This is a genomic window from Mangrovimonas sp. CR14, assembly GCF_011764015.1.
Lineage (GTDB): Bacteria > Bacteroidota > Bacteroidia > Flavobacteriales > Flavobacteriaceae > Mangrovimonas > Mangrovimonas futianensis.
On sequence record NZ_JAAFZY010000003.1, the window covers coordinates 436,373 to 551,715 of the forward strand.

The window sequence follows — 115,343 nt, forward strand, 5'->3', positions numbered from 1 at the left end:
TGGGCATAAAGAAATTCAAAAAGGCATAGCTCTCTTCTCCCCCTTCAGGAACCGCTCTAAACTCAATCCCTTTCACTTGGCTTATAGCTTCACGAATAATCGTATAGTGTTTTTTCTGAGTTTCAATAAAACTGGGAAGTCTTTTCATTTGAGCTAGACCAACAGCTGCATTCAATTCGGAAATACGGAAATTATAACCCAAAAATGGATGTCCTTCGGCCCCTCTGTCCATGCCTAAATGATCATGACCGTGGTCACTAAAATGGTCTGCGTTTTGGTAAAACTCAGAATTATTGGTAACCACAGCTCCACCTTCACCACAGGTTACGGTTTTGACAAAATCAAAAGAAAAGCAACCTACATCTCCAATAGTTCCCAGAGCTTTTCCTTGATAGGTGGCACCAATAGCCTGACAAGCATCTTCTATGAGTTTTAAATGGTATTTAGCACATAACGCTTTAAAAGCCGATAAATCTGCCATACTTCCACACATATGAACTGGCATAATAGCCTTGGTTTTTGGAGAAATGGCTTTCTCAACCGCTAACGGATCAAGCGTTAAAGTATTATCGACATCTACCAATTTAGGAATAGCTCCAACCATCATGACAGCCTCAAAACTGGCTACAAAAGTAAAGGTGGGCATAATGACCTCATCACCTGCCCCTATACCCGCAACAGCCAATGCCATTGAAACTGCCGCTGTACCACTAGATACCACTTGAGCGTGTTTGACTTGTAATTGGTTTTGAATTTCCTGCTCTAATTCTCTGGCTTTCCAACGCCCCTGACGCATTCCATCAAACCCGTAACGCATTAATACTCCGGTCTCTAAAACTTCGTGAACTTCCTTTCGTTCTATATCTCCAAACAATTCAAATCCAGGCATGGTAAATTTTTAAAAATAAGATTTCAAAACTACAATTTATAAGGCACAAAAAAGAGTGTAAAATAGATTAATGCCGATGCTTTATCGACTTGTCTTTTTACCAAATAACTACAGAATCTTCAAGATTCTTTCTAACTTTTTTAAAGGAGGCAAACATATCATCATCTGCGCGGAAACCAATGGGCATAACCAATACCGATCTTAACCCTTTGGGAGTTAAACCTAATAGTTCATCATACTTATTTGCTTCAAACCCCTCCATAGGGCAGGCATCAATACCTTCCATAGCACAGACGGTCATTAAATTTCCCATGGCTAGATATGCTTGATGAGTGGCCCAAACCTCTATTTGATCTTGAGACTTGTTTTCAAAATCTTCAATTAGGAAATTCTTAAAAGGTTTTAAAACCGTTTTTGGAGTATTTCGGATGTTATGAACCCTATCAAAGTATTCAGTTACAAACTCTTTATCTATCGATGTCTGTACACAAAACACTAACACATGAGATGCTTGCTCCACTTGTTTTTGTCCCATGCTAGCAGCAACCAATTGTTTTTGTTTCTCTTTATTTTGAACAACCACTAATTTAATAGGTTGCAAACCATAGGAAGTCGCAGTCAAATTAAATGCTTGTAACAATGTGGATAGTTGTTCTTCCGTCAAAAACTTTTCACTATTAAAGGCCTTTGTGGCATAACGCCATTGTAATTGTTCTATTATTCCCAACTTCATTTAATTTAGGTTGCAAAGATAGCGATTTGAACGTGTGCCCTTTTAAGTTCCAAATAAATCTTATTAAATATGCAAAAGGCAAACGAATACCTCCTGACCATAGAAGGAACTTTTGAATTTTAAAAATTACGACAAACAAAACCTTGTGAATCATTATTTTAGAATCCTTTAATTTAAAACCAAAACTTTTCTTAAAAAAAATTATTTTCTTTTCAAGAATAGTTCTTATATTTGCAACCGCTTAGGAGAAATGGCAGAGTGGTCGAATGCGGCAGTCTTGAAAACTGTTGAGGGTCACACCTCCGGGGGTTCGAATCCCTCTTTCTCCGCAAAAACCCTTGAAAGTTACTTAACTTCAAGGGTTTTCTTTTTTATTGCCTACAGCATTCAACTCTTTTTGTTTTTAAGATCGATGAATTAACCTTTGTCTCTTCCTATTCAATTAAAAAATCATTTCTATCTATTTTTCTGCTAATTCTCCATTACTAATTCTATATTTAGTAACTTAGTAACTAAGCAACTGCCGCAAATAGAAAAATAAAGGAAATCAAATAGCCTCACCTTGGTATCAAAAAACCAATAGATTTTCTATTCTAGCCCCAATTCCTTAACACCTCCCTTATCGCCTTTTAACCCGCTTGACAAAAATAATATTTTATGAAAACTGTACTCATCACAGGAACAAGCAAAGGTATCGGACTTGAAACTGCCTTAAAATTTGGGCGTGCTGGTTACCAAGTAATTGCTACAATGCGCCGCCCCGAAGCCGCTGTAGAATTAAAACAGAGCATTAAAAAAGAATCTTTAGACATTACAATTTGTGAGATGGATGTTGATTCTAATACTTCTGTTAAACAATGTATGGACAACATCAATCAAGACGGTGTTTTTATAGATGTGCTTGTCAACAATGCTGGAATTGAACGTCATGGTTCCATTGAAGAAATGTCTATAGATGATTTCCAAGCCATTATGAACACCAACTATTTGGGAGTCCTACGATGTACTAAGGCCTTGTTGCCACAAATGCGAAAAAACAAATCAGGTTGTATCATCAATATTGCCTCTGTTTCAGGGCACATTGCAAATAGTCCCTTGGGTGGGTATGCCGCAAGTAAACATGCACTTGAAGCCATTAGTGAAGCTTTGGCGCAGGAATTAAAACCATTCAATGTTAAGGTAGCCATTGTGGAACCTGGGATTATCAAAACCCAAATGGCTATGGATATATCCACCAACCAAGAATCCATTTATCCGCATTCAAAACGACTTGCTGGTCTTTTTAAAGCTTCCTTAGAAACCCCTACACCACCCTCACTGGTAGCTGATAAGATATTTGAAGTTGCTGAGAGCAACGATTGGAAATTAAGACATCCCGTTGGTCCCGATGCCGAACCCTTTATTGCCTGGAGAAAAACAAAATCTGATGAAGAATGGGTGGATTGGAATGCCACAAACGACGACGAATGGTACCAAGCCGTTGAGCAGGAATTTGGGCTGAATGCTAGATAGACAATGGCATGAAACAAAAAGTATGTTGAGTTCTTGTTAATATTGTTGTACTACCTTCATAGGATTTTAACACTACCCACCAAAGGCAAAGGCCAGAGCCATAAACAGGACCATCACTTTTAATCAAATTATGGCTATGATTAGTTATGGCCATAATTCCTCAATTGAAGTACAATCAAGATTATTCCGTTATTCTATAATTCCTTCATACCATAAATGATCTAAAAGCTTCCTTCAGCACTTCACTTGAATACCACATAACTATTTTTAAAAAGGAATGGTTCTTGATACCTGTCTTTTCGTTATTTAAACCAAAACATTTACTATGAACAAATTTCTTTTCCTAACCCTCTGTTTAACCTTAGTGTATTATAATTCCTATAGTCAATCCCAACAAAACGACATCAAACTCACCGTTTCTGCTTTACCCCTATATGGGTCTTCAGATGGTTTTGAATCAGGCATCAATGGAATGGTGCTTAAACCTTCAGTCGGGTATTTTATTTCAGATAAAACTTCTATTGACATCAATTTTTCCTACGCCACTTTAAACGATTTAACAATCGCCGGTGTTGATTCCTATTATAACTCGTTTGCTTTTATTCCAACTTTAAGAAACAACTTCATCAACAAAGAAAAATGGCGATTGTTTGCTGAATTAGGTTTTGGTTTGGGAACCATTAAATATGATGCAGATCAAAGTTCGTCACGTACCAATAAGCATCAAGATCTAAGTGGTGGTATTTCTATTTTAAATATAGGGATAGGAACAAACTACTTCCTGAATGATAAATTTGGATTCGAGTTTATCATACCCTACATAAGCACTAGAAACATCACATCAAAGAATACTAATAACCTTTATTCAGGCATTGGACCCACTATCGGATTTTCCTATGTTTTGAACTAAGCTCAGTCAAACAAGTAATCATTTAAAACTTGATTAGAAACAAACTATTAGACCACATTAAACCAGCTCGAAAAGCTAATTTTACAGCGTTTTTCACTAAATTTAAGTTTTAAACCCTTACGTAATGAAAAACATAGTTGTTGCCATCGATTTTAAAGACAATGAACAGCTTGTGTTAGACAAGGCCTATAGCTTTTCTAAAGCTTTTAATTCAAAATTATGGCTTGTTCATATTGCAGCACCAGATCCAGATTTTGTTGGATATGAAGTGGGCCCAGATTACATACGGGAAACCCGAGCCGAGGAATTAAGGGATGAACACAAAAAAATTCAAGAATATGCTGGGGAACTTGTAAATAAGGGAATCGAAGCGGAAGCTCTGTTGATTCAAGGTGAAACCGTTAAAACATTGCTTGAAAAAGCTGAAGATTTGAATTCCGAACTAATTATAGTAGGTCATCACAATCACAATATTTTCTACCAAGCATTCATAGGTAGTGTGTCTTCTGAAGTTTTAAATGAGTCCAAAATACCTATTTTGGTTATTCCTTATAAATAAAAAAAATCGGCTGTTTCTAAAACAGCCGATTTTTTTTATCTGAACTATAATAGTTCCATTAAGAGTTTACAACTTCTTTTAATACCTCAACCACGTAATCAACATCCTCTCTGGTATTGTATTTACTAAATGAAAAACGCAGTGAAGGTTTTAATAAATCCTCATCACTTAGAATGTGTTCCAAAACATGTGATCCCTTACTGCTACCACTTTGGCAAGCACTTCCTTTAGAACAAGCAATACCTTTTAAATCCATTTGAAACTGCAAGGTTACTGCCTTTTCAGGTGTCATGGGCAAACATACATTAATCAACGTATAAGTGCTCTTTACAGAATCACCACAATTGCCATTAAATTTAACTTCAGGAATTTCCGATTTAATCTCTTCCTTGAAATAATCCTTAATAGATTGTACATAAGCTCTTTCTTCCTCTAGATGGTCATAAGCCAGTTTAAAAGCAGTCTCCAATCCTTTGATATTATGAACTCCTTCAGTACCAGCTCTAAAACCACGTTCTTGAGATCCGCCAAAAATAAGCGGTTTCAAACCACTATTTTTACGAATAAACGCAAACCCTATACCTTTAGGACCATGGAATTTGTGGGCTGCAGCCGTCATAAAATCAATAGGCACATCTTGTACATCCCATTCAAAATGCCCTACAGACTGTACCGTATCACTATGAAACAAAGTATTGTTTTCTTTACAAAGCTCTGCCACTTTTTTGATATCCAAAATATTTCCTACCTCATTATTTACATGCATCAAACTCACAAGTTTTTTTGAATCATCTGCTTGTAATAAACGCTCTAAATCTTCCAAATCCGGACTACCGCAAGCTTGTAATTTAACCATCTTACCTTGGATTCCATATTCCTTTTCCAATTCTTCCACAGTATGAAGAACAGCATGGTGTTCAATGGGTGATGTAATAATTGTTTTTACACCAGCATCTCTAACAGCACATCGCAAAATCATATTATCAGCTTCTGTTCCTCCTGATGTGAAAATAATTTCTTGAGGTAGCGCATTCAAATACTTGGCTATGGTTTTTCTTGCTGATTCGACAATTGTTTTTGACGACCTACCAAAAGCATGAGTTGAAGATGGATTTCCGTAATTTTTCTGCAGCACCTCCATCATATCATGGATCACTTCCTCCCTCACTTGTGTTGTTGCAGCACTATCAAAATATACAGATTTCATAAGTTTTTTGACATTTGTTTCTAAGGTTTGCAAAATTACCGCAAATAAAATTATTAACAAGGATGGCCTACGTATATTTGGTAAAACTTTTATTTTTGCTAACTAAACTTATGTTATGCAAAAATTTCTTGCTCTTTTTTCCTTGGCCTTCTTGGTGTTTGCTTGTGATGACGGTGATGTTTTAACCATAAATATTGATTTTGATGATGAATTCTATGCTTGTGGGCAAACCGTATTTTATAAAACCAAGGAAGACCCTACCGAGTCCCTCTCTCTTTATGTAGATGATGCAGACGTTTTAAATGACATTTTTCAATTAGAATTTGTTGATGAAAATGAACTATTGGTTCAATTGGTTAATGAAAGTTTGACCGGATCTGGAACTTTTAATTACCGAACCTACAATCGTGATAATATCAATAATATATTTTGTAATGATGTGCCCCCAGCAGATCTGCAAATCAATCAAGATTATGTAAGTTCAAGTTCCTATATCTTAACGATAGCCTTGTTGCAAGATGACAACGATGGTGTTCCAGCAGAACTGGAAGATATAAATGGCAATGGAGATTTATATGATGATGACACGGATGGTGACGGTATTCCTAATTTTTTGGATGCTGATGATGATGGAGACAACATTTTGACCATTGTGGAATTAGATGATAATGATTTGGTGGATGCCAATGGAGATGGGGATAATGACGATGACGTTGATGGCGATCCATTGACCAATCCAGTGGATACCGACGGAGATGGTATTCCCAATTATTTAGATAACGACGACGATGGCGATTTTGTTTTAACCATTGATGAAGAAAACATCACACAGGATAACAATCCTTCTAACGATTTTACAAATCCTAATGTAGCCGATTATTTGAACTCGGATGTAGCTACTACTGTTCCCGCCACTGCTTACAGACCCCATAACATGTCTTTGAATTTTTCCATTCACCTTGAAGTCAACAACGTTACTTTTGAGTTTTTAGAACAGGATACTTTTGATTTTGGGGAATTGCAGAGTTCCAGTGATGTTCCAACATCTTATACTAGAACTGTAACCCCTCCTTTTCAATAGGTAGTTGGTGGATTTTGATAGATGTAAACCTCGGTAGCTCCCAATCCATATTTTTGGTAGTTGGCGTCATAAAATTTGACATTATCGTACCTTCCAAAGAGGTATTCCAATTCTAATTTTAATACACCTTCTCCAACTCCATGTATAAAAACAACCTTGGGTATTCTATTTCGTATGGCAAATTCCAAGCGCTGTCTAGCTACGTCCAATTGCAAACTCAACATGTCATGATTAGACATCATGCCAGACTTATCTGTTAATTGGTGAATATGCAAGTCCACCTCCATCGGTGGTTGAAATTTTTCCTTCCCTTTTCTGACTTGTTTAGGCTTACGCTTTCCTTCCTCCTTTTCATTCAAATCAAACTCTGGACTATCCATAAAATTGAGGTCTTCCGAAATTAAAACCAAATCAGAGACAGGAAAAACCATTTCAAAACCGTCTTCCGTTTTGATTGTAGCTTGACCACCTTTGATTGAGGTTACCACCCCAGTGAGGTCTTCGTCCATTAATGATACTATGCTGCCCCTTTTTATTGCCACGACTATTGATCCGTTGAATTGTTATCGTCTTCTCTATCCCTTTTACTTTGAATTCCTGTTGATATTCGATACAACCCAACCATTAATAAAGCAATTCCTATGATTAAAACCACTTGATTTTGTTCCTCACCTGCTTTGGCGTAAATAGCGACACAAGCTCCCAAAAGGATTATAATATAGTTGACGTATTTTGGCATAACTTTCTATAAAAGGAGTCCTATTATTTTATTAAATATACTTGGCAAAAATAACCCAACTCTTTTTAGCTGAAAAATATTTTTGAATCCATTGTTTAATTAAGTACTTTTCAAGTTGTTAAAAAACGGAACAAAGAAAATAATCATGTCTTCTCTTGATAATTACATGCTGCCATGTCTAAATAAAACACTTTTGGGATTTGAATGTCCAGGATGTGGTATACAGCGCTCTGCCATAATGATTACCAAGGGAGATTTTAGTGGTGCCTTTTATATGTATCCTGCTATTTTTACACTCATTCTTTTGGTTCTCTTTTTTATATTTAACAAATACTACAAATTTAAAAATGATCATAAGGTCATGGGTGGCCTTGTCATTCTAAATGTGGTAATCATTATTACTAATTATATCATCAAATTAAGCCATTAAAACAATCTCTTTATGGAACAAGAAAAACTCAATCCAACTTTAGTTTATGTATTAGCCCTTTTGGCACTTCCCTGCTGCTGTATTTGGGGATCAGGATTTATTTTATCTGGAGCAGCTTTTTTTATTGCCAACAATAAGTTGAATAAAGTCAAGGCCAATCCTGAAGCCTTTGAACCAAGCAGTGTTAAAGCAATGCAAACGGCCAAAATAGTTGCTCTAGTTATATTAATCATCAATGTTTTAACTCTTATCTGGAGTATTTATAAAATAGCTACTGGTGGCGGAATAGAAGGCATGATGGAAGAATATCAAAGAGCCATGGAAGAATTCCAGAGCCAACAACAAAACCAATAAAAATTGGATTACATCTTATAAAAGCGACCCGAAGGTCGCTTTTTTTATGATAAATAATATCTTTGGTACAATATATGTTTAGCTTTACGTTACCATTCAAAACTACTATATGCAGCGACTTTTAATTTTAGCCCTAACCCTATTTCATGTAGCCCTTTTTTCCCAAAATACAGCCATTGGCACTTCAGAAAAATTGGTTTTTACGGCTTCTTACAATATGTCTGGGATTTTAACCGATTTAGCAGAGGTGAAAATGGAAACGAGTCCTGTCAAGACCTCAAAAACGACCTTACTTCGATTAAAATGTACTGCAACAACCTATTCCAAATGGGATAGTTTCTTTAAAATTCGGGATTTATATGAAAGCTATGTGAGTCCAAGATCATTAACGCCCTATCTATATAAACGAGATATTGATGAAGGCGGTTATTACAAATTTATGCAATACACCTTCAGCCATAAAACGCATACTGTAAAAAGTCTTAAAAAGAAAAGAAATGGTAAAGGAGAGATTTGGGAGGAAAAGAAAATTGTGTCTATAGGAGCCTCAACCAGAGATATCGTTTCAACCATTTATAACATTCGTAACATTGATTTTTCGCAATTTCAAAAAGGAACTTCCAAAACCTACAAAGTCATTTTTGACAATAAAGAACATTTGGTTAACATTAAAAACTTGGGACAAGAACAATTGAGTACTGCTTTAGGAAGTAAAATGTGTCATAAATTATCTATTTCAATGAACAATGATGTTTTGAAAGGATCTAATGATAATTTGCTTTGGCTTACAGCAGATGCCAATAAAATTCCTGTATTTGCTAAATTTAAAATTGCTGTGGGTAACGGAGAATTAAAAATAAAATCCGCTTCAGGACTAAAAAATTAATTATGAAAAAAGCACTAACTATCTTAGCTATTATTAGCTCTATATTAGCGGTTATTTTATCTGTTTTACCGCTTTCAAATTTGGCATTTATTCCCGCGATTGGGTCGCTTATTTTTGGATTAGCAGCTTTTTATTTTGCCAATAAAAACAACCAGCCCAAACATACTGTTCAATTAGCCTTTTTACTGACTATTATTGCTTTATCCATTGCTACTTACAAATCTATTTTCACAGAAACCGAGGTTGGAAATACAGAGGCGCTTGAGAAAAAGGAAGAAGAATCGGTTGAAGATTCCATGGAGATTTTAGAAGGCCTAGACACAGAAGAAATCGATGGTATTGAAGTCGAAGAATTAGACGGTATCGAAACAGATGAATTGGAAGATGTTGATACTAATGAACTCGATGACCTTGACATTGAAGATGAGGATTTATAATCATCATTTATAAAACATGAATAAATAAAAAAGAGAATCTTTCCGGGTTCCCTTTTTTTTTGCTTTATTTGAACTAATAAGCTATTATTCAATACCTATGAAAGCCTTTTTAATTGCTTCCATACTCACCCTTATTGGCTCTTGCGCCACTCAAAAATACTCTGACAAAATAGACATTTTAAAAAATGGTATTCATATTAAGGACAGTACGGCTATTTTAGAATTTTCACAAACAATAACTGCTCCCGAATTAAAAGTTCATTTAGAATTTTTAGCTAATAAAGAACTATATGGAAGGGAGACGGGAGAAGCAGGCCAAAAACAAGCATCAGAATTTTTAAAAAGCTATTACCAATCCTTGAATATTCCTTCTCCAATGGAGGATTCCATCTATTTTCAAAAGATACCCAAGGATTATTTTCCTGAAAAATATAATGCTTCGGAAAACGTATTGGCCTTTATAAAAGGCACCGAAAAACCGGAAGAAGTCGTCATCGTTTCGGCTCACTACGACCACTTGGGCCTACAAGATGGAAAAATCTTTTATGGAGCAGATGACAACAGCTCGGGAACTTCTGCTATTTTAGAAATTGCAGAAGCTTTTCAACTAGCCAAGGAAAAAAATCAAGGACCAAAACGCAGTGTGTTATTTTTACATGTCACCGCAGAGGAAATAGGACTACAAGGATCTAAATATTATACCGAGCATCCTGCTTTTCCTTTAGATCAAACCATAGCTGATCTAAACATTGATATGATAGGACGCGTAGATCCCAGCCATGAAGATAATCCTAATTATTTATACTTAATTGGCTCCGATAGATTGAGCCGCGAACTACACTATATTTCAGAAAAAATAAATAATTCCTTTTTCAATTTCAGTTTGGATTATAAGTATAATGATGAAAGTGATCCAAATCGTTATTATTACCGCTCAGACCACTACAATTTTGCCAAGAACAATATCCCTGTAATCTTCTATTTTAATGGAGAACATGAGGATTACCACCAACCTACTGACACACCTGATAAAATTAATTATGAATTGCTTGAAAAAAGAGCTCGTTTCATTTTTGCCACTACATGGCAATTGGCTAATATGGAAAATAGGCTGCTTATGAATGAGGACTTTTAATTTATCAAAAACCTTGTTAATTTTTTAAAAAATACCTGTAAGCACTACCTGTATTGCTTACATTTGTTTTCTACACATTAAAATTCATTTCATGAGAAAACTAATACTCTCTATTTTAGTGGCACAGCTCTTTTGGGCTTGTGGTTCACAAAAAACAAATACCAGTAGCTCAGAACCTTCGGTACCGTTAGCAGATGAAACTACTTATGCTGCCACCATTACATCTCAAGAATTAAAGGATCATTTATACACCTATGCTTCAGATGAATTTGAAGGAAGGGAAACTGGTGCTCCAGGACAAAAGATGGCAGTTAATTACATTCGTGAAGAATACAAAAAACTGGGAATTAAGGGTGGAATGCCTGATGGCACCTATTTCCAAGAAGTCCCTTTGGAAGTTTTGGACACCCCTGAGGTCAACCTAACCATAAACGGTCAAGAGTTCAAAATTACAGATAACTTTATTTCTCTTTCAAGTGCCATGGACGGTTCTTTGAATGCCAATGAGGTGGTTTTTGCAGGATACGGAATTGAGGATTCCAATTACTCAGATTATTCACAATTAGACGTTAGAGACAAGGTTGTTTTAATCAAATCTGGAGAACCTAAAACGGAAAACGGAACCTACATCATTTCAGGAGATTCAACGCCTTCAAAATGGTCAAATTTTAGACAGGAGTTTGCGTCTAAAAGAGATCTTGCCAAGGAAAAAGGAGCTAAATGTGTTTTCTATTACAACCCTCAGCTTTATGAGATGGCAAAAGGTCGCTTTGGGAGCAATCGCCGAAAAAGCATGAGCTTAAAGGGAAAATCTGGAGATATGTTTTATTTCATGGTCAATTCTGATTTGGCTCAGGCTATCCTTCCAGAAATTGATCAAGATGAAACTGCTAAAGTTATTCCAGCGAAATTATCTTTAGATTATAAAAATGTTTCAGAGGAATTTAGTTCCGAAAACGTATTGGCTTACATTCCTGGTTCTGAAAAACCAAACGAATTTATTGTTATATCTGCCCACTTGGACCATGAAGGTATTAAGGACGGAAAAGTTTACAATGGTGCAGATGATGATGGTTCTGGTACCGTGGCCGTTTTAGAAATTGCTGAAGCATTTCAAACAGCTGTAAAAAATGGACAAGGCCCTAAGCGATCCATTCTATTTTTAAATGTTACCGGTGAAGAAAAAGGACTTTTAGGCTCCCGTTATTATACAGATTTTGATCCTGTTTATCCATTGGCAAATACCGTTGCTAACCTGAACATCGATATGATTGGTCGTGTCGATCCCAAACACGATGACACGGATGGTAATTATGTCTACTTAATTGGTAGTGATAAATTGAGTACAGAATTACATAACATTTCAGAAGAAGTGAACAAAAAATATTTAAATATTGCTTTTGACTACACTTTCAATGATGATAATGATCCGAACAGATTTTATTACAGAAGTGACCATTATAACTTTGCAAAAAACAACATTCCAGTCATTTTCTATTTTAACGGAACTCATGAGGATTACCACCAGCCTTCTGACACTCCAGATAAAATCAGATATGACTTGTTGGAAAAAAGAACACGTTTAGTATTCTATACCGCTTGGGAAATAGCCAATAGACCAAATAGGATTGTAGTAGACAAAGCAGAATAGCAATCGTACTTCACAAAACAAAAGAAGCCTTTCAGAAAACTGAAAGGCTTTTATTTTGGGTGGAAGATCGGTCTCGAACCGACGACCTCCTGAACCACAATCAGGCGCTCTAACCAACTGAGCTACAACCACCATTTTAATTGGATTGCAAATGTATATTATTTCCTTTTTTCTGCAAAGACTTTTTTTAAAAAAATTTACTTTAAATCAAACAAACTATCTACCGCTGGATATCTTTCTACCGTAAAGCCTTCACCGTATTCCACACCAATCAATCTACCTAAATCCCTTGCTCTGTATATGATACTATCTGTGAAGTTCTTGCTTGAGATAGGAGTTTCTGGTTCCTCACTGTTTGGATCATAAAACTGAGTTTTATAGGCCAACACCGACTCCATTTTTTGATTGACAAATCCACTTACATCTACTACAATATCTGGCTCCAAATTTTTCCATTGAATGTAGTGATACACCTGCTTAGGCCTCCAGGGTTCTTGCCATTCCTCTGAGTCCTCTATTTTGGTATCTATTTTTCTTAAACCACTTAAAAAACACGCATCACTTACTAATTTACTTCCTTTACCATGATCAATATGTCTATCATCAACAGCATTGCATAAAACCACCTCTGGTTGATACTTGCGAATCATTTTAATAAGCTCTATTTGATGCCATTTATCATTCACAAAAAATCCGTCGGCAAACTCCATGTTGATTCGTAAGGGCACTCCTAAAACATTAGCCGCATCTTGGGCTTCAGAATCTCTGGTTTCGGCAGTTCCCCTAGTTCCCAATTCGCCCCGAGTCAAATCAATAATTCCTACTTTTTTCCCTTTGGAAATTTCTTTTGCAATAGTGGCACCGCACCCCAATTCTACATCATCGGGATGTGCTCCAATAGCAAGGATTTCTAATTTCATCTGTTTTTTTTTACTTAGAAGCTTCTATAGCTTGTTCTATGTCATTTATTAAATCCGTTTTGGACTCAATGCCTACAGAAAAACGAATTAAACGATCGGTAATGCCAATGGCATCTCTTTCTTCTTGCGAAATGAAGGAATGGGACGTTTCAGCAGGCAACAACATGGTGCTTTCAACACCTGCTAAACTTAAAGATGGTTTAATAATTTTAAGAGCATCAAAAAACCTTGCAACGTCTAAGCCATCTTTTAACTCAAAAGAAATCATGGCTCCAAACCCCTTCATTTGACTTTTAGCCAACTCATGTTCTGGATGGCTTTTTAAGCCAGGATAATAAACTTTCTCGATATTTTCATGAGTGTATAAATACTTAGCCAATTTTTTGGCATTTCTAGTTTGGGCCTTTACCCTGAGACCTAAAGTTTTCATGCTCCTTTCAAGCATCCACACGGTAAAGTCACTCAGGCATCCACCAAAATTCATCGCTACTCTATGAATGTCTTTCATAATTGTTTCTGTGGAAACAACTGCCCCTGCCATAATATCACTATGACCACCTAAATATTTCGTAGCCGAATGAATTACAATGTCTACACCCAATTTTATGGGATTCTGCAGTACTGGACTAGCAAATGTGTTGTCTATGGAAGTTAAAATTCCCTTCTTTTTCCCAAGTTCACCAATACCACGTACATCCGTGATTGTCAATAAGGGATTGGAAGGTGTTTCAATATGGATTAATTTCGTATTAGGTCGTATGGCTTTTTCAAAGTCTTCCACTTGATATCCATCGGTAAAAGTAAATTCAACACCATATCTGGATAAGTCATTTTTAATAAAATTTGCTGTTCCTCCATACAAGGTATTTTGTACCACCAAATGATCACCAGACTTCAAAAATGTTAGAAATACAGCACTAATGGCTGCCATACCAGAACCAAAAATGAGTCCAGATTCAGCAAACTCCAAAGCTGCTATTTTCTTGGCCAGATGCTCCTGATTTGGAGTATTGAATGCTCTTGGATACCTTTTTATCTCCTCATTAGACTTGTAGGAGGTAGCCATATATAAGGGAGATACAGCTCCTTTAAATTGTTCATCAGGCACTTCACCCGTATGTACGCATGTGGTATTGAATCCAAGATTATTCTCTGACATAGTATTTTATTGGTTTAGGTATTCCAAAACGTTGTGCTCAATTCGGTTTGAAATATCACTGAGGTCAGCTTTAACAAAGGATTCTCCAGTAATATTTTCATAAAGCTCAATGTAACGTTCGCTTACCGTTTCAATATACTCATCGCTCATTTCGGGTACAACTTGTCCTTCCAAACCTTGAAATCCGTTAGAAATCAACCATTGACGAACAAACTCCTTGGAAAGTTGTTTTTGAGACTCGCCGTTGTCCTGTCTTTCTTGATACCCATCGGCATAAAAATAACGTGAAGAATCGGGGGTGTGAATTTCGTCTATCAAAACAATCTTGCCCTCTTTGGTTTTTCCAAATTCATATTTAGTATCCACCAATATCAATCCTCTAGATGCCGCTATTTCAGAACCTCTTTGGAACAATTTTCTGGTATAGTCTTCCAAAACCACATAATCAGCTTCAGAAACAATGCCTCTTCTTAAAATGTCCTCGCGAGATATGTCCTCGTCATGGTCTCCTTTTTCTGCTTTGGTTGCAGGCGTAATAATCGGTTCTGGAAACTTGTCATTTTCCTTCATGCCTTCTGGCATAGGTACTCCACAAAGCAATCGCTTGCCTGCTTTATACTCCCTAGCAGCATGACCTGACAAATAACCTCTAATGACCATTTCAACCTTAAATGGTTCACATAAATCTCCAACGGCTACATTGGGATCTGGAGTTGCCACCAACCAATTGGGCACCAAATCTTCGGTAGCCTTCATCATTTTGGTCGCTATTTGATTTAAAATTTGACCTTTATACGGAATGCCCTTTGGCATCACCACATCAAAGGCGCTTAATCTATCTGTAGCAATCATGACTAATTGCTCATCATTAATGTTGTAAACTTCCCTTACTTTTCCTTTGTAAACACTTTTCTGTCCAGGAAAGTTAAAATTGGTATCAGTAATTGTCTGACTCATTATTCTCTATTCTCAATATTTTTATAAGCGTCAATAATTTTCTTGACTAGTTTATGACGAATCACGTCCTTGTCATCCAAAAAGACCATACCCACACCTTCCACATTCTTAAGAATCAACAAGGCTTCTTTAAGTCCGGAAATGGTTCTTCTAGGTAAATCGATTTGTCCGGGATCTCCAGTAAGAAGAAACTTGGCGTTTTTACCCATACGGGTTAAAAACATTTTCATTTGATTGTGGGTGGTATTTTGACCTTCATCCAAAATCACAAAGGCATGATCTAATGTTCGTCCACGCATAAAAGCCAAGGGTGCAATTTGAATGGTTCCATTCTCTATGTACATTTGAAGCTTTTCAGCTGGTATCATATCCCTAAGAGCATCATACAATGGTTGCATGTATGGATCTAACTTTTCCTTTAAATCTCCTGGTAAGAACCCTAAATTTTCACCTGCCTCTACAGCTGGACGGGTCAAAATGATTCTCTTGACTTGTTTGGCCTTTAAGGCTTGAACTGCCAATGCCACACCAGTATAAGTTTTACCTGTACCGGCAGGACCAATAGCAAAAACCATATCGTTCTTTTGAATGCTTTCAACCAAACGACGTTGATTTACCGTTTGAGCCCTTATAATTCTACCATTTACACCATGAACGATAACTTCACCACTTTGGGCACTCGTTTCATAATCATCCTTACTCTGACTTGTCAAGACACGTTCAATAACATTTTCATCCAGTTTGTTATACTTTACATAGTGCTCCATGAGCATGGTGAATCGTCTGTCAAATTCTTCCAAAAGATCTTCATCCCCATAGGCTTTAATTTTATTGCCTCTAGCGACGATTTTAAGTTTTGGATAGTATTTTTTAAGGAGTTCAATGTGAGCGTTCTGTGCTCCAAAAAATTCTTTTGGAGACATCTCTTCAAGTTCAATAATGATTTCGTTCAAAAGCTAAGAGATTAAATTAAATTTTTTCAGTCAAGATTTATTAGATTTGTCTCTAACAAAACTACACAATTTTAACGTGTATCAAGTTAAAAAAATATCAACAATCTTCTATGGCAATTATCACATTAACGACTGATTTTGGTGAGAAAGATCACTTTGCTGGTGCGATAAAAGGAGCTATTTACAGTGAATTGACAGATGTTAGAATTGTTGATATCTCACACTCGGTTTCTCCATTTAATATTCCCGAGGCGGCATATATTATTCAAAATGCTTTTAGCAGTTTTCCTAAAGGAACTATTCATATCATTGGTATAGACTCTGAATTACATCCAGAAAACAAGCACATAGCATTAAAACTCGATGGTCATTATTTTATTTGTGCCAATAATGGGATTATGAGTATGATTTGCTCTGAAATTGCCCCAGAAAAAATTGTAGAAATTAACATCCATGATAAAATCACAACGAGTTTTCCTGTTTTGGATGTCTTTGTAAAAGTAGCCTGTCATATTGCACGTGGCGGCACTTTAGAAGTTATTGGAAAGGTCATTGATCATATCAAGCCTATTAAAAACATACATCCCTATGTGAATGACGAGCAGACCCAAATTATTGGTAGTGTCATTTATGTGGATAATTATGGAAATGTCATAACGAACATTAAACGTAAATTCTTTGAAAACACTCAAAAGGGACGTGATTTTGAGGTTTTTGTGAGGTCCAATAAATTCAAAAAGATTTTCAACAATTATAGCGATATTGTCAATTTTAACATTCCTCCAGAAAAAAGAAATGATGAAGGAAAGGGAATGGCCGTTTTTAATTCCTCTGGTTTTTTGGAAATTGCTGTTTATAAAAGTAATTCGGCTACCTTTGGAAGTGCGTCTTCACTCATGGGATTGAACCTGATGGATACGGTAACGGTTAACTTTAGTAAAACTTAAGTATGTTTGTAAGAATAGTAAAAATGAGTTTTGCCCCTTCAAAAACTGATGAGTTCCTAGCTAATTTTGAAAATGTAAAAGATAAGATTAGAGCTTTTGAAGGCTGTGAATTTTTAGAGTTATATAGAGATAAGAATCAACCCAATATCTTTTTCACATACAGTTATTGGGCTACGGATGACTGTCTTGAAACCTATCGAAACTCAGAATTATTCAAAAATGTTTGGGCCCAAACCAAACCGCTTTTTAATGATAAACCTCAAGCTTGGAGTGTGGATAAATTACATTCCTTAAATTAATTCAACATACCAATTATGTTTGCCCTTTTTAGAAAAGAAATCAATTCGTTTTTTGCATCTCCCATAGGTTACTTAGTCATTGCCGTTTTTTTATTACTCAATGGCCTGTTTCTTTGGTTGTTTAAAGGGGAGTTTAATGTTTTGGATAATGGTTTTGCCGACTTATCCTCGTTCTTTTTATTAGCTCCATGGATTCTTTTATTTTTGGTTCCTGCCGTGACCATGAGGTGTTTCTCTGATGAAAAGAAGCAAGGAACCCTAGAGTTGTTACTCACAAAACCCATTTCACATTTACAAATCGTTCTTGGAAAATATTTGGGATCATTTGTGCTTATCATTTTGGCCCTTATCCCCACACTGCTCTACATTTATACTGTTTATGAATTGGGTCTTCCAACGGGCAACTTAGATATGGGAAGTACCCTTGGCTCTTACTTTGGTTTGTTGTTTTTGGTAGCTGCCTATACAGCTATAGGAGTATTTTCTTCTACCCTTTCTGAAAATCAAATCGTGTCTTTTATCATTGCGGTATTTCTATGTTTTTTCTTTTACATAGGGTTTGAAGGGGTTGCTGAATTTAGCTCTAGTACATTGATTGAAAAATTTGGTATGAGCTACCATTTTAAAAGTATGGGGCGTGGTGTTTTGGATACTCGTGATATTGTCTATTTTCTATTTATCGCTCTTTTATTTATAGCCTTAACAACCCTAAAAATTAATAACCGTCGTATCGGCAAAAATGATTCTAAAGTTTTTATCGTTTTAGGATTGGGATTGGTCGTATTGGTTTTTACACAATCGGTTTACAAACGTTTTGACTTAACTGCTGATCAAAGATACACTTTGAATCCGGCGACGGTAAAAATGATTGAAGAAGTTAATTCACCAGTTGTCATCGACGTTTTTCTGGAAGGAGAAAGTTTTCCTTCGGAATTTAGAAGGTTACAGGATGAAACGAAGCAACTATTAGAAGAATTTGAATCTAAAAATGGGTTAATTACCTTTAATTTTATCAACCCCATTGAAGACGAAAAAAATCGTCAAAATAACATCCAACAATTGAACGCTCGGGGTATGACCCCAATGCAACTGTCAGTTGAAGAACAAGGCAAAAGTAGTTATGAAGTTGTTTTTCCGTGGGCGCTTGCTAGTTATAATGAAGAAACGGTGATTATCCCATTGATTAAGAATAAAATGGGCGCTACACAACAGGATTTAGTCACCAATTCTGTACAACATTTAGAGTATGGCTTTGCAGATGGTCTTAACAAGCTTATTCATCCAAAAAGTAAAAAAATTGCTATTCTTAAAGGGAATGGACAATTAGGTGATGGTTATATTTTTGACTTTGTTAAAACCATTAAAGACTATTACTACATCGCCCCGTTTACTTTAGATAGCGTGAGCCGTAATCCGGAGAAGACCTTGCGTGATCTCAAAAATTATGATCTTATTATTTCGGCCAAACCCATTGAGCCTTTTACAGAGGAAGAGAAGTTTGTTTTGGATCAATACACCATGAATGGGGGTAAAAGTCTTTGGATGTTTGATGCTGTGAATATGGAAATGGATAGCCTCTTCCAAACAGGAAAAGGATATGCGATTCAAAGGGATTTAAACATGACCGATTTCTTTTTTAAATATGGTGTGAGGGTGAATCCAGATTTGGTTAATGACCTTTACTCTGCTCCTATTTTATTGGCAACAGGTGAAGGCAGTGAAGCCCGTTTTCAACCTTTCCCTTGGTTCTATTCTCCTTTGGTTAATCCAGAAAACCATCATCCTATTGTGAAGAACATTAATCGGGTGAAATTTGATTTTGCGAGTCCTATAGACACTCTTAAGAACGATATTCATAAGACCATTCTTTTAAAAAGTTCTATATTATCCAAATTGGATGGTGTTCCCAGGGAAATTGATTTGAGTATGACCACCGAAGAACCGGACCCTAAAATGTACACCAAACCGAATCTAAATTTAGCTGTTCTTTTAGAGGGTTCTTTTACTTCGGTATACAACAATAGAATCAATCCATTTGATTTAAAAGATAGTCAAGACAAGGGTGTATTTTCTAAAATGATTATTGTGGGAGATGGTGATATCATTAAAAATGATTTGGGTAAAAATGGCCCTTTGGAATTAGGTTTTGACAGAAGCTCAGGCCAACTTTATGGCAACAAAGAATTCCTTTTGAATTGTGTGAATTATCTTCTAGATGACAGCGGACTTATAAACATTCGATCCAAAGATATCAAAATGGCCTTTTTGGACATGAATAAAGTAAGTGAAGAAAAAACAAAGTGGCAACTTATAAACATTGTGTGTCCGCTCGTTCTGTTAGGCATCTTTGGTATGGTGTTTAATTACCTTAGAAAGAAAAAGTACGCAGCCTAAATGTTAATAAGTTTGTTTCCGATATTAGGAGCAATCAAATATATTTGTAGATAGTAATTAAACGAACTTTAAGGATTCTGAATACATGAAATTTATAGTATCAAGCACCTATTTACTTAAGCAACTGCAAGTACTTGGTGGTGTTATCAATAATTCCAACACCTTACCTATTTTAGATAATTTTCTTTTTGAATTGAATGAGACAGAATTAACTATTTCTGCCAGTGATTTGGAGACCACCATGTCAGCCAAATTGGAAGTAGAAAGTGATAGTTCTGGTAGTATTGCAGTAGGAGCCAGAATGTTATTGGATACTTTAAAAACATTTCCAGAGCAGCCTTTGACCTTTGTTGTTGAAGATAACAATACGGTAGAAATCAGTTCCAATCATGGAAAATATACTCTGGCTTATGCCGATGGGAATGAGTTCCCAAATGCGGTTACCTTAGAGGATTCTCAATCCACTTTAGTTTCTGCCGATATATTGGCTACTGCTATCAGTAAAACTATTTTTGCTGCTGGTAATGACGATTTGAGACCGGTAATGAGTGGTGTTTTCTTTCAATTTTCAACAGAAGGATTAACCTTTGTAGCAACTGATGCTCATAAGCTGGTTAAATACTCTAGAGAAGATGTACAGGCGGGTCAAACGACCGAGTTCATTATGCCCAAGAAACCTTTAAACCTTTTGAAGGGAATACTGGCCACTAGTGATGAAAACGTCAATATTGAATATAACGATTCCAATGCTAAGTTTTCTTTTGACAATGTGGAATTGGTTTGTCGTTTGATTGATGGAAAATATCCTAATTATGAAGCGGTCATCCCTAAAGAAAACCCAAACAAATTAGTAATTGATAGAACTCAATTTTTAAACTCGGTTCGTCGTGTGAGTATCTTTTCAAACAAAACAACCCATCAAATTCGTTTAAAAATTGCTGGTGCCGAATTAAATATTTCTGCAGAAGATATCGATTACAGTAATAAAGCCGAGGAGCGCTTGACCTGTGATTACCAAGGAGACGACATGCAAATTGGTTTCAACTCTCGATTCCTTACTGAAATGTTGAATAACCTAAACTCAGACGATGTACAGTTAGAAATGAGTTTGCCAAATCGCGCTGGAATTTTAACTCCAGTAGATGGACTTGATGAAGGGGAATATGTAACCATGTTGGTAATGCCAGTAATGCTAAACAGTTAACCAAAATAAATGAATACCAATAGAAAAGCTCATCTTAAAAGATGAGCTTTTTTTATTGGTCTAATTTATAAAACGAATCGACATCGGGTAATTCGTCACTTCATTGTTATTGGCCCTAATGGCATTGATTATTGGAAAAGCAATCGAAATCAAGCCTATGATAATAAGCCCTAAAACCCCCAGTCCCAACAATAAAATTAACGGTATACATATAAGCGAATAAATGATAATACTCAATTGAAAATTGATTATTTCCTTGCCCTGTTTATCCATGGCAAATACCTTATCCTTTTGTGTTCCCCATAAAATTAAGGGTACTAGGAGTCCACCAAAGCCTGTAAGGCATGTCAGTAACTGACTTAGATGGGTAACGACTAATAATTGTTTATCTTCTCTCATGATGTTTTTTTTGATTGATTCAATTATAGGTCGTCAAGCACCTTCAAATGTTACATTTTTAATATCAAAAATCAAATAATAGACTTTATTTACTCTTATAAACAAGATTGTTGTTCAGAATTCAAAATACTCTCATAAAGCTCAGGAGTTAAATAACTAGGAACATAATCTTCTCCTAAATTGGTAATACCAAATACAAAACTTCTCAAATGGTTTTCTGAGCCGCATTGAAGGCTTTCAAAAACGGCAACAATATCTGGGCGTTCCATTTCATCTAAATAATTCTGCAGATCCACAATATCCAAATCCTCAATACCTGCTCCAACATTTAATGCTGAAAGAACATTTTGGGAACCTTGTTCAATCAAAGTATTGTAAAGGAATTGTAGCTCTTGATTATTAAAAGAGCCTACAGGTAAAATCTCATAGGATACATCATATTTATCCAAAAGTGATTTAACAGCATCCATATGTGTTTGTTCACTTTGCTTGATATTCAAAAATTGATTGGTACCCCACAAATTACCCAGGTAAATATAAACATCTCGTGCCAGCTTCTCTTCTTCCAACATAAAAAGAAGTGCTTCCTCTTCAGAATCGGTTAGATTCGCATTGATCAATTGGGGTGTTGCAGTTTCATTGTCGTCATCACTACAAGATGAAAAACCAAACCCCACAGTAAACATAATTGCAACCATTACAATCCATGTTTTTCCAAACAAAGTTTTCATAGTACTTAATATTTATCATAAGGTCGCAAAAAGAAACGAAGGACACAGTATCCCAAGTTACACATACCGAATTATTCAAGTAATTCATGCTGCTTTAACAAACCGTTGTAACGTGGGTCCTTCTTGATAGAGTCAAAATAATATAAAGAGTGATGATCAAAGAAATTACTTTTGTTTCTTGCCGAGTCCAAATAATAAAAAACACTATCCTTTATATCCATTCCGGCAAAAACAACGGCAATACGGTGATTGGTCATGCGACCAAAAGGAAGCTGTCTGATACTATCTATCACTCTGTAAGCGGCAGCTGTATCTCCAATTTGGCCATAACTATAACCTAAGAAACGTAGGTAATTTTGGTCTTTTGCAACTAATTCCTGAAGGGGTTTGATGGCTTTTTTATAATCCGGTTTAGACATATATAATCTCATATACAATCTGTTTATTATAAACGGATCGCTCTCATCATATGTTTCAGAAATATGCTTAATCATTTTTTCAGCTTCTTCAAATAAGCCATTGGTCACCAAAGCATTAAAATAGCTTGAAGCGGTAGCAAATGACAGCGGGTCTAAACTATAGGCAATTTTGGTTTGTTCCAATTGCTTTTCAAATTGTTCGGTATAATAAAAATAAGTAGCATACTGATGTCTAGCCGTAATGTCATTGGGTGAAAGAAATATAGCTTTTTCAAATGCCTTTTCTGCTTCTGGATAGTTCTTTTCATGATTGAAGAGTAAACCTTTAACCGTGTAAATCCGCGCAATTCTATTATTTATATTTTCTGCCTTCTCCAAAAATTCCTTGGCCCTATTTGAAGTTTCCTCTGGATCAGCATTGGCATAATAAGACATGAGGAACGTAGAATTGGCTATCTCTGCATAGGCCTCAGCATAATTGGGATCAAGTGCCAAGGCTTGGTTGTAGTAATCAATACTTTTTTCAATGCTCTCTTTTGTTCGCTTATCTGCCTCCTGCTTTCCTTTTAAGAACAACTGGTAAGCTTCAATGTTTTTGGTAGGAATGATTTTCATTTCAGCCTGTTGTTCGTCGGTGAGACTTAACTGTAATGCTTCGACTATTTCTTCGGAAAGCTGGGATTGAATCAAGAAAATATCTGTCAAAGTTTTGTCATAATCTTCGGCCCAAATAAATTCATCATTCTTGGCATCAATTAATTGGGCTGTTACTCTTATTTGATTTCCTTGCATTCTTATGCTTCCTTCCAAAATAAAAGTCACCCCCAATTCCTCAGCTATTTCGGGAATTGTTTTTTTTGAATCCTTGTACTTCATAACCGAAGTCTTGGAAATTACATGTAAATCATGCAACCTTGAAAGGTTGGTCAGGATATCCTCCGTGATACCATCCCGAAACAAATCTGAGTTTTCCTCCAAACTTAAATTACTGAATGGTAGTACGGCAATTGACAACTTATTGGAAGGCTCCTTAGTGGCAAAAAAATAGGCTGCAAATGCCAAAACCAATAAAACCAACAAAACAGAAAGTACCTTTATTTTTCTAGAACTTTTTGAATGGGATATATCTCCTTTGGCTAGTTTCATTTTACTTCGAACCTCCTCAACCGTTGGCACATTAATAAATTCATTGGAAATAGCAAAAACCGGTGTGGTCCCATCCACATTTTTGAGTTCAAAAGCATCTAAAAAAACCGTTTGTATATGACGGTGATTTCTAACTTGATCATGAACCTTATCTGATATTAAAATACTCCCAGGAATGGCCCCCGATTCTATTCTTGAAGCCACATTAACCGCATCGCCTATAATATCATCATTTGATAAAACAATATCCCCAACATGGATTCCAATCCTCACAGGGATGTCCAAATCCAAATAAACTTTTTGAAGTTCAATGGCACAATCAATAGCCTCAACGGTGCTTTTGAAAATACTCAGGGTTCCATCCCCAAAATATTGCACAACGGTTCCATGATATGCCTCAGTGGTACTTTCAAATGCTTTTCTATGTTTTATTCGGAGTTCAATGCCTTCTTCTTCATCTCTATTCATCAAAGAGGTATACCCTTCAATATCGGTAAACATAATAGCCGCCAATTGTCTACTTGAAGACATGAAATTTAGAGTTAAGTTAGTTCTTACTAAGGTAATGAAAATACTTAATGAATTGAATTCCTATTCATTATATAAATGCAGTTGAAAATTATTAATATCTTTAATTATCTATTAGTACAGCAAATGGCTACCAAAATACCTTCAATTTCATTTCTTTCCTCGGTTTCTTTTTTTTCAAAAGTCTCAGAGAACTCTTTAAAGCATTTGGATAGCGTTCTTATCAAAAAGGAATTCTCTCGAAGAGATATTATCTTCAAAAAAGGAGAGCCTGGAGATGTTATGTATATTATAAAGGAAGGTGAAATTAAAATCCATGATGAGCATCATATATTTCATATAGCACTACCAGGGGATTGTTTGGGTGAATATGCACTGATTGATCAAAAAGAAAGATCGGCCACAGCAACATGTACAGAAGATTCCACCTTGTTATTACTTAAACAAGAGGATTTTTTACACTTGATTCAAACCGATTTGGGATTTTCTAAAGGAGTTTTATCTGTTATGATTGAAAGACATCGGCACTTGGACCAAATGCAAATGGAATTGGCCAAATCCAAACATGATTTAGAGATTTCCAATGCCAAGTTTCAAGGACTTATTAATGGAGCAATGGATGCCATAATCATGATTTCAGAGGATTTCAAAATTCAAATGACCAATCCATCTGCAAACATCATGATTGAAAATATGGATGCTATTCACAGAAATTTGTTATTCTTTCTAGATGAACCGAGTGCTCAATTTTTAGAAGATGAAATTAACGCTGCCAATAATGAGAAAAATAAATTCAAGAAATTTCTCACCCAACCCATCACTGTAATTGGCTCTAACGAAACCGTGTCAATACATGAGGTGACCTTGAGCAAGATTGAAGATGAAAAGGGACTTTTATACCTCATTATTTTTAGAAATATAGAAGATAAAATCAAGACGGAACATACCATAAAACTTTTAACCAAGAAGACGGAATATCTAGAAGCCGAGTTACAAGAAAAGTCCAACAATCATGGTATTACCGCGAAACATGAAACCATGCTCCAAGTTTTAAGGCAGATAGACCAAGTGGCTACAACAGATGCTACGGTTTTAATAACCGGAGAAACAGGGACTGGAAAAGAGTTGGTAGCCAAAGCCATTCACCAAGCAAGTTTCAGATTTGACAAACCTTTCATTAGGATAAATTGCGGAGCCATACCTTCTAATCTCATAGAAAGTGAACTGTTCGGACATGTTAAAGGGGCCTTTACAGGCGCTTCGACAGACAGAAAGGGTCGGTTTGAACTTGCTCATTCTGGCACTTTATTCCTAGATGAAATTGGCGAACTACCCCTTGATCTGCAGCCCAAACTACTAAGGGTTATTCAGGAAGGTGAATTTGAGCCTTTGGGAAGTTCTAAAACGATTAAAGTGGATGTGCGGATTCTTGCTGCAACCCATAGGGATTTGAGGAAACGGGCTGAGAAAGGCACTTTTAGAGAAGATCTTTTCTATCGTTTAAATGTATTTCCCATTCACATACCCCCTCTTAAAGAAAGAGGCAATGATGTTTGTGACATAGCCAATGACATGGTCGCAAATTTTTGCAAAAAACTAAACAAGCCATTAATACAATTTTCAGAATCCGATATTAATCTTCTTATCTCTTATCAATGGCCGGGAAATGTTCGAGAATTACAAAACTTAATGGAACGAGCCGTTATAATCTCTCAAGAAGGACAAGTTAATCTAAGCTCTATTATTCCTTCTATAGGCCAAAATGAAATCAAATCTGAGGCAATCCCAGACAATCCCATTTGGACAGCCTCTCAATTAACCGACTTTGAAAAGGAGAATATTGTTAAAGCACTCGAAAAAACCAATTGGAGAATTTCTGGAAAGAATGGTGCAGCAGCACTTCTTCAATTACCACCTACCACCCTCTCCTCAAAAATCAAGGCCTTAAAGATTACAAAACCCTGATTTTAACGATTTTTCGTAATCAACAGTAACGAAATTTCGTTAATTCACGAGATTTCGTAAGTCTTCCTGAATACATAATCTAGTTTATTTATCTGATTTACAAGTATTTATGTTTTTTGGCACGCCAAATGCATATATGTGGTTGTCAATGTTTAACAATTAAAATTTAAAAAAATGATTACTACAGAAAACATTAAAAACGGAGTAAACGTGGATCAATTAGTTGAAACAGTAGGAGCTGTTCAAATGAATCCAGAATTAGCAAAATTCAAATTTAGAGCTAAAAACAATTGGATTGATGGTGGGCACTGTGTGTCTAGTATCAAGAGCTTTTATGGTGTTGGTGCAGAAGACCAATCTAGAAAAGAAACCTTTACGATGGAATGTAGCCACCCAGAAGTTCTTTTAGGACATAATGAAGCGGCCACACCACCAGAAGTTGTACTTCACGCTTTAGGATCTTGTTTAACTGGAGCTATGGTTTATCACGCAGCAGCCAACGGAATTGAAATAGAAGCTGCTGAGGCGTCTTTGGAAGGAGATTTAGATTTGCAAGGTTTCTTAGGATTGGATCCTCAAATGAGAAAAGGATTCAATGGAATTACCTTTAAACTTAAAGTAAAATCTGATGCTTCTCCAGAACAGTTGGAAGAATTGGCAAAATTCTCTCCTGTTTATGACATGATTACCAATCCAACACCAGTTTCAATCGAAATTGTAAAGTAACCTGTTTTTAAGCCCATTCCCTTTTTGAATGGGCTTAAAATTTTTGAATCATGAAACCTTCTCATTACATCGTATCAACAGGAAATAAGGAAGTTGCCAAGGTAGCTTTTAAGACCAATGAAATATTCCCTATTTATCCCATTACACCAGCTTCTGAAATCTCAGAGTCAGTTGAAGAATGGGCTTCTTTGGGTCACAAAAATATGTTTGGTCAAATACCCGAAGTAATTGAAATGCAAAGTGAAAGTGGTGTTGCAGGAACCCTTCACGGCGCCCTTCAAACCGGATCTTTGGCCACTACCTTTACAGCATCACAGGGTTTACTTTTAATGCTGCCAAACATGTATAAAATGGCAGGTGAACTTCTTCCCCATGTCATTCATTGTCCCACACGTAGTATAGCAACCCATGCTTTATCTGTTTTTGGAGATCATAGTGATGTGATGGCCATTAGACAGGCTGGGTATGCCATGTTGTGCGCTAACTCGGTACAGGAAGTTCATGATTTTTCTTTCATATCGCAGGTGGCGACCCACAAAACCAAAATTCCTTTTATCCATTTTTATGATGGTTTTAGGACGTCTCATGAAATCAACACTTTGGCGCCTATTTCAGATGAAGTGATAAGTCAGCTCTACCAACCTAGCGAATTGATTAACAATCTTTTTGAGCGTAGATTAACACCTTTCAACCCTAAAATAAAAGGTACATCCCAAGGACCAGACACCTTTTTTCAAGGTAGAGAAGCCATAAACCCAGTTTATGAATCCTGTGCTTCACAAGTTCAAAATATTATGGATGAATTTGCAAAATACACCAATCGATCCTATAAAATCTTTGAATACTGCGGACATCCTGAAGCAGAACATGTCCTTGTTTGCATGGGTTCTGGAGCCGAAACAGCAGAAGAAACCATAAATCATTTAAATCTTAGAGATGAAAAATTGGGATTGATCAAAGTTAGATTATATCGTCCCTTCTATAAAAAAGCCTTTTTGAATGCCTTACCTAAATCGGTTAAAAATATAGCCGTTTTAGATCGAACCAAAGAACCAGGTGCTACCAAAGAACCCCTTTTCTTAGATGTATCACAAACTTTATTGGATGCATTTCAAACTCAAAACATACAACATCTTCCTAGAATTATGGGGGGACGTTACGGTTTGTCTTCAAAAGAATTCACTCCCAATATGGTACACGCCATTTTTGAAAACCTCAAATCAGAAACTCCAAAAACTGATTTCACGGTGGGAATCAATGATGATTTAACTCACAAAAGTCTCAAAATATCAGAGAGTTTCAACTTAAATTATAATTACAATGTTGAGATACAACTGGTAAAAAAACCTAACGAAACTAATTCATTTAATCTTGAACATTTCTGTCAAAAACTTCAGTCAAATTCAGAAAAATTTGTTCAAGGATATACTGAAATAAGCTATAAAAAATCTGACTATTTGGAAATCTCACATTTAAGGATTTCAGAAAACCCAATAAAAGCTCCTTATCTGATACAGCAACCAAAATATTTCTATTTGGATTCCTTGGATATACTCAACCATCAATCATTTATATCCAAATTGAAAGCAAACACCATCCTTTTCATAAATCAACTTGAAACTGAGGTAAGCTTAAACCAGATATGTCTTGACAAATTAAAAAACAAAGGGATTACACTTTATCATATTCCTCAAAAGGATTTATCAGAATTGATATTTGAAATCATGAAAAACCACAATCAAATCAAAATATTGGAAACTTCTGATTATTTGAAACCAATCAAAATAGAAAATTTGCAATTAAACCATCAACCGACTGACTCTGGTTCGCAAGTACATGAGTTTATTCAATCCATTTTAAATGGGGAAGGAAATGAATTGCCAGTGAGCGAATTCCCAAATGATGGCACATACCATACCAATACTTCAGAACTGAACCAGCGCTTTTTCCGAGCAGAAATTCCAGAGTGGGATTCGAATGCTTGTACGCAATGCGGTTTATGTAGTTTGGCTTGTCCGCAATCTGCCATTAGATTGAAATCTCTAAGTACTTTAGACATAGAAGAAATGCCTTCCAGTCTGACCTACAAGCCATTTAATGATAAGGATTGGCAAAGTGATACATACTTTTCCGTAGCTATCAATCCTGACCAATGTACAAGCTGTAATCACTGTGTTGATTTTTGCGAAACCAAAGCTTTAAAAATGGTCAAAAATACACCCGATAAAAAAGAGCTTTGGGATTCCCTTTTAAAAGTTCCAGAAATGGATCGTACATCAATAAACCCACACAAATTAGAACAACAACAATTTTTAGAACCTTTATATAAATATCCCTACGGACCGGAAGGTTGTGGTCAAGCACCTTACCTAAAAGTACTTTCACAACTTTTTGGAGATCGCATGCTTGTGGCCAATGCCACAGGAGCCAGTTCTATTATAGGTGGTGCGCTTCCTACTACCCCTTGGTCAACCAATGATGAAGGTCATGGTCCTGCTTGGTCCAATTCTTTGTTTGAAGATAATGCCGAATTGGGCTTAGGCTTTGCCCTTTCTAATAAATTTCAAAATTCCAAAGTGAAAAGGGAGCTTATTTCATTTTCAAATCACATTCCAAATCATCTCATTGAACAAGTCTTGAACAACTCTCAAAAAACAACTTTAGACTTCCAAAAAATGAATATGGACATAAGCCAAATCAAGGAAATTCTGGTGAAAATGAATTCAGAAAAAGCTTTAAAACTAAGTTCAAAATTAGAGCAACTAATCAAAAAAAGTGTTTGGTGTATTGGAGGTGATGGTTGGGCATACGATATTGGGTTTAGCGGTATTGATCATGTTTTGGCGTCGCAAGAAAACATCAACATATTAGTTTTGGATAATGAGGTTTATGACAACACTGGAGGGCAAGCCTCTAAGGCTACCCCATTTGGCGCCTCAGCAAAATTTCAACATCAAGCGAAACCCAGAATAAAGAAAGACTTGGGACAAATAGCCATGACTTATAAACATGCCTATGTAGGATCCATAGCCTTAATGGCAAATCCGGAGCAAGCACTAAAGACCTTAATTGAAGCAGAACAATACAAGGGTCCATCAATTATATTAGCTTATTGCCCCTCTGCTTCTCACGGTATCGACATGAAACACCCTAAAAAACATATACAAGCCGTAGTAATTTCAGGACATTGGCCTTTATATCGCTACAATCCTGAATTAATATCTGAAGGTGTAAATCCGTTTCAATTAGATACAGAAACACCTACACTAAAAATTCAAGAGTTTATACTAATGGAAAAGAGATTTCAAAAACTAATGGATTCCAATCAACCTGAAGCCTTATTAGAAAACATGCAAAACCAATACGACAAAAAGTATCGTGAATTGAAAAAGCTAGAATCTATTTTTTAAGCGTAGAAGGACAAACCTCATCGGTAACAGGAATACCTGCCTCTTTCATGGCATCAAATCCACCAGCAATTTCAACCAAATTGTGAATGCCTCGGCTTTTTAAAATGGAGGCTGCAATAACCGATCGGTACCCTCCTGCACAATGCACGTAAAAGGTTTCTTCCTGAGGAAATTCAGCCAGATGATTGTTTAAATAATCAAGTGGAGTCAGAAAAGCTTGTTTTAAATGTGAAGACAGATACTCTCCTTCTTTACGAACATCAAAAACTGGAATATCACCTGTTGAAAGTCTATCCTTAAATTCTTCAGCAGAAATAGAAATGATGGAATCGATTTGTTTTCCAGATTTCTTCCAAGATTCAAAACCACCTTCCAAGTAACCAATTGTTTGATCAAAACCAACACGTGATAATCGTGTGATTGCTTCTTCTACCCTTCCTTCTGGAGCGACCAAAAGAATGGACTGGTGCACATCTGCAATCAAGGCCCCAACCCAAGGTGCAAAACCACCATCAATTCCTATAAATATAGATTGTGGGATATGCCCCTTAACAAATTCATCTTGATGGCGAACGTCAAGAACTATTGCTCCTGTTTCATTAGCAGCTAATTCAAATTCTTCGGGGGAAAGTCCTCTGGCTCCTCTTTCTATGATATCTTCAATATCTTCGTAACCCTCTTTATTCATTTTGACATTCAATGGAAAATACTGAGGCGGCGGTGTCAAGCCATCTGTCACCTCCTTTATGAATTCCTCTTTAGTCATATCTGCACGAAGAGCATAATTCATTTTCTTCTGATTACCTAAAGTATCAACCGTGATTTTCATCATATTCTTACCACAAGCTGAACCTGCTCCATGAGCCGGATATACGGTAACCTCATCACGTAAAGGCATGATTTTTTCCCTAAGGCTGTCAAAAAGCAAACCTGCCAAATCCTCCTGAGTCATATTGGCGGCTTTTTGCGCTAAATCTGGTCTACCAACATCTCCTAAAAACAAGGTGTCCCCACTAAAAATAGCATAATCCTCACCATTTTCATCCTTTAGTAAATAGGTTGTACTTTCCATAGTATGTCCTGGTGTATGCATCACCGTGATGGAAACTTTTCCCAATTGAAACGTCTGACCATCTTCAGCAATTATTGCTTCAAAAGATGGATTTGCTAAAGGTCCATAAATGATAGGAGCTCCTGTTCTTTTTGACAAAGTAAGATGTCCACTTACAAAATCAGCATGAAAATGGGTTTCAAAAATATACTTGATGGTTGCATTCGCCTCATCGGCTCGATCCAAATAATTTTGAATCTCTCTTAGTGGATCTATTATAGCCACCTCTCCTTCACTTTCAATATAATAGGCCCCTTGGGACAAACATCCTGTATAAATTTGCTCAATTTTCATTCGATGGGTTTTATTCAGATTGGCCTCAAAAATAATAATGTTTTTAAAACTATTTGGATGGAATTTAATTTTATCAATTTCCACCTACTTCAAATCCATTCAAACACATGATTTTCAATAACCTATATTTCCTTTAACATGTCGTTAAGCAAAATTTTTAAAAATTATCGCTATATTTATAGCATGATAGCTCAAGACAAAACAGAAAACGAAATTTTTTTAAAAGAATCAGTAACGTATCTAGAGAAATTAGGTTACAACAACATTAAGGCCGACGTGGAAGGCTATGAAACCCCAAAATCTTACCTAAAAAAGGGATCAGATGTTGTCATTACACCGGACATTGTAGCAGAAAAAGCAGGAAGAAAACACTATTTTGAGATTAGCTTAAAATCAGAAAAGCCTAAATTACTTAAATCTAAATGGCGCTTCTTGGATGTTTTAACCCGTATGAAAGACCACAGATTCAGGATTATTACCCGCAGAGGTCACTACAAATTTACTCAAGACATGTTAGCCGATTTAAATTTAGAGAAAGACCCTATTAAACTTTAAATCGCAATTACTTTTTTAATAATTTATTTTGTTCTTCCATCAAATCAGTTAATTTGGTGAGGAGTTCTATATCCTTTGGTGTCGCTACCGTTTTATCCTTAACATCATGCGATTTTTCCCTAAGACGGTTCAAAAATTTGACAACAAGAAAGATGGTAAATCCTATAACTAAAAAATCTAAGATAGCTTCACCAAAAGCGCCATAACCTATTGCCACTTCTTCAGAAAGAACTTCACCCGTTTGACTAAGAATAGCTTCTTTTAGAATGATCTTTTTGTTTTGAAAATTCACGCCATCTGTCAATAAACTTAGTGGTGGCAGCATAATCTGTTTGACAATAACATCCACCACTTTATTAAACGAAGCTCCAATAATGACCCCAATGGCCATATCCATCATGTTTCCTTTTATCGCAAATTCCTTAAACTCTTTTAATAGCTTCATACCTTATTCATTTTCTGTGCAAAGTAATCTTAAAAGCTAAAATTTCAATCTTCCATTTGAAATTTTTAAACATTTGTATTTATATTAGTCCATACTAATTGAACTATGAAATTTCATCCTTTTAAAATCCTACTTTTTTCTGTTATTGTATTGCTAGCTCTTTACGGCTTGACCCACTTCAGTCATCGTATTACCTATGATAATGGAATATATGAGGAAGGCTTTTTCATTAATGGGGTTGGACTAAAGTACCCCACTTCGGAAACATTTTTTTCAGAAAAGGGTATTGAGGAAGAAAAAGAAAAATCGATTGATGAGCTAATTCAAAATATCGAAGACGTCATACCAGATACCATTGAAGAAGACGATACTTCATCAGATCAAAAGCCGGATTCAACACAAATACCAAAACCTAAGGTTGTTAAAATCCTTAATTTAAAGAAGATTGACACTAGTAAAATAATCAGGATTGATTATCCTAAGAACAAAATGGCATTCATCTCAGAAATGGATGCTTTTTTAAATAGCGAAAACTGTCGCATCATTCATTATGGTGATTCCCAGCTTGAAGGTGATAGGATTTCTGCCTATTTGAGGCATCGAATCCAAAAAATTTATGGTGGTACTGGACCTGGTTTTATTCCAATCGTTCAAGCTTATGAGAATATCAGCAATGATGTTTCCCATTCTAACAATTGGTTCAGATACGCGTATTTTGACCCAACCACTAAACGTTTTGATCATAAAAAATATGGTGTCTTTAATTCCATTTCCAGATTTACTGAAGGTCTCTACGGCGTTACAGATAGTTTGGATTTAGACAGTATTCCTTTCAGTAAAGCCAGCATCCAAATATTCCCTCCTACCAAGTCTTACGCCAGTAACATGCAATACACCAAGATAGGTCTGCATTATGGAAATTCTTTAACACCTACCAGTATTAAGGTGTATCAAGACAACAACCTAATCACCCAAGATTCTCTTATAAATGATGGTAAATACCATAATTTCCAACTTTTGTTTCAAGGTACGCCGCAAAACTTGCGCTATGAGTTTGAAGGTAAAATAAGCCCCGATTTTTATGGACTTACATTAGACGGACAACAAGGAGTTGCATTAGATAACGTTGCCATGAGAGGTGGCTCTGGTTTGGTTTTCGCTACTTTGGATGCCACCAATTTTAAAGCGATGTCTCAAAATTTAGACCCTAAATTATTTATTTTTCAATATGGAGGTAATTCCATTCCTTACATCAAAGATTCACTGGAAGTAAGAGATTATGCCCGCTACATTAAAAACCATATTAAATGGGTAAGTCGTCGATGTCCAGAATCCAAAATTCTTTTTATAGGGCCTTCAGACATGAGTACGTCTATAAATGGTCATATGCAAACCTATCCGCTTTTGCCTTATTTAAATAATGTTCTAAGGGAAGAGATGAATAAAAATGGTATCGCCTTTTGGAGTATGTACGATGCCATGGGTGGAGAAAACTCAATGCCTTACTGGGTAGAACAAAAATTGGCTGCTACCGATTATACCCATTTTGCTCCTTCTGGAACCAAAATTATTTCTGAGCACTTGTTTTTGGCTCTTTACCTAGACCTAAATCAAGTAGAATGATCTCCAAATTGCCCCTATTTGTCCTTCTTTTTTATACGGCCTGTTTTTCACAAAACTATGTGCTTGATAGTATCCCGGAAGACGTAAGAAGGCTTATTGACTTTGAAGCCAATAAACTGGAAAATGTGGAAAACGCCCCCACTTTTCAAAAGTTTTTTAAGAAGCTGGACAACATCTACGAAGGCAAACAAGAAAAGCTTCATATTTTTCACATAGGTGGGTCCCACATACAAGCGGACTTTTACTCGAATAAATTAAGAACCTATTTCCACAACATGAATGATTCATCTATGGGACAAAGAGGTTTTGTATTTCCTTATCATTTAGCTCATACTAATAATCCTTTGAGTTATAGGGTTTCAGCTAATAGAGATTTATGGACAGGTTATCGCTGTTCTGTGACCAAGGACAGCATTACTTGGGGCATGTCTGGAATAACCGCGGCCTTTAGAGAGAGTATGGATACTATCTATATTAAAGCCAACCATAAAAATAAAACCAAAAAACCCTACCAATTTGATGCTTTAAAGATTTTTTACAACACTTGGAAGGATGACTATAGATTGCGTTTTTTAGATTCCACTTTAGTCTTAAAGGATACTATTGACCAAAAGCATTTTTATAAAAAATACTATTTTAATCGCAAAGTAGATTCCATAGCTATTGAGATTCAAGTCAAGGACTCGACACAATTAGATCCCGAATTTTTATTGATGGGATTGGAATTGGAAAATCCGCACTTAAAAGGAATTGAATATACTACCTTAGGTGTTAATGGAGCTAGTTTCCCATGGTTGAATAGAAGTATTTATTTGGAACGTCAACTTTCCATGTATCACCCCGATTTATTCATTATTTCCATTGGCACTAATGATGCTTACAAAAAAGTTGAAGATTTTGATCCTGAGAAATTCAGATTTTACTATAAATCATTTATACAAATGATTCAGCGAATTAATCCCGATTGTGCTATTTTATTGACCGTACCAAATGATGACTATTACCGCAGAAGGTATCCTAATAAAAATACTGCCATACAACAAGAAATTATAGGAGAACTAGCTCAAGAATATAATATGGCCGTATGGGATTTGTACAAAATAATGGGAGGCCTTGGGTCATCCCATAAATGGTATAAAAAACACCTCATGATTAGAGATAGAATCCACTTCACACAACTGGGATACAGCATTAAAGGGGATTTGTTAATGGAGGCCTTAGTTAAAGCATGGGCACAAAGCACCCGAAGAGACGAAAACCAACTACTTAACCACTTCAAACATTTGAATGAATAGACTTTACGACATTTTCACCTTTTCAGAAGAGTTCCCTCTTATATTTACCCAAGCCAATTTCTGGATCTTTTTTGTGGTGGTTTATTTTTTCTTTGCCATCATCTATAAGAAGGTTCCACTAAGAAACGTTTATCTCTTTTTAGCTTCCTTATTCTTTTACTACAAAACAAGCGGGTTATTTGTTGGAATATTGATATTCAGTACGCTTGTAGACTTTTTTATTGGCCGGACCATATATCGCAGCTCCAATAAAAATAAGCGTTTAGCACTTGTCACAACTAGTGTCACTATTAATTTATTAGTCCTCTGTTATTTTAAATATGCCTATTTCTTTACAGATTCCTTTAATTCTCTATTTCACACCCAGTATGAAGTCTTTAACTGGTTGGGTCAATGGGGAAATGAGGTAATGAATCGACCATATTTTACGATTGACAAAATCATCTTACCAGTAGGAATTTCATTTTATACGTTCCAAACTATAAGTTACAGTGTGGATATCTATAGAAATAAAGTCAAACCTCTAAAGTCTATATTAGACTTTGGCTTTTATGTGAGTTTCTTTCCTCAGTTAGTTGCTGGTCCTATAGTGAGAGCCGAAAGTTTTGTGCCACAAATTTCAAAACCTACTGAAATTACCAAATCAGATTTTGACGCAGGAACCTACCTGATTATTAAAGGTTTAATAAAGAAAATGTTATTTGCTGATTTTATTGCAATGCATTTTCTAGATCCCGTTTTTGACGCCCCTCAAATGTACAGTGGGTTTACCAACATCATGGCCATGATAGGTTATTCTCTTCAAATTTATGGGGACTTTTCAGGCTATACAGATATAGCAATTGGTTTGGCGATGCTACTAGGTTTCAAACTTCCAGTAAACTTCAACTCGCCCTATAAAGCTAACAGTGCAGGAGATTTTTGGAAACGTTGGCACATATCCCTTTCCACCTGGTTACGCGATTATCTATACATTCCTTTGGGAGGAAATCGAAATGGAACTGCTGCATCCTATATCATTCTTGGAATCATTATAATAGGAACGCTTTTGGCCTTTAGAGACCAATTTATCATCGTTAGTGTTATACTGGGTGTATGCTTAATGGGCTATTTATTGCTCATGCTAAGTACTTCGGCTAGAAATCACATTAATACAAATATCAATTTGATGCTTACCATGTTGATAGGTGGCTTGTGGCATGGTGCCTCATGGAAATTTGTTATTTGGGGAGGCTTAAATGGTCTTGGAATTGTTGTTTACAAATATTGGAAACGTATAAGCCCTTATGAAAAAAGCACCCATTGGTTGGTCCATGCTTGGAGAATTTTAAACACCTTTGTTTTTATCACCTTTACCAGAATTTACTTCCGAGGGGAAAACATGGAAAAAATCTCCAAGTTTTATCATCAAGTATCCTCAAACATGGATTGGCAAAATGCCCTTAATGTCATTGCCCATTACCAAGCGGTCTTCTGGGTAATGCTCATAGGGTATATCACCCATTGGCTTCCACAACGTGTTAAAGATGGTGTTGGAAATCTATATTCCAACAGCCCTATTTACATGAAAGGTGTGATAGCAGTAATAACAGGAGTTATCTGTTATCAAGCATTTTCAACTGATTTCCAACCCTTTATTTATTTCCAGTTTTAGAAGGTTTTCTATAAAACTTGGCATATTTTCTAAAAGCAAAAAAGGCCAATATAGCTATAAGTCCTAAAGCAATGCCTATGGTGTTGTAACTGTCTATTTTTTGACCAGATTGATAAGAATGAAGTCCTGACAAATAGAAATTTACTCCCAAATAGGTAAATATGATACTAGGAAACGCTAAAATGGAAGCCAAATTAAATGCAAATCTGCCTCTTAATCCTGGAACCAATCTCATATGGATTACAAAGGCGTAAACCATGATGCTAATAAGGGCCCAAGTCTCTTTAGGGTCCCAACCCCAATAACGTCCCCAACTTTCATTGGCCCACATTCCGCCCAGGAAGTTTCCGATGGTTAACATAACCAATCCAACGGTTAAGGCCATTTCATTAATAATGGTTAATTCTTGAATATTGATTCCCATTTTTTTCTTGTTATCCTTATTGGTAAAAGCCATTAAGAACAACGTGACAATTCCAAGAATAGCTCCCAAGGTAAACGGACCATAACTCGCTACAATAACAGCTACATGTATCATTAACCAATAACTATCAAGCACTGGTTGTAAATTGGCTATTGCCGGATCCATCCAATTCCAATGGGCAATCATCAATAACATGGAGGTAACAAAAGCTGCAGCAGCAATGGTTAAATCACTTTTTCGACCTAAAATAAGTCCGAAAAGCATCACAGCCCAAGATACATAGATCATCGATTCGTAAGCATCACTCCAAGGCGCATGCCCTGAAACATACCAACGCACAATTAATCCTGCCAGATGAAGGCCAAATAAAACCAATACAATTCCCTTTAGAATAGAAACCGAAAGTGTTATTCCTCTACTCTTTTCCTTAAATATTTGTACAATAAGCACTATAAATAACAGCGAAGAAGCATACATATACCAGCTAAATAGCTTTTTGAAAATATCATATTTGTTATATAATATTTCTGCTTTTATCTTCTTATCCGATAGCATAACCTCACCTCCATATCGCTGTTGAGTTCGCTTAAAAGACTCCAATAACTCATCTGCCTTTGAAAAATCACCAGTTTGTTTGGCATTGTTCAAAGTGAATAAATAGGCATTAAATCCGCTATTTATGAAATTACCATATAAAGAATCTTCAATTTTCTCGTTGTAGCCATCTCGTCTATACTCAGATGAAGAAATCCATTTGTTATTTTCATCATTTGGAACAGGAAAAATTCTAAGAGATCCGCCCTCGATGGTATTATAGAATAGGTTAACGTGTTGATCAATCTCTTTTAATTCGTTTTGTATCGCATTTGGTATACCCGCAGAATAAGCATCTTCAAGGTAAGGCCCTAATTTGTAATCACCTCTTTCAGTAAAGAAATCAACCAATGCCGCATACTTTTGCGTTTTTTCAATTCCAATGATGCTTCTTATGGAATCGTCCTTTTTTGGTTTTAGATGAATAATTGGCACATTCCACCACAACAAAGGACTTTCCTGAATAGAAAGAAATACTTGGTTCGCATCAAAATCCTTATAAGTGTCATACTTACTTAATTTCCGCAACATTTCTGATGCATATGTGTTCACAGGCATCATTCTTCCTCCTAAATCCTGAATAACCAAATGACCAAACTTATCAGCGTGTTCCTTTGGTGTAATATGTTGTTTTAAAATGGAATCTAGTTGCTCTCTATTTGGTTTGGAGTGAGAATGACCATCATCTTGGGTATGTTGTGAAAAGACAGAACAGGATATAAAAATCAAAAGAGCAGCCAATAATTTTGCCTTTTTCTCCTTAGTCTTTTTAAGCATTCTTCCCAAATCACCAAATCGTGTTCCCTTTGAGAATAAAGTAGCCATAAGTCCCAAATACAATAAAAAGTAACCAATATAAGTTACCCATGTACCCATTTGATCGTGATTTACTGAGAGTTTGGTTCCTTTTTCATCGGGATCAAAACCAGATTGAAAAAAACGATACCCACGATGATCCAAAATATGGTTCATATAAATTCGGTAATTAAAATCCCCTTCTTCTTCATCGAGAATGGTCACATCACTTTCGAAAGCAGAATAACTTTTTTCAGTTCCTGGGTATTTATCTGCAATAAAATCATTCAACTTAATACTAAAAGGCAATTCTCTAATTTTTGAACCATACTTAACAGCAATATCCAAACCGCCCACTTCTACTTGTTCAAAAGTGCCGCTATGCCCTTGCCCTCCAAGCAATCTCACATATTTTGTATCATTATTGGAAGTCACTTTCATAACCACGCCATCTTCATCCCCTTTAAGCAAAGTTGATTTCTTTACGATATCAAAAGTTCCTTTGATTACTGGCTTAGGAAACACCATTTGCATTGTTCCAATAACATACCTAGACCTTAATTTTAATGGCTGTAGGCTATCTTTAACCAATTGACCTGTTTCTCCAGTAGCCATAGTCATATACTCTCCTTCAAAAGGGGATTGAATTTGTAAATTCCCTTGGTCATAAGTAATATTAACTGCACCATCTACATGCTTGTTCAAGGAAAACAACACATTATGAATGCTTTGAACTTCGCCTTCCTTTAGAAAATGATTATGAGGACTTCCACCTCCAGACTCCACCACTTTTAAATAGGATTCACCTTCATCATTTGGAACCACATCCAACTCAGCACCTCCAATAAACTTGGTCATTTCAAGTGTGACAGGTTGCCCATTATAATCCGTTGTAAGGTGAAATTCGTTATCCATTCTAGGAGAAAAATCCACAACTTCCTCTTCCACTCGTCTTTGTGGTTGTCCATTTATTTCAAAATCCCCATCAATGTAGGCGGTGATATAGGTTTCCCGAGAAAAAAAGGTATTTTCTGTATCTCCCTCTCGAATAGGCATCATCCCTTCAAAGCCAAAATACCTTGTAATACCAGCACCAACTAGGATAAAAATAAAGGCTAAATGCAGTAACAAAGAGGCCCACTTCTCCTTTTTGTGCAATTGGTATCTAAAAATATTTCCCAAAAAATTGATTACAAAAAGCGCCATAATGGCTTCAAACCATTTGGCGTTATAAATCAGATTTCTAGTTAATGGAGTGGGTGAAGTATCTTGACCTGCATCCAAGAAAGTTCCAGTCGCCATGGCAGCGGCAAAAACGATAAATAAAATGGCAGTAAGTCTTGTTGAAAATAAGATTTTGGCAAGTTTATTTTGCATTGTGAGAGGCTTTTTTTAGCTCGTGCAAAGGTAAGTGTTTTTGTTAACTTACAGACCAGTAACCTGCTTTATAGGTGTTAAAATTATTTCAAGAGTTGTTATTTCTTTCAGCATAAATGTTCAAAAACAAAAAGGTGGACATTTTACGAGCCTTACTTTTGGCATTTTCAGCATAATCACCTTGAAATAATTCATCTACGGTATTAACCCATTCATTCAACCACAATCCAAAATGTTCTTGAGTTATGCTATTATTAAAATGCCTATCGACCTCAACATGAACCTTCAATGGGTTTCCTGAAAATTTTGATTTTAAAAATAAATTGGCTTCCCAAAATTGGGTTAGTCTTTCAAAATGAGCTTCCCAATCGGTGATTATGTCATTGAAAAAAGCCCCTAAAACCTCATGTTTTCTAATTTTACCATAAAACTGAACCACCAAATTATGAATGTCTTCCCTATTTTTAATATCTGTTTTCTCCATGGTAAAACAAAGATAGGGCTTAGGTTTTTAAATCATGAGACAATGCGTATTTTAGCGTTATGATTTCAGTGAGCATTATAGGAGCTGGAAATGTAGCTTCTCATTTATATCAAGCCTTTAAAATGGCACCGGACGTTACTGTTAAACAATGGTTTAATAGGGATTTTAGTAGGATAAGTAGTTTCATGAATGAAGTAAATACCATTGATGATCTTAATTTACTAGAGGATGCAGATGTCTATGTTATTGCAGTGAGTGATGATGCGGTTTCCAATATTTCAAATGAATTGCCTTTTGAAAATCGGTTGGTAGTGCATACTTCCGGTAGTGTGGGCATTCATGATTTAAATTCAAAAAACAGACGAGGTGTCTTTTATCCATTACAATCTTTTAGTAAAGATGCCGAACTATCTTTTGAAAATGTTCCTATTTGTATAGAAGTACTTGATAAGAAGGACATAGACATTTTAAAACAATTGGCAGAAAGCATTGGAAGTAAATGGTATCGCATCAATTCGGAACAACGACAAACACTGCACTTGTCGGCTGTATTTGTGAACAATTTCACGAATCAGCTTTACCGTATTGCACATGAAATAAGTGATTCTAAAAGTATTGATTTTGATATTTTAAAACCGCTTATCATGGAAACGGCTCAAAAAGTCCAACACATGTCTCCATACATGGCTCAAACAGGACCAGCTAAAAGAAACGATAAAAAAACCATAAGAAGACATTTAAAGCTTCTTGAAAAGGAGGAACACAAAAAGATATATGAACTCCTTACCCACTCTATAAAAAAGACCCATGGAAGATAAAAGTTATAAGGAATACTTGGAACATATTACAACCTTCATTTTTGATGTTGATGGCGTGCTAACAGATGGAACTATTATAGTCACCACTGATGGGCAAATGCTAAGAAACATGAATATAAAAGATGGATATGCCATAAAAACTGCCATCCAATCAGGATTTAGAGTATGTATAATATCTGGAGGCACCAATGAGGGAGTTCGAGAAAGACTACGTGGTCTGGGAGTTACAGATATTTATTTAGGAGCCCATAACAAAATCGAACAACTGGATGAATATTTAAATACCTACCAAATCAAATCTGAAAATGTACTTTACATGGGAGATGACATTCCAGATTATCCAGTCATGAAATTGGTTGGCTTACCATGTTGCCCGCAAGATGCTGCACCAGAAATAAAGGAAATATCAAAATATGTATCCCATAAAAATGGTGGCAAAGGTGCCGTAAGGGATGTCATTGAACAAGTATTGAAGGTTCAGGAAAAATGGCAAGGTCATTTTGATGCCAAATACGATTAAAACGATATAAGATTTGTCAAAAACGCAGCGGCGACATAAAACAGGGTTTGGATACATTGGATTTGGAAATGACATGAACGTTTTCAATCGGAAAGCCCAAGGTTCTTTTTCGGATTACAAGGAAAGGTTGCACGCTGTAAGCCAACAAAAACATGAGTTAGATTTTGATCATCATGCTTTAACAAAGGAAGAACGACAAGTCATCAAAAACAAAATCAAAAAGCAAATCGCCTTTCAAAACAATAAAGCATTAGCTATTGTTCTTGTTATAATTATTACTATTGTGGTGGTGTTCAAAGATTTTCTATGGACCCATTTTAAAGAAACATTTTTCATATAATTTTTACTGAATGAGTATTTTAAAATTGATTCGATGGAAAAATCTGTTGTTGATTGCCTTAACCCAGTTATTGATTAAATATGCCTTATTAGAACCTTTTGCGTCAACCACAACACTTTCAAATTTTGAGTTTTTCCTATTGGTTCTATCCAGTGTATGTCTTGCGGCAGCTGGAAATATTATCAATGATATCCATGATATTGAAATTGACCGAATCAATAAGCCCGAAAAAGTAATCGTGGGTAAAGCTATTTCAGAAAAAACCGCATACAACCTATTTTTTGCCTTAAACATCATAGGTGTGTGCATTGGTTTCTATTTAGCCATGGCCATTAATAAAGGACCATTTTTCTCTATTTTCGCAATCATTTCCATTCTATTGTACATTTATTCTTCATTTCTAAAACAAATGTTATTAGTTGGAAATTTGGTTATATCGGTCTTGGTTGCATTTACTATTCTCCTTGTTGGGCTGTTTGAATTATTACCTGCTATCACCAAGATGAACCAGTCCACGCAATTTACCTTTTTCAAAATTTTATTTGACTATTCGGTTTTTGCTTTCATGATCAATTTTCTGCGTGAAATTGTTAAAGATATAGAAGATGTAGATGGAGACTATAAGGAAGGAATTCAGTCGCTCCCCATTGTATTGGGAAGGGAGCGTGCTGCTAAAATCGCATTTCTTTTATCGTTTATTCCGCTGGCAGCCATAGTCTACTATACGGTCACTTATTTATACCACCAACAATTAGCCGCAGGTTACTTTTTGATGTTTTTAATAGCACCGATGATTTACATATCCATCAAACTATTTAATGCTGAAACCAAAAAACAATTTCATCATATTAGCATGGTATTGAAATTAGTCATGCTATTTGGTATTTTGTCTTTGTTGCTTTATAAATTTATTTTACCTAATTAATGCTTCATTCTAAACTAAAAAATCACCACTTGATTCTTGCCTCTGGTTCTCCCAGAAGACAGCTGTTTTTCAAGGAATTAGGATTAGATTTTGAAATTAGGCTAAAACCTGTTGAGGAAGATTATCCTTCACGTCTATCCCATTTTGAAATTAGTGATTATTTGGCTCAGTTAAAAGCCCTTCCATATAAAGATGAATTGCAGGAAAAAGACATTCTGGTAACTAGCGACACCATTGTTTGGCATCATGGAGAAGCCCTTGGAAAACCTCAAAACCAAGAAGACGCTTTCAAGATGATTCAATCTTTAAGCAATCAAACCCATGAGGTAATAACCTCTGTATGCTTTACAACCAAATCTATTCAAAAAACGGTCAATGCAACTACAAAGGTAACTTTCAAAGAATTGTCTGAAGCAGAAATTAATTATTACATTGAAACATGTAAACCTTTTGATAAGGCAGGTGCTTATGGGATTCAAGAATGGATTGGCCAAATAGGAATTGTAAGTATTGAAGGATCCTATTTCAATGTGGTTGGCCTACCCACCCATTTGGTGTATCAAACATTAAATAGTTTGGTGTAACCGTCACTTCCTTTGATTTTGTCAATATCTTTGTACTACCATACCATTTATTAAATGATTTTTGAAGATATAAAAACAGAGCTATTAAGACTACTAATTTTAGTCATTACATTACTCATTTTGAGGAAAATATCCGTGCTTTCAGTTGCAAAACTAGGGCGAAAAACTGGTATTAATGAAGCTAGAATTCATTTAATAATCAGGTACATCACTGTTAACTTCATTCTTATAGGAATTCTTGTTGCTGCTTTTATTTTTGGAACAGAATTTAAGGACTTAGCTCTTATCTTTTCTTCCGTTTTTGCAGTAATTGGAATTGCGCTCTTTGCAATTTGGTCCATACTAAGCAACATAACCTCTGGAATCATCATGTTTTTCTCGTTTCCTTACAAAGTGGGAGATAAAATTCAAATACATGATAAAGATTTCCCCATAGAGGCCATCATTGAAGATATCAGGGCGTTTCAATTACATCTGCGTCTTGATAATGGCGACCTTGTCACCTATCCCAATAATTTAATTCTTCAAAAACCCGTTACCCTATTAAAAAAAGATGCAATTGATGATGGCCATGATGCTTTATAATTTTTGTTTATTTTTATAAAACATATGGCCAAGAAAAAAAACAGAACTTCACGCTATAAAAAACATATTGGACAAGCACCAGGAACCATAGTCTACACAGGTGATAAGTCCAAAGAAAAATTATTCATTGATGTTTTTGACTACAATCCCGAGTTTGCTGTTGAAAAAGAGCTTCTAAACGTAGAGGAAGCTTATGAATTTAAAGCAACTGATTCCATCACATGGATAAACTTCAATGGATTAAATCATGTAGATCAAATTGAAAAACTCGGGTCCCATTATGAGCTACATCCTTTAATTTTAGAGGACATTGTTCATATAAACCAAAGACCTAAGATAGATGAATATGAAAACTACATCTTTATTTCCCTAAAAATGCTTCACTATGATAAAGATGAAAATATTATCATTGAACAGGTCAGTTTTGTTTTAGGAGATAATTATGTGCTTTCCTTTCAAGAAGCTGAAGGTGATGTATTTGATAACGTGAGGGAACGCATCAGGCATGGAAAAGGTAGAATCCGCGGTATGCAATCAGATTACCTCCTTTATGCGCTTATAGATGCCATTGTTGATCACTACTATGTGGTAGCTGAAACCTTGGGCAACAAGATAGAAGATCTTGAAGGTACTTTATTTGAAGGCGATGCAGATGAATCCATGAGCCGCACAGTATTGGATTTAAAGAAGGAACTTTTAAAGGTGAGACGCGCCATTTTCCCTTTGAGGGAGATTATCAACCGCATCGAAAAAACAGATCATAAATTAATCCACAAAAGAATCATGCAATTCTACAGGGATATTTATGACCACATCATTCAATTATCAGATACCGTTGATATTTACCGTGAAATGATCTGGAGTTTAATGGATATGTATATGACTACCATCAGCAATAAGATGAATGAAGTCATGAAAGTCCTAACCATTATCGCTACCATTTTTATACCGCTAACCTTTATTGCGGGCATTTACGGAATGAACTTTGACCACATGCCAGAACTTCATTACAAATATTCCTATTATGGTGTTTGGGCCGTTATGATTGCCATATTTATAGGCATGTTACTCTATTTCAAACGTAAGAAATGGCTTTAAGTTAAAGAAACTTTAAATCCCTGCCGTTACTTGGTATTCTTTTTATCTTTAGCCCTCCCTAACTAAAAAAACATGACAAGAAAACAACTCGTCTCATCCTTTTTGGCATTATTTATCTGTGGATTGACATTTGCTCAAAAACCTTCGAAGCCCAATGCATCAGAAATTTATAATTCTATTAAAAAACTAAATTTTTTAGGATCTGTATTATATGTCGCAGCACATCCTGATGATGAAAATACCAGATTAATCTCTTATTTTGCTAATGAAGTGCATGCGCGAACTGCCTATCTTTCCCTAACTCGAGGGGATGGAGGACAAAACTTGATTGGACCAGAAATAAGAGAACTATTGGGTGTCATTAGAACCCAAGAATTACTTACGGCCAGAGAAATTGATGGAGGTGAACAGTTCTTTTCAAGAGCCAATGACTTTGGTTACTCCAAACACCCTGATGAAACGTTGGCCATTTGGAATAAAAAGGATGTTTTAAATGACGTGGTTTTAGCCATTAGACAATTTAAACCAGACATCATCATCAATAGATTTGACCACCGGTCACCAGGAAGCACCCACGGTCATCATACAAGTTCTGCCATGTTGAGCGTAGAAGCTTTTGATCTTACCAATAATCAAAGTCAATTTCCAGACCAGTTGGAAGCGACTTCGGTTTGGCAACCAAAGCGCCTATTTTTCAACACTTCTTGGTGGTTCTACGGCAGTGAGGAGAAATTTGAAAAAGCTGATAAGTCAGGAATGATGGGATTTGATATTGGCACCTACTATCCTACTCTCGGTTTAAGCAATTCTGAGATAGCTTCTTTAAGCAGAAGCCAACATAAATCTCAAGGTTTTGGAAATACTGGGACCCGCGGAAGTCAAATGGAATACGTAGAACTTATTAAAGGTGACATGCCTAAAAATGGTGATATCTTCGAGGGCATCAACACGACTTGGGGTCGGGTAAGAGGAGGCGAAGCCATAGGTGGTATTTTAGAAGAAGTGGAAAGAAATTTTGATTTCACTAATCCGTCAGCTTCTATCCCACAATTAATAGAAGCTTACAAGCTTATCCAAAAGTTGGAAGACGCCCATTGGAAAACACTTAAAACTGCAGAGATCAAAGATATCATAGCTGCTTGTTCTGGTCTTTATCTGGAGGCTGTTTCCAGCGACCAACATGCAACAGCAGGGGAAACAGTTCAACTCAATATTGAAATTATCAATAGAAGTAATGAACCCATAAAATTGGTCAGCTATGAAACTAACAATCATAAAGTTTCAAAAAATGTTTCTTTACAAAACAACCAAAAACTAGAGTATAAAGAATCTTTGGCAATTGGCACAAATCAACAACCTACCACTCCTTATTGGCTCACTAAAAAAGGGAGTTTAGGAATGTATAATGTAGAAAATCCTGATTTAATTGGGAAGCCAGAGACTCCAAGGCAATTCAACGTATCCTTTAATTTAGAGATCGAAAACACGCCCATCTCATTTCAAAAAGCTGTCGTGTATAAAATGAATGATCCTGTAAAAGGAGAAGTTTATAAGCCTTTTGAAATTGTACCCGAAGCAGCAGCAAAAATTGATGAAAAGGTGCTTATCTTTAATACAGACCAGGAGATGGAAATACCGGTTACAGTAACTTCTGGAAAGAATAATTTGGATGCTTCTGTTACTATAGCCCATCCAAAGGACTGGAATATTTATCCAGAAAGCCAAAACGTTCACATTGACTACAAAGGGGAGTCCAAAACCATTTTCTTTAAAGTTATCCCACCCAAAAATGAAAGTGAGGGATTAATGACCCCTATCGTTAAAGTAGGAGATCACACCTATACTAAGGAATTGATTGAAATCGATTATGAACACATTCCCTATCAAACGGTGCTTTTACCCAGTGAAACTAAAGTCGTAAGGTTGAACATTCAAAAAATGGGACAAAATATAGGATACATTGAAGGTGCCGGGGATGTAGTTCCTGAAAGCTTAAGACAAATTGGGTACGAAGTCATTACCATTAGTCCAGAAGATATTACAGAAGAAACATTAAGCCGATTTGATGCCATCGTTGTTGGTGTAAGAGCCTACAATACCATTGAAAACCTGAAATATAAACAAGATATATTATTTGATTTTGTTTCAAACGGAGGTAATATGATTGTACAATACAATACCAGCCATCGTTTGGTTACCGATAACCTAGCACCGTTCTCCATTCACTTATCGAGAGATCGAGTTACCGATGAAAATGCTAAAGTATCTTTTATTGATAAGGAACATGCGCTTTTAAATTACCCTAATAAAATTTCGGAAAAAGATTTTGAGGGCTGGACGCAAGAACGCGGTCTTTATTTTCCAGATTCTTGGGACAAAGAATTTACCCCCATTCTTGAAATGCATGATAAAGGAGAATCTAAAAAGAAAGGAAGCTTATTAGTTGCCAAATATGGTCAGGGTTATTATATCTACACCGGGCTGAGCTTTTTCCGTGAATTTCCGGCTGGTGTTTCTGGTGCCTATAGATTGTTTGCCAACATGCTATCAATAGGAAAAACCAACATACAAAACCAAACCTCATTAAATGATTAATATGGAACCGGAAAAATCGCATAATCGATGGAATAACCTTTACACCATAGTTTTGGTTGCTAACGCCATTTATATTCTCCTGTTTTATATCATCATGAAAACGTTCTAAATGCAAACAATTGATTGGATTATACTCATTGGAACGTTATTGACAATAGTCATATATGGCAGCTTAAAAACTAAGGGAAGTAAAAATGTTCAAGATTATGTAAGAGGGGGTAATAGCTCACAATGGTGGACCATCGGTCTATCTGTTATGGCTACACAAGCTAGTGCCATTACATTTTTATCCACTCCGGGACAAGCCTTTCACGATGGAATGGGCTTCGTTCAATTCTATTTTGGCCTTCCCATTGCTATGGTTATCATATGCATGGTATTCATCCCTATTTATCACAAATTAAAGGTTTATACGGCCTATGAATATTTGGAAAGCCGTTTTGATGTTAAAACTAGAAGCCTTACAGCCATTTTATTTTTAATACAACGCGGATTGGCAGCTGGAATTACAATCTATGCTCCAGCAATCATACTCTCTGCTGTATTAGGTTGGAATCTTACCTACCTAAATATCATTATAGGTATTTTGGTCATTGTATACACTGTAACAGGCGGTACTAAGGCCGTTAGCGTGACCCAAAAACAACAAATGGCTATTATTTTTATAGGCATGTTTATTGCCTTTTTTGTCATTTTAAGTTATTTACCTGAAAATATTACCTTTTCAAATGCATTAGAAATTGCAGGGGCAAGTGATAAAATGAACATATTGGATTTCTCCTTTGATTTTGAAAACCGATACACAGTTTGGAGTGGTCTTATTGGCGGTACATTTTTAGCTCTCTCCTATTTTGGAACCGATCAATCCCAGGTGCAACGATACTTATCTGGTAAATCCATGCGAGAGATGCAATTAGGATTAATATTTAATGGTCTTTTAAAGGTTCCTATGCAATTTTTTATATTGTTAGTAGGTGTCATGGTATTTGTTTTTTATCAGTTCCATCCTTCTCCTATCAACTTTAATCCTGCAGCCAATAGCACCATAGAAAACTCAAAATATTCCGAGGAATATAAGGCTTTAGAATTAGATCAAGCTAAAATATTCAACGAAAGGGAACAAGCCATACAAGAATATGTAGTCACCAAAAGCCCAACTCTTATTCAAAAAATCCATGACTCAAATGCTGCCGATGAAGCCAATCGAAATGCAGCTAAAGACCTTATTGAAAAAGCTGCCGCTGACCGCTTAGTAAACATTGAAACCAATGATAAAGATTATGTTTTTATTCATTTTATCCTAAACAATTTACCTAAGGGTCTCATTGGATTGTTATTGGCTGTAATATTATCTGCAGCTATGTCCAGTACCGCGAGTGAAATAAATGCCTTAGCCTCCACCACTGCCTTAGATATCTATAAGCGTAGTTATGCACCCGACCGAGATGAAGGTCACTATGTCCAAGCCACCAAATGGTTGACTTTAGGCTGGGGAATTATGGCCATTATTGTTGCTTGTATTGCTAATCTAGCAGAAAACTTGATTCAATTGGTTAATATTATAGGTTCCATTTTTTACGGAAATGTTCTAGGGATCTTTTTATTGGCTTTCTTTTTTAAAATGGTAAAAGCCAAAGCAGTGTTTATTGGAGCTATAATCACCCAAATCATTGTTATTCTTGTTTGGTGGTTAGATTGGATGCCGTACCTTTGGTTAAATCTATTTGGATGTATGGTGGTCATTCTTCTGGCCTTAATTTTACAAACAACTCAAAAAAATGACATCAAATAAAACAATCAATTGGGGAATTATCGGTTTAGGTAAAATTGCTCATAAATTTGCCACTGATTTGCTTACGCTCCCCAATACGAAGTTGTTGGGAGTAGCATCCCGTTCACATGACAAAGCGGTTGATTTTGGAAAGAAATTTGGTGCTCAAAAGACATATGGAAGCTATGAGGACCTAGTTAAAGATCCTGAAATCGATGCGGTATACATAGCGACACCTCATGTGTTTCATAAAGAAAATTCGATACTTTGCCTCCAACATGGAAAAGCTGTTCTATGTGAAAAGCCATTTGCAATGAATTTAGAGGAAGTAACTGAAATGATTCAAATTGCGAAGGATCACAACACCCTCTTAATGGAGGCGCTGTGGACATATTTTCTTCCCCATTTTCAATTTGTAATTCAGCAAATTGAAAACAAGACTTTTGGAGAAGTGTTGGAATTGGAGGCCGATTTTGGCTTTAAAGCTAATTATGATGTAACCTCTAGGCTCATTAAAAAAGATTTGGGAGGTGGTAGTTTATTGGATATCGGTATCTACCCTATATTTGCAGCCTTATCCACCCTAGGTTTTCCTAAAGACATAGAAGCAGAAGCAACCTATTTTGAAAATGGTGTAGATTCCAGCTGTACCATGACTTTTAATTATCAACATGGCACGAAAGCCATTTTAAAAAGTACATTGCTAGAAGATACTCCAACTACGGCAACCTTTCATTGTGAAACAGGAATAATAAAATTAAATTCTAGATTTCATGAACCGTGTACCGTGACAATGTCTCCAATAAATGGTGAGGAGAAAACCTTGGATTTTGGTTACAACACCATTGGCTACTCTTTTGAAGCACAACATATAAATGAACTAATACCAGGAGGATTAAAGGAAAGCCCTATCATGAATTTTGAATTCAGTAAAAGATTAATAACATTACTAGACCAGGTAAGAGATAGGATTGCTTTAAAATATTGAGAGCCTGCTATGAATAACAGACTCCCAACATTCCTTGGTTGGTTACAGAAACTCGCCTTTGTTATTTACTTTTAAAGTTTTTCTTTGATATCCTTTTTTAATTTCAACTTCATAGTAAGTGTCAATTGGTTGATTGAGCTCATACATGGCATAAAATTTTGTTTTTTCCAAAGTCCACTCTGGATAAATATAAAAAATAGACCGAATTACTTGGTTAGGAATTCTGATATCTGAAAAAACTTCTTCCGTTTTAATAATTTCGCCACCTGAATTAAAATGAGCAAATATATAGCCGTAATCGGACTTAAATTTGACTTCAAAACATGTTTGTTGTCCCGTAAATTGTTTTGAATTTTTACAATTGTACATGGCTACATGTTTTCTCATCATCAAAATATGCTGAGCGATCCTACTTGTTTTCATTTTATGAAAGTATTCTTTATGATACATTTTTAAAGTACTAGATCTCTTAAATTTTGGCAGCTCCAGTTTATCGGTATTTACTTCAGCAATTAATCGTTGAGAGTGAATTTCGCCCATCCCAATTAAAAAAAGTAATAATAACAAGTAATTTGAAAAGGTTTTCATGACTCTAGGATTTAAATTGATTAATAATACCCCAAAGCTCATAAAAGACATGTTGCACTACTTATTAATATTGTTGCAATCGCGAGTCTTTTGTTTAAAAAATCTATTTAAATTTTAATTATAAAATGAAGAACCTTTTAAATCTCCATCGACCTGTAATCTCCCAATTGGAGCTTTTTTAAGATTTGAAGAAACCTAGTTTCATTCCTTAGATTTTTAAAGTGAGGGTTAAATTTTGTTGAAAACATTAAAATGTTTTTATTTTCCAAAGCCACCTCTAACCAATCAAGAGCTTTTTGATGTTCCCCTATAATGGCATATTTTTCGGAAATCCAATAAGCATTAAACGGTATGGACTCAGAATTGGGGTTTTTAATAGAATATTCATTCAACCACCGATGAATTCCAATAATACCATTTTCCTCAAAAGCTCTTTTCATGGGCTCAACAAGCGGTTGCTGTTCTGGATGTATGTTCCAACTTTCCTCCAAAATACCCATAGCTTTTTTATCTTTTCCTGTGTTTGAATAAATAAGAAATTTTACCCAATAACTAGGTAGGTAACCTGGGTTGGCCAATTCTGATATAGATGCTTCCTTTAAGGCATTTTCATAATCTCCTAATTGCATAAACAACAAAGCGCTCAAAATATGAACTTCAAAAGAATCTGGATAAATAGATTTAGCCTGGTTTATAAGAGTTCTCGCCTTTTTAAAATTCCCCAAAGTAAATATGGTATAATTGGCATATATACAATAGGCTAAATAGTTGTTAGGATTTAACTCTATAGATTTCTTAAACTCTTCATCGACTCTTTCCCAATTCCAATCAAAATACATAAAATACTGACCTAATACACGATGGGGATCAGAAAGATTTGGATCCAGTGCAATGGCCTTTTGTGCATATTCAAACCCTTTTGATATTTCATCTTCAGAGGGAGTTGGCCAATTTTTCCCAAACATTATTTCAGCAAGTCCGGAATAACCTAAAGCAAAATTAGGATCCAACTCGATACTTTTTATCAAATAGGATTCTGCCAATTTATTAGTTTTAAGATTAAAATCGGATAAATAAAACCGGGCCTTATTGTAGTAGCGATACGCTTCTAAATTGTTTGTTGGTGTTTTATTGAAATGCTCCATATTTGAAGCAGAAATCATTAAATGCAATTCTTCTACAATCAATCTTGATATTTCACTTTCTAAAATGAACACGTCAGAATACTTTCTGTCAAAATTCTGCGACCATACTTGTACATCATTCTCTGCATCTGTTAAATGAACCGTGATTTTAACTCGGTCTTTAACTCTCTGTACAATTCCGTCTACCAAATAATCAACATTTAATTTATCGATCAATTCCTTGTGCGGAACCTCCTGTTTGATCAATTGGGATATGGATTGTTGAGATCTTACTACAAGTTCATTGATTGAAGATAGATTGTATATGATATCTTGCCTCACACCTTCAGTAAAGAAATCATTTTCTTTTAAATCACTTAAACTTTTAAAGGGCATAACTGCCACTGTTTTTTTGAATTTATCAGGGACGCTTACGTTTGAAGTTTCAAATCCTTGGGTTTTCTTTTCTTCGTTATTTAATAGCTTTACTCCTGCTATACCCAAAACAACTATCAAAATACCCGATAATATCAAAGCATACTTACTTTTATTTGATAGGGTAAATGGGAATAATCTTTTAGGAGTATCAATTTCAATTTCTTCCTTAGATTTATTTTTCGCTTCTCCAGGTGTAAACCCAAAATAACTTTTAAAACAGGTGTTAAAATAAGATGGACTGTTAAATCCAACTCTATAAGCAATCTCTGAAGCCGTAGCTTCATCCTTTTGTAGCATTTCCAATGCTTTTTTTAACCGAAACGCATTGATAAATTGACTTGTAGACTTTCCACTTAACTTTCGGAGTTTTCTATGCAATTGGGACCTACTAATCCTTAATTCCTTGGCCAAAATTTTAACGCCAAAATTTTCATTCGCCAAATGCCTCTCTAAAATTTTTTCTAGACAGTTCAAGAAATCTTGTCCTGATTGGTTTGCAGTAGACATTTTAAAAAATTAATTAAAACGCTTGGATATAGGACTTAGGGAATTCTATTTCATATAATTTACACTTTTTTCTCCATTAAATAAAATATTGAAAAACATTCCTTAAAAGAATGTCTAAATATTTTTACTAAAAAAGCCTGCGAGGTCGCAGGCTCCGAACGTTTTTTGATTGATTAAAGAAACTCCCCTTTACTATTTACTTTAATACTTTTAGTCTCATCCCCTTTTTGAATTTCAACTTTATAGAAAGTTGTATTGGGTTGATTTTCCATATATTGTGAATGATACTTCACTTTGGTTAAAATCCATCCTGGATAAACATAAAAAACGGTTTGTCTTACCCGCAGTGGAATTTTTACATCCTTAAAAACTTCTTCAGTTTTTATAATTTTTCCATTTACATCATAAGTCACTAAAATATACCCCTTCTCGGACTGAAATTTTACCTCTGAAGTTTGACTTAATACATCAAAGTTTTCATTTTTTCTATAATCGTAATTGGAAACATACTTTCGTAAATTTTGTATGTGTTTGGACATATTGATCTCTTTAGTTTTTTTCAAATAAGTGGCATGTAAGACACTTGTTCGTGAAGATCTTTTTATTTCAGGAAGTTCATAATTAGACACATTCACTTCTGTCAATAAAGGTTCGTTTTGAGCCATAATTAAATGACTTGATAAAAAGATGGCAAATAAGGTAATTGATAAGGTTTTCATGACTTTTGGATTTAATGATTAATAGTTATCCAAAGGTCATCAAAGATTTGTTGCACCACATATCTTAGAAGTTGCAATGCTTTAAACCATTTAAAAAGTGTTGAAATTTTATTTGAAACACTTTAAATTATGTTTCAGGGATTAAAAAATAATAGAAAATTAGGTTTTTAAGGGCTCATAATCACCCAAACCTAGCTTTTCTAAAATATGAAGAAATCTAGGTTCTTTTCTTAATTTTGAGAAACAGGCGTGATATTTTGTTTTAAACATATCGGCATTTTGCTCTTCTAATGCCGTTTCTAACCAATCCAATGCTTTTTCATTCTCCCCCATAGACGCAAATTTCTCAGCCACCCAATAGGCATTAAGTTGAAATGATTCAGAATCTGAGTTATTAATATCTGAATCATTAATCCATTGGAACACCCCATTAACACCATTATTTTCAAAGGCTTGTCTCATAGGAGGAATGTTGGATTTAAATTCAGGATAAAGACTCCAACCTTCTTCCAACATTTTTATGGCCTCTTCCTCTTTCCCCATGGCTGCATAGATTTTAAACTTTACCCAATAAGACCAAAGATCTCGCGGTACAACAAGTTCAGCCATAGTTGCATCCTCCAGGGCATTATCAAAATCTTCCAATTGTAAATATAATTCGGAACTTAAAACGTTAGCATAAAATGAATTTGGATAAATTCTTTTAGCACTATCGAGTAAATCCCTAGCTTTATCAAAATCACCCAAGGTGTAAAAAACATATTGCGCATACATACAATAGGTCTCATAATTGTTAGGATTAAGCTCTAAGGATCTCTCAAACTCCTCCTCTACTTTTTCCCAATCCCAACCATAATTCAAATAATACCACCCCAAGACCCTATGAGGCTCAGATAAATCTGGATCAATTTCAACCGCTTTCATAGCATACTGCTTTCCCTTAACTAATTCATCATAGGAAGGTGTGGGCCAACTTTTCCATAAATAAATTTCAGCTAAACCCGAATAGCCTAAAGCAAAATCTGGATCCAACTGTATGCTTTTATTTAAATATGTTTCTATCAATTCAAAACCTCCTTCAGAAAAATCACACCAGTAAAATCGCGCCTTATTATAGTAATTAAAAGCCTCTAAATTATCAGTTGGAATTTTTTCGAAGCGTTCCATATTCAGTGGTGAAATCAAAAGATGAAGTTCCGTAGCAATCAGACGAGATATTTCACTTTCCAAAATAAACACATCAGCATATTCCCTATCAAAATCCTGAGACCACATTTGCACGTCTTGCCTTGTATCAGTTAAATGGACTCTTATTTTCACACGATTATCAATTCTTTGTACACTTCCACCTACCAAATAATCAACATCCAACTTTTCTACCAGTTCTTTATTTGACAGCTTTTGATCTAAAAGTTGGGCCACAGATTGCTGTGACCTTACTACGAGTTCATCAATTTTGGAAAGATTATCTAAGATGTCTTGCCGCATCCCTTCTGCAAAAAATTCATTTTCTTCCAAATTACTTAGGCTTTTAAAAGGTAACACAGCGATTGTTTTCTTGGGATAGTCCAATACATTTTGGTTAGGAACAACTTCTTTACCAGGAACCTCTTTCCCTTTGTTTATAAGTTTAACACCCGAAAAGCCAAGAACGACAACCAAAATTCCTGTTAGCACTAAGGCGTAAACTTTTTTCTTTGGAGATGGCCTATGAGTAGTAGGCTTAACTAAGTTATTAAAATCAAGTTCCTCTGTTGTTTTATATTTAGTTTCTCCCGGTGTAAATCCGAAATAATCCTTGAAGGAGGTATTAAAATAAGTAGGACTATTGAAGCCAACCCGATAAGCAATTTCTGAAGAGGTAACCTCATCATTCTGAAGCATTATTAAGGCCTTTCTCAATCTAAACTCCCTTATAAATTGACTGGTTGATTGACCACTAATATTTTGAAGTTTCCTATGAAGTTGTGACCTACTAAACCCTATTTCTTTAGCAAGCTCATTTACTCCAAACTTCTCGTTCTCTAAGTTTTTTTCAAGAATTTCTTCTAAACACTTTATTAATTGGTGTCCCAAATGTTGCTTACCAGACATTTTAAAAAGTTTAAATTAAAACGCTTCGATTTAGGACTCAGGGAGTGAAATATGCTATCTAATTTAAGCATTTTTATCCATTTAATAAAACTTTTTAGTCGGTCTTAAGATAGCATTATCCCTTTCCAAATTAAGCATAGTTGACTTCATTGTGATAAATATTTTTTACAAAAAGAATATTTTATTTTACTTTATGTAAAGTTTTCTTTACTTTTGAATTATTCAATCAAAAATCGAACAGTTATGAAAACTTCTTATCTATTCCCAAACCAATTTAAGATATTGGGTTGGCCCCTGTTTATTACAGGTCTTATTCTAGGCATTATCATTGATGTCAACAATCTTGAAAATGACTTTTTTACCATCAAAGTATTGTCTATTTACCAAAGTGGTTCATTTCTTTCTTCTGAGTCTGGTTTTTTTAAGCTTATCGAGAATGATATTTTAGATGAATTAGCAGCATTAGCAATCATTATTGGAGGTCTTATCCTTTGCTTTTCAAAAGAAAAAATTGAAGATGAGTTTATTGCCAAACTGAGAAAAGACTCTTTAGTTTGGGCCTTCTTGGTTAATTACATTGTCCTAATCCTAGCCATAATTTTTGTATATGATCTGACCTTTTTTAGCGTCCTTATTTTCAATATGTTTACCCCTATTATTATTTATGTCTTTAGATTCCATTTCTTAAGATTAAAGAGCATGAGTCATGACGAATAATTTAAAAGTAGAAAGAGCAATACACGATATGACCCAGGCAGATCTGGCAAAGGCCATTGGGGTAAGCAGACAATCCATCAATGCTATGGAGAAAAACAAATACGTGCCATCCACAGTACTAGCCTTGAAAATTGCCAAACTATTCAAAAAACCAGTGGAAGCCATATTCATTCTGGAGGAAACAGACTAAAAAAAAGCGCAACTTTTAAAAGTTGCGCTTTCTTATTTTCCTAATATGTAATTATTACATGGCCCCCCACTCTTTTAGGGAATCCATGTTCATTTTTACATAGTCATCGTTACCAGCTTCCTTTGCAGCCTGCATAGATTTTTTAGCTAGACCAATAGCACCATCCTTATCTCCTGCTTTTGCATAAATCAGAGATTGTTGTCTGTATTGCCAGAATTGAGGCTTTTCATTCATAGACATTGCCTTATCGATCCATTCCTTAGCTTGTTCGATATCCTTATTTTCAGAATAATAATAAGCCGCTGCTGCATAGTAATCATTGGCCTTAGGCGATCCACTCAAAGCATCATTGATAGAAGCCATAACTTTTTTATCAGTTGGTACTGTAAATGGCACAGCCACATAAGTTTTTTCCCAAATAAACTCTAAGGTAGCTTCAGAACTTTTAATATTATTGATATCCATGGTAAAAGTCTCCACATTGAATGGTATTGGATGCACTTGAGCCTTAGCTATAGCAACCACTTTACTTTCATCCCATTTTTCAGGATTTCCCCAATTATTGGTATCTGAATACAAATAAATTTCCCATAAACTTTCTCCTGGCTTTGTAAAGATGGCATAAGAACCAGCTTTTACTTCATAACCAGCTACTTCTACATCATCACTAAAGGTAATGATTGAGTTTTTGTTGGCTCCTGTTCTCCAAATTTTTCCGTAAGGAACTAAATCCCCAAATACCGTTCTTCCTTTGACTCCTGGACGTGAATATTCCAAAGTAACTTGAGTTAATCCCACGGGCTGCTCCAATTTAGCCGTTGGACTAGGTTGAGGGGTTGAAACTTGTGCATTCAAACTTACGGCAAGCATAAGTCCTACTGCTGATAGTAATATTTTTTTCATTTCTAATTAGTTAAAATTATTGTTAACAAATATAAAATTACAAAAAATACGACTCACTATTTTGTTAAGAAAAAGGTAATTCTTTTGGGGTCTACTGGATTTTTAAAGAAATTAAAGGAACTAAAATCATAGTATAAGCTTTAAAATAGCATTTTGAGTTAAATTTTGTTTAACTTATTTAAATAATAATTAAACATTTTGTAATTTTACTAAAAACATTGGAATGGCAAAAAAAAAGAAAATAACCTTGATGCATTTAATAGATGCCTATATGGATTATGTACTTGAATTTGGAAAAGAACCCACTTCGGTACATAAATTTGGGAAAGAACATAACATTGATGAATCTGAATTTTATCAACACTTTAGTTCTTTTGAAGCCCTGGAAAAAGAGATTTTTAACCAATTTGCGATACAAACACTCGCAACATTAGCCTCTAGTAAGGAGTATGATACGTACGATGCTCGAACCAAATTACTTAGCTTTTACTTTACTTTTTTCGAAAATTTAACAGCAAATAGAAGCTATGTAACCTATGCCCTCAATAAACACAAAAACAATATTAAAAATTTAAAGTGCCTATCAGCTTTAAGAGAAACCTTTATTGATTACATAGAGTCCCTAGGAATTGAAACCCTAGATTTTAAAGAAGAAAGAATTGAAAAAGCAAAGAAACGCTTTATCGGTGAATCGGCATGGGTACAATTACTTTTAACTATGAAGTTCTGGATGGAAGACACTTCCAAAGCATTTGAAAAAACAGATATTTTTATAGAAAAATCTGTGAATACCAGCTTTGATATTCTAGATACCACGCCACTAAAAAGCATTGTAGACCTCGGGAAATTTCTTTTTAAAGAAAAAATGCCCATGAAATAAGCACCATATGAAAACCATAGATCATATCCCTACCAGTAAAATACAACGAGCCGGAAAGCTTGTTACTACGGGCGCTAAAGTAGGTGTCAACTATCTCAAATACTATGGAGATAAAATCACAAAGACCGAAGAAGAAGCCAGAGAGAATTTAGATAAAAATAATGCCGAGGACATCTATGATAGTTTAAAGCAATTGAAAGGAAGTGCTTTAAAAGTAGCCCAAATGCTTAGTATGGAGAAGAACATCTTACCAAGAGCTTATGTGGAGCAATTTTCATTGGCTCAGTTTTCAGTTCCGCCCCTTTCCGCTCCTTTGGTAAACAAAACGTTTAAGTCCTATTTTGGAAAATCGCCAGAAGATTTATTTGACTCCTTCAATCCCAATTCTGTCAATGCAGCCAGTATTGGCCAAGTGCATGAAGCCGAAAAAGATGGGAAAAAATTAGCTGTGAAAATTCAATACCCTGGAGTCGCAGAAAGCATATCTTCTGACTTGGCTATGGTTAAACCCATAGCGATTAAAATGTTTAACATCAAAGGGAAAGACTCTGACAAGTATTTTAAGGAAGTAGAAAATAAGCTTATTGAAGAAACCAATTACGAATTGGAATTACGCCAAAGTAGAGAAATGGCCGAGGCTTGCATGCACATTCCACATTTAAAATTCCCCAATTATTACGAAGAATTGTCATCCAATCGCATCATAACGATGGATTACATGCATGGTGAGCATCTCTCAGATTTTGTAAAACACAATCAAAATCAAGAATTATCAAACCAATTGGGGCAAGCCCTGTGGGATTTTTACATGTATCAAATTCATGTATTAAAAAAGGTACATGCCGATCCGCATCCAGGAAACTTTTTGGTTTCAATTGAAGGAGATTTAGTCGTTTTAGATTTTGGATGTATTAAAACCATTCCTGAAGACTTTTATGTTCCTTATTTTGAATTGGCTGAACCACACAATTTAAACAATCCTGAGTTTTTTAAGGATAAACTTTATGAATTGGAGATTTTAAAACCTGAAGACGGGCCAAAAGAGATAGAATTTTTCAGTCAAATGTTTTATGAAATGCTCAGTCTGTTTACCCAACCTATTCAAGAGGAAACCTTTGATTTTTCTAATGCCGATTTCTTTAATCAAATAGCAGCCTTAGGTGAGAAATATGCCAAAAACACCCAGATAAGAAAAATGAATGGCAACAGAGGTTCAGAGCATTTCATTTATATAAATCGAACGTTTTTTGGCCTTTACAACCTGATGTTTGATTTAAAATCCCAGAATGTAAAAATCAAGACGTTTTTTAAATGAAAGTACTGGTCACGGGGGCAACCGGGTATATTGGTAAGCGACTCATTCCTATTTTGATTAATGAGGGACACCATGTGGTTTGCGCTGTTCGTGACCGTTTGCGAGCAGATGAAACTTTGGATGAAGAATACGTCAGTTTTGTAGAAGTTGATTTCCTAAAAAAAGAGACCTTACAGAATATTCCTGAAGATATTGATGCTGCCTACTATCTGATTCATTCCATGTCAAATTCTTCCAAAGATTTTGAAAAAATGGAAATGACTTGTGCCGAAAATTTTAAATCACGAGTAGAAAAAACCCAGTGCCAGCAAGTTATTTATTTAAGTGGAATTACCAATGAGGAAAAGCTTTCAAAACATCTTAGATCAAGAAAGCAAGTTGAAGACATTCTCAAATCAGGCACTTTTGCTACTACTATTTTCAAAGCAGGAATTATCGTTGGTTCTGGTAGTTCTTCCTTTGAAATCATAAGAGATTTAGTAGAAAAACTTCCCGTGATGATTGCTCCCAAGTGGCTTCACACTAAAACACAACCGCTGGCAGTAAGAGATGTTATGTCGTATCTGTCAAAAGCTTTGGGCAATGAAAAACTTTACAATCATTCTTATGATATTTTCGGTCCAGAAATTCTGACTTATAAAAACATGTTGCTACAGTTTGCCGAGGTAAGGGAATTGAATCGTCATATTTGGACCGTTCCAGTCATGACTCCAAAGCTTTCCTCCTACTGGCTTTATTTTGTAACCTCTACTTCATACAAATTAGCGACTTCTTTGGTCGATAGTATGAGTGTTCAAATAATTGGTAAACCCAGTCAAATAAATGAACTTCTTGATATTCATCCCATTTCCTATAAAGAAGCTGTGTCATTGGCCTTTGAGAAAATAGAACAAAACACCATTGTTTCAAGTTGGAAAGATTCCATGGTAAGCAGCGGTCGATTGAAGAAGAATCTTTATAAATACATCAATGTTCCTAAATATGGTTGTTTTAAAGATTATAAAGAGGCACAGGTCACCAATACCGACAAAACCATCGATAAAATTTGGGCCATCGGCGGAAACCAAGGTTGGTATTATGGTAATTTTTTATGGAAGATTAGAGGGTATCTAGACAAATTAGTTGGCGGCATAGGTTTACGACGTGGCAGAACGAATCCTTACAACTTGCATGCAGGAGATGCTCTGGATTTTTGGCGCGTCATTTATGCAGACAGAACCAAACAAAAGCTTCTACTTTATGCAGAAATGAAACTTCCCGGTGAAGCCTGGTTGGAATTCAAAATTGAAGAAAACCTCTTAAAACAAACAGCAACCTTTAGACCTAGAGGCATAGCCGGACGGCTATATTGGTATGCAGTACTTCCCTTTCATGGTTATATTTTTAACGGTATGATAAGAAGGCTTGTAGCAACATGAAAAAACAACACCTTCCAGAAAAAATATGCCCTATTTGCAATCGCCCATTCACTTGGAGAAAAAAATGGGAACACCACTGGAACGATGTAATCTATTGTAGTGAAAAATGCAGAAGAAACAAAAATCGAAATACGGCCTAGTTTGGTTTACCAATAATTTAAGAATTCATGATAACGCTTCTTTAAAGCAAGCTTGTGAAAATCACCAAAACGTTATTGCCGTTTATTGCTTTGACCCCAGACACTACAGAAACACGGCATTCGGATTTCAAAAAACTGGCAAGTTTCGAGCAAAATTTCTTTTAGAAACTGTTACAGATTTAAAGAAAAACCTAGCAACTTTGGGTATTACACTTTTGGTTTATCATAAAAAACCAGAAACGATTATTCCTGATTTGATCAAAGAATTTTCGATATCAGACATGTATTATCAAAATGAATGGACTTCAGAAGAGCAAGCAGTTATAAATGAATTAAAAAGAAACATACCCCATTCAGTCATATTCCATACCTTCTACAGTCAGTTCCTATTTCATCCCGAAGACCTGCCATTTGAGGTTGAATCCGTCCCGCGAGTTTTTACAGATTTTAGAAAACGGATAGAAAAAACGGCATCTATTCGCCCCCTGATAGAAACCAAAAACGAGAGCTGTACAATTATTAAAAAGGACACGCCAATACCCACCCTATGGGAATTGGGTTTTGAAGATTTTGAACAACATTCGCTTACTGCCTTTCCATTTCAAGGTGGAGAGACTTCGGCATTAAACAGACTTGATCAATATTTATTTCAAAACGAAACAATAAAAACCTATAAAAAAACGAGAAATAGGCTATTGGGAGTTGATTATAGTTCGAAATTTTCACCATGGTTGGCAAATGGTTCTATAAGCGCAAAAATGATCTATTGGAATGTGAAAAAGTTTGAAAAGTTACATAACAAAAATGATTCCACCTATTGGTTAATTTTCGAACTCATCTGGAGAGACTTTTTCAAATATGTCTCTTTAAAATATGGTAATTCTATATTTCGCATCCATGGAATTCTTCAACAAGACTATGTTTGGAAACAAGATTGGGATTTAATCAATGAGTGGATTCATGGTAAGACTCCAGAAGCTTTTGTAAATGCCAATATGTTAGAAATAAAACAAACTGGCTGGATGAGTAATCGTGGAAGGCAAAATGTAGCGTCTTACTTTGCCAAAACCTTGAATTTAGATTGGCGTATTGGGGCGTCTTACTTTGAATCCTTGTTACTTGATTATGACGTCCACAGCAATTATGGCAACTGGATGTACCTATCAGGTGTAGGCAACGATCCAAGAAACCGCGAATTCAATGTCAAGCTTCAAGCCGAACGATACGACCCTCAGGAAACCTACCAAAATCTCTGGTTAGAACGAACTCCAATATAAATGAAAACTCTCAAACTACTTTTAGGAGATCAACTCAATATCAAACACTCCTGGTTTAAAGAAGTTGACCAAGAGGTGACTTATTGCCTATTTGAAATGAGGCAAGAAACAGACTATGTGGTCCATCATATTCAAAAAGTGATTGGCTTTTTTGCGGCCATGAGACAGTTTTGTGAAGCGCTCCAATCTCAAGGTCATCATGTGATTTATTATAAAATAAATGACAAGTATAACCATCAAAAGCTGGATGAAAACTTAGGAGCACTTATCCAAAAGCATGGTTTTAGTAAATTTGAATACCAGCTTCCTGATGAACACCGCTTAGATAAGCAATTACAATCTATTTGTAAATCCCTCGCCATTCCTTCTGAAACCGTTTCTAGCGAACATTTCTATACAGACAGAAATGAACTTCAAGAATTCTTTAAAGGAAAAAAGCAATATCTCATGGAAACATTTTATAGATACATGAGAAAGAAACACCAGATTCTTATTGTAGGAGACAATCAACCCGAAGGCGGAAAATGGAATTATGACAAATCCAACCGAAAATCATGGAATGACAATCCAAAAGTGCCGCATTACAAATATTTTAAAAATGATGTGGATGTCGTCCTTAAAGACATAGAAAAGGCCAAAATAAAAACCATAGGTGCCTTTTCTACCCAAACATTTTTATATCCCATTACAAGAAAACAAGCCTTAAATCAGTTAAAATATTTTTGTGAAGAGCTCCTTCAATATTTTGGAGACTATCAAGATGCCATGAATACTGAAGAAGTTAATTTATTCCACAGTAGACTATCCTTTGCACTGAATTTAAAATTGATTTCTCCTAAAAATGTCATTGATACCGTTTTGAATTACTACCGAAAGCATGGAAAAAACATAGATATATCCCAAATAGAAGGCTTCATCAGACAGATTTTAGGATGGCGAGAGTATATGCGTGGAATGTATTGGGCCATGATGCCAAAATTTAAGGACGAAAATCACTTAAATAACACCAACAAGCTAGCAACCTTCTTTTGGGATGGTGATACCAAAATGAACTGTCTCAAAAACACCATTCAGAATTCATTAGATCACGCCTATGCCCACCACATTCAACGCTTAATGATTACTGGAAACTATGCTTTACTTACCCAAACTCATCCTGATGAAGTGGATGCTTGGTACCTAGGTATATATGCAGATGCCATAGAATGGGTGCAACTACCCAATACAAGGGGTATGAGTCAATTTGCAGAAGGAGGAAACATTGCTACGAAACCTTATGTGTCATCGGGATCTTACATACAAAAAATGAGTAATTATTGCACAGGTTGCCATTATGATTACAAGAAAAAAACAGAAGAAAATGCTTGCCCCTTTAATAGTCTTTACTGGAATTTTTTAGATGACAAAAGAAAGCAATTACAGGATAACCAAAGAATGAAAATGATGTATATCATCTTGGACAAAATGGACAAGAAACAAGTAGAAACCATTAAAAAAAGAGCCTCAGACATCATCAAAAATCAAGCGGATTACTAAATGTCTTGTTAATTTTGTTTAATCTTTTATTTTTTTAGTTAAACAATTTGTATCTTTGGTTATAAACTTGAATTAATTGATCCTAAACACCACATATTTTGAGAAGGAACACAAGTCTCTAATTGAAGATATTGTGGGCAAATCATTTTCATTATGGCAATCCATCAAAATGAGAGGCATTGGTTCAAAAAGAATGATTATTCAAAAGGTCAGTCCTAATATGCAACAATATTCAAACAAGGTTTCTGATATCAATTATGCTAATATCGAACTAAGACCACATGGTATTGTTATCTATATCAACAAAGGATTAAAAAATTTCACTTGGGTCATCCCCTACTATCAGTTGCACATTTATAAAACTAAATTTATGAGTATTCATGCTCAAGGAAAATTTATTCAGTTCAGCAACAATAAAACCTTTAAAGAAAATAAAGGGTTTCTAAAAAAAATGATGGCTGCCAAAATAGCCTATGACAAACAACATAACTTTATAAACTTGGTATGAGCACAAAAACACAGTTAAAGAAAAATGGTCATAATCTAAATGGATTTAATTCGGAAGATATTGGGAATGATCATTTGTTCACTTCTTTAGATACCCCAATGAAACCTAACGCTTTCAAACTTTCAGACCAAGAGAAGAAAGAAAAAATAAGCATTCTTTTTGAAGAAATCATGGATGTATTGGGACTTGATCTTAATGATGATTCTTTGAAAGGCACTCCCGAAAGAGTAGCAAAAATGTATGTTGACGAGATTTTTTGTGGTTTAAATCCTAAGAACAAGCCTTCCGTTGCCCTTTTTGAAAACAAATATCAATACAACCAAATGCTGGTTGAGAAAAACATTAGTTTTTACTCCAATTGCGAACACCATTTTGTTCCCATTATTGGTAAGGCTCATGTGGCATATATTTCCTCTGGTAAAGTAATTGGGTTATCAAAATTAAACCGTATAGTTCAGTACTATGCCAAACGACCACAAGTTCAAGAACGACTCACCATGCAAATTGCCAATGAGCTCAAAGCGGTTTTAGAAACCGAAGATGTGGCTGTGATTATTGATGCGAAACATTTATGTGTTTCTTCTAGAGGCGTGAAAGATGACACCTCATCTACGGTTACAACTTTTTTCGGTGGTCAGTTTAATTCACCTCATAAAATATCTGAATTACAAAATTATATCCAGCAATAATTGTCAAATTATCAATAACGTTTTAAAACTTAGTTAAACCCTTTCAATCCTTTTGCATATTAATTATCTTAAGACAAAAGATAAATCTATGACTTTTATAAAACGTTACATTGCTCCGGTTTTTATTCTGTTGACAGCTTTCTTTCTTCCAAAATTAGTGCTTCCATACGTTAATGATTTGGAAAAAGCCAAATTGGTTATTGAAAAAGTAAGCTCTATCATGATCATTCTAGCGATCACTTGGGCCATCATAGTCACGATAAAAGTTGCAAAAAAGAAGTACTTAACAAAGTATGATATTTCCAGTGAAAACAACCTAAGAGCCCGAAAGTTATATACGCAATTTAATGTTCTCGAAAGAGTTATCATTTTCATCATTTTAATCATAGCTATTGGTTTGAGTTTAATGTTGTTTGATAGCGTGAGGAAATTTGGAGTTAGCGTTTTTGCCTCGGCAGGTATTGCAGGAATAATTGTGGGTTTTGCGGCTCAAAAAGCTATTGCCACTATATTGGCGGGAATGCAAATTGCCATTTCCCAGCCTATTCGTTTGGATGATGTTTTGGTTGTGGAAGGTGAATGGGGTTGGGTTGAAGAAATCACACTTACGTTTGTCGTTGTAAGAATTTGGGATAAACGGAGATTGGTTTTACCCACCACCTATTTTATTGAAAAACCCTTTCAAAATTGGACACGTACCACCTCAGAAATTCTTGGTACCGTCTTTATATACACCGATTATAATGTAGATTTTGATGCTTTGAGAGAGGAACTCACAAGACTTTTGGAATCCACAGAATTATGGGACAAACAGGTAAATGTGCTTCAGGTAACCGATTCAAAAGAGCGTACTGTAGAAATCAGGGCTTTAATGAGTGCAAGAAATTCACCTCAAGCCTGGGATTTAAGAGTTTTTGTAAGAGAAGGATTGATTAAATTCATTCAAAAAAATTATCCCGAAAGTTTACCAAAAACAAGAGTTTCTGTTATGAATGAATTTGATGAAAAAACTCAAATAAAAGAATAAATTAATCTTAAAAAGATGGTTAAACAATGAATTTAGGATTAAATTTATAAGAAGTAAAAATCTAAAACAGTATTAAACAACGAATGAAATATCTCACTTTAATTATCGCATTTACTATGTTTTTTAATTGTAAAACAAAAGCTCAAAATGAGCCAAAAGAGTCCATTTATGATATCGCAATAAATAGCCTTTCTGGAGACCCTATCGATTTGGGTCAATTTAAAGGCAAGAAAATACTATTTGTAAATACGGCATCCGAATGTGGTTTTACACCACAGTATGCTGAACTTGAAGAGCTGCATAAAAAATACCAAGACAAATTGGTCATCATTGGTCTGCCTTGTAATCAATTTGGAGGTCAAGAACCTGGAAGCGCTTCAGAAATTCAAAGCTTTTGCCAAAAAAATTATGGTGTAGACTTTTTAATGACAGAAAAAATTGATGTTAAAGGCGAAAATCAGCATCCTTTATACAAATGGCTCACAGACAAAGATATAAATGGTGTAAAAAGCTCCTCTGTCAAATGGAACTTTCAAAAATATATGGTTGATGAGAATGGCCATTTTGTTGATGTTTGGTACTCCATTACCAAGCCAATGAGCAGTAAAATAACCAAATATGTAGAATGAAAATTTTAAAACTCATCTTATTATTTCTCTTGATCAACTTTGCTAGTCTTGCCTTAGGAAGTTGGTTAATGGATAATGGTCCGCAATCCTTGTGGTACATGGATCTCAACAAAGCACCTTGGACCCCCGCTGGTTGGGTTTTCGGTTTTGCTTGGACCTTAATAATGATTTGTTTTTCAATCTATCTGGCATTTTTATTCAAAGATCATGACTCTTGGCCGTTGCGAGGAATTTTTATCTTCCAGGTCATTTTCAATGTCAGTTGGAACTATGTGTTTTTTAACCAACATTTGATCTTTTGGGGACTGGTAGTTATTTCCATTCTATTTTTAATTATCACCTATCTCTTTTTCAAATTCAGAATTGAAAACATGAGAAAAGCCCGTTTCCTATTAATGCCCTATTTATTGTGGCTCATTGTAGCCATTTCTTTGAACGCCTATATCTTTTTGGAAAATTAAAAATGGCTTTATACCAATTACATAAATTTCAGAAATTACCTATTTCTATAGAAGAAGCTTGGGATTTTTTATCCAATCCAAGGAATTTAAAAGTGATTACACCCGATTATATGGGGTTTCATATTCTTTCAGGAGCCGACAAAGACATGTACCCCGGACAGATCATCCAATACATTGTAACGCCCGTTATGGGCATAAAAACCAAATGGGTTACCGAAATCACCCATGTTAAAGATTACGAATATTTTGTTGATGAACAACGGTTTGGCCCTTATGCACTTTGGCATCACAAACATTTCATAAAACCCATTCCTGGTGGAGTTGAAATGGAAGACTTGATTGATTATAAAATTCCTTTTGGAATCTTTGGCCAATGGACCCATCCCATTATGGTACGTCCAAAATTGGAAGAAATTTTTGAATACCGAAAAAACAAACTTGTCGAACTTTTTGGAGCATACAAACAACCATGAAAGAACCCATCAACTTATTTTGGTTTAGAAGAGATTTAAGGCTTGATGACAATGTGGGATTCTATCATGCCCTAAAAAGTGAGCTTCCTGTCTTACCCATTTTCATTTTTGACACGCAGATTCTTGAAGGTTTGCCTAAGGATGATGCGCGAGTTACCTTCATTTTTGAAACGCTTCAGAAACTTAGAAAGGAATTGCAAAAGGAACATGACAGTTCCATTGCCATATTCCAGGGTACCCCAGAGGACATTTTTGAAGACCTTATTGCATCATATGAAATAAGTGTCGTTTTCACCAATCATGATTATGAGCCTTATGCCAAAGAACGGGATGATGCCATCAAAAACTTACTTTCTCAAAAGGACATCCAGTTTAAAACATTTAAAGACCAAGTCATTTTTGAAAAAGACGAAGTGGTGAAAGATAACGGCGATCCCTATGTGGTTTATACCCCTTATATGAAGACGTGGAAGGCCAAATTTAAAACCACTGATTTAAATATTTATTACACCAATTCCTATTTGGATAATCTGGTAAAAAATACACGGTTGCCTAATTTGGATTTAAAAGATTTGGGATTTGAAAAATCTTCACAAACTATTGAAGATTATGATGTCACCCCTACTCTAATTCATGACTATAAAGACACCAGAAATTTTCCTGCTGTTGATGGTACATCTAGGTTGGGTCCCCACTTACGTTTTGGAACGGTAAGTATTCGGAAAATGGTTAAAAAAGCCATTGCAGACAAAAACGAAACCTTTTGGCAGGAACTAATCTGGAGGGAATTTTTCATGCAGATTTTATGGCACTTTCCACATACGGTTCACGAAAGTTTTAAGTCAAAATATGACCGAATCAAATGGCGTAATAACGAAGAGGAATTTAATGCTTGGTGCGCCGGAAAAACGGGATATCCTTTAGTGGATGCCGGGATGCGCCAACTGAATGAAACAGGATACATGCACAACCGGGTGCGCATGGTGGTTGGCAGCTTTTTGTGCAAACATCTTTTAATAGACTGGCGTTGGGGCGAAGCCTATTTTGCAGAAAAACTGCATGATTATGAGATGGCAAGCAATGTGGGCAACTGGCAATGGGTGGCTGGTTCTGGTGTGGATGCTGCTCCATATTTTAGGATTTTTAATCCTACCACACAAATTGAAAAATTTGACAAAGACCACAAGTATATCAAAAAATGGGTCCCCGAATACCAAGAACTAAGCTACCGCCAGATTGTAGACCACAAAGAAGCTAGAGAGCGATGTTTAAAAACTTATAAAGCGGCTTTGGATTAGTTTCTTTAGGAAATCACTTAATTCAAATCCACCATATCGATAAAATAACCAACTCCTTCATTAAACATTTAAACAAAAAACAGTACACAACAAGATACAACCATGTATAAAATCTCCCCTATAAGATTGTTTTTCTGGTTTGCTCCAATCCTGCTATTTATGAATTGTACCAACAAATATGCGGAGTACAAAAAAGAGCCAGAATATATTTCAAAGCCAACTGCTTTAAATGAAGCTTACTTTAAAGCGTATGACGAAACCTTAAAGTTATGGCAGGTCTCTTTTGAGGAATTGTATATCCCAACCACTTATGGTACGGCACATGTGATAGTCAGTGGGCCTAAAAATGCAGAACCCTTGGTGTTACTGCATGGAATGAATGCGAGTTCCACCATGTGGTATCCAAATATAGAATCTCTTAGTAAAAACCATCGGGTGTTTGCTATAGATTTTATTTTAGAACCCGGAAAATCAAACTTAGAAAGGGATATTGAAAGTGTAGAAAATGTCACCGATTGGTATGAGGAAGTAATAGCTACTTTAGAATTGGACAGTTATCATTTAATCGGTGCTTCTCGAGGTGGCTGGTTGGCTGTTACCATCGCCTTAAACAAAGACAACAAAGTTAAAAGTTTAATATTATTAAGTCCGGCGCAAACATTTACATGGATTAGACCCAGTATGGATTTATTTAAAAATTTGGTATCCTTATTTTCTTCCGAAGAAAAGCAAATTGAACAAACTATAGAAAGCATGTCCACCAAGGTAGCTCAAATTAGTGACGTCTATTTAAAGCAGTACAAATTAGGTTTAGAAAAAGAATCTGAAAACAAGTTTATAACGAGTATGCAACCTTTTTCAAATGACGAATTAAAATCATTACCAATGCCCGTATTAGTGCTAATAGGTGACGACGATGTGATTAACGGAGAAAGAACTGTTGAAATCGCCCAAATGCTACCTAATGGAACAGGTGAAGTGATTCAAAATGCTGGACATTTTTTATCCATAGATCAGGCTGAAATCGTGAATAAAAAAATATTAGAATTTTTAAAGAATTAAGGTGATGATAATAACGTGAATCTCACATGACAGATGAATTTATAAAACTAGACGTAAGGATTTACAACTTAAGTCGGCGACATCACTTTAAGCAAACTTCAAAAAAAAAGCGTAGTTCTACGTATTTCATTTTAAAAGCAAGAACCTTAAATTAGAGTCCTGAATACTGATTATTTGTCTATTTTTCAAACCACACACTTTTCTATAAAAAACACCTTCCTTACCAAATTTTAAAATTTTAAGTTTAAATTCCCCTAAAAAAGTAATTATGAAAAGAAAACCTACCATGCTTATAGCTTACTGCCTATTGTTTTTAACCTTTATAGGCTGTAAAAAAGATGATGATGGTGATATGTCACAGAACCCCATAGACCAATTGCCTCCTCTTACGCAAACAGGTGAGAATACGTTTGGTTGTTTGTTGGATGGAAAGCCTTTCTTGCCCGGTAACGGTGGTAACCCGTTGGATTGCGTTTATCAATTTGTAAATGGAGGATATTATTTTGCGCTTCAAGCTAATAGAGAAATCGATTTAAATTTAATCAGGTTGGGGTGTAACACACAAAATCTTGAAATTAATCAAGATGGAGTGTATGTCTTAAAGGAAAATATCAGTGGTAATGCTTCAGGAAAATATTTTTTTGAAACACATTTAAATTATACTTCCAATACACATACAGGAGAATTGACCATCACTAAATTGGATTTTGATAACCATATCGTTTCAGGTACTTTTTGGTATGATGTAGAAGACCATAATGGCATAGTCCATGAAATAAGGGAAGGACGCTTTGATATGCTATTTTCGCAATAAAAAAGGTGCTCAAAATTGAGCACCTTTTCTATTATTATAAAATAAATATATTCTTATTTCTGTTTTTTCGGATTAAAAACGGGTAGCAGTTGGGTAGAGACTTCTCCAAAACCTATTCTAACACCATTTTTTTCACAATGTCCTCTCATTATCACCGTATCGTTATCATTGATAAACTTACGTTCTGAGCCATCTTCCATAGTAATCGGTTTGGTACCTCTCCAGGTTAATTCCAACATCGATCCATAAGAATCTTCGGTTGGTCCAGAAATGGTTCCGCTTCCCATCAAATCACCTGAATTCACTGGGCAACCGTTCACGGTATGATGCGCCAATTGCTGTACCATGGTCCAATACATGTATTTAAAATTGGAACGGCTTACAATGGTTTCTTTTGCCTTTTTAGGCTTGATCGCTACTTCCAATTGAATGTCATAGCTTTTCTTTCCTTTATACTGCAAATAAGGTAACTGAGGTGCAATAGGCTTAGGTCCTTCCACTCTAAAGGGTTCTAAGGCATCCAAAGTGACAATCCATGGTGACATGGACGATGCAAAGTTTTTCGCCAAGAATGGTCCTAATGGCACATATTCCCATTTTTGAATATCTCTGGCCGACCAGTCATTAAACAAGACCAAACCAAAAATATATTCTTCAGCTTCTTCAATAGGAATAGGTTCTCCTATGTCATTGGCCGATGTAGTTACAAAGGCCATTTCCAATTCAAAATCAACCAATTTGGAAGGTCCGAAAACTGGTGTATCACTACCTTCTGGCATGGTTTGTCCTTGAGGTCTGTGCACCGGAATTCCCGATGGGATGATAGACGAACTTCTACCGTGGTACCCCACTGGAATGTGCAACCAGTTTGGCATTAAAGCATTGTCTGCTCCTCTAAACATGGTCCCAACGTTGGTAGCATGCTCTTTACTCGAATAAAAATCGGTGTAATCACCCACTTGCACAGGCAATTGCATTTCAATTTCATCCAAACGGAACAACACAATCTCTTTGTGTTTTTTATTATTCTTTAAAGAATCATTTTCATCATCAAAAATCTCAGCAATTCGATTTCTAACAGCTCTCCATGTTTTTCTTCCATCCGCAATAAAATCGTTCAAACTATCTTGAAGAAAAATATCATCCGTTAATGGGATTCCATCAAAATACCCCAATTGGTGTAAAGCCCCTAAATCTATAGCGGTATCACCTATTCGGGTTCCAATAGTTATAATGTCATCACGCGTTAAAAACACCCCAAAAGGAATGTTTTGGATGGGGAAATCTGAATTCTTATCAACATGCAACCAAGATTTTCTATTAGGATTGTTGGCTGATAAAGGCATATTAAATTTATTTTTTGTTAGTTAAATGTTCGTAAACCTACATAAAATAATTGATTTTGTAGACAAATTCAATTAAAAGTAGAAACCAAGGAAAATTGTTAATTTCTCGGTTAAAAATTGAGTGAGTAAATATATGTTTTTTGGTGTATTAAACTAATGGATTTAGTATTTTTGGGGGATTTTTAACAAAAGACAAAAAATGCAACGAGACGAACAAATCTTTGAGCTTATAGAAGCTGAACACGAAAGACAATTACATGGTATAGAATTGATTGCATCAGAAAACTTTGTAAGCCCACAAGTGATGGAGGCTGCTGGTTCTGTGTTGACAAACAAATATGCCGAGGGATATCCTGGAAAACGTTACTATGGAGGCTGTGAAGTGGTAGATGAAGTTGAGCAAATCGCCATAGATCGTGCCAAAGCTTTATTTAATGCCGAATATGTAAACGTACAACCACACTCTGGAAGTCAAGCCAATACGGCAGTTTTTGCTGCTTGTTTGAAGCCAGGTGATACCATATTGGGATTTGATCTTTCTCATGGTGGACACTTGACCCATGGGTCTCCCGTAAACTTTTCGGGTAAATTATATAATCCTGTTTTCTATGGTGTAGATAAAGAAACAGGAATTATTGATTATGCCCATGTTGAAAAGGCAGCCAAAGAGCACCAACCTAAGTTGATTATTGCTGGAGCCTCTGCCTATTCTAGAGATATGGACTTTAAGAAGTTTAGAGAAATCGCTGATAGTGTAGGCGCTATTTTAATGGCTGATATTTCACATCCTGCGGGATTGATTGCAAAAGGAATTTTGAGCGATCCGCTTCCACATTGTCACATCGTTACTACAACTACGCATAAAACCTTGAGAGGTCCTCGTGGTGGTATGATTATGATGGGGAAAGATTTTGACAACCCATTTGGATTGACCTTAAAAAATGGCAGTTTGAGAAAAATGTCTTCACTTTTGGATTCAGCCGTATTCCCGGGGAATCAAGGTGGACCATTAGAACACATTATTGCTGCTAAAGCTATTGCCTTTGGTGAAGCTTTAACTGATGAGTTTTTAACCTATACACTGCAAGTAAAAAAGAATGCTGAAGCCATGGCAGCCGCTTTTGTTAAAAGAGGTTATAACATCATCTCTAATGGAACCGATAACCATATGATGTTAATCGATTTGAGAAACAAGGATATTTCAGGAAAGGATGCTGAAGAGGCTTTGGTTAAGGCAGATATTACCGTAAACAAAAACATGGTACCATTTGATGACAAATCCCCTTTCGTCACTTCTGGAATTCGTGTGGGAACACCAGCCGTAACAAGTAGAGGTTTAAAAGAAGGAGATATGGAAACCATCGTTGGTTTAATTGATGACGTTATCACGAACTATCAAGACGAAGCCAAATTAGAAGAAATCGCTTCTAAAGTCAATGACATGATGAGCGACTTACCATTGTTTGCTTCCTAATTTTAAAGAAATCATTCTATTCATAAAAAAGCCTGCTAAAACTAGCAGGCTTTTTTATTTCTAATCTTTTTATTCCTCCCTTAAAAACTAGTATGCTGATAAGCGCCAGCATCTGGAGTAACTGTTCTATTGACATTTAAAATATCGTTGGGCACCTCATTGGCAAAATCAGAATCTCCTATATTGATTGCACCAGAATTGTCCCCAATAATCATATCATTATTATACGGATCCCTAAAAACCGGATCGTCATTATATTGATTGCCTATATAATGATTGGTATCACCAAAATCATAGTTGGGTCCATCAAAAGCGTTGGTTGGGTCATCAAATCGAATCAAACAATGATTGAATCTAAAATTAAAAACCACGGCACTATCCTCTACTTCATCTAAAATAATCTCGGGATTATCATTGCCATAAATGATACAGTTGTTAAAATTGGCCTCCGTTAAATCTGCTAGATATAACGTGCCATTGCCATCTTCTTGAAAATTATTAAGTAGTACCGATGGGAATTGTCTAAAACTATTATTCCAATAATTGGCAATCGTACTATGCGTAAAACGATATTTACCACCCAAGGTTCCTGCAAAAGAGGACAGTCCGGAATAATTGATGACAACGTTCTCTCCGGTAATAGAAGTATTTCTACCTAAAATCCCATAATTACTGGAGTTATAGATTTGGGTATTGGTCAGCTTTAATTTCTCATTGATCTCATTGGGATTTCCATCACTTAAAATGGCCACTGAACCATTTTTGATGGTAGCATGATGAATTTCATTATTCACACTCCCTTCAAACAACCATATGGTTCCCCACTGCCCCGGAACATCAGAAAAAAGTGGTTCCAAACGATCTCCTTCAAATATGACTTCGTTTTCCATTAGTTCGGCATCCTCACTAAAATCTCCTTGTACTTGAAGCGATGCGCCTTCGGCCACTAAAATTCCCGAATCGGCATGAAAATGGATTCTGGCACCAGCCTCAACCAGTAAAGTTTCGTTATTAGGTACCGCAGCATAGCCATAAATAACATAGGGCTTTTCATTAGTAAATACCAATTCCTCTGGAAGCAAATACCTTCCTTGTATATCGGTCTCCACGGTTTCGCCACCAATATTTAAGGATAAGGTTTCGATGACTCCCGTAGTATTGTCGCGATCTGGATAGATAAAAACCGCATCTTTTACTAGCGTGACCAAATCTACCTTTTGAGACGTGATTCCTGTATTGAATTCAATCACATCAGTGTATAAAAATTCGTTATTGGAATTAGGTAAATTATTGATATCTATGGTCGTTTCAATAAAAATAAACATGGAATCTTTAGCTAGCATTTCCACATTTTCAAACTCCCTTCCTGCAATTCCATCCACATTTAATCGATACTCTGAATCCTGCCCCAATCCTAATCTAATGGACGGGATGGTAATGGCATTATCTGAGCGATTATAAACTTTTAAATTATAAGTGCTTGACCCAATATTGGTAAAAACGGTATCCAGATAAACGGTGTCTTTTGAAAACTCCAATCGATCTGTGTAATTATCAAATTCCAAGTCTTTTCTACATGAACTGGCCAAAAGAACAAGGACCAGAGCACTAAATGTATAAAGGAATGATTTCATTAATTAGTAGTTAAGTCTTCAAAAATATAACTTTTAAAAACAAGATTTAGTATAACAAGCGGTTAATCAAACAATTCAATAATCTCTTTTGGTATTCTATTTGGCTTTAAGGTATCTGCATTCATAAAACACCATTTGGTTTCAGATTTAGCCAACAATATCTGGGTTTCTTCATTGTAAAACTCCACGATGCGAAAGGAATAAATGCCTTCAGTTTTTCTCACATAAGTTCGCATAATAATTTTATCGTGAAGTTTAGCTTCCTTCTTATACTCGATATGGTGTGAAAGCATGACCCAAAAAAAGTGATCATTGATATTTTTGGTTGTTTCCTTTTGCCAATGTTCTTTGGCCATGTCTTGAACCCACTGCACATAACGAATGTTGTTGACATGTTGAAGTTCGTCTAAATCTTCCTCAGAAACTGTAATTATTTTCTCGAGACTGTTCAATGATAGTTTTATTTTTCTACGATTTCAACCTCAAATAATTTGTCCCATCTTTTTCCGGTCACAAATAAGGTTTTGGTTTCTGGATTATAAGCAATTCCATTAAGTACATCCAGTTTTGGGTGTTGGGTCACTTTATTATGTAAAGGTGTAAAGTCTATAACGCCTTCAACAGCGCCATTTACTGGATTGATAATGGCTACCCCATTTTTCTGCCAGCGGTTTGAATAAATCTTCCCTTCAACCCATTCCAGCTCATTAAGCTCAACCACTTTACCTTTGCTATGATATGCCTGAACATAACTTTCTTCCATAAGCGTTTCTGGATTTAGGGTCCAGATTTTTTCAGTCCCATCACTTTTATAAAGCACTTGACCATCATTGCATATCCCCCATCCCTCTTTACTTTCATTGTATTTGAAGGAACTTAATTTTTCAAAGGAATTGGCATCATAAACAAACCCGGTTCCACGCTTCCAAGTCAATTGGTAAACCTTATCATTCATGACCGTTAGACCTTCAGCGAAATATTCTTTAGGTAAATCATAATTCTGAATGACCTCTCCTGTTTTATAATCTACTTTACGCAATTTAGATTCCCCATACTGGCCGGTACTTTCATATAATTCGCCCTTGTAAAATTCCAATCCTTGGGTATATGATGTGATGTCATGTGGATATTCATTAACAATATTAAAGGTATAAACTTTAGGTGCCATATCATTCATGACCGTTATTGTCTGCTGAATGGTTTCTGGCTCACCGTCCAAGTTGACTTGTGCTACCAATTGGTGTTCTCCCAATCTGATATTACTTAAATCAACAGATGAAGACACGGGTTTTCCATCAAAAGAAAAAGTCACCTCTCCCAAATCATAGTTTTTAGGATTGTTCAAACTAAAATCCATAGTATTTCCAATAGTAAATACATGATTTTCGGAATTTGTTTTGACCGAAAGACTCTTCTTTTTCTCGGCAGAACTACTGCCACAAGAAATAGCTAGGGCACTTAAAAATATGATAGTAAGACTTTTAAACATCTCTATGTTCTTATAAATATTCAGGGCAAGTTATTTATTAAAATTCAGTTTAAAAAATTATTGTGAAACAATTAAAATATGGTATCTTTGCACCCGGCAAGTCCTACACAACCAGCTCCTGCTTAATCCTCCAGGACGGGAACGTAGCAAAGGTACGCGGTCGTAGCGGTGTGATGTAGGTAGCTTGCCTTTTTTTGTACCCCAAAGTGAAGGTTACACTACTCCAAACACTATCAATTTCTCAATTATTTACTTACTTTTGGATGCAAAATCAACCTAAAATTTATGTCTAAAGTTGTTTTAATAACGGGCGGTTCATCTGGAATTGGAAAATCAATAGGAGAATTCTTAATGGACAAAGGCTTTACCGTTTATGGTACCAGCCGAAATCCAGAAAAATATCCAAATAGTAAATTACCTTTAGTTGCCTTGGATGTGGCTAGTGTAGACTCCATTGCCTCGGCGGTCCAGGAAGTGATAGATTCGTCTGGTCAATTGGACATCCTAATTAATAATGCCGGCGCCGGTATCACGGGACCCATAGAAGAAATTCCCGAGCAGGAAATCAAAAGGAATTTTGAAACCAATTTCTTTGGTCCTATCAACGTTATAAAAGCAGTGCTTCCCCAAATGAGACAGCAAGAATCGGGTTTGATTATTAATATCACATCTATTGCAGGATACATGGGCCTTCCCTATCGAGGTGTCTACAGTGCTAGTAAAGCCGCATTGGAACTAATAACGGAAGCCTTTAGGATGGAGTTAAAACCTTTCAACATAGAAATGACCAATGTGGCCCCTGGGGATTTCGCAACCAATATAGCTGCTGGAAGATATCACGCACCAGTTTTAGAAGATTCTCCATATAAAATGGCTTATGGCAATACCTTGAAACTTATGGATGACCATGTAGATTCAGGAAGTGACCCCAAACAAATGGCCGTAGCCATTTATAAAATTATTAATACGGATAAACCAAAAGTGCATTATAAGGTGGGAGAATTCATGCAAAAGTTCTCCATTTTTCTTAAACGTATTCTACCAGACAAACTATACGAAAAACTCCTTATGAATCATTATAAATTGTAGACTATTCTATTGTAATATGCTCGTTTGGTGTTGGATTTAAATAAGTTTCTTCAATAGTTAATGAGCATGTAATAAAAGGATCTAAGCTAAACCTTACATATCCATAATGTGGTTGACCATTAATTTCCATCCGAATAAAAATATAATTGTATTGTGAAATTATAGGAATAGGAATGTTGTTCTCATACCAATTATTATATAACATGTAGGGAAATTGAGAATTTGATGTATAATCACGATAGAACCCAAATACACCTTCATTTTCCTCATAAACCATAGCTTCAGAGCTTTGAATGGTTGATTCACTTTGCACTACAAACATGAAATCATCAAAATTCCCTAAAACTTTATTGTTGGGGTTTAAAGCCTTAAAATATAAGTAAGAATCCAGATGTGATAATTGATTGGTGCTATAATTGACAAGAATATCTTCACTGTCAAAAGAAAAATCAGGTGTTCCATCATTGTTTAGATCTATCTCTAAAGGTAGAACATTACCCATACAGTCATCGAAAGAGATGTAATTAAGATCTTCAATAGAAATATAATCTAAATCTGTAAGGGTGACATAAAAATCATAGCTTGATGTTGTGCCATTTTCTGTAGCTATCAGACGGCCTACAAACTTTTCATCTGGAATCCATTCCTGTACAATTATCTCATAAGTTGCGGTACTTTCAAAAATACCGCCCCAATCGAAATCTACCGCATCAATTTGAGCTGTATAGCCATAATCAAAAAGTATACAATCACTCTTTTTTTTGAATTTAAACGTCGTATTAATATAGCCTTCATCACCAGCAGGATAATCATAGAACAATAATAAGGTGTCATCTGTAAAATTAACTTCCCAAGATAATGACTCAACAAGTCCAGGAAATATTTGCACTTCGATATGGTCGCTTTCTTCTGTTATTCCTAAATCCACAAACTGCATCTCGCAAATTTGATCTTCTAGAACAATGGAGTCATCTTTTGAACAACTTAAAATAAAGATAGGAAGGATTAGCAGAAAGATATTTTTGATCATGGGGATGCGATAACTAGGAATAAACAATTTAATAAAGGTAAACAATTTAATTAAGCATAAAAACGGATTTTTATCAATTCAATTACCAACACTTAAAAGAGAGAGCTAGAAGATTGAACAAAAAGGTCCAGAAAGTCCTTTTTATACTTTGAGGAATAAAGTCTAATTGAACTTTTGTGCCATTATCATACCTATCTCATCAAAATAGTATTTATATATAAGTGTTGATTAGCTACAACCTAAGGTTCATAATAAGGTTCGAGAATTCCAGCAAAAGCTTTCCATTTTTCTGAAACGTATTCTACCAGACAAACTATATGAAAAACTCCTTATGAATCATTATAAATTGTAATTTTGCAGCGCAATATTTCAAAACAAAATAAAAAGTGTTATTTTTACACTTATAAACACAAGCACTATGAAATTTTTTATTGACACAGCTAATTTAGATCAGATTAAAGAAGCACAAGATTTAGGAGTTTTGGATGGCGTTACAACCAACCCATCTTTAATGGCAAAAGAAGGTATTACCGGCCATGATAATATTATGAAGCACTACGTAGACATCTGTAATATTGTAGATGGTGATGTGAGTGCCGAAGTGATTTCTACCGATTTTGAAGGTATGGTTCGTGAAGGTGAGGCTTTGGCCGAATTGCATGACCAAATTGTTATTAAGCTTCCTATGATCAAGGATGGAGTTAAGGCATGTAAATACTTTTCTGATAAAGGTATTAAAACCAATGTGACCTTAGTATTTTCTCCAGGGCAAGCCTTATTGGCTGCCAAGGCTGGTGCAACCTATGTTTCTCCATTTATTGGACGTTTGGATGACATCTCTACCGATGGTCTAAACCTAATTTCTGAAATCCGTCACATATTTGACAATTATGGATATGAAACCAATATTTTAGCGGCTTCTGTGCGTCACACCATGCACGTTATTGACTGTGCTAAAATTGGTGCTGATGTTATGACTGGACCATTAAGTTCTATTACTGGTTTACTTAACCACCCATTAACAGACATTGGTTTAGAAAAATTCTTAGCTGATTACAATAAAGGAAACAAATAAATTTAGTTTCCGCATTCTATAAATAAAAAAGCCTCAGAAATCCTGAGGCTTTTTTTTTAAAAAGAATTTTTCTTTTTCTATTGATTCAACATGCCTAACAGTTGCTCTTCAAAATCATAAGAGAACATATTGGTATGCGGATTTATAATTTTTCCATCCTTATCGATAATCATCACCTTATTCATAGGGTAAATCGCCAATCTTTTTTGAGCTTGGGCTACATTCTTAAATAAGTACTCATTATCAGTGTTGGTTTTATATTTTTTCAACACCTGTTCCCAAGTGTGCACATCATGAAAAGACGTATTGATGGCCAAAAAGTTGACCTCTGGGTATTTCACCTTCAATTCCTTTGCCTTTTTATGACAATCTTGAAAATAATTCATGTAAGCATTAGACCAAAAATATAGCACCTTGGGCTGCCCATTTCCTCCCACATTCTTAAGGTCTACTTCCTCCCCTTTGGTATTATAAACCACAATATTTGGCAGGTAGTTACCAGGCTTCAATTCTTTTAAAGAATTAATAACATTTGAAACATAGTGTTTATGATCTTCATTAGAACTTTTTGCTAAAAAGGACTGCAGCAATTCATCATAATCTCCCACATTCTTATTGTTACTTATAAATTCCATGGTGGCTCGTAGCAATAAAGGATCCTTAATACTAGGCTCTTGAATCAAACTATCTATTAAATTTAATCGTGTGGTACTATACCCGGCACATTTTCTGTTAAAGACGCTATCCTGTGAGTGCTTGAAATGTTTAGCCAAGGCCATATTTTCAAAATGTCTTTTTAGAAAATAGTAATATGGAAAGTAGCCCTCTACTAAGGTGTAATTATAATTGACATCCTTTCTGAAATCATAAAAATCCTTAGGTAACGACTCTATGATCTTCTTTTCACTTTTAGAATAATTGGCAAAAGGATAAACTTCTTTACTTAAATAATAAGCATAATTAATATTCACCTTTGCAATTTCGTCAAACAATTCGGAGGGTGTGTTTGAATCATCAAACTGTTTCAGCTTTTTAATTTTATCCTTCCTCATGGAATCCACTTTCTCTTCAAAGTCTCTAGGTGGTAATTGACTGAATCCTAACAAGGCTCGCTCTTCGTTTTCACCATCAAGGAACATCTCAATTAAAAAGTTATTCTTCTTGGCGCCCTTTCCAGTATAAACCAAAGATTCATCAAATTCCAAGGTATTTAATCTAAACATGATGCTATCACCAGGTTCAATTAAAACCATCTGAAGCTCATTGGCATCACCTGCAACCAGTTCAAACGTGTATAAACCAGGCTGCAAATCATTTATTTTATAGATAAATCTATTGTTTTTATCCAGTCTTAAGGTATCTATCCCTTTCCCAGATTTAGAAAGAATAACCCGATCGTTTTTGGGATTAATGATTTCCCCTCCAAAGTAGGCAGTATCTGTTGTCGTGGAAATATCTTTTTCACACGCAACAAAAGTCATCAAGGACATCAATATCGCTAAATGACATAGATTTCCTGATGAAAAAATGTTTATCCCTCTTCTTTTCATGGTATCAACAAAAGTAAATGTTGCCACCTAACGATGTTGTTAAGGCGTTGTTAAATATTATTATGACTACATTTCTTTTATGTTGGCCCTTCTTTTTCTACTTTTGCAAAAATTTTAAGTAAGCGCATATGTTATCAGTTTCTAATTTATCTGTCCAATTTGGCAAACGTGTTCTTTTTGATGAAGTTAACACCACCTTTAATGAAGGCAATTGCTACGGAATTATCGGTGCCAATGGTGCAGGTAAATCTACATTCCTTAAAATATTATCTGGTAAAATGGATCCAACCTCTGGTCATGTTCATTTGGAACCAGGTAAAAGAATGTCCGTTTTAGAACAGAACCACAATCTATATGATGAACATTCTGTTTTAGAAACTGTTTTGATGGGAAACAAACCCTTATTTAAGATTAAAACGGAGATTGATGCCCTTTATGCTGATTATACAGATGAAAATGCTGAAAAAATTGGGGAGCTACAGGTGCAGTTTGAAGAAATGAATGGATGGAACGCAGAAAGTGATGCAGCCGCTTTATTGTCCAATTTGGGTATTTCGGCTGATATGCATTACACCTTAATGAAAGATTTGGATGGAAAGCAAAAGGTAAGAGTGCTTTTAGCTCAAGCCTTGTTTGGAAATCCCGATGTGCTTATTATGGATGAGCCTACCAATGATTTGGATTACGAAACCATAAGTTGGTTGGAAAATTTCCTTGCCAATTATGACAACTGTGTCATAGTGGTATCTCACGACCGTCACTTTTTGGATGCAGTATGTACTCATATTTCAGATATTGATTTTGGAAAAATCAACCATTTTTCTGGGAACTACACTTTCTGGTATGAATCCTCACAATTAGCAGCAAAACAAAGAGCGCAACAAAATAAAAAGGCAGAAGAAAAGAAAAAGGAGCTGGAAGAATTTATTAGAAGATTTTCTGCTAACGTGGCTAAATCTAAACAAGCTACATCTAGAAAGAAAATGATAGAAAAGTTGAACGTCTCTGAAATCAAACCTTCCAGTAGACGCTATCCTGCCATCATTTTTGAAAGAGAAAGAGAAGCTGGAGATCAAATTTTAAATGTTGAAAATCTATCTGCCTCCTTAGATGGTGAATTGTTGTTTCAAAATGTAGATATTAACCTAGCCAAAGGCGATAAGGTAGTTGTATACTCTAAAGACTCTAGAGCAACAACTGCTTTTTACCAAATTCTAAATGGCAAGCAAGAAGCAGATTCTGGAAACTTTGCTTGGGGTGTTACCACAAACCAATCCTATTTACCGCTAGACAACAGTGAATATTTTGAAAATAATTACTCGCTTGTAGATTGGTTACGTCAATGGGCCAAAACTGAAGAAGAAAGAGAAGAAGTTTTTATTAGAGGCTTTTTAGGTAAAATGCTTTTCAGTGGTGATGAAGCTTTGAAAAAATCAAATGTTCTTTCTGGAGGTGAAAAAGTAAGATGTATGTTGAGTAGAATGATGATGATAAGAGCCAATGTGTTGATGCTAGATGAACCTACAAACCATTTGGATTTGGAAAGTATCACGGCTTTTAATAACTCACTTAAGAATTTCAAGGGGACCGTATTATTAACTACCCATGATCACGAATTTGCACAAACAGTTGGTAATCGCGTAATCGAATTAACTCCAAATGGAGTTATTGATCGATATATGACGTTTGACGAATATATGGAGGATAAAAAAATTAAGGAACTCCGTCAAAAAATGTATGCTATCGAAGCATAATTATTAAAAAAGCCTCTTAAAAAGAGGCTTTTTTATTCTTGCAACTCGGTGGTCACACTTTCCACTATTGGAATAGCGGCCTCAAGTTCATCTTCACTTACAAATAATTCCTGATATCCAGGTACTGAAGAGCCAAAGCCAGCCAATCTACCTGACTCGGTTTCATCTTTCACGATAGGGGTTATTCCTATTGCCGTAAGCTTATCCACAATTAATTGTGCTATAATAAAGCTTCCTGTATAGATTTTACTGTAGGATGAATCCATAACTTTTTTATTTAAACATTATACCTAAATATACGAAATATCCTTTATAAGTGCATGGTTATCGGAATTCTTAATTTGAAAATTTAACTGATTGAAATTCAATTTTTTTATTTTTTTCCTTCTCTTAACCTAAACATCAAACTAAAAGACTATATTTATACTTTAATAATTTTTTTAATAATATAATGAGTAAAGGTACAGTAAAGTTCTTCAATGAATCTAAAGGATTTGGATTCATCGTAGAAGACGAAACTAACAACGAACATTTTGTTCACGTTTCCGGATTAATCGACAAAATTAGCCAAGGTGATGAAGTAGAGTACGATTTAAGGGAAGGTAGAAAGGGTATGAATGCAGTAAACGTTAAGGTCATCTAGATATTTTAGCTTATTGAATTCGAAAAAATAAAGCCTGCATTTGCAGGCTTTTTTCTTATCTCAATTCAGCTCCCAACTGCTTTTCAAAGTTGGTTTGAAGCTTACTCATAATCTTATCAATTTGCTTATCTGTCAAGGTCTTTTTCTCATCCTGTAATGTAAAACTTACAGCATAACTCTTTTTCCCTTTAGGTAAATTACTTCCTTGATAAACATCAAATAAATCAACATCTTTCAAAAGAACCTTCTCCGTTTGCGAAGCTATTTTATCAATATCCTCAAAGGTTACATGCTCATCAATTAATAAAGCAAAATCCCTTCTCACCTCAGGATATTTTGGAATTTCAGTATAGGCAACCTTGTTATGTTTGGCCATATCAAGAACATGGTCCCAATTAAAATCTGCAAAAAGAACATGTTGGTCGATTCCAAACTTCTTCAAAATAGATTTTTTAACCAGTCCAAACTCCACTAAAGTTGTTTTCCCTATTGACAAACTGATACCTTCACTAAAAACATCATTTTTAAAAGGTGACACTTTAAATTTATTTAGTCCCAAGCGAGACAAAATAGCTGTAACAGTTCCCTTCAAAAAGAAAAAGTCACTCGGTTTTGCGGCTGCGTTCCAACGCTCCTGAAGCTTATCTCCAGAAACTAAAACCGATAATTTTTTGAATTCTTCTCTCTTTCCACCAAAATCAAAATACGTTTTACCGAATTCAAACAATTTTAAATTATCACGTCTTCTATTGATATTATGGCTAACAGCTTCCAGACCTGAAAATAACAAACTTTGTCTCATAACACCCAAGTCATTGCTCAAAGGATTCAACATTTTAACCTGTTGCTCTTCTTTTAATTGTTCGCTTAACTCAGAATATTCTGGAGTCGTCAAAGAGTTTGATAAAATTTCATAAAAACCTTGAGAAACCAATTGGTTTCCTACTACATTTTGCAACTTATAATCCTCAAAGCGACTGGAATTTGAAATAGAAGCGTTTAATTTTTCTGTGGTTTCTATATTGTTATACCCGTAAACTCTTAAAATCTCTTCAATTACATCAACTTCCCTTTGCACATCATTGCGGTATGCAGGAATAGTCAATCCCAAACCAGCTTCAGTGACATTGTTAATTTTAATGTCCAAGGATGTCAAAATTTGCTTAATCGTATCTTTTGGTATTTCCTGTCCGATTAATTTGTTGACATGGTCAAAGGTTAATCTAACTTGAAAATCGTCTATTTTTTTAGGATAAAAATCCATGATGTCACTAGATATTTTCCCGCCCGTCAACTCAACAATCAACAAGGCAGCTCTCTTTAATGCATATTCAGTAATATTTGGATCTATTCCTCTTTCAAATCTGAATGACGCATCGGTATTTAATCCATGGCGTTTGGCTGTTTTTCTGACACTCACCGGATTGAAATAAGCGCTTTCCAAGAAGATACTTGTTGTTCCCTCTGTCACTCCAGAATCTTCACCTCCAAAAACCCCTGCAATACACATTGGTTTTTCGGCATTACATATCATTAAATCATCTTCATGAAGTTCACGTTCTATGCCATCCAAAGTTTTAAACTTGGTTCCTGTAGGCAACGTTTTAACCACTACTTTGTTCCCAGTAATTTTGGTCGCATCAAAAGCGTGAAGTGGCTGTCCTAATTCATGGAGCACATAATTGGTGATATCTACAACATTATTTTTAGGAGTTAACCCTATAGCCTTCAACCTGTTTTGTAACCAAGCCGGAGATTCTTGAACCTTTATTCCTGAAATCGTTACACCACAATATCTAGGAGCCAGTTTTTTGCTTTCAATCTCAATATCCACCTTCAAAGTTCTATTGTCTACATGAAAAGCACTTACTGATGGCGTAATTAATTCAGAATGAATATCATTTTGTAAAAAACCTGCCTTTAAATCTCGAGCCACTCCATAATGACTCATGGCATCGGCTCTGTTTGGCGTTAAACCAATTTCAAAAACATGGTCGTTTTCTACATCAAATATCTCAGAAGCCAAGGTTCCAGGTTTTAAGTCCTCGCTCAAAACCATAATACCGTCGTGAGAGGTTCCTAATCCAAGTTCATCTTCAGCACATATCATTCCATGACTAGCCTCTCCCCTAATCTTTCCTTTCTTAATTTCCCAAGATTCACCTTCGGCAGTATATAACGTTGTTCCAATGGTAGCAACCGGAACTTTTTGTCCTGCTCCTACATTTGGTGCGCCACAAACAATCTGTAAAGGCTCTACCTCTCCAATATTGACTGTGGTGACCTTTAATCGGTCGGCATTTGGATGCTGAACACAGGTTAAGACTTCTCCAACCACAATTCCTTCCAAACCTCCTTTTACAGATTGAAAAGCTTCTATCCCTTCAACCTCGAGACCTAAATCTGTAAGTAATTCACCTGTTTTTTCAGGTGTCCAATTTATCTTAATGAATTGTTTTAACCAGTTGTATGAAATCTTCATAAGTATGTTCTAATATAGGGTGGCAAAGATAAAATATTGTGTAGAGGTATCAAATATTGTCGTGAAATTTGTAGATAATTTCACGTTATAAACCCTATTTAATCAAATTAACTAAATAACTATTTAAGAGACCTGTTTCTCAATGATTTGTTTTAATGGTAAATCATTGATAGCGCCATGAGATTCATGCTTTTGAACCTTACCATTCTTTAAAATTATTAATTGAGGTGATTCATGAATGACGTCAAATTTATTTGCTATCGAATTTGAAACGTCTCTAAAAGCGATTAAATCTAAATAATGAACTCCGGCATCTTGCGGAGCTACCTCATAATTTCTTTCAAATTGTGCTTTGACCATTCGAGAAATTCCACATCTAGTTGAATGCTTAAAGATCAATTGTGGCTTTACATGACTTTGCTCTGTAATGCTTTCCAATTGCTCTTCGGTTTTTAATTCCTGCCAGTGAAATTCCTTCTCAGGTTCAGAGTTAGGAGATGTTTTAAAGATTTTATTAAATAAGGACATAAAAATTTTCTTTTCTAAGTCGTAAAAGTTTTTTCTTCTTACAGCGCGAAAATAATGATTTAAAATAACAACCTTAAATTCTATTAAGATGATACATTTCCTTTTTTTTATCGATGATTTATATTCAAAAAAAAAACCTCCAATAAAGGAGGCTTTAATCATTTTTCAGATGCTATCCAAAGGTTCATCCGATCTTCCAAAAGCGCTAAAGGAACACAGCCGGTTTCCAAGATCTGATCATGAAAATCCTTAATATCAAATTTATCACCCAATTCCTGCTCTGCTTTCTTTCTCATTTCAATAATTTTAAGTTGCCCTATTTTATAAGATAAAGCTTGTCCCGGATTGGCCATGTAGCGTTCTATTTCACTTTCTATACTTGCTGCATCTTCTGCCTCATTTTCTAAGGAATATTTAATGGCCTCTTCTCTAGTCCAACCCTTAGCATGAATACCTGTATCAACCACCAGACGAATTGCTCTATGAATTTCACTACTCAACATCCCGAAATATTGATATGGGTCTTTATAAAGTCCCAACTCGGTTCCTAAGGATTCTGAATATAAAGCCCACCCTTCTCCATAAGCACTATACCACAAGGTTTTTCTAAACATGGGCAAATCCTCATTTTCTTGTTGCAAGGAGCACTGAAAATGATGTCCCGGTATGGCTTCATGCAAAAACAAATCTTCTTTATCAAACACATTATACTCTTCTACGTTAGGAATAGGAGTATAAAAAATACCAGGTCGAGTACCATCCAGAGAGCCCGGACTATAATTTGCCGCAGCGGACTTTTCCCTGAAAGGTTCTGTACGTCTTACTTCAAAAGCAGTCTTTGGTTGCTTTCCAAACATTTTATCCAATTGTGGTTGCATAACTTTATGAATGCTATCATAAAAGGCCAATACCCGTGAACGTTCTGTAAAAGGCATCAACTCTTTATTATTCCTGATATAATCAAAAAATGAATTGAGGTCACCCTCAAAGCCCACTTGTTTTTTTACAGCTTCCATTTCACCTCTAATGCGAGCCACTTCACTTAATCCTAGATTGTGGATTTCATCTGCCGACATGTTAGTGGTTGTATATTTTTTAATTTGATGGGGATAATAGCTATCTCCAAGAGGCGTGGCAGCCATACCACTACTTTCCCTTCCTAAAGACAAATAGTCTTCTTTTAAATAGGTCGCCATATCAGCATAAGCTGGAATGATTTTATTCTCCACCATTTCAGAATAGGCTTGAGTCAATCTTGATTTTTCTTCATCAGAAAAGGAATCTGGAAACAGTTTAATAGGAGAATAGAATAAATGGTCTTCTACCGGGCCATGAGCCAAGGATTCAAATTGCGGAATCACCTTGACTATTAAAGTTTTAGGAAGCACATAACCTTTTTGGGAACCTTCCTTCATATTCTTCTTTGCTGAAGCCAACCAAACCAAATAACCATCCACTCCTTTCAACCAATTATCATAATCTTCCACTGTTTTAAAAGGCTGCGCCGTTGTTCCACTGGCTAACTGATTGAAGTCCAAATTAGCAGACCACATTTGATCTATGGGCATTAAATCTTTCCTAAACTGAAATCCATCCAAGTTCATGTCACATTCCCACAGCAATACCTTTTTACTCATCAACTCCGTATCAGTTAATAAAGAATCATCAATCGCTAAAACCGCTTTTTTAAACTTTGTATAATATTCTTTACTTTTAGCCTTATAGGATTCTGACAAAAAATCGGGGAACTGATCATTAAATCTATTATCCCCAGCACTTGTAGCAATTAAAGGGTTTAATGAATAGCCTTCTTCACTGTAATCTGATAGTAACTGTGATAATTCTTCACCTGCATTTGGAGTCGGTTCTTTAACTTCCTCTTGGCAAGAGCATGCGAAAAAAACGACAACAGCAAAAAACAAAACTTTTCTCATATCTATGTAATTGGTTAATATTCAAATATAAAGAAACCAATTCAAATCTGTTCGGTTCATTTCCAAAAGCTTTCTCTCAAATAAAAACTCTTACTTGAAATTCCAAATTTCAGGCACTTAGGTCACGAATTAATCACATTATAAAATACCAAGAATCTGAGCCTCGGCTACGGCCCTTTGTCTCGTATTAACATCTAACTTTGACAAAATAGCAGAAACGTGATGGTCAACTGTTTTAGCCGAAATAAAGAGCGTATCAGCAATCTCCATATTCGTCAAACCATCTTGAAGTAGTTCCAGCACTTGGACCTGTCTCCTTGTTAAATGAGCTGGGTTTTTTCTAGTTGCTGCCCTTGGACCTCTTGGAATCTTCTTTATGCCTTGTGATCGTAAATCCTGCTTTAAAAAATCAACCACTCCCTGAGCTCCCAATTCATCCAAAATTTTTATAGCTTCAAATTTTTGTTCAATAGATTGCTCATATTCAGACAATGCATATTCATATATTGCTCCCAACCTTTTCCATTGCTCTGAAGCTCTCTCAAAATCACAATTCATATCATATTCAAATAGCCAAAACCAAGTTTTCTCAGTGGTAAATGGTCTCTCCGTTTTCCGCAACCAAAAGGCCAACTCACTTAGATGTCTAGAACTCGGGATTTGTCTCAATAACCCTTGAGCGATTGGTAAAACCCGATCCACTAAAGTACCATCCTTGGTAATCCATTCATACTCTAGAAGAGCAATCACCAATGGGTGAACTCGCTGGATTTCTCCTGTATTTATTGCTAAATCGATAGCTTCCTGAATATAATTGATGCCACTAAAATCGCCTTTACGGTTCAATAAGCGTCCCAGTACCGTTAATGCCCCAATTCTAACTATAGGAGGATGGCTTTCATTTTTTACCAATTCTCTAGAAATGGAATCGGCTAAATCCCATTCCCCTATTTCAAAATGATATCTCGCCTTCCAAATAAGCATATAATACGTCCATGAATGCAGATCATTTTCATCACAATAAACCAAAGCCTTGTTTAAATGATTGATTGCAATGTCATAATCCTTGCGGTCAACAGCTATAGAAATAATGTTTGTATGTGCCCTAGCTACATGTTCATAATACTTGTTTTCCTCTGCGATATGCAAGCTTTTATTTAAATAATCCAATCCAGAGGAATCGTCTAAATATAAACTTGTACCAATATTATTATAGGCATGACTCAATATTTCATTATCCCCAATTTCTTCGGCTAATTTTACTGCAAGATTCCCATATTCTAAAGCCAGATCATTTTCAAAGGCCAACATCTTTAATTGCGAATAATTGCTATATGCTAAAGCTTGTTCTCTTTTAGGAATATCAGAGTTTATGGCCTGAATCGCTTCCAAACCAAAACGTTCTGCCTCCGCTTTATTCCCTTCAAACCAATTCAATCTTGAGAGAAACCTTAATGAAGTAGCCATTTTAACTTTTTCACCCAACTTTCTCCAAATTTCAAGAGCTTGAGTTTGTTGTTCTATGGCAATTTTAGTTTGGTTGGTCAAATAACATTCATAGGCTGCCTTTTCAAACAATAATGCCAAATTTTCATCATAACCTTGACTATTATATTCTAGAGCTGTTAAATAAAGTTTGGATGCTTCCATGTGAGATCCTTGTGTAGCTGCTACCTCGGCGGCTAAAGGCGCATACCTCTCAACCAACGCTCCATTTTGGGAATTCTTGGCAAAATGAACTACCAAAGACAAATCTTTCTGCTTAACCTCACTAGAAAGTAGATAATTCAAAACCTTTTGGTTAAGCCTTATTTTCTTTAAGGATGATAACTCATTTTCTATGGCCGTTCTAAACAATTCATGTTTAAAAAAAACATACTTGCCATCATTTATCAATTCTCCCGAAACAATACATTTTTCAATGGAATCATAAAAATCTGGCTCTATGCTTTCAATAAGTTCATAGTTAACCCTACCGGGAAAAATTGAGATCATTTCCCATAGTCGCCTTATCCCTTCTTCTTTCTTGTAAAAAACATTTAAAACCGTATCCTTGATGTTTTCAGGAATGCCTTCACTGTAATGAGCTAAAATTTCGGTCACATAAAAGGGATTTCCCTTAGTTAGTTTAAACACTTCTTGAAAATCATGCTCAGTGTGTTGAGCCAACTGCTTAACCGCCTGCTCAGAAAGTGGCTTTAACCTCAATTTTGTAAGGAACCCAGATGGAATTTCTCCTAAAATGGTTTTGAACAACTGCTTATGCAAGATTTCATTCTCTCGGTAAGAAACGATGAGCAAGCACTTTACGGTATGGATTCTACGGGACAGGAACTTAATTAAGTCCAATGTAGCTTCATCTGCCCAATGTACATCTTCAAAAACAAGAACCGTGGCGCCCTTTTCAGACTTTAATTCGTTTATAAAAGCATTGAACAAAGTATTTTTATTCTGCTCTGAGCTTAAAAGTTCATTATTAAACGGAATGCTTAAACATGGAGCCATGTCATAGAGCGGACCTAAAGGTATGGGAGTAAACAAAAAATCGCATCCCCCCTTTAATATTTTCACGGAACACTCAATTTGCTCAACAAAACAATTGATTAGGGAAGATTTCCCAATACCACCTTCTCCTGAAATAAAAAGATTATGGCCTTGAAAACGGGAAGTCTTTTCAAACAGCTCATTGGCAACTTCCAAATATGTCTCTCTCTCAAGTAGTCTCATGATGTGATTCCTTAAAGATAGACATTTTCCTTTTTCACACTAAAACAAAAGCCAGAGTATCCCCTGGCTCAAGAAACACCTGCTAGTGAACCTCATTATTTGCTAGCAGTTGTTGGATCTATATTTATGGTTACTTCTCTAATGCTCTTTATAGGGAATCCCGCCATGGCAGAATGTTTCCTAATACATTCTTCATTCTCTGCGATATGGACACAAAACATTTTATTTTCCGTAATAAAGGTTTCCAACCAGTGGTAAGGTTTATCTAGTGCATCTACAGTATCACATGAGGTTTTTGCTATTTCCTGCAATTCACTTGATGTCAATTTGCCCGCTCCAGGAAAATCCCGTTCTATTATATATTTTCTCATCGTATTCATTTTAAATTATTTTCCAACCTCTACCTCCATGATTTCATTTGGTAACAAACCATGGGCTTTCTCATGTGTTTTATGAACAGCTTGAGCATTAGGCGATTCTGAAAGACAAAAAACCTTTCCATTGGCCTCATCAATCCAATAGTTGACAAAATTGACCTTATTTTCTCCCTGTACTTCAAGATCCTTGACATGGGCATCTGCCACAGCTTGAGCGGTAACATTTCCAGCTCCCAACTCATGAACATCAAGAAAAAATTTGGAATCACCCTCAACCTGAGCTGCCACACCATCTGTCACCAAAAAAGTTTCCACTGGCAGCAAACCATGTGCCTCTTTATGAGCATCAGTTATCTTTCCTTCAGAAGATGCCTCTGACAAGCAGTAGATGGTTCCTGTATCTTCATTGACCCAGTACTCAATAAAGTTGACGCCATGTTTTCCTTGAACTTTCAAATCCTTTTTATGGGCCTCTGCAACAGCTTCCGCAGTGACATTACCTGCTCCTAATTGATGAACATCTATGTAAAGATGCTTTGGAGATTGGGGTTCGTTTCGCTTATTCTCAACAGTTTGCTTGGAATTCTTACAATTGTAAATTGCCACAGAAAGCAATAGAATGATAAATACATGTTTCATAATGATTGATTTAAATTTTTGATTAAATAATTAAACACGACAAATGTATTTCCAGACAAACATTATAGGCTAAGTAGAATTCCCTATTTTGAAATATGAATCACCCTATTTTAATTTAAAATATGATGTTAAATGCCTAAATTGATTGACTCATTAAAGTGAAATCCTAAACCGACCAACTGACTAAAAGTCACGCTATTTCTCGATTTAAAAGACATTTTGTCTGCCTCTTTTAATTGGTAAGATTGTTGACCTAGGTAATTCGCAAAGTAAGATAACATTATGAATTTCAACAATTATACAATCAAATCACAAGAAGCCGTTCAGCAAGCGCAACAGCTAGCACAAGGCTTTGGACATCAACAAATTGAGAACGAACATTTATTTAAAGCCATTCTTGAAGTTGATGAAAATGTTTTGCCATTTATTCTTAAAAAATTAAATGTCAATACATCGATATTAGAACAGGCTTTAGACAAACAGTTGGAAAGTTTTTCTAAGGTATCTGGTGGAGATATTATGCTTTCAAGAGAAGCTTCAAAAACTTTAAACGAAGCATCCATCATCGCTAAAAAAATGAACGATGATTTCGTTTCTATAGAGCACCTCATTTTGGCTGTTTTTAAATCCAATAGTAAAATTGGACAAATGCTGAAGGACCAAGGAGTCACAGAAAAAGACTTAAAAGCTGCTATTGAGGAACTGAGAAAAGGAGATCGAGTCACTTCCCAAAGTCAGGAAGACACTTACAATTCCCTAAATAAATATGCCAAAAACCTAAATCAATTGGCCAAAGACGGCAAATTGGATCCGGTTATAGGAAGAGATGAGGAAATAAGACGTATTCTTCAAATTCTTTCCAGAAGAACTAAGAACAATCCTATTCTGGTAGGTGAACCAGGAACCGGTAAAACCGCGATAGCAGAAGGATTGGCTCACAGGATAGTGGACGGTGACGTCCCTGAAAATTTAAAGGATAAGCAAATTTATGCTTTAGATATGGGAGCTCTAATTGCCGGTGCTAAATACAAAGGTGAATTTGAAGAACGTTTAAAAGCTGTTATTAAGGAAGTAACATCCAGCGAAGGTGACATTGTATTGTTTATAGACGAGATACATACACTTGTAGGAGCTGGCGGCGGTCAAGGAGCTATGGATGCTGCCAACATTTTGAAACCCGCCTTAGCAAGAGGTGAGTTACGATCTATTGGTGCAACTACTCTAGACGAATATCAAAAGTATTTTGAGAAGGACAAGGCTTTAGAAAGACGTTTTCAAAAGGTGATGGTAGATGAACCTGATACTGAAAGTGCTATTTCCATTTTACGTGGTATTAAGGAGAAATATGAGGCGCACCATAAGGTTCGCATTAAAGATGAGGCTATCATTGGTGCCGTTGAATTATCAGAAAGATATATCACTAATCGATTTTTACCAGATAAGGCCATTGACCTAATGGATGAGGCTGCTTCTAAATTACGTATGGAAATCAATTCAAAACCTGAAGAATTGGATGTTTTGGATAGAAAAATCATGCAATTGGAAATTGAAATAGAAGCCATTAAACGTGAAAAGGATGAAGCCAAATTAAAATCTTTAAGTTCTGATTTAGCCAATCTAAAAGAAGAGCGTAATGAAATTTATGCCAAATGGAAGAGCGAAAAAGAACTGGTTGAAAATATTCAAGCCATCAAATTGGAAATTGAAAATTTTAAATTAGATGCAGAAAGAGCTGAACGAGAAGGTGATTATGGGAAAGTAGCTGAAATAAGATATGGTAAGATCAAAGAAGCTCAAGAAAAACTAGATGGTCTTCAAAAAGAACTTTTAGAAAATCAAGCTAATAATTCCCTTATCAAAGAAGAAGTTACTTATGATGATATTGCAGAAGTAGTAGCCAAATGGACAGGCATACCTGTGACCAAAATGCTTCAAAGTGAAAGAGAAAAACTCTTAAAACTAGAAGATGAATTACACAAACGTGTGGTTGGTCAAGAAGAAGCCATACAAGCAGTAAGTGATGCCGTAAGAAGATCTCGTGCAGGTTTACAAAATCCGCAAAAACCAATTGGTACATTCCTATTCTTAGGAACAACCGGTGTAGGTAAAACTGAGTTGGCTAAAGCCCTTGCCGAATACTTATTTGACGATGAAAATGCCATGACTAGGATTGATATGAGTGAATATCAAGAACGTCACGCAGTGAGTAGATTGGTTGGAGCACCTCCAGGTTACGTAGGTTATGACGAAGGGGGACAATTAACCGAAGCTGTAAGACGCAAGCCCTACTCCGTTGTATTATTGGATGAAATTGAAAAAGCACATCCCGATACCTTCAACATCCTATTACAGGTATTGGATGAAGGAAGGCTTACAGATAATAAAGGTCGAATTGCAGATTTCAAAAACACGATTATCATTATGACTTCAAATATGGGAAGCCATATTATCCAAGAAAAGTTTGAAGCTACTAAGGATATTGAAGCAGCCATGGAAATTGCAAAAATTGAGGTTTTAGGTTTATTGAAAAAATCAGTTAGGCCCGAGTTTTTAAATAGGATTGATGACACCATCATGTTTACACCATTAACGCAAGAGAATATACATGATATTGTTGAACTTCAATTAAAAGGTTTAACTAAAATGATCTCTAAACAAGGTATCACTTTTGATGCAACCAAAGAGGCAGTTGACTATTTAGCTCAAAAAGGCTATAATCCAGAGTATGGTGCCAGACCTGTGAAAAGAGTCATTCAAAAAGAAGTCTTGAATGAATTGAGTAAAGAAATCTTATCTGGTAGAATAAGTACAGATAGTATTATTTTACTAGATGCTTTTGACGACAAATTGGTTTTCAGAAATCAAGGAGATTTAATTACTGAGGAATATTAAAGTTAAGTTAAAAATCCTATCAGAATAATATACTTAAAAGAAATGCGTTAATTTTATCATATAGTTGGTTAGTTAGTTGAAAAAGCAACGTGAGTCGTACTTCACTTTTAGACGATCGTTGCTTTTTTATTTTCCTATAATTCAAAGTCAATAATCTATTTTTTTTGTTTTCAGTCAATTAAATTTTAGAGTCCTAAAATTTCTTAATTTTTTCTACCGTTCATCTAAAAAATTTTACAAAACAAACCGTTTATCGTATTTTTACGACATCTTAACCTACATTCATGAAAATTAATAGCTATATTGAAGAGGCGCAATTATCCCTTACAGCGTCCAAGGAAGACATTAAAAAATTGTGTGAAGAAGCAAAAAAACATCGTTATCATGCAGTTTGTGTAAATAGTTCCAATGTCCCTTTATCCAAATATTATCTAATCACAAGTAACGTCAAAACAGTAGCTACCGTTGGCTTCCCTTTAGGAGCTATGAGCACTGAAGCGAAGGTATATGAAGCTGTCAAGGCCGTTGAAGATGGCGCCCATGAAATTGACATGGTTATGAATGTTGGCTTAATGCGGAGTAAAAATTTTGTTTCTGTTTTTAAAGATATTCGCGATGTCAAGTTGGCAATAGGTCATATACCTTTAACAGTCATACTTGAAATTAGTGAGCTTTCTAAAAATGAAATTATAAGAGCTTGTCAGATTTGTATAGATGCCAAAGCAGAAGGCATTAAGACATCTACAGGATTTTCTAAAAGCGGCGCTACCCTTACTGCCGTAAAAATGATCAAAAAAACTGTTAGGAATAAAATAAAGATTAAAGCCTCGGGAGGTATAGATGATTACGATATGGCGGTAAAATATATTGATACGGGAGTCGTTCGTATTGCAACAACTAATGGAAATCAAATCATCACAGGACAACCATCCTATGCCTTGACAAGTTAATACTTTGAAAATAATTTGCTATAAATGAAATGCTCCATGTAAAACATGGAGCATTTTTCTTATGACCATTTGAAATTTTAATACAACAATTAATCATAATACTTAAATTACTATTCAAATGAAGTCATAAGGGTTGACTTTAAAACTATATTTTTGACTACCGCTTAGAACCAATAATCAAAACAAAAGTAAATGGCATAATCAAGTAATAGACTGATAATTATCATGTGACAATTCCAATTAATTCCTTACCATTACCCATAAAAGCTATGATTTTTAACATTTTACAATAAAAATAATTACATTTATTGGTATGGAATTAAACAAATACATTGATCACACCTTACTTAAACCCCAAGCCTCTGCTGAGGATGTAATGCAACTATGCGAAGAGGCAAAATCCTATGACTTTTTCTCTGTTTGTGTTAATAGTTGCTACGTTTCCCTTGCTAAAAATTATTTATCCGGTTCCAATGTGCAAATATGTTCAGTGATTGGTTTCCCATTAGGAGCAATGAGTACCGAAGCTAAAGTCTTTGAGGCTCAACAAGCCCTTCTCGATGGAGCCGATGAAATTGATATGGTCATTAATATTGGATGGTTAAAGGGAAAAGAATTTGATAAAGTTTGGCAAGATATAGAAGCTGTAAAAAATATAATGCCCAACAATACGCTTAAAGTCATTTTAGAAACTTGCTATCTTGAAGAAATTGAAATAATCAAAGGCAGCGAATTATCAATATTGAGTGGCGCCGATTTTATTAAAACTTCAACTGGTTTTGGCACAGGTGGCGCAACAATTCACGATGTGAAATTAATGAAATCGGTTGCTGGAGAAAAAATAAAGATTAAAGCTTCAGGTGGTATCAAAGACACTAAGACAGCACAAGAGTATATCGACTTAGGTGTATCCAGGATTGGTACCTCCTCTGGTATCGCTATTGTAACAGGAAATACTTCTACATCTAATAATTACTAAGAACTTATGAGTATACATATTGAAGCCAAAAAGGGAGAGATTGCTGAAACCATTTTACTCCCAGGAGATCCACTGAGAGCTAAGTGGATTGCCGAAACCTTTTTAAAAGATATCTTCTGCTTTAATAAAGTTAGAAATATGTTTGGCTATACGGGCACATACAACGGGAAACGTGTCTCAGTCATGGGTACAGGAATGGGTGTTCCCAGTATTTCCATTTATTCTCATGAATTAATAGCCTATTACGGAGTAAAGAATTTAATTCGTGTAGGCAGCGCTGGATCCTATCAAAAAAATGTTAGGCTCAGAGATATTGTTATTGCCATGGCAGCCTCATCAAATTCAGGCGTTAATGAACTTCGATTTGGAGGTGCCGATTATGCCCCAACAGCTAGTTTTGAATTATTTGAAAAGGCTATTCATGTGGCTAGAGAAAAACAAATTCCTATTAAGGCAGGGAATGTTTTTACCAGTGACGAATTTTATGCTGATGATTTTGAAAGTTATAAAAAGTGGTCCAAATTTGGTGTGTTGTGTGTGGAAATGGAAACCGCTGGTTTATACACCGTTGCAGCCAAACACAATGTGAACGCCCTAACCATTTTAACCATCTCTGATTCATTGGTTACTGGAGAACGTACTACTTCCAAAGAGAGGGAGTCTACTTTTGAAGAAATGATTCAAATCGCTTTGGAGCTGGCTTAACATCCTATAGAAAATAAAATTCATAAGATAGCTTGCAGTTTCATTTTTCTACAATCATTAAAAAACAGTAATTTTGTGGGATATGCAGAAGCAAGTCAATATCAAAAATAAAAAAGCCAAATTTCAATATGAAATTTTGGATAAATATACCGCCGGTATCGTTCTTACTGGTACCGAAATAAAATCCATTAGACAAAGTAAAGCATCAATTGCTGAGAGTTTTTGCGAATTCAATGATCGCGGGGAATTATTTGTCATCAATATGACTATAGAAGAATATGCCTTTGGGAACTACTACAACCACAAACCCAAGGCAGAAAGAAAACTACTTTTAAATAAAAGGGAATTAAAAAAACTCGAAAAAGACATTAACACTAAAGGATTAACCATTATCCCTTTAAGACTCTTTATTAATGATAGAGGACTTGCTAAAATTGAAATTGCCTTAGCCAGAGGTAAGAAACTGTTTGATAAACGGGAGACTATCAAGGATCGCGATATGAAAAGAAATTTAGACAGAATTAATAAAAGTTTCTAACCTACCGGAATATTACTTTAATCCAAATTGTTCATGAAAAGATTTTTTAAAGTTTACATCATTGCTCTTTCAATCCTATTATCTTCTTGTGGTTCTCTATTAAACCCTACCGTCCCCATAACCAACGACATTCAGTTTACGGTTAACTTATTAGACAGGAGTAACGATACCTTTAAAGTTACAGTTACACCTCCTAGTTTGGGAGAGGAAAATGATATATTCAATTTTGCAGCTACTTCTCCAAACACTTATCAAATAATGGACATAGGGAAATATGTAACCTCTTTTAGGGCATTTGACAAACATGGAAATGAGATTGCTACCAAACATATTTCTACCAACCAATTTAAAATTTCTAAACCACATAAAGTCATTCGAATTGAATATGAAATTTCAGAGACTTGGGATAGTCCAGTAGACCAAAACCCAATTCATTTGAGATTTGGAACTTCTATTGAAAATGATCATGCTTTAATCAATGGACAGGCTGTTTTTGGTTACTTCAAAGGAAAGAAGAAAACGCCCATTAAACTTCAATTACAACACCCAGCAGAATGGCAAGTTGCCACTTCTCTGAAAAAATCAAGCTCAGGAAAATATCTGGCTAAAAACTATAGCCAAGTGGTAGACTCTCCAATTTTACTGGGATATCTCACTAGAGAATCCATGACAGTTCAAGGGGCTGTAATTGATATTTTTTCATATTCAAAAACAGGAGTAGTTACAGCTTCCCAAATCATGGAATCTTTGAAGAAAATGTTTGAAACTGCAGGTAATTATATAGAAGGTATTCCTGTTGATCAATACACATTCCTATTCATGTTTGAAGATAAAACGGATGGTTCTTGGGCTCACAACCGTAGCTCGGGTTACGTTTATAGAGAAACACCATGGAAAAATTTAGAGAAGGAAATCCTAGACCTAGCAGCACATGAATTTTTTCATATAGTGACCCCATTAAATCTTCATAGTGAGATTGTTTCTAAATTTCAATATGACACCCCGCTTCCATCAAAGCATTTATGGCTTTATGAGGGCGTTACCGAATGGGCGTCAAAAATGATGATGTTTAGAGGTGGTGAAACAACTGCCGATGAATATTTGTCTGAATTGGAAAAAAAGGTTTACATCAGTAAAAACCTTTACAACAATCATTATAGCCTTTTGGATCTCGCACTAACTTCCTATACGTCTGATGGACAAAAACAATTTGGAAACATCAATATGAAAGGAGCTTTAGCTGCCAGCCTATTGGACATCAGACTTATTGAACTCTCTAAAGGCAATACAGGTTTAATGGATGTGATTATCAAACTGAGTAGAAAATATGGTCCCAATAAATCCTTTAATGAGGATTCTTTCTTTGCTGATTTTACAGAGGAAACCTATCCAGAAATCAACGATTTTTTTGATAAATATATCATCCATGCAGAACCTTTACCACTTCAAGAATACTATTTTAAAATAGGAATTCTGTATGATGAAGACACTAATAAATTTACCGTTTTAAAAGAGCCTTCTGAAGAGCAACTTAAATTAAGAAATAAATGGTTTGAACCATTAAGAAAAAGAGGTATCAGTCTCTTTTTACCACAAACCAGCTTTATCAATTATGTAGGAACAATGGATTCTACAATAGAATCCCTTTATGAGGTAATTTCTGGAGAAAGAGGTCAAGAAAGAAATTGGGAATTTTTTAAATATCTATTTAAACCAGATGCCAAATTAATTCCGACGGCGAGAGCACAAGACAGTACTTATAAAGTGAAATATATTTCTCCCAATGATTATGTGAAGTCAGCTGAAACTTGGATGATGGACAATGGTTTCTTTGAGAAAGAAATTAACAGGGTGGTTAACACCTATGGAAACATCGCCCAAGTTTTCAGTACTTATGAGACCTTTAGAACCCAAACAGATGTTATTCCTTTTATGCGAGGTGTTAATAGCATTCAATTGCTTTTTGACGGCAAACGTTGGTGGATTGTCAATATTTACTGGACCCAAGAAACCCCAGAAAACCCTATTCCACCAGAATATTTACCAAGAGTAGATTAATAACTGTGTTAAACAGGGTAAATAGGAAAGAGATTTAGTTTTTATCTTCTAATAAAGGTACAAACCGGAAATCACCAAATTCATGTTTTTCAAAGTCCTTGGGCCCTTTTCTAATGAATAAAGTCATGGTTTGAACGTTGTCTCCTACAGGAATCACGAGACGCCCACCAATTTCCAATTGCGCCAAAAGCGCTTTGGGAACAAATGGTGCCCCCGCAGTCACAATGATGCCTTTGAAAGGTGCTTCTTCCTTCAAACCAATGTACCCATCCCCAAAAATGAGTTTTTTAGCTCTATAGCCCAACTTGGGAAGAAACTTTGAAGTTTTCTTAAACAACTCATTTTGTCTTTCAATACTAAAGACGCGACACCCCAATTCACACAATATGGCTGTTTGGTAACCACTCCCCGTTCCTATTTCCAAAATCTTATCGCCTGGTTTCACTTCTAACAACTCGGTTTGAAAAGCCACTGTATAGGGCTGAGATATCGTTTGGTCCGCTGCAATTGGAAATGCTTTATCCTGATAAGCATGATCCAAAAATCCTGAATCCATAAACAAATGCCTTGGCACCTTCCCTATGGCTTTTAGGACCTTTTCATCCTTGATGCCCTTAGCTCTTACAACCTCAACCAGTTGCTGTCTTAATCCTTGATGTCTATAAGTATCTTTCAAAATGAAGTAGCAGATTTCTGGATAAAATTAATCAAACATTTGAAAGGTCAAAACCAAATTCAACAGATTTTACAGGTAATTCCTTTAGGGATATTTTAATAGTTCAAAACATTCAAAATAATATCTAAAATCTTATTTTTGTTAAAAACAAGATAATATGTTAAAAGCTGGAGTACTTGGTGCAGGCCATCTTGGCAAAATCCATCTCAGACTTCTCAAACAATCAACCAAATACGAATTGGTTGGCTTTTACGACGCGGACGAACACAATGCCAAAAAAGTAGAAGAAGAATTCGGTTATAAATACTTTAATTCTATAGATGATTTAATTGACGCGGTTGATATGGTGGATATTGTAACTCCCACCCTATCTCATTTTGAATGCGCCAAAAAAGCGATCTCTAAAGGCAGGCATATTTTTATTGAAAAACCCATCACCAATACGGTTGAAGAAGCAGAGCATATTAGAACGTTATTGGCCGAAAATAACTTAAGGGGGCAAGTAGGTCATGTTGAAAGGTTCAATCCAGCATTTACTGCGGTAAAGGACAAGATTGTTAACCCCATGTTTATTGAAACCCATAGATTGGCAGAATTCAATCCTAGAGGAACTGATGTTCCTGTTGTGTTAGACTTGATGATCCATGATATTGATGTCATTTTGAGTGTGGTTAAATCAAAAGTGAAATCTGTTTCTGCTAGTGGTGTTTCAGTTATCAGTGAAACGCCTGATATTGCCAATGCTCGAATCGAATTTGAAAATGGTTGTGTTGCTAACCTGACAGCCAGTAGAATTTCGCTTAAAAACATGCGTAAAACACGCTTCTTCCAGCGTGATGCGTATATCTCGGTAGATTTTCTGGAAAAGAAATGTGAAGTGGTAAAAATGAAAGATGCCCCTACAGATCCAGGAGATTTTGATATGATCCTTCAAAATGCAGAAGGTATTAAAAAGCAAATCTATTTTGATAATCCAGACATTCCTAAAAACAATGCTATTTTGGATGAATTAGAAACTTTTGCTCATGCCATTAACACAAACACCACGCCTGTTGTCACACTTCAGGATGGTACCGAAGCCTTAAGATTAGCCACAAAAATAATTGAGCAATTTTAGGGACTAAATTCAAACACAAACTAATCACAAACTAATTAAGAACAATCCCGCTTTGGCGGGAGCACAAAATTATTATTATGAAAAACGTAGCAGTTATAGGTGCCGGAACCATGGGAAATGGTATCGCACATACTTTTGCTCAAGCTGGATTTAAAGTACAACTTATTGATATAAGTGAAGCATCTTTAAAGCGAGGTTTGAATACCATTACAAAAAATTTGGACCGAATGGTTTCAAAAGAGACTATTACTGAAGCTGACAAAAAGAATACTTTAGATAACATTACCACTTTTACTGATATAACAGAAGGAGTTGAATATGCTAGTTTAGTGGTAGAAGCAGCCACTGAAAATATTGACCTTAAATTAAAAATTTTCAAACAGTTAAGCGATGACTGTTCAGAGGACACGATTTTGGCAACCAATACCTCCTCAATCTCTATCACCCAAATCGCTTCTGTGACTGCTAGACCAGATCAAGTTATCGGAATGCACTTTATGAATCCGGTTCCTATCATGAAACTTGTTGAAATAATAAGAGGTTATAATACAAGTGATGAAGTAACAAATACCATCATGGAAATGTCAAAACAATTGGGTAAAATTCCAGTTGAAGTAAACGATTATCCAGGATTTGTAGCCAATAGAATCTTGATGCCAATGATAAACGAATCTATTGAAACACTTTATAATGGAGTCGCTGGAGTTTCAGAGATTGATACTGTAATGAAATTAGGAATGGCTCACCCCATGGGACCGTTACAATTGGCAGATTTCATTGGGTTGGATGTATGTCTATCTATTTTGGAAGTGATGTATGATGGATTTAAAAACCCTAAATATGCTCCTTGTCCATTGCTAGTTAACATGGTAAGAGCTGGAAAGTTAGGGGTAAAATCTGGAGAAGGTTTTTATGATTACTCCGAAAGTAGAAAAGCTGAAAAGGTGTCTAAACAATTTATCTAAAAAAGAACATTTATAAATGGCCCATATTATTCCTTTTAAAGCTGTTAGACCCACCAGAGATAAGGTGAGTCTTGTAGCTTCTAGGTCCTACCAAAGCTACACCAAAGAGCAGGTAGAATCTAGGTTAAGGGATAATCCGTTTTCGTTTTTACATATTATAAATCCTGGGTATCGGTTTGCAAAAGATGTTGTTGGAAAAGCTCGTTATGGTCTTGTAAAGAATAGATACCTAGAATTTAAAGAAGATGGCATTTTTATAGAAGATGAAAAGCCAACCTATTATGTGTATCGCATTGTAAACAGGGATGGTGATGTATTCAATGGAATAATTGCGGCCGCCAGTGCCGTAGATTATGAAAAGGATGCTATAAAAAAGCATGAGGATACCTTGGCGTACAAGGAAATTATTTTCAAGGAATATCTTAAAGCTGTGGGATTTAATGCCGAACCTGTACTTTTAACGTATCCTGACAATGCATCCATAGCTCAAATAATAGCCAAAGTTCAAAAAAACCGCCCGGAATACGAGTTTACAACCACTTACCGAGACACTCATTACATGTGGTTGGTTGAAGATGATCAATCAATTCAAAAAATACAAGCGGAATTTGAAAAAATGCCAGTGATATATATAGCAGATGGGCACCACCGTTCTGCTTCTTCTTTTCTTCTTTATGAAGATTTAAGAAGTGAAAATCCAAACCATAACCCCCAGGAACCCTATAACTATTTTATGAGTTATTTGATTCCTGAATCTGATTTGAAAATTTATGAATTCAATAGATTGGTTAAAGACCTTAATGGGTTGAGTAAAGAAGAATTTCTTATTAAATTGGATGCCTGGTATCGCATCGAAAATCGAGGCAAAAAAGCTTACAAGCCTTCCAAACAACATCATTTCAGCATGTATATGGATGGTGAATTTTATTCTTTATATTTAAGAAAATCGTTATATAAATTTGAAACCGCTCTGGATACCCTAGATGCTCAATTGCTTTACAAGACCATTTTAAACCCTATTTTAGGAATTTCAGATTTAAGGCATAATGACCGCATCGAATACACCAATGGAAAAAATGACATTGTGGATGTAAAAAGTTGTGTTGACAGCGGGGATTACAAGGTAGGCTTTGGTATGGTTCCAGCGACTGTTGAGCAAATGAAACAAATTGCAAATGAAGGTCTAACCATGCCCCCGAAAAGCACCTATGTTTTACCAAAATTACGCAGTGGTGTTACCATTTATGAGTTTTAAAAATTACCTATGAGTATAAAAGAAAATCTTGAAAGTATTTTAAACCAAATTCCTAAGGAAGTTACTCTGGTTGCCGTTTCCAAAACCAAACCCAATGAGGATATCATGGAAGCCTATCAAGCTGGACAACGAATTTTTGGTGAAAATAAAATTCAAGAAATGGCAGAGAAATATGAAAGCCTACCTAAAGATATCCAATGGCACATGATAGGACATGTACAAACAAATAAGGTCAAATACATGGCTCCTTTTGTTAGTTTGATTCATGGGGTAGATAGACTAAAACTTCTGAAGGAAATTAACAAACAAGCCTCTGCAAATAATCGAACAATCCATTGTTTACTACAAATAAAAATCGCAGAAGAAGATTCTAAGTTTGGTATGTCCATTCAAGATGCAAAGAATCTACTTCAATCTAAAGATTTAGAACCTTTGAATCATATTCATATAACGGGTGTCATGGGAATGGCCACGTTTACAGAGGATCAGAATCAAATAAAAAATGAATTTGACCGTTTAAAATCAGCTTTTGCTTCTTTAAAAACTATTGAGAACGAGCGTTGTGACCTAAAAACCATTTCTATGGGAATGAGTGGCGATTATGAATTGGCTATTCAAAGTGGAAGCAATATGATTCGAGTAGGAAGCAGCATTTTTGGAGAACGAAACTATCATTAAAAAAAAAAGAGCTTACTTATATACGCTATACTTGACATAGAGACAACAGGAGGGAAATACAATGAAGAAGGTATTACCGAAATAGCCATTTACAAATTTGATGGTCATAAGGTGGTAGACCAATTTATTTCATTGGTCAATCCAGAGAGAGAGATTCAACCCTTTGTAGTGAATTTGACAGGTATCAATAGTAACATGTTGCGCAATGCCCCCAAGTTTTACGAAGTTGCCAAACGTATTGTGGAGATTACTGAAGATTGCATTATTGTTGCCCATAACGCCAAATTTGATTATCGCATTCTAAGAACGGAATTCCACCGTTTAGGCTTTGGATACAAGCGAAAAACACTCTGTACCGTTGAACTTTCAAAGCAACTCATTCCGGGTCAAGATTCTTATAGTCTAGGAAAATTAGCCCGATCATTAGGGATTCCTGTTAGTGACAGGCACAGAGCTAGTGGCGACGCCATGGCTACTGTTAAACTGTTTAAGATGCTCCTAAATAAAGATTTGGATAAATACATTGTAAAGGATGCCATCCGAATGGAGCCTAAATATCAAATGGAACCCAATTTAAAACGAATTATTGATGAATTGCCTACCGTAACAGGGGTTTATTACATTCATAATGAGTATGGCGATGTTATTTATATTGGGAAGAGCAAAAATATTAAGAGCAGAATTAGTCAGCATTTTTCAAACACCAATCCCAAATCAAAAAAAATACAACTCCAAACAGCTGCTGTAACCTATGAGCAAACGGGCAGTGAATTGGTGGCGCTTCTTAAAGAAAGTGAAGAAATTAAGAAGTTAAGACCTTTATTCAACCGAGCACTCAGAAGAAATATATTCACACATGCTCTTTATAGTTATACAGATGAAAACGGATACATCAATTTAAAGATTGATAAGGCCGATGGCAGAAAGCAAGCCATAACGACATTTAGTAACAGGCAAAGTGCTAAACAATTTCTATTTAATGTTGTTGAAGAGTATGGACTTTGTCAAAAATTAGTAGGTTTATACCCAACCAAATCCAATTGTTTTAATTATACCATTAAACAATGTCAAGGAGCATGTATTTCTGAAGAACCAACGGAAGAATACAATAAAAGAGTTCAAAAATTAATAGATAAAAACTCCTATTCTGGAAAAAATATGGCCATTATAGACCGAGGGAGAGATATTGAAGAAAAAAGTGTCATATTAATTAAAGACGGTGTTTTTGCTGGTCTGGGCTATGTTGATTTAAATTATCAAATAGTCAACGCCCATATCCTTGAATCTATAATTACACCTATGGAGAATAATCGAGATTCTCAACATATTATTCAAAGCTATTTAAGACGAAAGAAAAAAATAAAAATCATCTATTACTAACTAAACAATGAAAAAACACCTAATTCTAACCACACTATTCTTAACCTCATTTATTTTAAAAGCCCAATCAGGATTTAATTCTGAAGACTTAACCGTAACCAGACAAGATCTTTCCACAAATTACTTTGCTAAAGACTCAACGGCAAATGCTGTTGTTTTATATGAATATGGAAACAGTTACATCGACAAAGACAATTATAAGCTTTACACAGAAATAAAGAAAAAAATAAAAATTCTGAACAAAAAAGGCTTTGAACAAGCAACCATTACAGAATTAGAATACCACTCAAACAAAGGAAATGAAGTTGTAAAAGATATTACGGGAACAACCTATAATTTGGATGGTGGGCGTGTAACTAAAACAAAATTAGAAAAAGAATCTATATTTGAAGAGGAGTATGATGACAACTACACCTTGGTAAAATTTACTTTTCCAAATATCAAAGAGGGCTCTGTAATTACCTATTCTTACACCATAATCTCTCCCTTTTTATTCAAATATAAAGGCTGGGATTTTCAAGATGAAATTCCTAAACTCTACAGTGAGTACAATACAAGCATACCAGGAAACTGGGAGTATAGTATCAAATTAGTTGGTTATCAAAATTTGTACGACAAATGGGAAACGATACGAAATAATTGTCTTTCAGGCCCCAACGGTTCTTATGCAAATTGCAGCGAATCACAGTACATAATGAAAGACATTCCTGCTTTCATACCTGAAGATTATATGACTAACAAATACAATTATCTTTCAAGAATTGAGTATGAACTAAAAACTTTTAGAGGGTTTGATGGTCGTGTAAAACATTACACCAAAACCTGGGATGACGTCGATAAGGAGTTAAGAACTGATGAAAGTTTTGGTAGGCAATTGAGAAAATCTTCAGTGTCTAAAGAATTAATTCCTACAGAAATTTCTGAGGAGCCAAATCTTTTAAAAAGAGCAGAATCCATTTACCATTTCATTCAAGAAAACTATACTTGGAATGGAGAATTTCATTTGATGAAGGATGTTGCAGTTAAAGATTTAGTAAAAAAAGGAACTGGAAATTCAGGAGAAATAAACATCCTCTTGCATAATGTTTTAGAACAGAATGGTATTGATGTCAAACCAATAATTCTCTCAACAAGAGCAAATGGTTTTCCCACTAAAATATTCCCTGTTTTAACTGATTTTAATTATATCATTGTTCAAGCATCCATCGATGGCAACACCTATTATTTAGACGCCACAGATAAATACATGCCATTTGGTGAACTCCCCTACCGTTGCCTTAATGATGAAGGACGTTTGCTAGATTTTAAAGAAGGTAGCTCTTGGGTTTCCATTGAGCCAAAAAGTTCTTCAAATATCATTTATCACGTAAAACTAAAAGCTGACAATGGAAAAATAACAGGAACTGTGAATACGGCAGCAAGGGGTTACCACTCCTTGCCAAGAAAGAAATCCTATTATGGAAATCCTACGGATTATGAAACAAAATTATTGGATCAAAATGAAAATATTGAAATCTCTAATTTCGAAATGAAAAGTGAAAATCAATATTCCAATGATTTAATTGAAAAATTTGATGTAGAGGTCCAATTAAATGAAGTTGCTGACAGATTATACTTTGACCCATTCCTATTTAAATTCTTCAGCAAAAATCCATTTAAATTGCAAGAACGAACCTATCCTATTGATTTTGGATATAAAGATTCTTTTATGTATTCCATGGAAATAGATTTAGGAGAAGATTACACCCTTATTGATTTACCTGAAAGTAAAAATTACAGCCTACCTGAAAATTCGGGAAGAGTAATTTTTACCTCAACAAACAACAATAACGTGGTAACACTTTTATTAAAAATTGACTTTCTGAAAGCTAAATATGAGCCTGGGTACTATCCTTATTTAAAGGAATTCATGAACTTAGTCACTAATTTTCAAACAAAATCTTTAATCTCCCTTAAAAGGACTTAAACTTCTTTTTTTGTTACATTTATAATATGAACAATCCCAAAAAGAAATCTGATTGGCGAGAAAAGCTTCATGAAATCATTTATGAGGCAGATACCCCTGAAGGGAAACTGTTTGATATTATACTACTAATTGCCATTCTAGCAAGTATTTTATTGGTGATGCTTGAAAGCATAAAAAGCTTTGATGCCAAGTATCACCAAGCTTTAAATATCTCTGAATGGATTATTACGATCCTATTCACTATCGAGTATATATTCAGGATAATTACCGTTAAAAAACCTATTAAGTATATTACTAGTTTTTATGGAATTATAGATTTATTATCAACACTTCCTAAATACATCTCCATCATTTTTGCGGGAACACATGCATTGGTAGCCTTAAGAGCCTTAAGATTATTAAGAATATTTAGAGTTCTGAAATTAGCACGCTTTTTGGGTGCATCCAACCAGTTAACCATGGCTATTAAAGCAAGTAGAGCCAAAATATCAGTCTTTTTGTATGCCGTACTTATTTTATCCATCATTTTTGGAACGATTATGTACTTAGTAGAAGGCGAAGAAAACGGATTTACAAACATCCCTAAAAGTGTTTATTGGTGCATTGTAACCTTAACAACAGTAGGTTTTGGAGATATTGCTCCTACGACCCCTTTGGGACAATTTATTGCTGCAGTCATTATGATTTTAGGATATGGTATCATTGCTGTACCTACGGGAATAGTATCGGCAGAATATGCCAAAAGTCAATCAGATAGCCATAGGAAGGATTCTAATTTAGAAAGTAAAAAGCATACTAAAATTGATATCAATTCGCAGTCATGCCCAAATTGTTCTGTTGAAGGTCATAAAGACAAAGCTAAGTATTGTTACAAATGCGGTTATTTAATTAATGATGCATAAAGGAAAATTCCTAATTTCTATTGTTGGCCCTACGGCTATTGGAAAGACTTCCCTTAGCATTAAATTGGCACAGTATTATAACACAGAAATCATTTCTGCTGACTCTAGACAATTTTTTAAGGAAATGAGTATTGGGACTGCAGCTCCTACCAAGGAAGAGCTCAAAGCTTCAAAGCACCACTTCATCCATCACATATCCATTGAAGATGAGTACAATGTGGGAAGCTTTGAACGAGATGCCCTATCAAAACTTGAAGACTTATTTAATAAATACAACATAGTCATTATGGTTGGTGGTTCTGGTCTATATGTAGATGCTGTTACCAAAGGTTTAGACGATTTTCCGGATATTGATCCGAAAATTCGAGAGGATTTAAATGAACAAATAGCAACATCTGGTTTAGAATCCCTTCAAAAGCAACTTCAAAAACTTGACCCAAAATCTTATCAAACGATAGCCATTGACAATCCACATAGAGTCATTAGAGCCTTAGAGATTTGTTTAGGAACCAAAAAACCATACTCATCATTTTTAAATAAAAAAGAATCCAAAAGACCATTTGAAACCATTCACGTTGGACTAACCGCAGATCGAAACATCATCTATGACCGAATCAACCAACGGGTAGACCTTATGATGGATTTAGGACTTTTGGAGGAAGTTAAATCCCTAGAATCTAAAAAGCATTTAAATGCATTAAATACCGTTGGCTACAAAGAACTATTCATGTTTTTAGAAGGAGCTTGGACTAAAGATTTTGCCATTTCTGAAATCAAAAAAAATTCAAGACGATTTGCAAAACGACAACTAACTTGGTTTAAGAAAAATGAATCCACCATTTGGTTTGACTACGAAACACCTCTTAATGAAATTGTTAATACCATTGACAACAAGTTAAACAATCATGAAATCAGTTAATCTACTTATATTTCTTTTTTTATTTTCGGTTAATGGGTTTACCCAGAACCAATCTGAACTAGAAAATATCAACAAACAAATTTGGATTCCTTTTACCAAAGCCTTTGAAACAAAGGATTTAAATCTCTTTAAAAGCATCCACAGTAAAGAATTAATACGCGTTAATGCTGATGGTAAGCGAATTATGGAATTTGAAGACTATATGTCCGGATATCAAAGGAGATGGCAAAAATCAAGTAGAAACCAAACCATTTCATTCCGGTTTTATGAACGGATCCATAATGCCAAAACCGGATCTGAAATAGGAATATACAAGCTTACATTAAATCCAAAAACGAATGAAGAAGCCTCCTATTATGGAAAATTTCATGTGATTTTAATTCAAGAAAATGGTCTATGGAAAATTCTTGTGGATTATGACTCGTCCAAAGGGCAGACCATTGGAGAAAGTGATTTTCTATCAGGTTTGGATATGAATGATATCAATAAATATTAAAAAAAAAGTCCCGCTAATAGCTGGACTTTTTTTATTGTATAGGTATATGATTTTAAGCACTTTGGTTTACAACCAACCTAAATCCTTCTCCATGTATGTTAAGTATTTCAACATTTTCATCTAGTTTCAAATATTTTCTCAACTTAGCGATATATACATCCATACTTCTTGAAGTAAAATAATTATCGTCACGCCATATTTTTGTCAAGGCCAATTCCCTAGGCATTAAATCATTTTCATGAAGAGCAAGCAATCTCAATAATTCATTTTCTTTAGGAGATAATTTAATTTGCTCCCCGCCATCATAGGTTAAGAACCTTAATTTTGAGTTCAAATGGAACTTTCCTATTTGGAATTCAAATTGTTTACTATCTGCAACCGTTTCTGTTGCTTTACGTTGCATAATAGCCTTTATTTTCATTAACAGGACCTCGCTATCAAAAGGCTTGTTAAGATAGTCATCTGCTCCCACCTTATATCCTTTTAAGACATCTTCTTTCATGGCCTTAGCAGTTAGGAATATAATTGGTACATCCGAATTTTTATCCCTAATCTCCTTTGCCAATGTGAAACCATCTTTATAAGGCATCATGACATCCAAGATACATAAATCAAAGTCGTCTTTCTTGAATTTTTCAAAGCCCTCCATTCCATTTTTGGCATGGGTAACTTGATAATCATTCATCATTAAATAATCCTTAAGAATAGTTCCAAAATTAGGATCATCTTCTACTAATAAAATCTTCTTTTGTTGTGCGTCACTCATAGCTTTATGATATTAATGGAAGCCTAATAATGAAGGTACTTCCTTTGTCTTTTTCACTTTCTACAGAAATATGACCTTGATGGTCATCTACGATTCTTTTTACATAGGCCAAACCTAAACCATGACCTTTTACGTCATGCCTATCACCAGTATGTTCCCTATAAAACTTTTCAAACACTCTTTTTTGAGCTGCTTTACTCATACCACTTCCTTGATCTTTAATTCTCAATAAAATATTTGTTCCAACATTCTCTGTCGAAACATCAATTTTAGGAGGTTGACCCTCTGGTGTATATTTTACGGCATTATCCAAAATATTTACTATTACATTGGTAAAATGGCTTTCATTAGCCAAAACTGAATTTTGTTCAGCATCTAAATGTAATTGGATAAATCCTTGTCTATCTTCAACAAGTAGTTCTACATGTGTAATGGCATCTTCAATTAGCTCATGTAAATCAACTCTTTCCTTACTTATATTAAGTTCATTACGCTCTAGCCTTGAAATTCTCAACACGTTTTCAACCTGGGCATGCATGCGTTTATTTTCATCTTTAATCATATTTAAATAACGCATCACCTTATCTGTATCTTCAATTACCTTTGGATTTCTTATCGCATCCAAAGCTAAGTTAATAGTAGCGATAGGTGTTTTGAATTCATGCGTCATATTATTGATGAAATCTGTTTTAATTTCAGAAATTTTACGCTGCTTGAATAATTGCATTAAGGCACTCGTATAGGCTATAATGATAATTGAAGTAAAGATGATGGATAACAATGTCATTTTTATAATTGACGATTGTAAAAACAAATTCCTACTAGGAAAATTCACCAATAATTTATAATGATTAAAATCATTTTCGTTTTCAAAAATGGTCACCCCAAAAGTTGTGGCCTTATCCAACTCAAAATTGTCACTTTGAACCTTTGTTGCTAAATCATTACTGTAGATAGCAAACTGAAATCCTAAATTGATGTTATCTTCTTTCAGTTTTTTGGTTAAAAGATTTTCTATTTCTTCTTCAGAAACTCTTTTGTAGATAGGTGTTCTAAAAGCCAAATCTCTATATGATTCATCATAAAAGACTTCTTTAGCCCTAGTTAACTCACCTGCCCTAAGCAAACTTCCTCTAAAACTTCCATCGGTTCGAGGCTCTAACAAACTGGATTGAACCACTTTATTGGTACTTCTATTACTTAAAACCCGTTTTATGGTAATACTGTCTAAACCTATGTCAAAGATCGATGAAGATAACTTGTAGTTCTCTTCTAAAATACTATTTCTATAAATGATGGGCTCACTATTATTATCGCCTTCCAGTTTCAAAAATAACTCCTGATACCCAGTAGTATCAACCACAAATCCTTCCGATTCCAGTTGTTGAAGCTTGTTAATATGCTCCTTATACTCCCTGTTTTCAATGGCCCTCGAAGTATAACTTAAAGCTTTTTTTACATTAAAAGTAAACTGCTTTTCCTCGTTGACTATGGAATTATTAATGTAATAGGCCTGCACAAAGATAATTCCCACAAGGGATAAGCTCATTAGCAGGATTAGTACGATGAATATCTTCTTGCTCATCGTTCAAATTTAACATTTTAACATTTAGGCAACTGTCCCTTTAACCTTACATTAACAAAAATGTTAAAATGCAAGGTTCATCCTACTTTTTGAAGAATTTTCAGATGAATTTTTCGAACTTGTTTTTGGGTTTCTTCCAGGTTTAAATTGTGGATTACGAAATTTGATTTCGCTATTTTTTCTTTTTCTTCAAGTTGATTGGCCATAATAGACTCAACATTCTCTTTTGAGGAGTGATCTCGCTCTAGCACTCTTTCAATTCTAATTTCTTTTGGTGCTGTTACGGTAACTATTAAATCACATTGATCAGCTCCCCCACTTTCAAATAAAATAGCTGATTCCTTCAACACATAAGGAGTGTTTTGCTTTTTGACCCAACGATC

The 115,343-nt window shown here is 35.3% G+C and carries 106 protein-coding genes, 2 tRNA genes, 1 other RNA gene and 1 pseudogene (2 of these 110 running past the window's edge); 71 read left to right on the top strand and 39 right to left on the bottom strand.

The window, feature by feature from the left end:
* Positions 1-889: the 5' portion of a DegT/DnrJ/EryC1/StrS aminotransferase family protein gene (locus GZ212_RS07915; RefSeq protein WP_166958785.1), read on the bottom strand. The gene continues 308 nt to the left of window position 1, outside the view; 889 of the gene's 1,197 nt are visible here — the first part of the coding sequence; it begins with the start codon at positions 887-889; its stop codon lies beyond the left edge, outside the window.
* Between the two features lie 97 nt (positions 890-986).
* A complete protein-coding gene (locus GZ212_RS07920; RefSeq protein WP_166959079.1) occupies positions 987-1,616 on the bottom strand; it encodes an NAD(P)H-dependent oxidoreductase in 630 nt (209 codons plus the stop codon).
* Positions 1,617-1,866: 250 nt separating this feature from the next.
* Between GZ212_RS07920 and GZ212_RS07925 the strand changes: the two genes are divergently transcribed.
* The 4 genes from GZ212_RS07925 to GZ212_RS07940 all read left to right on the top strand — a co-directional run bounded on the left by GZ212_RS07925 (position 1,867) and on the right by GZ212_RS07940 (position 4,603).
* A tRNA-Ser gene (locus tag GZ212_RS07925) sits at positions 1,867-1,951 on the top strand.
* 328 nt (positions 1,952-2,279) lie between these two features.
* The gene (locus GZ212_RS07930; protein ID WP_166958787.1) at positions 2,280-3,134 is read left to right on the top strand and encodes an SDR family oxidoreductase; all 855 of its coding nucleotides are present in this window, start codon (positions 2,280-2,282) and stop codon (positions 3,132-3,134) included.
* Between the two features lie 325 nt (positions 3,135-3,459).
* Positions 3,460-4,044, top strand: coding sequence for an outer membrane beta-barrel protein (locus GZ212_RS07935; protein WP_166958789.1), 585 nt, complete (start codon positions 3,460-3,462; stop codon positions 4,042-4,044).
* 124 nt (positions 4,045-4,168) lie between these two features.
* Positions 4,169-4,603 carry a universal stress protein gene (locus tag GZ212_RS07940; RefSeq protein WP_166958791.1) on the top strand — a complete coding sequence of 145 codons (435 nt, stop codon included), beginning with the start codon at positions 4,169-4,171 and terminating at the stop codon, positions 4,601-4,603.
* A gap of 58 nt (positions 4,604-4,661) precedes the next feature.
* On the opposite strand, the gene GZ212_RS07945 is transcribed toward GZ212_RS07940, so the two are convergent.
* Entirely contained in the window at positions 4,662-5,810 is a 1,149-nt protein-coding gene (locus GZ212_RS07945) for a cysteine desulfurase family protein (protein WP_166958793.1), read from the bottom strand.
* A gap of 115 nt (positions 5,811-5,925) precedes the next feature.
* Here GZ212_RS07945 and GZ212_RS07950 point away from each other — a divergent pair, with 115 nt between their 5' ends.
* Positions 5,926-6,891: a hypothetical protein gene (locus GZ212_RS07950; protein ID WP_166958795.1), complete on the top strand. Its 966-nt coding sequence runs from the start codon at positions 5,926-5,928 to the stop codon at positions 6,889-6,891.
* Here the strand turns inward: GZ212_RS07950 and GZ212_RS07955 are convergent.
* Both GZ212_RS07955 and GZ212_RS07960 read right to left on the bottom strand, forming a co-directional pair.
* The gene (locus tag GZ212_RS07955; RefSeq protein ID WP_166958797.1) at positions 6,885-7,400 is read right to left on the bottom strand and encodes a Smr/MutS family protein; all 516 of its coding nucleotides are present in this window, start codon (positions 7,398-7,400) and stop codon (positions 6,885-6,887) included. The two genes, GZ212_RS07950 and GZ212_RS07955, sit on opposite strands and share 7 nt — an antisense overlap.
* A gap of 35 nt (positions 7,401-7,435) precedes the next feature.
* Entirely contained in the window at positions 7,436-7,630 is a 195-nt protein-coding gene (locus GZ212_RS07960) for a hypothetical protein (protein WP_166958798.1), read from the bottom strand.
* 145 nt (positions 7,631-7,775) lie between these two features.
* On the opposite strand from GZ212_RS07960, the gene GZ212_RS07965 reads away from it, so the two are divergent.
* The 6 genes from GZ212_RS07965 to GZ212_RS07990 all read left to right on the top strand — a co-directional run bounded on the left by GZ212_RS07965 (position 7,776) and on the right by GZ212_RS07990 (position 12,523).
* On the top strand, positions 7,776-8,060 hold the full coding sequence (locus tag GZ212_RS07965) for a DUF2752 domain-containing protein (RefSeq protein WP_053971986.1): 285 nt from the start codon (positions 7,776-7,778) through the stop codon (positions 8,058-8,060).
* A 12-nt stretch (positions 8,061-8,072) separates the two neighbouring features.
* Entirely contained in the window at positions 8,073-8,414 is a 342-nt protein-coding gene (locus GZ212_RS07970) for a CCC motif membrane protein (protein ID WP_053971985.1), read from the top strand.
* A 109-nt stretch (positions 8,415-8,523) separates the two neighbouring features.
* A complete protein-coding gene (locus GZ212_RS07975; protein WP_166958800.1) occupies positions 8,524-9,300 on the top strand; it encodes a DUF3108 domain-containing protein in 777 nt (258 codons plus the stop codon).
* A 2-nt stretch (positions 9,301-9,302) separates the two neighbouring features.
* The gene (locus tag GZ212_RS07980; RefSeq protein WP_197276727.1) at positions 9,303-9,737 is read left to right on the top strand and encodes an FUSC family protein; all 435 of its coding nucleotides are present in this window, start codon (positions 9,303-9,305) and stop codon (positions 9,735-9,737) included.
* 97 nt (positions 9,738-9,834) lie between these two features.
* Entirely contained in the window at positions 9,835-10,872 is a 1,038-nt protein-coding gene (locus GZ212_RS07985; RefSeq protein WP_166958802.1) for a M28 family metallopeptidase, read from the top strand.
* A gap of 91 nt (positions 10,873-10,963) precedes the next feature.
* Entirely contained in the window at positions 10,964-12,523 is a 1,560-nt protein-coding gene (locus GZ212_RS07990) for a M28 family peptidase (RefSeq protein ID WP_166958804.1), read from the top strand.
* A 57-nt stretch (positions 12,524-12,580) separates the two neighbouring features.
* Here the strand turns inward: GZ212_RS07990 and GZ212_RS07995 are convergent.
* The 5 genes from GZ212_RS07995 to GZ212_RS08015 all read right to left on the bottom strand — a co-directional run bounded on the left by GZ212_RS07995 (position 12,581) and on the right by GZ212_RS08015 (position 16,512).
* Positions 12,581-12,656, bottom strand: a tRNA-His gene (locus tag GZ212_RS07995).
* A gap of 64 nt (positions 12,657-12,720) precedes the next feature.
* Positions 12,721-13,443, bottom strand: coding sequence for a bacillithiol biosynthesis deacetylase BshB1 (gene bshB1 / locus GZ212_RS08000; RefSeq protein ID WP_166958805.1), 723 nt, complete (start codon positions 13,441-13,443; stop codon positions 12,721-12,723).
* A 10-nt stretch (positions 13,444-13,453) separates the two neighbouring features.
* Positions 13,454-14,602 (bottom strand): PLP-dependent aspartate aminotransferase family protein, encoded by a 1,149-nt coding sequence (locus tag GZ212_RS08005; RefSeq protein WP_166958807.1) that lies wholly within the window; start codon positions 14,600-14,602, stop codon positions 13,454-13,456.
* A 6-nt stretch (positions 14,603-14,608) separates the two neighbouring features.
* Positions 14,609-15,559 carry a phosphoribosylaminoimidazolesuccinocarboxamide synthase gene (locus GZ212_RS08010; RefSeq protein WP_166958809.1) on the bottom strand — a complete coding sequence of 317 codons (951 nt, stop codon included), beginning with the start codon at positions 15,557-15,559 and terminating at the stop codon, positions 14,609-14,611.
* Entirely contained in the window at positions 15,559-16,512 is a 954-nt protein-coding gene (locus tag GZ212_RS08015) for a PhoH family protein (protein WP_053971978.1), read from the bottom strand. The genes GZ212_RS08010 and GZ212_RS08015 overlap by 1 nt, the downstream gene beginning before the upstream one ends.
* Before the next feature lie 110 nt (positions 16,513-16,622).
* Here GZ212_RS08015 and GZ212_RS08020 point away from each other — a divergent pair, with 110 nt between their 5' ends.
* From GZ212_RS08020 to dnaN, 4 genes are all read left to right on the top strand, one after another.
* Positions 16,623-17,459, top strand: a complete 837-nt coding sequence (locus tag GZ212_RS08020; protein WP_166958811.1) for an S-adenosyl-l-methionine hydroxide adenosyltransferase family protein — start codon at positions 16,623-16,625, stop codon at positions 17,457-17,459.
* A gap of 2 nt (positions 17,460-17,461) precedes the next feature.
* Positions 17,462-17,758, top strand: coding sequence for a putative quinol monooxygenase (locus tag GZ212_RS08025; protein ID WP_166958813.1), 297 nt, complete (start codon positions 17,462-17,464; stop codon positions 17,756-17,758).
* A gap of 15 nt (positions 17,759-17,773) precedes the next feature.
* Complete coding sequence (gldG, locus tag GZ212_RS08030; RefSeq protein ID WP_166958815.1) at positions 17,774-20,152, top strand: gliding motility-associated ABC transporter substrate-binding protein GldG; 2,379 nt, start codon at positions 17,774-17,776, stop codon at positions 20,150-20,152.
* Positions 20,153-20,237: 85 nt separating this feature from the next.
* Positions 20,238-21,356, top strand: coding sequence for a DNA polymerase III subunit beta (gene dnaN, locus GZ212_RS08035; RefSeq protein ID WP_166958817.1), 1,119 nt, complete (start codon positions 20,238-20,240; stop codon positions 21,354-21,356).
* Positions 21,357-21,416: 60 nt separating this feature from the next.
* Here dnaN and GZ212_RS08040 read toward each other — a convergent pair whose 3' ends face one another.
* The 3 genes from GZ212_RS08040 to GZ212_RS08050 form a co-directional block, all read right to left on the bottom strand.
* Positions 21,417-21,755 (bottom strand): DUF4870 domain-containing protein, encoded by a 339-nt coding sequence (locus GZ212_RS08040; RefSeq protein ID WP_166958819.1) that lies wholly within the window; start codon positions 21,753-21,755, stop codon positions 21,417-21,419.
* 95 nt (positions 21,756-21,850) lie between these two features.
* Entirely contained in the window at positions 21,851-22,486 is a 636-nt protein-coding gene (locus tag GZ212_RS08045) for a DUF2202 domain-containing protein (protein WP_166958821.1), read from the bottom strand.
* 71 nt (positions 22,487-22,557) lie between these two features.
* Positions 22,558-24,582, bottom strand: coding sequence for an adenylate/guanylate cyclase domain-containing protein (locus GZ212_RS08050; protein WP_166958823.1), 2,025 nt, complete (start codon positions 24,580-24,582; stop codon positions 22,558-22,560).
* Positions 24,583-24,705: 123 nt separating this feature from the next.
* On the opposite strand from GZ212_RS08050, the gene GZ212_RS08055 reads away from it, so the two are divergent.
* The 3 genes from GZ212_RS08055 (at position 24,706) to GZ212_RS08065 (ending at position 30,680) form a co-directional block, all read left to right on the top strand.
* The gene (locus tag GZ212_RS08055) at positions 24,706-26,544 is read left to right on the top strand and encodes a sigma 54-interacting transcriptional regulator (protein WP_166958825.1); all 1,839 of its coding nucleotides are present in this window, start codon (positions 24,706-24,708) and stop codon (positions 26,542-26,544) included.
* 174 nt (positions 26,545-26,718) lie between these two features.
* Positions 26,719-27,270 (top strand): OsmC family protein, encoded by a 552-nt coding sequence (locus tag GZ212_RS08060; RefSeq protein ID WP_166958827.1) that lies wholly within the window; start codon positions 26,719-26,721, stop codon positions 27,268-27,270.
* A 50-nt stretch (positions 27,271-27,320) separates the two neighbouring features.
* Complete coding sequence (locus tag GZ212_RS08065) at positions 27,321-30,680, top strand: thiamine pyrophosphate-dependent enzyme (protein ID WP_166958829.1); 3,360 nt, start codon at positions 27,321-27,323, stop codon at positions 30,678-30,680.
* Here GZ212_RS08065 and GZ212_RS08070 read toward each other — a convergent pair.
* A complete protein-coding gene (locus GZ212_RS08070) occupies positions 30,670-32,085 on the bottom strand; it encodes a rhodanese-like domain-containing protein (protein ID WP_166958831.1) in 1,416 nt (471 codons plus the stop codon). The two genes, GZ212_RS08065 and GZ212_RS08070, sit on opposite strands and share 11 nt — an antisense overlap.
* Before the next feature lie 183 nt (positions 32,086-32,268).
* Here GZ212_RS08070 and GZ212_RS08075 point away from each other — a divergent pair, with 183 nt between their 5' ends.
* Positions 32,269-32,640 (top strand): hypothetical protein, encoded by a 372-nt coding sequence (locus GZ212_RS08075; protein ID WP_053972139.1) that lies wholly within the window; start codon positions 32,269-32,271, stop codon positions 32,638-32,640.
* Between the two features lie 7 nt (positions 32,641-32,647).
* On the opposite strand, the gene mscL is transcribed toward GZ212_RS08075, so the two are convergent.
* Positions 32,648-33,085: a large conductance mechanosensitive channel protein MscL gene (mscL, locus tag GZ212_RS08080; RefSeq protein ID WP_053971967.1), complete on the bottom strand. Its 438-nt coding sequence runs from the start codon at positions 33,083-33,085 to the stop codon at positions 32,648-32,650.
* A gap of 105 nt (positions 33,086-33,190) precedes the next feature.
* On the opposite strand from mscL, the gene GZ212_RS08085 reads away from it, so the two are divergent.
* The 3 genes from GZ212_RS08085 to GZ212_RS08095 are packed head-to-tail and all read left to right on the top strand — an operon-like array spanning position 33,191 to position 37,657.
* Positions 33,191-34,708 carry a lipase gene (locus tag GZ212_RS08085; RefSeq protein ID WP_166958833.1) on the top strand — a complete coding sequence of 506 codons (1,518 nt, stop codon included), beginning with the start codon at positions 33,191-33,193 and terminating at the stop codon, positions 34,706-34,708.
* Positions 34,705-36,003 carry a GDSL-type esterase/lipase family protein gene (locus tag GZ212_RS08090; protein ID WP_166958835.1) on the top strand — a complete coding sequence of 433 codons (1,299 nt, stop codon included), beginning with the start codon at positions 34,705-34,707 and terminating at the stop codon, positions 36,001-36,003. The genes GZ212_RS08085 and GZ212_RS08090 overlap by 4 nt, the downstream gene beginning before the upstream one ends.
* Positions 35,996-37,657, top strand: a complete 1,662-nt coding sequence (locus tag GZ212_RS08095; RefSeq protein WP_166958837.1) for an MBOAT family protein — start codon at positions 35,996-35,998, stop codon at positions 37,655-37,657. Before GZ212_RS08090 ends, GZ212_RS08095 begins: the two co-directional genes overlap by 8 nt.
* Here the strand turns inward: GZ212_RS08095 and ccsB are convergent.
* Together ccsB and GZ212_RS08105 are read right to left on the bottom strand one after the other, a co-directional pair.
* Positions 37,638-40,847, bottom strand: coding sequence for a c-type cytochrome biogenesis protein CcsB (ccsB, locus tag GZ212_RS08100; protein WP_166958839.1), 3,210 nt, complete (start codon positions 40,845-40,847; stop codon positions 37,638-37,640). The two genes, GZ212_RS08095 and ccsB, sit on opposite strands and share 20 nt — an antisense overlap.
* Before the next feature lie 88 nt (positions 40,848-40,935).
* A complete protein-coding gene (locus GZ212_RS08105; RefSeq protein WP_166958841.1) occupies positions 40,936-41,331 on the bottom strand; it encodes a group III truncated hemoglobin in 396 nt (131 codons plus the stop codon).
* A 59-nt stretch (positions 41,332-41,390) separates the two neighbouring features.
* Here GZ212_RS08105 and GZ212_RS08110 point away from each other — a divergent pair, with 59 nt between their 5' ends.
* The 10 genes from GZ212_RS08110 (at position 41,391) to GZ212_RS08155 (ending at position 51,555) form a co-directional block, all read left to right on the top strand.
* Positions 41,391-42,149 carry a Rossmann-like and DUF2520 domain-containing protein gene (locus tag GZ212_RS08110; RefSeq protein ID WP_166958843.1) on the top strand — a complete coding sequence of 253 codons (759 nt, stop codon included), beginning with the start codon at positions 41,391-41,393 and terminating at the stop codon, positions 42,147-42,149.
* A complete protein-coding gene (locus GZ212_RS08115; RefSeq protein WP_053971960.1) occupies positions 42,139-42,669 on the top strand; it encodes an HAD family hydrolase in 531 nt (176 codons plus the stop codon). Before GZ212_RS08110 ends, GZ212_RS08115 begins: the two co-directional genes overlap by 11 nt.
* A 13-nt stretch (positions 42,670-42,682) precedes the next feature.
* Positions 42,683-43,009, top strand: coding sequence for a hypothetical protein (locus GZ212_RS08120; RefSeq protein ID WP_166958845.1), 327 nt, complete (start codon positions 42,683-42,685; stop codon positions 43,007-43,009).
* 10 nt (positions 43,010-43,019) lie between these two features.
* Positions 43,020-43,934, top strand: coding sequence for a geranylgeranylglycerol-phosphate geranylgeranyltransferase (locus tag GZ212_RS08125; RefSeq protein WP_166958847.1), 915 nt, complete (start codon positions 43,020-43,022; stop codon positions 43,932-43,934).
* Positions 43,934-44,518, top strand: coding sequence for a Maf-like protein (locus GZ212_RS08130; protein WP_166958848.1), 585 nt, complete (start codon positions 43,934-43,936; stop codon positions 44,516-44,518). Before GZ212_RS08125 ends, GZ212_RS08130 begins: the two co-directional genes overlap by 1 nt.
* Before the next feature lie 54 nt (positions 44,519-44,572).
* Positions 44,573-45,103, top strand: a complete 531-nt coding sequence (locus tag GZ212_RS08135; RefSeq protein ID WP_053971956.1) for a mechanosensitive ion channel domain-containing protein — start codon at positions 44,573-44,575, stop codon at positions 45,101-45,103.
* A 24-nt stretch (positions 45,104-45,127) separates the two neighbouring features.
* The gene (gene corA, locus GZ212_RS08140; protein ID WP_166958849.1) at positions 45,128-46,201 is read left to right on the top strand and encodes a magnesium/cobalt transporter CorA; all 1,074 of its coding nucleotides are present in this window, start codon (positions 45,128-45,130) and stop codon (positions 46,199-46,201) included.
* A 72-nt stretch (positions 46,202-46,273) separates the two neighbouring features.
* Positions 46,274-48,796, top strand: a complete 2,523-nt coding sequence (locus GZ212_RS08145; RefSeq protein ID WP_166958852.1) for a PIG-L family deacetylase — start codon at positions 46,274-46,276, stop codon at positions 48,794-48,796.
* Between the two features lie 109 nt (positions 48,797-48,905).
* Positions 48,906-50,588 carry a sodium:solute symporter gene (locus GZ212_RS08150; protein WP_166958854.1) on the top strand — a complete coding sequence of 561 codons (1,683 nt, stop codon included), beginning with the start codon at positions 48,906-48,908 and terminating at the stop codon, positions 50,586-50,588.
* Positions 50,575-51,555, top strand: coding sequence for a Gfo/Idh/MocA family protein (locus tag GZ212_RS08155; protein ID WP_166958856.1), 981 nt, complete (start codon positions 50,575-50,577; stop codon positions 51,553-51,555). Before GZ212_RS08150 ends, GZ212_RS08155 begins: the two co-directional genes overlap by 14 nt.
* 42 nt (positions 51,556-51,597) lie before the next feature.
* On the opposite strand, the gene GZ212_RS08160 is transcribed toward GZ212_RS08155, so the two are convergent.
* From GZ212_RS08160 to GZ212_RS08175, 4 genes are all read right to left on the bottom strand, one after another.
* Positions 51,598-52,143, bottom strand: a complete 546-nt coding sequence (locus GZ212_RS08160; protein WP_166958858.1) for a hypothetical protein — start codon at positions 52,141-52,143, stop codon at positions 51,598-51,600.
* Between the two features lie 137 nt (positions 52,144-52,280).
* Complete coding sequence (locus GZ212_RS08165; RefSeq protein WP_166958860.1) at positions 52,281-54,212, bottom strand: helix-turn-helix domain-containing protein; 1,932 nt, start codon at positions 54,210-54,212, stop codon at positions 52,281-52,283.
* A 173-nt stretch (positions 54,213-54,385) separates the two neighbouring features.
* On the bottom strand, positions 54,386-54,931 hold the full coding sequence (locus tag GZ212_RS08170) for a hypothetical protein (protein WP_053971951.1): 546 nt from the start codon (positions 54,929-54,931) through the stop codon (positions 54,386-54,388).
* 159 nt (positions 54,932-55,090) lie between these two features.
* The gene (locus GZ212_RS08175) at positions 55,091-57,025 is read right to left on the bottom strand and encodes a helix-turn-helix domain-containing protein (RefSeq protein WP_166958862.1); all 1,935 of its coding nucleotides are present in this window, start codon (positions 57,023-57,025) and stop codon (positions 55,091-55,093) included.
* A 243-nt stretch (positions 57,026-57,268) separates the two neighbouring features.
* On the opposite strand from GZ212_RS08175, the gene GZ212_RS08180 reads away from it, so the two are divergent.
* Together GZ212_RS08180 and GZ212_RS08185 are read left to right on the top strand one after the other, a co-directional pair.
* A complete protein-coding gene (locus GZ212_RS08180) occupies positions 57,269-57,742 on the top strand; it encodes a hypothetical protein (RefSeq protein WP_166958864.1) in 474 nt (157 codons plus the stop codon).
* A complete protein-coding gene (locus GZ212_RS08185; RefSeq protein ID WP_053971948.1) occupies positions 57,732-57,932 on the top strand; it encodes a helix-turn-helix transcriptional regulator in 201 nt (66 codons plus the stop codon). The genes GZ212_RS08180 and GZ212_RS08185 overlap by 11 nt, the downstream gene beginning before the upstream one ends.
* A 54-nt stretch (positions 57,933-57,986) precedes the next feature.
* Here GZ212_RS08185 and GZ212_RS08190 read toward each other — a convergent pair whose 3' ends face one another.
* Complete coding sequence (locus GZ212_RS08190; protein ID WP_166958866.1) at positions 57,987-58,835, bottom strand: DUF2911 domain-containing protein; 849 nt, start codon at positions 58,833-58,835, stop codon at positions 57,987-57,989.
* Between the two features lie 223 nt (positions 58,836-59,058).
* Between GZ212_RS08190 and GZ212_RS08195 the strand changes: the two genes are divergently transcribed.
* From GZ212_RS08195 to GZ212_RS08265, 15 genes are all read left to right on the top strand, one after another.
* A complete protein-coding gene (locus GZ212_RS08195; RefSeq protein WP_166958868.1) occupies positions 59,059-59,715 on the top strand; it encodes a TetR family transcriptional regulator C-terminal domain-containing protein in 657 nt (218 codons plus the stop codon).
* A gap of 7 nt (positions 59,716-59,722) precedes the next feature.
* Positions 59,723-61,030 carry an AarF/ABC1/UbiB kinase family protein gene (locus tag GZ212_RS08200; protein WP_166958870.1) on the top strand — a complete coding sequence of 436 codons (1,308 nt, stop codon included), beginning with the start codon at positions 59,723-59,725 and terminating at the stop codon, positions 61,028-61,030.
* Positions 61,027-62,448: an SDR family oxidoreductase gene (locus GZ212_RS08205; RefSeq protein ID WP_166958872.1), complete on the top strand. Its 1,422-nt coding sequence runs from the start codon at positions 61,027-61,029 to the stop codon at positions 62,446-62,448. The genes GZ212_RS08200 and GZ212_RS08205 overlap by 4 nt, the downstream gene beginning before the upstream one ends.
* Positions 62,445-62,588 carry a DUF2256 domain-containing protein gene (locus tag GZ212_RS08210; RefSeq protein ID WP_082316576.1) on the top strand — a complete coding sequence of 48 codons (144 nt, stop codon included), beginning with the start codon at positions 62,445-62,447 and terminating at the stop codon, positions 62,586-62,588. Before GZ212_RS08205 ends, GZ212_RS08210 begins: the two co-directional genes overlap by 4 nt.
* Positions 62,555-63,865, top strand: coding sequence for a DASH family cryptochrome (locus GZ212_RS08215; protein WP_166958874.1), 1,311 nt, complete (start codon positions 62,555-62,557; stop codon positions 63,863-63,865). Before GZ212_RS08210 ends, GZ212_RS08215 begins: the two co-directional genes overlap by 34 nt.
* On the top strand, positions 63,866-65,401 hold the full coding sequence (locus tag GZ212_RS08220) for a cryptochrome/photolyase family protein (RefSeq protein ID WP_166958876.1): 1,536 nt from the start codon (positions 63,866-63,868) through the stop codon (positions 65,399-65,401).
* A 76-nt stretch (positions 65,402-65,477) separates the two neighbouring features.
* Positions 65,478-65,909 carry a hypothetical protein gene (locus tag GZ212_RS08225; RefSeq protein WP_166958878.1) on the top strand — a complete coding sequence of 144 codons (432 nt, stop codon included), beginning with the start codon at positions 65,478-65,480 and terminating at the stop codon, positions 65,907-65,909.
* Positions 65,906-66,598: a GTP cyclohydrolase I FolE gene (gene folE, locus GZ212_RS08230; RefSeq protein ID WP_166958880.1), complete on the top strand. Its 693-nt coding sequence runs from the start codon at positions 65,906-65,908 to the stop codon at positions 66,596-66,598. The genes GZ212_RS08225 and folE overlap by 4 nt, the downstream gene beginning before the upstream one ends.
* Before the next feature lie 88 nt (positions 66,599-66,686).
* A complete protein-coding gene (locus GZ212_RS08235; protein ID WP_166958882.1) occupies positions 66,687-67,625 on the top strand; it encodes a mechanosensitive ion channel family protein in 939 nt (312 codons plus the stop codon).
* A gap of 116 nt (positions 67,626-67,741) precedes the next feature.
* Positions 67,742-68,254 carry a glutathione peroxidase gene (locus GZ212_RS08240; protein ID WP_206080418.1) on the top strand — a complete coding sequence of 171 codons (513 nt, stop codon included), beginning with the start codon at positions 67,742-67,744 and terminating at the stop codon, positions 68,252-68,254.
* A complete protein-coding gene (locus tag GZ212_RS08245) occupies positions 68,251-68,715 on the top strand; it encodes a TspO/MBR family protein (protein ID WP_166958886.1) in 465 nt (154 codons plus the stop codon). Before GZ212_RS08240 ends, GZ212_RS08245 begins: the two co-directional genes overlap by 4 nt.
* Positions 68,716-68,717: 2 nt before the next feature.
* The gene (locus tag GZ212_RS08250; protein ID WP_166958888.1) at positions 68,718-69,188 is read left to right on the top strand and encodes an SRPBCC family protein; all 471 of its coding nucleotides are present in this window, start codon (positions 68,718-68,720) and stop codon (positions 69,186-69,188) included.
* Entirely contained in the window at positions 69,185-70,486 is a 1,302-nt protein-coding gene (locus tag GZ212_RS08255) for a deoxyribodipyrimidine photo-lyase (protein ID WP_166958890.1), read from the top strand. Before GZ212_RS08250 ends, GZ212_RS08255 begins: the two co-directional genes overlap by 4 nt.
* A 159-nt stretch (positions 70,487-70,645) precedes the next feature.
* On the top strand, positions 70,646-71,548 hold the full coding sequence (locus GZ212_RS08260) for an alpha/beta fold hydrolase (protein ID WP_240923787.1): 903 nt from the start codon (positions 70,646-70,648) through the stop codon (positions 71,546-71,548).
* Between the two features lie 268 nt (positions 71,549-71,816).
* Positions 71,817-72,362: a hypothetical protein gene (locus GZ212_RS08265; protein ID WP_166958894.1), complete on the top strand. Its 546-nt coding sequence runs from the start codon at positions 71,817-71,819 to the stop codon at positions 72,360-72,362.
* Between the two features lie 53 nt (positions 72,363-72,415).
* Here GZ212_RS08265 and fahA read toward each other — a convergent pair whose 3' ends face one another.
* The gene (gene fahA / locus GZ212_RS08270; RefSeq protein ID WP_166958896.1) at positions 72,416-73,708 is read right to left on the bottom strand and encodes a fumarylacetoacetase; all 1,293 of its coding nucleotides are present in this window, start codon (positions 73,706-73,708) and stop codon (positions 72,416-72,418) included.
* A 199-nt stretch (positions 73,709-73,907) separates the two neighbouring features.
* Here fahA and glyA point away from each other — a divergent pair, with 199 nt between their 5' ends.
* The gene (gene glyA / locus GZ212_RS08275; RefSeq protein WP_053971931.1) at positions 73,908-75,182 is read left to right on the top strand and encodes a serine hydroxymethyltransferase; all 1,275 of its coding nucleotides are present in this window, start codon (positions 73,908-73,910) and stop codon (positions 75,180-75,182) included.
* Positions 75,183-75,262: 80 nt separating this feature from the next.
* Here glyA and GZ212_RS08280 read toward each other — a convergent pair whose 3' ends face one another.
* The 3 genes from GZ212_RS08280 to GZ212_RS08290 all read right to left on the bottom strand — a co-directional run bounded on the left by GZ212_RS08280 (position 75,263) and on the right by GZ212_RS08290 (position 78,305).
* On the bottom strand, positions 75,263-76,816 hold the full coding sequence (locus GZ212_RS08280; protein WP_166958898.1) for a hypothetical protein: 1,554 nt from the start codon (positions 76,814-76,816) through the stop codon (positions 75,263-75,265).
* 62 nt (positions 76,817-76,878) lie between these two features.
* Positions 76,879-77,268 (bottom strand): thioesterase family protein, encoded by a 390-nt coding sequence (locus GZ212_RS08285; protein WP_166958900.1) that lies wholly within the window; start codon positions 77,266-77,268, stop codon positions 76,879-76,881.
* Between the two features lie 8 nt (positions 77,269-77,276).
* Complete coding sequence (locus tag GZ212_RS08290; RefSeq protein ID WP_206080411.1) at positions 77,277-78,305, bottom strand: glutaminyl-peptide cyclotransferase; 1,029 nt, start codon at positions 78,303-78,305, stop codon at positions 77,277-77,279.
* Positions 78,306-78,399: 94 nt separating this feature from the next.
* On the opposite strand from GZ212_RS08290, the gene ffs reads away from it, so the two are divergent.
* Positions 78,400-78,498, top strand: an RNA gene (gene ffs, locus GZ212_RS08295) — signal recognition particle sRNA small type.
* A gap of 92 nt (positions 78,499-78,590) precedes the next feature.
* Entirely contained in the window at positions 78,591-79,394 is an 804-nt protein-coding gene (locus GZ212_RS08300; RefSeq protein ID WP_166958902.1) for an SDR family oxidoreductase, read from the top strand.
* A gap of 1 nt (position 79,395) precedes the next feature.
* On the opposite strand, the gene GZ212_RS08305 is transcribed toward GZ212_RS08300, so the two are convergent.
* Complete coding sequence (locus GZ212_RS08305; protein WP_166958904.1) at positions 79,396-80,424, bottom strand: hypothetical protein; 1,029 nt, start codon at positions 80,422-80,424, stop codon at positions 79,396-79,398.
* Positions 80,425-80,659: 235 nt separating this feature from the next.
* On the opposite strand from GZ212_RS08305, the pseudogene GZ212_RS16130 reads away from it, so the two are divergent.
* Together GZ212_RS16130 and fsa are read left to right on the top strand one after the other, a co-directional pair.
* Positions 80,660-80,776: pseudogene (locus GZ212_RS16130) on the top strand (short-chain dehydrogenase/reductase); the annotation flags it as partial.
* A gap of 66 nt (positions 80,777-80,842) precedes the next feature.
* Positions 80,843-81,499 (top strand): fructose-6-phosphate aldolase, encoded by a 657-nt coding sequence (fsa, locus tag GZ212_RS08315; RefSeq protein ID WP_053971925.1) that lies wholly within the window; start codon positions 80,843-80,845, stop codon positions 81,497-81,499.
* A gap of 77 nt (positions 81,500-81,576) precedes the next feature.
* Here the strand turns inward: fsa and GZ212_RS08320 are convergent, their stop codons facing one another.
* On the bottom strand, positions 81,577-83,076 hold the full coding sequence (locus tag GZ212_RS08320; RefSeq protein ID WP_370520465.1) for a TlpA family protein disulfide reductase: 1,500 nt from the start codon (positions 83,074-83,076) through the stop codon (positions 81,577-81,579).
* A gap of 101 nt (positions 83,077-83,177) precedes the next feature.
* Here GZ212_RS08320 and GZ212_RS08325 point away from each other — a divergent pair, with 101 nt between their 5' ends.
* Positions 83,178-84,803, top strand: a complete 1,626-nt coding sequence (locus GZ212_RS08325) for an ABC-F family ATP-binding cassette domain-containing protein (RefSeq protein WP_166958906.1) — start codon at positions 83,178-83,180, stop codon at positions 84,801-84,803.
* A 32-nt stretch (positions 84,804-84,835) separates the two neighbouring features.
* Here GZ212_RS08325 and GZ212_RS08330 read toward each other — a convergent pair whose 3' ends face one another.
* Positions 84,836-85,069: a DUF2007 domain-containing protein gene (locus tag GZ212_RS08330; protein WP_053971923.1), complete on the bottom strand. Its 234-nt coding sequence runs from the start codon at positions 85,067-85,069 to the stop codon at positions 84,836-84,838.
* Positions 85,070-85,254: 185 nt separating this feature from the next.
* Here GZ212_RS08330 and GZ212_RS08335 point away from each other — a divergent pair, with 185 nt between their 5' ends.
* A complete protein-coding gene (locus tag GZ212_RS08335; protein ID WP_053971922.1) occupies positions 85,255-85,446 on the top strand; it encodes a cold-shock protein in 192 nt (63 codons plus the stop codon).
* A 55-nt stretch (positions 85,447-85,501) separates the two neighbouring features.
* Here GZ212_RS08335 and pheT read toward each other — a convergent pair whose 3' ends face one another.
* The 6 genes from pheT to GZ212_RS08365 all read right to left on the bottom strand — a co-directional run bounded on the left by pheT (position 85,502) and on the right by GZ212_RS08365 (position 94,133).
* Positions 85,502-87,928, bottom strand: coding sequence for a phenylalanine--tRNA ligase subunit beta (gene pheT / locus GZ212_RS08340; protein WP_166958908.1), 2,427 nt, complete (start codon positions 87,926-87,928; stop codon positions 85,502-85,504).
* 123 nt (positions 87,929-88,051) lie between these two features.
* Entirely contained in the window at positions 88,052-88,456 is a 405-nt protein-coding gene (ytxJ, locus tag GZ212_RS08345; RefSeq protein WP_166958910.1) for a bacillithiol system redox-active protein YtxJ, read from the bottom strand.
* A gap of 158 nt (positions 88,457-88,614) precedes the next feature.
* Entirely contained in the window at positions 88,615-90,390 is a 1,776-nt protein-coding gene (locus GZ212_RS08350) for a DUF885 family protein (protein WP_166958912.1), read from the bottom strand.
* Positions 90,391-90,528: 138 nt separating this feature from the next.
* Complete coding sequence (locus GZ212_RS08355) at positions 90,529-93,117, bottom strand: helix-turn-helix transcriptional regulator (RefSeq protein WP_166958914.1); 2,589 nt, start codon at positions 93,115-93,117, stop codon at positions 90,529-90,531.
* 95 nt (positions 93,118-93,212) lie between these two features.
* Positions 93,213-93,488 (bottom strand): DUF4242 domain-containing protein, encoded by a 276-nt coding sequence (locus GZ212_RS08360; protein WP_166958916.1) that lies wholly within the window; start codon positions 93,486-93,488, stop codon positions 93,213-93,215.
* 15 nt (positions 93,489-93,503) lie between these two features.
* Positions 93,504-94,133 carry a DUF4242 domain-containing protein gene (locus tag GZ212_RS08365; protein WP_166958918.1) on the bottom strand — a complete coding sequence of 210 codons (630 nt, stop codon included), beginning with the start codon at positions 94,131-94,133 and terminating at the stop codon, positions 93,504-93,506.
* Positions 94,134-94,415: 282 nt separating this feature from the next.
* On the opposite strand from GZ212_RS08365, the gene clpB reads away from it, so the two are divergent.
* The 6 genes from clpB to GZ212_RS08395 all read left to right on the top strand — a co-directional run bounded on the left by clpB (position 94,416) and on the right by GZ212_RS08395 (position 102,255).
* Complete coding sequence (gene clpB, locus GZ212_RS08370; RefSeq protein WP_166958920.1) at positions 94,416-97,025, top strand: ATP-dependent chaperone ClpB; 2,610 nt, start codon at positions 94,416-94,418, stop codon at positions 97,023-97,025.
* A gap of 284 nt (positions 97,026-97,309) precedes the next feature.
* On the top strand, positions 97,310-97,975 hold the full coding sequence (gene deoC, locus GZ212_RS08375; RefSeq protein WP_053971917.1) for a deoxyribose-phosphate aldolase: 666 nt from the start codon (positions 97,310-97,312) through the stop codon (positions 97,973-97,975).
* Between the two features lie 313 nt (positions 97,976-98,288).
* The gene (deoC, locus tag GZ212_RS08380; RefSeq protein ID WP_166958923.1) at positions 98,289-98,954 is read left to right on the top strand and encodes a deoxyribose-phosphate aldolase; all 666 of its coding nucleotides are present in this window, start codon (positions 98,289-98,291) and stop codon (positions 98,952-98,954) included.
* A 6-nt stretch (positions 98,955-98,960) separates the two neighbouring features.
* Entirely contained in the window at positions 98,961-99,659 is a 699-nt protein-coding gene (deoD, locus tag GZ212_RS08385) for a purine-nucleoside phosphorylase (RefSeq protein ID WP_053971915.1), read from the top strand.
* Positions 99,660-99,741: 82 nt separating this feature from the next.
* Positions 99,742-100,197: an SsrA-binding protein SmpB gene (gene smpB, locus GZ212_RS08390; RefSeq protein ID WP_166958925.1), complete on the top strand. Its 456-nt coding sequence runs from the start codon at positions 99,742-99,744 to the stop codon at positions 100,195-100,197.
* A gap of 33 nt (positions 100,198-100,230) precedes the next feature.
* Positions 100,231-102,255 carry a peptidase gene (locus tag GZ212_RS08395; RefSeq protein WP_166958927.1) on the top strand — a complete coding sequence of 675 codons (2,025 nt, stop codon included), beginning with the start codon at positions 100,231-100,233 and terminating at the stop codon, positions 102,253-102,255.
* Positions 102,256-102,289: 34 nt separating this feature from the next.
* Here the strand turns inward: GZ212_RS08395 and GZ212_RS08400 are convergent, their stop codons facing one another.
* Positions 102,290-102,931: a protein-L-isoaspartate(D-aspartate) O-methyltransferase gene (locus GZ212_RS08400; protein WP_166958929.1), complete on the bottom strand. Its 642-nt coding sequence runs from the start codon at positions 102,929-102,931 to the stop codon at positions 102,290-102,292.
* Between the two features lie 157 nt (positions 102,932-103,088).
* Between GZ212_RS08400 and GZ212_RS08405 the strand changes: the two genes are divergently transcribed.
* From GZ212_RS08405 to GZ212_RS08445, 9 genes are all read left to right on the top strand, one after another.
* Positions 103,089-104,048: a Gfo/Idh/MocA family protein gene (locus GZ212_RS08405; RefSeq protein WP_166958931.1), complete on the top strand. Its 960-nt coding sequence runs from the start codon at positions 103,089-103,091 to the stop codon at positions 104,046-104,048.
* Between the two features lie 77 nt (positions 104,049-104,125).
* Entirely contained in the window at positions 104,126-105,013 is an 888-nt protein-coding gene (locus GZ212_RS08410) for a 3-hydroxybutyryl-CoA dehydrogenase (RefSeq protein WP_166958933.1), read from the top strand.
* 16 nt (positions 105,014-105,029) lie between these two features.
* Positions 105,030-106,268 carry a DUF1015 domain-containing protein gene (locus GZ212_RS08415; RefSeq protein ID WP_166958935.1) on the top strand — a complete coding sequence of 413 codons (1,239 nt, stop codon included), beginning with the start codon at positions 105,030-105,032 and terminating at the stop codon, positions 106,266-106,268.
* Positions 106,269-106,277: 9 nt separating this feature from the next.
* On the top strand, positions 106,278-106,946 hold the full coding sequence (locus tag GZ212_RS08420; protein ID WP_166958937.1) for a YggS family pyridoxal phosphate-dependent enzyme: 669 nt from the start codon (positions 106,278-106,280) through the stop codon (positions 106,944-106,946).
* Positions 106,947-106,964: 18 nt separating this feature from the next.
* Positions 106,965-108,326 carry an exonuclease domain-containing protein gene (locus tag GZ212_RS08425; protein WP_166959085.1) on the top strand — a complete coding sequence of 454 codons (1,362 nt, stop codon included), beginning with the start codon at positions 106,965-106,967 and terminating at the stop codon, positions 108,324-108,326.
* A 7-nt stretch (positions 108,327-108,333) separates the two neighbouring features.
* Complete coding sequence (locus GZ212_RS08430; protein WP_166958939.1) at positions 108,334-110,292, top strand: DUF3857 domain-containing protein; 1,959 nt, start codon at positions 108,334-108,336, stop codon at positions 110,290-110,292.
* A 26-nt stretch (positions 110,293-110,318) separates the two neighbouring features.
* Positions 110,319-111,194, top strand: coding sequence for an ion transporter (locus GZ212_RS08435; protein WP_166958941.1), 876 nt, complete (start codon positions 110,319-110,321; stop codon positions 111,192-111,194).
* Positions 111,184-112,113, top strand: a complete 930-nt coding sequence (miaA, locus tag GZ212_RS08440) for a tRNA (adenosine(37)-N6)-dimethylallyltransferase MiaA (protein ID WP_240923788.1) — start codon at positions 111,184-111,186, stop codon at positions 112,111-112,113. Before GZ212_RS08435 ends, miaA begins: the two co-directional genes overlap by 11 nt.
* Entirely contained in the window at positions 112,100-112,609 is a 510-nt protein-coding gene (locus GZ212_RS08445; protein ID WP_166958943.1) for a DUF4440 domain-containing protein, read from the top strand. Before miaA ends, GZ212_RS08445 begins: the two co-directional genes overlap by 14 nt.
* Before the next feature lie 52 nt (positions 112,610-112,661).
* Here the strand turns inward: GZ212_RS08445 and GZ212_RS08450 are convergent, their stop codons facing one another.
* The 3 genes from GZ212_RS08450 to coaE form a co-directional block, all read right to left on the bottom strand.
* Positions 112,662-113,375 (bottom strand): response regulator transcription factor, encoded by a 714-nt coding sequence (locus GZ212_RS08450; protein WP_053971903.1) that lies wholly within the window; start codon positions 113,373-113,375, stop codon positions 112,662-112,664.
* A gap of 4 nt (positions 113,376-113,379) precedes the next feature.
* Complete coding sequence (locus GZ212_RS08455; RefSeq protein ID WP_053971902.1) at positions 113,380-114,960, bottom strand: sensor histidine kinase KdpD; 1,581 nt, start codon at positions 114,958-114,960, stop codon at positions 113,380-113,382.
* A gap of 77 nt (positions 114,961-115,037) precedes the next feature.
* On the bottom strand, positions 115,038-115,343 hold the 3' portion of the coding sequence (gene coaE, locus GZ212_RS08460) for a dephospho-CoA kinase (protein ID WP_166958945.1). 282 nt of this gene lie beyond the right edge of the window; only the last 306 of its 588 coding nucleotides appear in the window; its start codon lies off the right edge, out of view; the stop codon is at positions 115,038-115,040.

What these genes read in the sequence shown, in the direction of transcription:
- fahA (WP_166958896.1), bottom strand. Translation starts at nt 73,708, where the DNA reads ATGCCTTTATCAGCCAACAATCCTAATAGAAAATCTTGGTTGCATGTT.
- GZ212_RS08045 (WP_166958821.1), bottom strand. Translation starts at nt 22,486, where the DNA reads ATGAAAACTTTGTTTGGAAAAACATGGATTGTAATGGTTGCAATTATG.
- GZ212_RS08335 (WP_053971922.1), top strand. Translation starts at nt 85,255, where the DNA reads ATGAGTAAAGGTACAGTAAAGTTCTTCAATGAATCTAAAGGATTTGGA.
- GZ212_RS08040 (WP_166958819.1), bottom strand. Translation starts at nt 21,755, where the DNA reads ATGAGAGAAGATAAACAATTATTAGTCGTTACCCATCTAAGTCAGTTA.
- GZ212_RS08005 (WP_166958807.1), bottom strand. Translation starts at nt 14,602, where the DNA reads ATGTCAGAGAATAATCTTGGATTCAATACCACATGCGTACATACGGGT.
- GZ212_RS08145 (WP_166958852.1), top strand. Translation starts at nt 46,274, where the DNA reads ATGACAAGAAAACAACTCGTCTCATCCTTTTTGGCATTATTTATCTGT.
- GZ212_RS08445 (WP_166958943.1), top strand. Translation starts at nt 112,100, where the DNA reads ATGAAATCAGTTAATCTACTTATATTTCTTTTTTTATTTTCGGTTAAT.
- GZ212_RS08245 (WP_166958886.1), top strand. Translation starts at nt 68,251, where the DNA reads ATGAAAATTTTAAAACTCATCTTATTATTTCTCTTGATCAACTTTGCT.
- GZ212_RS08220 (WP_166958876.1), top strand. Translation starts at nt 63,866, where the DNA reads ATGAAAACTCTCAAACTACTTTTAGGAGATCAACTCAATATCAAACAC.
- GZ212_RS08205 (WP_166958872.1), top strand. Translation starts at nt 61,027, where the DNA reads ATGAAAGTACTGGTCACGGGGGCAACCGGGTATATTGGTAAGCGACTC.
- GZ212_RS08250 (WP_166958888.1), top strand. Translation starts at nt 68,718, where the DNA reads ATGGCTTTATACCAATTACATAAATTTCAGAAATTACCTATTTCTATA.
- GZ212_RS08020 (WP_166958811.1), top strand. Translation starts at nt 16,623, where the DNA reads ATGGCAATTATCACATTAACGACTGATTTTGGTGAGAAAGATCACTTT.
- GZ212_RS08455 (WP_053971902.1), bottom strand. Translation starts at nt 114,960, where the DNA reads ATGAGCAAGAAGATATTCATCGTACTAATCCTGCTAATGAGCTTATCC.
- GZ212_RS08095 (WP_166958837.1), top strand. Translation starts at nt 35,996, where the DNA reads ATGAATAGACTTTACGACATTTTCACCTTTTCAGAAGAGTTCCCTCTT.
- clpB (WP_166958920.1), top strand. Translation starts at nt 94,416, where the DNA reads ATGAATTTCAACAATTATACAATCAAATCACAAGAAGCCGTTCAGCAA.
- GZ212_RS08170 (WP_053971951.1), bottom strand. Translation starts at nt 54,931, where the DNA reads ATGAAAACCTTATCAATTACCTTATTTGCCATCTTTTTATCAAGTCAT.
- GZ212_RS08190 (WP_166958866.1), bottom strand. Translation starts at nt 58,835, where the DNA reads ATGAAAAAAATATTACTATCAGCAGTAGGACTTATGCTTGCCGTAAGT.
- deoC (WP_053971917.1), top strand. Translation starts at nt 97,310, where the DNA reads ATGAAAATTAATAGCTATATTGAAGAGGCGCAATTATCCCTTACAGCG.
- GZ212_RS08105 (WP_166958841.1), bottom strand. Translation starts at nt 41,331, where the DNA reads ATGGAGAAAACAGATATTAAAAATAGGGAAGACATTCATAATTTGGTG.
- GZ212_RS08150 (WP_166958854.1), top strand. Translation starts at nt 48,906, where the DNA reads ATGCAAACAATTGATTGGATTATACTCATTGGAACGTTATTGACAATA.
- GZ212_RS07955 (WP_166958797.1), bottom strand. Translation starts at nt 7,400, where the DNA reads ATGGACGAAGACCTCACTGGGGTGGTAACCTCAATCAAAGGTGGTCAA.
- GZ212_RS08210 (WP_082316576.1), top strand. Translation starts at nt 62,445, where the DNA reads ATGAAAAAACAACACCTTCCAGAAAAAATATGCCCTATTTGCAATCGC.
- deoC (WP_166958923.1), top strand. Translation starts at nt 98,289, where the DNA reads ATGGAATTAAACAAATACATTGATCACACCTTACTTAAACCCCAAGCC.
- GZ212_RS08075 (WP_053972139.1), top strand. Translation starts at nt 32,269, where the DNA reads ATGATAGCTCAAGACAAAACAGAAAACGAAATTTTTTTAAAAGAATCA.
- GZ212_RS08115 (WP_053971960.1), top strand. Translation starts at nt 42,139, where the DNA reads ATGGAAGATAAAAGTTATAAGGAATACTTGGAACATATTACAACCTTC.
- GZ212_RS08350 (WP_166958912.1), bottom strand. Translation starts at nt 90,390, where the DNA reads ATGAGAAAAGTTTTGTTTTTTGCTGTTGTCGTTTTTTTCGCATGCTCT.
- GZ212_RS08240 (WP_206080418.1), top strand. Translation starts at nt 67,742, where the DNA reads ATGTTTTTTAATTGTAAAACAAAAGCTCAAAATGAGCCAAAAGAGTCC.
- GZ212_RS07990 (WP_166958804.1), top strand. Translation starts at nt 10,964, where the DNA reads ATGAGAAAACTAATACTCTCTATTTTAGTGGCACAGCTCTTTTGGGCT.
- smpB (WP_166958925.1), top strand. Translation starts at nt 99,742, where the DNA reads ATGCAGAAGCAAGTCAATATCAAAAATAAAAAAGCCAAATTTCAATAT.
- GZ212_RS08025 (WP_166958813.1), top strand. Translation starts at nt 17,462, where the DNA reads ATGTTTGTAAGAATAGTAAAAATGAGTTTTGCCCCTTCAAAAACTGAT.
- gldG (WP_166958815.1), top strand. Translation starts at nt 17,774, where the DNA reads ATGTTTGCCCTTTTTAGAAAAGAAATCAATTCGTTTTTTGCATCTCCC.
- GZ212_RS08405 (WP_166958931.1), top strand. Translation starts at nt 103,089, where the DNA reads ATGTTAAAAGCTGGAGTACTTGGTGCAGGCCATCTTGGCAAAATCCAT.
- GZ212_RS08010 (WP_166958809.1), bottom strand. Translation starts at nt 15,559, where the DNA reads ATGAGTCAGACAATTACTGATACCAATTTTAACTTTCCTGGACAGAAA.
- GZ212_RS08410 (WP_166958933.1), top strand. Translation starts at nt 104,126, where the DNA reads ATGAAAAACGTAGCAGTTATAGGTGCCGGAACCATGGGAAATGGTATC.
- GZ212_RS08325 (WP_166958906.1), top strand. Translation starts at nt 83,178, where the DNA reads ATGTTATCAGTTTCTAATTTATCTGTCCAATTTGGCAAACGTGTTCTT.
- deoD (WP_053971915.1), top strand. Translation starts at nt 98,961, where the DNA reads ATGAGTATACATATTGAAGCCAAAAAGGGAGAGATTGCTGAAACCATT.
- GZ212_RS08060 (WP_166958827.1), top strand. Translation starts at nt 26,719, where the DNA reads ATGATTACTACAGAAAACATTAAAAACGGAGTAAACGTGGATCAATTA.
- GZ212_RS08090 (WP_166958835.1), top strand. Translation starts at nt 34,705, where the DNA reads ATGATCTCCAAATTGCCCCTATTTGTCCTTCTTTTTTATACGGCCTGT.
- GZ212_RS08070 (WP_166958831.1), bottom strand. Translation starts at nt 32,085, where the DNA reads ATGAAAATTGAGCAAATTTATACAGGATGTTTGTCCCAAGGGGCCTAT.
- folE (WP_166958880.1), top strand. Translation starts at nt 65,906, where the DNA reads ATGAGCACAAAAACACAGTTAAAGAAAAATGGTCATAATCTAAATGGA.
- GZ212_RS08215 (WP_166958874.1), top strand. Translation starts at nt 62,555, where the DNA reads ATGCAGAAGAAACAAAAATCGAAATACGGCCTAGTTTGGTTTACCAAT.
- GZ212_RS08415 (WP_166958935.1), top strand. Translation starts at nt 105,030, where the DNA reads ATGGCCCATATTATTCCTTTTAAAGCTGTTAGACCCACCAGAGATAAG.
- GZ212_RS08360 (WP_166958916.1), bottom strand. Translation starts at nt 93,488, where the DNA reads ATGAGAAAATATATAATAGAACGGGATTTTCCTGGAGCGGGCAAATTG.
- GZ212_RS08135 (WP_053971956.1), top strand. Translation starts at nt 44,573, where the DNA reads ATGATTTTTGAAGATATAAAAACAGAGCTATTAAGACTACTAATTTTA.
- GZ212_RS08165 (WP_166958860.1), bottom strand. Translation starts at nt 54,212, where the DNA reads ATGTCTACTGCAAACCAATCAGGACAAGATTTCTTGAACTGTCTAGAA.
- GZ212_RS08085 (WP_166958833.1), top strand. Translation starts at nt 33,191, where the DNA reads ATGAAATTTCATCCTTTTAAAATCCTACTTTTTTCTGTTATTGTATTG.
- GZ212_RS08435 (WP_166958941.1), top strand. Translation starts at nt 110,319, where the DNA reads ATGAACAATCCCAAAAAGAAATCTGATTGGCGAGAAAAGCTTCATGAA.
- mscL (WP_053971967.1), bottom strand. Translation starts at nt 33,085, where the DNA reads ATGAAGCTATTAAAAGAGTTTAAGGAATTTGCGATAAAAGGAAACATG.
- GZ212_RS08125 (WP_166958847.1), top strand. Translation starts at nt 43,020, where the DNA reads ATGAGTATTTTAAAATTGATTCGATGGAAAAATCTGTTGTTGATTGCC.
- GZ212_RS08420 (WP_166958937.1), top strand. Translation starts at nt 106,278, where the DNA reads ATGAGTATAAAAGAAAATCTTGAAAGTATTTTAAACCAAATTCCTAAG.
- GZ212_RS07960 (WP_166958798.1), bottom strand. Translation starts at nt 7,630, where the DNA reads ATGCCAAAATACGTCAACTATATTATAATCCTTTTGGGAGCTTGTGTC.
- GZ212_RS07985 (WP_166958802.1), top strand. Translation starts at nt 9,835, where the DNA reads ATGAAAGCCTTTTTAATTGCTTCCATACTCACCCTTATTGGCTCTTGC.
- GZ212_RS07930 (WP_166958787.1), top strand. Translation starts at nt 2,280, where the DNA reads ATGAAAACTGTACTCATCACAGGAACAAGCAAAGGTATCGGACTTGAA.
- GZ212_RS08260 (WP_240923787.1), top strand. Translation starts at nt 70,646, where the DNA reads ATGAATTGTACCAACAAATATGCGGAGTACAAAAAAGAGCCAGAATAT.
- GZ212_RS08175 (WP_166958862.1), bottom strand. Translation starts at nt 57,025, where the DNA reads ATGTCTGGTAAGCAACATTTGGGACACCAATTAATAAAGTGTTTAGAA.
- GZ212_RS08185 (WP_053971948.1), top strand. Translation starts at nt 57,732, where the DNA reads ATGACGAATAATTTAAAAGTAGAAAGAGCAATACACGATATGACCCAG.
- GZ212_RS08200 (WP_166958870.1), top strand. Translation starts at nt 59,723, where the DNA reads ATGAAAACCATAGATCATATCCCTACCAGTAAAATACAACGAGCCGGA.
- GZ212_RS08280 (WP_166958898.1), bottom strand. Translation starts at nt 76,816, where the DNA reads ATGAAATCATTCCTTTATACATTTAGTGCTCTGGTCCTTGTTCTTTTG.
- GZ212_RS08180 (WP_166958864.1), top strand. Translation starts at nt 57,269, where the DNA reads ATGAAAACTTCTTATCTATTCCCAAACCAATTTAAGATATTGGGTTGG.
- GZ212_RS08355 (WP_166958914.1), bottom strand. Translation starts at nt 93,117, where the DNA reads ATGAGACTACTTGAGAGAGAGACATATTTGGAAGTTGCCAATGAGCTG.
- GZ212_RS08155 (WP_166958856.1), top strand. Translation starts at nt 50,575, where the DNA reads ATGACATCAAATAAAACAATCAATTGGGGAATTATCGGTTTAGGTAAA.
- GZ212_RS07975 (WP_166958800.1), top strand. Translation starts at nt 8,524, where the DNA reads ATGCAGCGACTTTTAATTTTAGCCCTAACCCTATTTCATGTAGCCCTT.
- GZ212_RS08290 (WP_206080411.1), bottom strand. Translation starts at nt 78,305, where the DNA reads ATGTTTAAAAGTCTTACTATCATATTTTTAAGTGCCCTAGCTATTTCT.
- GZ212_RS07980 (WP_197276727.1), top strand. Translation starts at nt 9,303, where the DNA reads ATGAAAAAAGCACTAACTATCTTAGCTATTATTAGCTCTATATTAGCG.
- GZ212_RS08235 (WP_166958882.1), top strand. Translation starts at nt 66,687, where the DNA reads ATGACTTTTATAAAACGTTACATTGCTCCGGTTTTTATTCTGTTGACA.
- GZ212_RS07965 (WP_053971986.1), top strand. Translation starts at nt 7,776, where the DNA reads ATGTCTTCTCTTGATAATTACATGCTGCCATGTCTAAATAAAACACTT.
- pheT (WP_166958908.1), bottom strand. Translation starts at nt 87,928, where the DNA reads ATGAAGATTTCATACAACTGGTTAAAACAATTCATTAAGATAAATTGG.
- glyA (WP_053971931.1), top strand. Translation starts at nt 73,908, where the DNA reads ATGCAACGAGACGAACAAATCTTTGAGCTTATAGAAGCTGAACACGAA.
- GZ212_RS08055 (WP_166958825.1), top strand. Translation starts at nt 24,706, where the DNA reads ATGGCTACCAAAATACCTTCAATTTCATTTCTTTCCTCGGTTTCTTTT.
- ccsB (WP_166958839.1), bottom strand. Translation starts at nt 40,847, where the DNA reads ATGCAAAATAAACTTGCCAAAATCTTATTTTCAACAAGACTTACTGCC.
- GZ212_RS08195 (WP_166958868.1), top strand. Translation starts at nt 59,059, where the DNA reads ATGGCAAAAAAAAAGAAAATAACCTTGATGCATTTAATAGATGCCTAT.
- bshB1 (WP_166958805.1), bottom strand. Translation starts at nt 13,443, where the DNA reads ATGAAATTAGAAATCCTTGCTATTGGAGCACATCCCGATGATGTAGAA.
- GZ212_RS08255 (WP_166958890.1), top strand. Translation starts at nt 69,185, where the DNA reads ATGAAAGAACCCATCAACTTATTTTGGTTTAGAAGAGATTTAAGGCTT.
- GZ212_RS08300 (WP_166958902.1), top strand. Translation starts at nt 78,591, where the DNA reads ATGTCTAAAGTTGTTTTAATAACGGGCGGTTCATCTGGAATTGGAAAA.
- GZ212_RS08050 (WP_166958823.1), bottom strand. Translation starts at nt 24,582, where the DNA reads ATGTCTTCAAGTAGACAATTGGCGGCTATTATGTTTACCGATATTGAA.
- GZ212_RS08395 (WP_166958927.1), top strand. Translation starts at nt 100,231, where the DNA reads ATGAAAAGATTTTTTAAAGTTTACATCATTGCTCTTTCAATCCTATTA.
- GZ212_RS08305 (WP_166958904.1), bottom strand. Translation starts at nt 80,424, where the DNA reads ATGATCAAAAATATCTTTCTGCTAATCCTTCCTATCTTTATTTTAAGT.
- corA (WP_166958849.1), top strand. Translation starts at nt 45,128, where the DNA reads ATGGCCAAGAAAAAAAACAGAACTTCACGCTATAAAAAACATATTGGA.
- GZ212_RS07935 (WP_166958789.1), top strand. Translation starts at nt 3,460, where the DNA reads ATGAACAAATTTCTTTTCCTAACCCTCTGTTTAACCTTAGTGTATTAT.
- GZ212_RS08365 (WP_166958918.1), bottom strand. Translation starts at nt 94,133, where the DNA reads ATGAAACATGTATTTATCATTCTATTGCTTTCTGTGGCAATTTACAAT.
- dnaN (WP_166958817.1), top strand. Translation starts at nt 20,238, where the DNA reads ATGAAATTTATAGTATCAAGCACCTATTTACTTAAGCAACTGCAAGTA.
- GZ212_RS07950 (WP_166958795.1), top strand. Translation starts at nt 5,926, where the DNA reads ATGCAAAAATTTCTTGCTCTTTTTTCCTTGGCCTTCTTGGTGTTTGCT.
- GZ212_RS08450 (WP_053971903.1), bottom strand. Translation starts at nt 113,375, where the DNA reads ATGAGTGACGCACAACAAAAGAAGATTTTATTAGTAGAAGATGATCCT.
- GZ212_RS07945 (WP_166958793.1), bottom strand. Translation starts at nt 5,810, where the DNA reads ATGAAATCTGTATATTTTGATAGTGCTGCAACAACACAAGTGAGGGAG.
- GZ212_RS08130 (WP_166958848.1), top strand. Translation starts at nt 43,934, where the DNA reads ATGCTTCATTCTAAACTAAAAAATCACCACTTGATTCTTGCCTCTGGT.
- GZ212_RS07940 (WP_166958791.1), top strand. Translation starts at nt 4,169, where the DNA reads ATGAAAAACATAGTTGTTGCCATCGATTTTAAAGACAATGAACAGCTT.
- GZ212_RS08330 (WP_053971923.1), bottom strand. Translation starts at nt 85,069, where the DNA reads ATGGATTCATCCTACAGTAAAATCTATACAGGAAGCTTTATTATAGCA.
- GZ212_RS08160 (WP_166958858.1), bottom strand. Translation starts at nt 52,143, where the DNA reads ATGAAAACCTTTTCAAATTACTTGTTATTATTACTTTTTTTAATTGGG.
- fsa (WP_053971925.1), top strand. Translation starts at nt 80,843, where the DNA reads ATGAAATTTTTTATTGACACAGCTAATTTAGATCAGATTAAAGAAGCA.
- ytxJ (WP_166958910.1), bottom strand. Translation starts at nt 88,456, where the DNA reads ATGTCCTTATTTAATAAAATCTTTAAAACATCTCCTAACTCTGAACCT.
- GZ212_RS07970 (WP_053971985.1), top strand. Translation starts at nt 8,073, where the DNA reads ATGGAACAAGAAAAACTCAATCCAACTTTAGTTTATGTATTAGCCCTT.
- miaA (WP_240923788.1), top strand. Translation starts at nt 111,184, where the DNA reads ATGATGCATAAAGGAAAATTCCTAATTTCTATTGTTGGCCCTACGGCT.
- GZ212_RS08430 (WP_166958939.1), top strand. Translation starts at nt 108,334, where the DNA reads ATGAAAAAACACCTAATTCTAACCACACTATTCTTAACCTCATTTATT.
- GZ212_RS08065 (WP_166958829.1), top strand. Translation starts at nt 27,321, where the DNA reads ATGAAACCTTCTCATTACATCGTATCAACAGGAAATAAGGAAGTTGCC.
- GZ212_RS08265 (WP_166958894.1), top strand. Translation starts at nt 71,817, where the DNA reads ATGAAAAGAAAACCTACCATGCTTATAGCTTACTGCCTATTGTTTTTA.
- GZ212_RS08110 (WP_166958843.1), top strand. Translation starts at nt 41,391, where the DNA reads ATGATTTCAGTGAGCATTATAGGAGCTGGAAATGTAGCTTCTCATTTA.